Here is a 113,372-nt window from a genome sequence, read left to right on the forward strand (position 1 = left end):
GGAGCCGCCGGTGGGGGTGGGCTTGGCGGGGAAGCAAGGGCGCAGCTGTTTGAGGGCGGCAGTAGGCACAGTCCGGGGGACTGTGCCCGCCCGAGTTCTGCGCCCGCCCCGCCAAGCCTGCCCTCACCGGGTAGTCCCGCGCAGCGGGACCGGCTTCGCTGCGCCCCCCGAGCGGGCCGCCCCGCCCCACCGATCAAGGACGGTTCAAGAACTCGATCCCCGCCACTGAGGACACCCCCCATGCATGGCGATTCAGCCTAGTGCAGCTTGACCCGGGGCTGCGAGCGGCGGCTCAGGAAGCGGCTCAGCGAGCGCACGCTGGCGCCCCACCACCCCAGTACCGCGGCGTAGTGCGACCAATGCGTGCCGGCATACATCATGCGGGCGATCCAGCCTTCCACCAGCAGCTTGCGGCCGGAAAGATTGCCCATCAGGCTGCCCACCCCCTCGGCATGGCCGATCGACACCAGCGAGCCGAAGTCGCGGAAGCGGAACGGCGCCGCGAAGGCCGACTCCCCGCGTATGCGGGCGGACAACAGCGGCAGCAGATACGAGGCCTGCTGGTGCGCGGCCTGGGCCCGCGCGGGCACGGTCTTGCCGGTCTCGCGCCACGGCGCCGCGGCGCAATCGCCCAGGGCGTAGATGTCGGGGTCCTGGGTGCGCAGCGTCTCGTCCACCTGCACCTGCTGCATCGGGTTCAGCGGCAGCCCCAGCCGGGACAGCAGCGACGGCGCCTTGATGCCCGCCGCCCAGACGCACAGGTCGGCGTCGAACACCTTGTCCTGGGCCACCACGGTATGCGGCGTGACCTCGGAGACGCGGCAGTCGGCCACCACCGTCACGCCCCGCTCCACCAGCAGCTCCTCGGCCGCCTTGGCGACGCGCTCGGGCAGCGGCCCGAGTATGCGCGGACCGCCCTCGATCAGCGTGATGCGCAGGTTCTGGCGCGTCATGCCGGGCAGCCCGTAGGCGGAGATCGTATTGCCCGCCTCGTGCAATTCGGCGGCCAGCTCCACGCCGGTGGCGCCGCCCCCCACGATCACGACGTTGACGACGCCCGGCGTGGCCTCGTCGATGCCGGCCGAGGCGCGTGCCATGGCCTTGAGCAGCGCGAGCCGGAAACGCTCGGCCGCGTCAGTGGTGTCCAGCGAGATCGCATACTGGTCGGCGCCGGGCGTATTGAAGAAATTGCCCAGGCTGCCCACGGCCAGCACCAGCGTGTCGTAGGGGACCTTCCGTTCGGGCAGGATGGCCGTGCCGTCGGCGTCGCGCAGGGCCGCCACCCGCACGTCGCGCGCCTGGCGGTCGACGTCCTGGATTTCTCCCAGCACGAAGCGGAAACCGTTGTCGTGCGCGAGCATCGCATAGGAAAGCCCGTCGCGGTGGATGTCCACCGTGCCCGCGGCGACCTCGTGCAGCGAGGGCTTCCAGATGTGGAAGGGCGTGGCGTCGATCAGCGTGACGTGCTCGGGGCCGTGGCGGCGCCCCAGGCGCACGGCCAGTTCGAGTCCACCCGCGCCGCCGCCGGCGATGACGATGCGATGCACAGACTTTGCGTTCATAGACTTTCCCCGATGACTGGCGCACGAAACGCCGGACGGCCCCGCTCCGGCGGCAAGACCTTCAGCGTCCGGCGATCGACATCTCCGGCAACAGGATGGATCCGGTCGTCTTGGTGCCGCGTGTAAGTGTGTCCGCCCCCACCGCGGCGATGCTGCCGAACATGTCCTTGAGGTTGCCGGCGATGGTGATTTCCTGCACGGCATGCTGGATCTCGCCGTTCTCGACCCAATAGCCGAACGCGCCGCGGGAATAGTCGCCGGTCACGTAGTTGATGCCTTGTCCGATCAGCTCGGTCACCAGGAGGCCGGTGCCCAGTTTGCGCAGCATGGCACGGAAATCGTCGCCCCGGCGCGTCGTGCGCGAGGCCAGCACCAGGTTGTGCGAGCCGCCGGCGTTGCCGGTCGTGACCATGCCGAGCTTGCGGGCCGTGTAGCTGGACAGGAAATAGCCCTGGACCACGCCGCCGTCGACGACCTTGCGCGCCTGCGTGCGCACGCCTTCGTCGTCGAACGCGGCACTGCCCTGGGCGCCCTTGATGGCGGGATCCTCGAGCACGTCGATGTGCCCCGGGAAGATCTGCCGGCCCAGGCTGTCGACCAGGAAGCTGGATTTGCGGTACAGCGCCCCGCCGCTCAGGGCCTGCGTGAGCGAGCCCAGCAGGCCGCAGGCCAGGGGCGCCTCGAACAGCACGGGATATTTGCCGGTGGGGATGCGACGCGCGGACAGCCGGGACAGCGCCCGTTCCGCCGCGTAGCGGCCGACGCTGGCCGGGTCGGCCAGCCGGGCCCAGTCGCGGTCGCTGGTGTACCAGTCGTCGCGCTGCATGTTATTGCCCCGCCCCGCAATCGGCGATACCGACAGCGAATGGCGCGAGTACGGATAGCCGTTCAGGAAACCGCGGGTGTTCCCCATCACGAAGTGTCCTTCGTACGAGGACACCGACGCGCCGTCGGAATTGGTGATGCGCCGGTCGGTGGACAGGGCCGCGCGCTCGGCCCGCAGCGCCAGTTCGGCCGCGGCCTCGGCCGGCAGGTCCCACGGGTGGTAGAGATCCAGGTCCGGGAACTCGGTGGCCAGCAGGTCGGCGTCGGGCAGGCCCGCGGCCGGGTCCTCGGCGGTATGGCTGGCGATGTGGAAGGCGGCCTGGACGGTGTCGCGCACCGCCTGGTCCGAGAAATCCGAGGTCGAGGCCGAGCCACGGCGCTGCCCGACGTACACGGTGATGTCCAGGGACCGGTCGCGCGTCTGTTCGACCGTCTCCAGCGAGCCCCGGCGCACCGACACGGCCAGCCCCTGGCTTTCGGACACCTCGGCCGCGGCGTCGGTGGCGCCGACGCGCCTGGATTCGTCCAGCACCCGTTGGATCAACTGGCGGAAGGCGGCGGGATCGGTATCGAGCGCGGGACGGGCCGGCGCGGCGGTCGTTTTCTTGCGGGACGGGGATGTGGCCATGGAATTTCTTCGGGAAGGAGGCGGCCCGGGCACGCGGGCAAGGCGGCCCGGGCGGGAAGGCAAGGCTTTATGATAGCTGGTGTCAGCCTTCTTACCGTCGAAGCACGCCATTTTCCATGTCCCGCTCCAAACGTAGTCCATCGCCCCTGGTCCCGGCGCAAGAAGCCGATCCGGACGGCGAATACCAGTCTCCCAGCAAGTCGCAGCTCAAGCGGCAGATGGCCGCCCTGCAGGACCTGGGGGAACGCCTGGTCGGGCTGCCCGACGCCAAGCTGCGGCAACTGCCCCTGGCCGAACGCCTGTACGACGCCATACGCGAGGCCCAGCGCATCACCTCCCACGAAGGCAAGCGCCGGCAGCTGCAATACGTCGGCAAGCTGATGCGCGAGGCGCACGTCGAACCCATCCAGGCCATGCTGGCCGAGTGGGATGGCGAATCCATGGAACAGATCGCCGCCTTCCACCAGCTCGAACTGTGGCGCGACCGCCTGCTGGCCAGCGACGAACACTTCACGGGCTTCATGGACCTGTACCCCCACGCCCAGGCCCAGCCCCTGCGGGCGCTGATACGCGGCGCCCGCAAGGAACAGGCCGCCAACGCCGCCCTGCTGCCCGGGCGCGAACCGCAGCGCAAGCACTATCGCGCGCTGTTCCAGGAAATCAAGCGGCTGCAGGCCGCGCCCGATGCCAAGTCGCCGTCCCCCGACGGCGACGAAGACGAACACTGACCCCACCGCCGCCATGACCACTTCCGCCAAGCGCCTCGTGCGCAACCATCCCGACGAACTGCTGTGCGGCCTGGTGTCCATCAGCGACCGCGCCTCCAGCGGGGTCTACGCCGACGAGGGCATCCCCTCGCTCAAGGCCTGGCTCGACGGCGCCCTGCGCACGCCGGTGCGCTACGTCGAGCGGCTGATCGCCGATGACGCGCCGGCCATCTCGGCCACGCTGACGGAACTGTGCGACGAACTCGGCTGCGACCTGATCCTGACCACCGGCGGCACCGGCCCGGCGCGGCGCGATGTCACACCCGAAGCCACGCTGGCCGTGGCCTCCAAGGAAATGCCCGGGTTCGGCGAGCAGATGCGCCAGATCTCGCTGCGCTTCGTACCCACCGCCATCCTGTCGCGCCAGGTCGCCGTCATCCGCGAACGCGGCACGTCGGCGGCGGACGGCGCCGCCCTCATCATCAACCTGCCCGGACAGCCCAAGGCCATACGCGAGACCCTGGAAGGACTGCGCGAAGCCGACGGCAAGCTGGTGGTCCCCGGCATCTTCGCCGCCGTGCCCTACTGCATCCAGCTCCTCGAGGGCCCCTACGTCGAAACCGACGAAACCGTGTGCAAGGCGTTCCGCCCCAAGACGGCGATCCGTCCCGCCTCTTAGCGCCGGCCCCTCAATCATCGAGAATGCCATGACCGATACCCTGCTCGACTGCGTCCAGACCGAGACCGGCCCGAACCCCACCCGCGCCGTGATCTGGCTGCACGGCCTGGGCGCCGACGGCCACGATTTCGAGCCCATCGTCCCCGAACTGGACCTGCACGGCCTGCCACCCGTGCGCTTCGTCTTCCCGCACGCCACCGTGCAGCCCGTGACCATCAACGGCGGCATGGCCATGCGCGCCTGGTACGACATCATCGTCAGCGACCTCGTCCGGCGCGAGGACGATGCCGGCATCCGCGCCTCGCAGCGCCTGGTCGAGAACCTGATCGCGCGCGAGAACCAGCGCGGCATCGCCACCGAACACATCGTGCTGGCCGGCTTCTCGCAGGGCTGCGCGATGACCCTGCACACCGGCCTGCGCCTGCGCGAGAAACTGGCCGGCCTGGTGGCCCTGTCCGGCTACCTGCCCCTGGCCGCCACCTTCGCCTCGGAACGCAGCCCCGCCAACGCCAGCACGCCCATCTTCATGGGCCACGGCACGGCCGACCCCATCGTCATGCTCGACCGTGCCACGGCCTCGCGCGACCTGCTGCGGCAGGAAGGCTACGACGTCGAATGGCATGCCTACCCGATGCCCCACTCGGTCTGTGCGCCGGAGCTCGGAGACATCTCGGCCTTCCTGCGCAAGGTACTGGCTTGACGCCGATCAAGACATAGCCGCTCAAGATGTGGTGTACTGCGCGTAACGAAAACGCCCGCGCCGCCACATCGGCGCTCGAGCTGTCATCTTCGTGATCTTCAAGGAGAAAACGTCATGTTCAAGAAAATCCTGATCCCCACCGATGGCTCGCCGCTGTCCGCCCAGGCCGCGAACGCCGGCGTCAGCTTCGCCCGCTCCGTGAACGCGGAAATCGTCGCCCTGCACGTCACCCAGCCCTTCGCCGCCACCATCGGCTTCGACGGCATGGCCGCCGCCTACGCGATCACCGACGACGCGTACGAGAAGGCCTCGGCCGAACAGGCCGCCAAGTACCTGGATGCCGTCACCAGCCGCGCCGACACCGCCGGCGTCAAGAGCACCGCCCTGTCCGTCTCCAACTTCAACGTCGCCGACGGCATCGTCCAGGCCGCCGCCGAAACCGGCTGCGACCTGATCTTCATCGGCAGCCACGGCCGCAGCGGCCTCTCGCGCCTGCTGCTGGGCAGCGTCACCGCCAAGGTCCTGTCCCTGGCCCACGTCGCCGTCCTGGTCTACCGCGTGAAAGAAGAAAAAGAAAAGAAGGGGCCCCCCCCTACGCGCTGACGCGCGCCCAGAATGGTGGGCCCCCAGCCGCTACGCGGCAGCCCCCCAAGGGGGCCGGGACCCGCCTTGGGGCGGCCCGGCGCCGGGTCCCGTGGGCGATGCGGGTGGACCGGCGAAGCCGGATCCACCGCATCCTGGGGCCGATACGCTCCGGACGCCGCCGTCTCAAGAACTCAGGGCTCCCCCTGCCCCCTGATCACCTCCCTCAGGCACTCCAACGCCACCTCCACCCCCGCCGGCCGCAATCCGTCATTGCGCCAGTACATCTCCACCGACCCGAACCCCGACAGCCGCAGCGGCACGATCCGCACCGCGTTCATCGCCACCAACCGCATCGCCGCCCGGTGCGACGCCACGCCGACCATGTCGCTGTGAGCCAGCAGGGTCATGTTCAGCGTGGCCGAATTCGACTCCACGTAATCGACCGGCAGATCCCGCCCCGCCGCCGCCAGCGCCGAATCCAGCGCGTTGCGTATCGGCGTGCCCCGGGGCCACAGAATCCATCGATGGCCCATCACCGCGTCCCACGTCGGCTCGCCGCCCTCGAACAACGGGTGCAACGGCCGCGCCACGAAATGGATGGGCTCCAGGTACAGCGCCTCGGACCGGATGGCGGGATCGTGCAGTTCAGGGGCGGAGCGGCCCACGACGATATCCAGTTCCCCCTGCGCCAATTGCCCCATCAACTGGTCCATCGTGCTTTCCACCACCCGGATCCGGGCCTGCGGCATGCGCCGCAGCAGGGCCAGCATCGCCAGGGGGACCGTGTCCGGCGCCGCCGCGCCCGAGGTGCCGATCAACACCTGCCCGCTCCCCCCTTCGCGCATGGCTTCCATGTCACTGTGGGCACGGTCAAGCTGGGCCTCGATGCGCCGGGCATGGGCAATCAGCGCCTCGCCATAGGACGTGGGCCGCAGCCCGCGCGCATGCCGCTCGAACAGCGGCAGCCCGATGTCGTCCTCCAGCTCGCGCAGCCACTTCGACAGCGCGGGCTGCGTGGTGTTGAGCGCGGCGGCCGAATGGCTGATGTTGCGGGTCTGGGCAAGGCTGAGCAGCATCTGGAGATTGCGCAGCCGCAGGCGGTGGGTCCAATCCATGGGCGGAAACCGGGAACGAAAGCGTCACCCCAGCCATATCGTGCTGGATATGGATGAGAATAAAAATTCATTTTCCAAAGCATATCGCTTTCCGCATACTGCCACGAGACCACACCAAGGAGACATCGAGATGCCGAGACCCCTGCGCGCGCTGGGCGCCCTTGCCCTGGCCTGTTCGTGCGCCAGCGCCTACGCCTGGCCCGACCGCCCCATCACCTTCATCGTCCCCTACACCCCCGCCACCGGCATCGACCTGGTGGCTCGCCAGCTCTCCACCCAGCTGGGCAAGACCCTGGGCCAGCCCATCGTGGTCGAGAACGTGGCCGGCGCCAGCGGCAACATCGGCAGCGAGCGCGCCGCCCGCGCCGCCCCCGACGGCTACACCTTCATGGTGCAGGTCAATACCCTGGTCATGAACCGCAGCCTGTACAAGTCGCTGCCCTACGACCCGGTGGCCGACTTCGACCCCGTGGCGCTGACCTCGTGGGGCACGCTGCTGCTGGTGTCGCCCGCCTCGCGCAAGCCCGCGACCGTGGCCGAACTGGTGGCCGCGGCCAAGGCCGAGCCCGGCAAGCTGACCTACGCGACCCCCGGCGTGGGCACGCCCCACCACCTGTCCATGGCGCTGTTCCTGCAACAGACCGGCGCCCAGATGATGCACGTGCCCTACAAGGGCACGGCGGGCGCCGTCACCGACATCCTGGGCGGACGCATAGACGCGATGTTCCTGCCCGTGCACGTGGCCCTGCCGCAGATCAAGGGCGGCAAGCTCAAGGCCATCGCCACCGGCAGCGCGAAACGCCTGGCCCAGTTGCCCGGCGTCCCCACCCTGGAAGAAGCGGGCATCCAGGGCGGCAACGTGGACATGTGGTACGGCGTCTTCGCGCCCAAGGGCACGCCGCCCGAGATCATCGCCCGCATGAACAAGGAGATCTCGCAGGCGCTGCAATCGCCCGCCACCGCTTCGGCATTCGAGGCGCAGGGCATGGTGCCGGCCACCTCCTCGCCGGCCGAATTCGGCAAGCTCGTCGCCAAGGATGCCCAGCGCTGGGCGGACGTGGTGAAGGCGGCGAACATCACCGCCGAATGAACCGCCGGGCGGCCGGGAATGCCGCCCGTGGCCTGTGGTATGGTGGGCCGGCGCGGGCCGAAATCCCCCACGGTCCTTGGGCTTGTTTCGGCCGCGAACGCCCCTATCCTCTCCTAGAGAATCATCCGGGAGGCCCACTTGGCCGATCTACAGACGCTGCTCGTGCTCTACGGGGCATGGCTGGTCTTCTTCAACGTGCTGCTGGAACAGGCGGGGCTGCCCATACCCGCCTATCCGCTGCTGGTCGTGGCCGGCGCGCTGGCCGCGCAGGACCAGCTTTCGTGGCCGCTGATCCTGGCCGGCACCGTGGCGGCCAGCCTGATCGCCGACAGCGCCTGGTACGCGGCCGGCCAGCGCCACGGCGCACGGCTGCTCAGCACCATCTGCCGCATCTCCCTGTCGCAGGACTCCTGCATACGCCAGACCCAGAGCCGCTACCTGCAGGTGGGGCCGCGCCTGCTGCTGGTGGCCAAGTTCCTGCCCGGCGCCGGCGCCCTGAGCACCGTGATGGCCGGCCTGACCCGCGCGCCCTATCGCACCTTCGTCGGCTACGAGATCGCCGGCACGCTGATCTGGGGCGGCTCGGCGGTGCTGCTGGGCGCGCTGTTCCATCCCGTGGTGGCGGACATCCTGCTGGCCATCGACCAGTACGGCCAGATGGGCCTGCTGTTCCTGGGCACGCTGCTGGCGCTGTACATCGCCTATCGGCTGGTCCAGCGGTGGCGGGTCATCAAGTACCTGCGCACCGTCCCCCGCCTGCCCGTGGACGAACTCGCGTCCTGGGAACGCGAGGGCCGGCGGCCGGTGCTGCTGGATGTGCGGCCCCAGCCCGAAGATCCCCTGCCGGGCGCCATCGCCGTCGACGTGCACGCGCCCCTCGACCAGTTGCAGCTCGGTCCCTACGACACCGACATCGTGGTGTACTGCGCCTGCCCCAACGAAGTCTCGGCGGCCTTGCTGGCGACCAAGCTGCGCGCGGCGGGCTATACCAATACCTGGGCGCTGCTGGGCGGGCACGATGCCTGGCGGGCCTACCGCGAAACGCCCGAATCCCCACTCGCTTCCCCGGCCACGGAGCAATCATGAGCGTACACGTCAAATCGAACATGCCCGGCGGCATGCGCTACACCATCTCCCTGGGCGCCCACGACGTGCCTCTGGACATGCCGGTCCCCAAGGGCGAAGGCCCGTCCCCGCACGACTACTTCGACGCCGCGCTGGGCGGCTGCAAGGCGCTGACGCTGATGGTGTACGCCAAGGGCAAGAACATCCCCCTGGACGGCGTCGAGGTGGAAATCGTGCGCGACGACAAGGACGAGCGGCGCGGGGAATACCGGTTGACCGCCCGCCTGGCGCTCAGCGGCGACCTGACCGACGAACAGGTGGCCGAGCTGCACGCCGTGGCCGACCGCTGCCCCGTCCACAAGCTGATGACCACCACCACGATCAAGATCGATACCGAGGTCGCGCGCGCCTGACCGGCCGGCTCAACTGGCGGCGATCCCCGCCCGCTTCAATAGTTGCCGCTGCTCGGCCTGCGCCACATCCTGCAGCCAGGCGACGAACGACTGGGCGGCGGGCCCCGCGTCGGGCGCGATGCCGTAGTAGTAGCGGTCCAGCGCCAGCCGCAGGTCCGGCAGGGGCGCCGCCAGGCGGCCCCTGGCCAGGTCGTGGCCCAGCAGCGACACCGGAGCCAGCGCCAGCCCCAATCCATCCAGCGCCGCCTGCATCACGAAATGCAGGTGATCGAACTGCAGCGTCTGCTGCTGCCGCGCACGCGGCCGGCCGACCTGCGTGAACCACGCCTCCCAGTCCGCGCGGCGGGAACGGGAATACAGCAGGACATGTCCGGCCAGGTCGGCGGGACGCCCGATCGGCCGTGCCCGCAACAGCTCCGGCGCTGCCACGACCAGGCCTTCGTCCTGCATGAAGGCGCGCGCCTCGATCGACGGGGGCCAGCCGCGGCGGCCGCGCCGGATGGCCACGTCGAAGCTTTCGAGCGCCCTCTCCGGCGCCAGGGTGCTGGTCACGACTTCCGGCTTGACCTGAGGATGGCGAGCCACGAAATCCGGCAGGCGCGGAATCAGCCAGCGCACGGCGAAGCTAGGACGCACGTTGATCCGGACCACCCGCGGCGCGCCGCGCCCGACGAAGACTTCGGCGGCCGCCGAGATGCTGGCCAGCGCGGGCGCGGTGTCGGCCAGGAACTGCGCGCCCGCCGCCGTCAGCACGATCTGCCGCGTCCGGCGCTCGAACAGTTCCACGCCCAGGTAGTCCTCCAACTGGCGGACCTGGCGGCTGACCGCGCCATGGGTCACGCCCAGTTCCTGCCCGGCGCGGGTGAAACTCAGGTGGCGGGCGGCGGCGACGAAGGCCCGGACGGCATTGAGAGGCGGCGGACGATGGAGCATGCGTGCAATTTTCTCACGTGTCGCGCCAGTTTAAATCGTTTGTCGCCCTGTCACGCGAACGTCACCATGTCGGCCTATGTCCGATCCCGACACCGCCACCGCCGATCGCCATTCGCGCGACGCCTCCATCGTCCTGGGCCTGTGCCTGCCCGCCGATACCGTCCTCTATCTGCTGCTTCCCGTCCACGCGGGCCAATTCGGCATAAGCCTGGCGCAGGCCGGTGTGTTGCTGGCCGCCAATCGGCTGGTCCGGATAGCCGGCTATGGCTGGGTCGCCAGGCTGTACGCCGAGCGCGGCGATCGCGCCGTCTGCACGCTGGCGGCGCTGGCCTCGGCCTGCTGCGCGCTGGGCTATGCGCTGTTCCCGGGCTTCTGGCTGCTGCTGGCCGTCCGGCTGCTGTGGGGCCTGTCCTACGCGGCGCTGAACCTGTCCACCCTGGCGCTGGCCACCGCCAGCCTGTCCGGATCGGCGCAGCGCACCGGCCGCTCGCGCGCCCTGATCGCCGCGGGCCCCATGCTGGCCCTGCCGGCGGGCGCATGGCTGGCGGACCTGGCCGGACCGCGCTTCATCTTCTTCATTCTGGCCGCCCTCGCCCTGCTGGCCCTGCCGCTAGCGCGCCGCCTGCCCGCCCACCGCCGGCCCCGGAGCGCGCCGCAGCCCGCGCGCCGCATACGGCCACCAGGCAGCCTGGATGCCTGGTCCTTCATGGAAGGGCTGACGCTGGACGGCCTGTTCATCATCGGCCTGTCGCTGCTCGCGCAGGACGCACTGCCCGACTGGGCCCTGCTGGCGGCCGGCGTGCTGATGGCGCTGCGCTACCTGTCGGAGATCCTGCTCAGCCCGCTGGGCGGGCGCATCGCCGACCGCCTGGGCGCCGAACGCATGCTGGTGGTCCTGTCGCTGGCCACCTCGGCCGCGCTGGTGGGTTTCGGCGCCGGCTGGCTGTGGGCCTGCGCCTTCCTCATCGTCGTGCTGCGCGCCCTGCAACTGCCGCTGCTGGCCCCCATCGTCGCGCATCGCCACCCCGGCAACGAACGCATCCAGGCACTGGCCTCGCGCGCGGTCTGGCGCGACATCGGCGCAGGCACGGGGCCGATGCTGGCCGGCCTGCTGCTGCCGGCCGCCCCCGCCGTGCTGGTCTACGGCGGGGCCGCCCTGCTCTTGTCGGCCGCGGCGCTGGCCTGCCTGCGCCGCCCCTGATCCGGCGCGGCCCGCATCAATCGATGCGGATGCCCGTCTGCCGCACGATCTGCCCGTAGCGCTCGACCTCCCGGGCCATCATGGCCGCCAGGTCGGCCGGCGTGCCGGTCTGGATCTCGAAGCCCTGCATGGCGAATTTCTGCATGACGTCCGCATCCCGCAACGCGCGGTTCATCGCCGCATTGATGCGCGCGACGGTCGCCTCCGGCGTCCCCGCCGGGGCGAACAGGGCCAGGCCGCTCGGCACGTCGACGCCCGGCATGCCGGCCTCCGCCATGGACGGCACGCCCGGCACCAGCGCCGACTCGGCCGCCGTCGTCAGCGCCAGCGCGCGCAGCTTGCCCTCGCGGATCTGCGGCACGACGGCGACGTCGGCGATCATGAAGTCCACCTGGTTGCCCAACAGCGCGACCACCGCCGGCCCCACGCCCTTGAACGGCACGTGCGTGAACGACACGCCGGCGGAGCGCGCGATGATTTCGGTTACCAGGTGGGGCGCGGCGCCGTTGCCGCTGGAGGCATAGCTCAGCCGCCCCGGCTGCCTGCGCGCCGCCTCCAGCAGGTCCTTCAGCGACTTCGCCGGCGAGGCGGGATGGACCACCACGATGAACGGCGAGACGGTCATGTTGCCGACCGGCGCGAAACCGCGCAGCGCGTCGTAGGGCAGCTTCCTGTAGAGCGCCTGCGAACTGGCGTGGGTGATCGGCCCCGTCACGTACAAGGTGTAGCCGTCGGGCGCGGAGGAAGCGACGTAGGCGGCGCCGATCGTGGTGCCGGCGCCGGGCTTGTTCTCGACATAGACCGGCTGGCGGAACTCGTCGGCCAGCCTGGCCGCGAGAATGCGGGCCGCCACGTCGGTCGAACCACCCGGCGGAAAGGGCACCACGATCTTGACAGGCTTGGCCGGATATTCCTGGGCGTGAAGACCCGCCATCGGCAACAACGCGGCCAGCGCCAGCGCCGCGATGCGGCGCGCGCCCATCATGCCTGCCTCCCGGCGGCGTCCATCCGGGTCTGCTCCCGGACCACCTCGATGCCCGCCCCGCGCAGCAACTGGTCGATGCGGCGGATCTCTTCGACGCGCGGCTCGGGCATGGGCGGACGCATGCGCGGCGACTCGATCAGGCCCCGCAGCCAGGTCGCGATCTTGTAGCGCACGTGCAGCCGGCCGGGCTCGGCGTAGATGTATTCGTGCAGGCGCGCCAGGCCCGCGTCCCAGATGCGGCGCGCGGCGACGAGGTCATTGGCGCGCATCGCCTCGATGTGGTCCAGCATGGGCTCCAGCGCATAGTTCCACGAGCCGCTGATGGTGCCGTCGAAATTGCCGCTGGCCAGGTACTCGTGGAAGAAATGCGCGCTCGAGCACAGCAGCGCGACGCCGGGCGCCTGGTCGCGCATGGCCCGCGCAAGGATGCGGTGGCCCTGGTAGGCGTAGGTCGTCTTCCAGCCCACGATGTTGGGCACCTCACGGCAGAATTTCAGCGTGGGTTCCAGGGGCAGGCCCAGTCCCCAGGGCTGCGACGCGTTGGTGATGGGGTGGGTGAAGATGGGCAGGTCCACGGCCTCGTCCTGCGCCTTGATCTGGTCCAGCCACACCTCCGGATAGCGGACCGAGTCCCAGGCGATGGCCACGTCCATGGAACCGGCCGGCGGCACCACGAAGATGCCCTGGGCACCCAGCGCCTTCGCGTCGAGCGCCGTCTGCACGGTCTCCGCGGTGGTCCAGGCGAAGGTGCCGGCCAGCACCGGCATCCGGCCCGCGGCTTCCTCCATCACGATTTCCAGCACCCGCCGCTTTTCCTCGCGGGTCAGGTAGAAGGCTTCGCCCGCCTCGGGATTGGCGATGAGGCCGCCCTCGGCGGCGAACCTCGGTTGTTGCAGGTAATAGCGCACCAGCCGGCGCAGGCCCGGCTCGTCGATGCCGAGGTCGTCCCGCAGCGGCAGGACCAGCGCCGTGTAGAGGCGGCGTGCGATGGGATGGAGGGAGGTGTTGCTCAACGGAAGCTCCTGAAAGAAAGAATGGGACGGTGCATCATTCGGGGGTGATGCCCGCGTCGGTGATGATCTGTTTCCACTTGCGCCGGTCGCGCGCGACGCGTTCGGCGAAGGCCGCGCTGGTGCCGCCCGCGGGGTCGGCCGCCAGGCTGGTGATCTCGGTGCGCAGGTCGGGCGACGCGATCGCGGCGTTGAGCACGCCGTTGAGCCGCTCGACGATGGGCGCGGGCGTGCCCGCCGGCGCCCACAGGCCGAAATAGGCTTCCATGTCGAAGCCCGGCACGCCGGCCTCGATCAGCGTCGGCACCTCCGGCAGCACCGGCGTGCGCTTGCGCCCGGCCACGGCCAGCGCGCGGATGCGCCCGCCCTTGAGCACCGCCAGCGCGGACACGGCGCTGTCGAACATCATCGTCAACTGGCCGCCTATCAGGTCCTGCACGGCCAGCGACATGCCCTTGTAGGGAATGTGCGTCATCTCGACGCCGGCGGCGCGCTTGAAGGCCTCGCCGTTCAGGTGCGCCAGGGTGCCCACGCCGGCCGAACCGAAATTGTTGTCGGCGCCGCGGCTTTTCATCAGCTTGACCAGCGAGGCCACGTCCTGGATGCCCGAAGCGCTGGATACCAGCAGCACGCTCTTGCCGTTGGCGATCTCGACGATGGGCGCGAAGCTCTTCTCGGGATCGTAGGGCAGCGAGGACTTGATGGCGGCGGCCAGGGAATGGGTGCTGGTGGTGGACAGCAGCAGGGTGTAGCCATCGGGCGCCGCACGGGCTACCGCCGCCGCGCCGATGATGCCGCCCGCGCCGGGCTTGTTCTCGACCGCCACCGGCTGGCCCAGCGATTCGCTCATCTTGCGTGCGACCAGCCGCGCCATCACGTCGGCCGCGCCGCCCGGCGGGAACGGCACCTGCAGCAGGATGGGCCGGACGGGATAGGCATCGCCGCGCGCCACGGCCGGCGCGAGCAAGGCTCCGCCCGCGACCTTCAACAATTGACGTCGATCCATGTTCGTTTCCAAGAAGGAAGAAGAAAGGTGGGCCGGCCGCGCCGGCCCCGGTCACTTCGGAGGCTGCCTGCCGCTCTGCTCCAGCGTGCCGCCGTGGCCCCAGGTGCTCTCGTAGTCGGGGCGGCTGCCCTCGGCCAGGAACCGGCGCTCCAGCTCCATCACTTTCGGGATGCCGGACAGGGTCTTGTAGTCGGCCGGCCCGTCCGGGCAGGCGTTGACCTGGGCGGCCCAGTCGGCCAGCGCCGCCTGGCCGCGCCGGCGGAAATCGTGCAGCACGCGCCAGGCGGCCTGCATCCCCGACGAGGCCGCGATGGTCGGGTACAGCACCACCCGCAGGCCGAGATCGCGGTACTCCTCCAGCGTCGGCGCCGGCCCCTGCCCGCCCCAGATGGTCAGCACCGGGACGGGAATCTCGCGGCAGGCGATCTTCAGTTGCTCGCGGCTTTGCACCGAATTGAGCCAGACCAGATCCACGCCGCCCTGCTCGGCATAGGCGACGCAGCGGTTCAGCGCGGACTCGAAGGTCTCGCCGGCGGCCCCGAGCGCGTCGCAGCGCGCGCACACCACGAATTCCCTGTCGATCTCGTCGCGGGCGGCGACGGCCGCGCGGTACTTGCCCACGGCTTCGTCCACCGGAATGCAGCGGCGGCCGGCACTGGTCCCGGACTTCTTGGGCGCCTCCTGGTCCTCGATCTGCAATCCCGCCACGCCGGCCCGCACCGCTTCCTGCACCGCATACCAGACGTTGACCGCATTGCCGAAGCCCGTGTCGAAGTCGAGGAAGATGGGGATGTCGGTCCGGGCCGCCACGTGCCGCGCATGATCGACCACGTCGCGCATGCCCATCACGCCGGTGTCGGGATATCCGTACAGGAACGCGCACAGTTGCGAGCCGGCGATGAAATAACTTTCAAAGCCCGCGTCCTGCGCGATGCGGGCCAGCAGGGGGCTGAAGCCGCCGGGCATGACCAGCAGTTCGTCCCTGGCCAGTAGTTCGCGGAATTGGCGCCGCTTGGCTGTCGCCTCGTTCATCGTCCCGTCTCCCGTCGCCCCGTCCGGCCTGGCCGGCGGGTGCATTTGTGCTTGCTTGCGGGAAATTCTAGGAACAGCCTTTTAATTTGTCTAATATATCTCTTATATCTATTGATTTACGTTACTTATGAATCTCTCGATCCGGCATTTCAAGGCTTTTCTTTCCGTGGTGCATACTCGCAGCTTCACGCGCGCGGCGGAGCAGATGCACATCAGCCAGCCCGGCCTGAGCCTGATGATGCAGGACATGGAGGGCCAGCTGGCGTGCCGGCTGTTCGAGCGCACCACGCGTTCGGTCCACCTGACCGCGGCCGGCCAGCGGCTGTTGCCCGTGGCCCAGCACGTGGTGGACGAAGTGGAAACCATCGCCCCCGTCCTCAGCCAGCTCTCGGAAGAGCGGCGGCGCACGCTGCGCGTGGGCGCCACGCCCATATTCTCCGCCAGCGTGATGCCGCACGTATACATGAAGCTGCGCGTCACCCAGCCCACGCTGGACCTGCATGTGTTCGACCTGCCCAAGCCCGAGGTCGAACGCCGCGTGCGCAGCGGGGAACTCGATTGCGGGCTGGGCATCTTCCCGCGGCACGTGCCCGAGGTCTCGCGGCGCCCGCTGTTCGAGTTCGACTTCCTGTACGTGGAATGCCGCAACGCCCCGCTGCGCCTGAAGGCGCAGGGCAGGGCCCGGCGCATACGTTGGGACGACCTGCCCGACGTGCCCTTCGTGGAGCTGCACCCCACCTCGGAACTCCAGCAACTGATCGACAAGCGCAAGGCCGCGTCCAGGCGCCTGCGGCCGGAGGGCGGCATCCGGATGAACAATCTGGAATCGCTGATCGGCATGGCGGCGGCCGGCGTCGGTCCCACCATCGTTCCGTCCTTCGCCGCGCCGGTCGGACCCGACGTGCCGGTCGTCACCGCGCTGCTGACCGACCCCGTGCTGTCGCTGGGCTTTCACCTCATCACCAAGCGCGGAAGGGAACAGCCTGCGGTCCTGGAGGCGTTCACCGGCACGCTGCTGGAGGTGATCGCCGAACGCGGGGAACGCACTTACGGGACGCCGGAAAACTGACGTTCCGCTGAACGGCCGGAGGAACGGAAACTCGACATCCCTTCAACGAAAATTCGACGCACGCCCGACCATACTGGCGCCGTTCTGTCGTTCCCTCCGAGTGTTCCATGGATGTCCAACACGATCTGGATGGCTTCGGCCCGGCGCTGCCCGGCGTGGTCCTGCCTCTGCCCGAGGCAGCCGCGCCCAGGGATTCCGCCTTCCACGATGCCCATGTCAGCTGCGTCCTGCCCTGCCTGAACGAAGCCCGCAACCTGCGCGAACTGCTTCCCCTCTTGCGAGCCCGCCTCGACACGCTGTGCCGAAGCTGGGAGATCATTGTGGTGGACGACGGCAGCACCGACGAGACCCCTGAACTCATGGCCCGCTGGAGCCAGGTCCCCGGCTTCCGCTACCTGCAGCTGTCGCGCAACTTCGGCAAGGAAGCCGCGCTCAGCGCCGGGCTGGAATCGGCGGACGGCGACGTCGTCATCAGCATGGACGCCGACCTGCAGCACTCGCCCGACCTGATCGACAGGATGCTGGTCAAGTGGGCCGCCGGCGCGGACATGGTCTACGCGGTGCGCAGCCATCGCGACGACGAGCCGGCGCTCAAGCGCCTGGGCTCGCGGCTGTTCTACCGGCTGCTCAGCTCGCACGGCCGCGTCAACGTCCCGGCGCATGCCGGCGACTTCCGGCTGATGGACCGCCGCGTCGTCGACGCCCTGATCGCCCTGCCCGAACGCACCCGCTTCATGAAGGGCCTGTACGCCTGGGTCGGGTTCAAGGCCGAGCCGCTGCCCTACGTTCCCGCCGACCGTGCCCACGGCAGCAGCCACTTCCGGCCGCTGCAGCTCGGGCGCCTGGCCCTGGACGGGCTGACCGCCTTCACCACCTGGCCGCTGCGCATGGCGAGCCTCGTGGGTGGGCTCTTCGCGGCGCTGTCCATCGCCTATGGCTGCTACGTGGTGGGTGAATACCTGGTCAAGGGCAACATCGTCGCCGGCTGGACCACCATCGTCGCCGCCCTGCTGTTCTTCGCCGGACTGAACCTGATCTCGCTGGGCATCGTGGGCGAGTACGTCGCCCGCATCTTCGACGAGGTCAAGGGCCGGCCGCTGTACGTGGTCCGTTCTCGCCGCGGCACGGGGACGCGCAGCCGCCGCGCAGGCATGCGATGAAAAATGGCCCCCACGCTTGCCGCTGCGCGGCTGCGCTGCCCCCCAAGGGGGCGTTTTCATCTTGGGGCGGCCCGGCGATGAAAAAAACCAGCCTGTTCTTCGCCGCCATCGCGGCCTGGCTCGCCATGCTGTCCTGGGTGCGGCCGCTGATGCTGCCCGACGAGGGGCGCTATGCCGGCGTCGCCTGGGAAATGTTGCGCAGCCACTCCCATGCCGTGCCGCTGTTGAACGGCATGCCCTATTTCCACAAGCCGCCGCTGTTCTACTGGCTGGCCGAGGCCTCGTTCTCGGTGTTCGGACTGAACGAGTTCGCGGCGCGCCTGCCCTCGGTCCTGGCGGCCTGGCTGGCGGCGGCGGGCCTGTACCTGTTCGTGCGCCGGCGGCGCGACGCCGGCACCGCCGCGGTCGCCACGCTGATCCTGGTCACCCTGCCCTTCTTCTACGGCGCCGCGCAGTTCGCCAACCTGGACATGCTGGTGGCCAGCCTGATCTCGCTGTGCATCCTGGCCGGCGCCGAAGCGCTGCTGCGCGCCCGCGAAGGTGCCTCGCCCCGCGGCATGATGCTGGCCTGCGCGGTGCTGGCCGGCCTGGCCGTGCTGGCCAAGGGCCTGATAGGCGTCGCGCTGCCGGCGGCCGTGCTGGTGCTATGGGTGGCGTCGGCGCGCCGCTGGAAAGACCTGCTCGTCCTGCTGTGGCCGCCCGCCATCGGCGTCTTCCTGGCCGTGGCGGTGCCGTGGTTCTGGCTGATGCAGCTGCGCTATCCGGAGTTCTTCCACTACTTCTTCATCTACCAGCAGTTCGAGCGCTTCTCCGCCGGCGGCTTCAACAACGTACAGCCGGCCTGGTTCTACCTGCCGGTGCTTGCCGCGCTGGCGCTGCCCTGGTCGGCCTGGGCGGCCGGCCTGTTCGACAAGCGCTTCTGGAGCACGCCCGACGGCGGACTGCGACGGCTGATGCTGGTCTGGCTGGCCGTGATCCTGGCCTTCTTTTCCATCCCCAGTTCCAAGCTCATCGGCTACATCGTGCCGGCGCTGCCCGCCTTCGCCTTCCTGCTGGCCGAGGTCGTCATGTCGGTCCGGCGCAGCGGCCGCAGCCTGCGCTGGCGGCGCCTGTTCCCCTTGTCCGTCATGGGCGCCGCCACGCTGTGCGGCGCCGCCATGGCCGCAGCCGCCGCCTATTCGCACCAGGCGCCCAAGTCCCTGGCCACCGATATCGGCACGCGGCTGCGGCCCGGCGACACGCTGGTCGCGCTGCACGAGTACCCCTTCCAGCTACAGCTCTATTCCCGCTCCCCCGCCCCCATCTGGGTCGTGGACGACTGGCTGGACCCGCAGATTCCCTTGCGCGACAACTGGCGCAAGGAACTGTACGACGCCGCGCATTTCGACCCGGTCCAGGGCCAGCAGGTGCTGCTGTCGGACCGGCTGCTGCGCGAACGCCTGTGCGCGGCGCCCGCCGGGGAACGCTACTGGATCTGGGGCGGCGCCGACGACGCCGCGCGCAAGCCATTCCTGGCGAACCGGCAGCCCGTGCTGAGCGAAGACCGCAGCCGGGTATGGCTGGTCGAGGCCGGCGACGGGCTCATGCGCCAGGCGTGCGGCGAAACGCCCATAGCCGGCTTGCAATGAAGGTACCCACGGCAATCCCCGCCAACACCGCTGCCAGCAAGACGTCATACCGCACCGAGGACACATGGAGCAGCCAGGCATAGGCCATTTCGTTGACTGCGAAGCCGCCCGCGGATACGAGAAAGAATCTCGCCGCGGCGCGCTGCCACGCATGCAGCGGATGCCGGAATGTGAACAGCAGATGGCCCGCGAACGACACGCAGAAAGCGGCCAGCCAGCCCACCACGTTGGCCCGCAGGGGCGCGAGGCCCAGCATTTCGACGCAGGCCACGGCCACGACCCAGTGGGTCGCGGCGGCCAGGCAGCCGACGGCGACGAAGCGGAGGATCTGTCCGGCAAGCAGGCGCATGAAGAGCCATCCAACGGATACGTGATGAACGGAACGCCATTATCCGGCAGGCGGATCGTCGTGTGTGCGGACGACTTCGGCATGGACGCATCGGTCGATCTGGCCATCCTGGCCCTGGCCGCGCACGGGCGCGTCAGCGCCGCCAGCTGCATGACGCTGGGCCCCAGCTTCGGCGCCCATGCCGGGCTGCTGGCCGGCTCGGACATCGAGACCGGCCTGCATGTGGACTTCACGGCCTTTCCCGACACGCCCGCCGAGCGGCTGTCCCTGTCCGCGCTGATTGCCCGCAGCTATGCGGGCCTGCTCGACGATGGCTGGATCGACGCAAGGCTTGCCCGGCAGTTCGACGCCTTCGAACGGGCCTTCGGCCGCCCGCCCGACTACGTCGACGGCCACCAGCACGTGCACCAGTTGCCCCACATCCGCACCCGACTGGTCGCGCTGCTGGCGCGGCGTTATGGCGACGCTCCGCCGTGGCTGCGCTCCACGCGCGCCGCACCCCTGCCCGGCATGCCGCGTCCGCCGCGCCTGAAGGCGCGCGTGATCGCCGCGCTGGGCGCCGCCGGGCTGGCCCGCCTGGCGCATGGCCATGGCATGCGGACCAACGCCCGCCTGCTGGGCGTGTACGGATTCCAGGGCGGAGAGCAGCACTATGCCGCGCTGGTGCGCAACTGGCTGCGGCACGCGGGCGACCGGGACGTGCTGATGTGCCATCCTGCCGTCGCCCCGGTGCCCGACGATCCTCCCGGCGGACAGCGCGTGGCCGAATACCGGGTGCTGGCCGGCCCGGCCTTCCTGCGCTGGCTGGACGAGGAAGGCCTGCGGGTGGGGCCGCTGGCCTGAGAGGCGCGCCGCGGCCGGCTCAGCGCCTGGCGAACGGCAGGCTGCGCGCGTTCTCGATGGTGATGCTGATGGGCGACGGGCCCCGCAGGTCCAGGCACAACGACTTGAACAACTCGATCGAGTTCATCAGCACGTTCTTCTTGTGGACGATGCCGATGTCCACCAGGATGGGCCGGCCCGCGCAGCGCAGCAGGCTCAGCCTGCGGCTGGCCACCTCGTCGGCCAGCGCGTAGACCGGCATCAGCGCAACACCGGAGCTGATGGAGACGATGCGCTTGATGAACTGGGCGTCGTTGGACTCGGTCAGGACGGACGGATAGCCGCCGTCCGGCAGGAACAGTTCGTCCGTGATGGCCCGCGTGCCGCTGCCCTGCTGGAACAGAACGAACGGAAACTCCCGCAACTGGTCCAGCGAAACGGTCCCGCGCTTGGCCAACGGATGGCCGCTGCGGACGATGAACGCGTGCTCGGTGCTGCCCAGCGCCACCCGCACCATCTGGCTGCTGCCCTCGGCCAGCGGACCGAACGCCACGTCGGCCGTCCCGACCTGCACCCGCCTGACGGCGGCCTCGGCGCTTTCGGTGGCGGTGAAGATCAGTTCTATGCCCGGGTACTTCTCGATGAAGGCCTCGCACAGGTCGCCCAGCACGTAGACGATGGACAACGTGGTGGCCGCGATGCGCAGCGTGCCCGTGACCGGCCCCGTCTTGGAGCGCTCGAAGCGTGCCTCCAGCGCCATGATCTCGGCGCGTATCTTCTGCGCCGAGGCCAGCACCGCCAGCCCCGCCGGGGAAGGATAGACCTTGGGCCGGGCCCGGATCAGCAAGGTTTCGTCGAGCTCGGCCTCGAGGTGGCGCACCTGGTGGCTGAGCGCCGACTGGGTCAAGCCTAGCTGGGCCGCCGCCTCGCCGAAACTGCCAGTGTCGGCGATGGCCTGCAGCGCTCTGAGTTGCTTCAATTCCATGGCGGTATCGCGTAAGTCGTCCGGGAAAGCGCATGAAGCGCACCGGCATTTTGGCATCGATCGCCCCCGCGGGCGCACCACCGCCGTGCATGAAAAGAATTCATCGCATGCCGCAGGAAATCGCGTTGACGGGCCTCTCGGCCCGCCTCTAACCTCGATCCGCCTCGCCATCCCATCCACCCTTATCGCCGCCTTCGCGGGCTCGCGTCCCGCGAACGAAGCACGGCAATGGAGTCAACATGCTCAGGACCCTCGTCAACGCCGGTTCCCGCTCCCTGCAAAGAAAGCGCCGCGCCGTCCTCGCGGCCGCCGCGCTCGCCTGTCTGGCCGCGCCGGCCGTGGGACAGGCCCAGCAGGTCACGCTGCGCGCCGTCAGTTCCTTTGACGAGAAGACCTTTTTCTCCCGCCACTTCGAGCGCTTCGTGGAGAAGGTCAACCGGGAAGGCAAGGGCCTGGTGCAGATCAACTATATCGGCGGCCCCAAGGCCATCCCGCCGTTCGAGGTGGGCAACGCCGTGCGCAACAAGGTGGTCGACCTCGCCAACGTGACCGGCGTGTTCTACACCAACATCGTGCCCGAGGCCATCGCCATGTCCTACACCGACCTGACGACCCGGGAACTGCGCGAGAACGGCGCCATCGACTACATGAACACGCTGCTGGCGCCCAAGGGCCTGACCTACCTTGCCCGGCTCAGCGACGGCGTGCCTTATCACATCTATACCAACAAGGGCTTCACCGGCGACCTCAAGGGCCAGAAGATGCGCATCACGCCGGTCTACCGGGACCTCTTCCTGAGCCTGGGCAGCACGGTGGTGCAGACCGCGCCGGGCGAGCTCTACACCGCGCTCGAGCGCGGCGTGGTGGACGGCTACGGCTGGCCCATCGCCGGCATCTTCGACCTGGGCTGGCAGGAAAAGACCAGGTATCGCGTGGATCCCGGCTTCTATGGCTCGGAGAACGGCATCCTGATGAACCTGTCGTCCTGGAAGAACCTCACCCAGGCCCAGCGCGATTTCCTGCAGAAGCAATTCGCATGGGCCGAGGAACAGAACGCCACCTACAAGGACGAGGTCGCCGCCGAGACCAGGCGCCAGGCCGAGGCGGGCGTCAAGACCATCGCCCTGTCGCCGGAAGACAGCCGCAAGCTGCTGGATGCCGCCCACGACGCCGCCTGGAAGCGGATGGCCGAGGTCAGCCCCGCGCACGCGGCCAAGCTGAAGTCGCTGTTCTCGCGCCCCTGATCCGCCATGCAGACGATTTCCCGCGCCTACGGGCATCTGCTTTATCTCTGTTTCTCCCTGGCCTGCCTGATCCTGCTGGCGATGACCGTCATGATCTGCGCCGACGTGTTCACCCGCAACACCGGCCTGGCCGACCTGTCCTGGAGCAACGAGATATCGGAAACGATGCTCTCCGCCATGACCATGCTGGCCGCGCCCTGGCTGCTGCGCCAGGGCCAGCACATCCGGGTCGACATCCTGCTGCAGGCGCTGCCGGCGCGCGCCGGCTGGGTGTGCGAGTGGGTGGCCGACCTGCTCGGCTTCGCCTGCAGCGTCGCCCTGGCCTACTACGGCTGGCTGGTCACCCACGAAAGCTACCAGGGCGGCGGCATGATCACCAAGACGCTCGTGACGCCGGAATGGTGGGGTACCGCGCCCTGGGTGCTGAGCTTTTCCCTGCTGTCGATCGAGTTCCTGTTCCGCATGGACCGGTTGCGCAGGTCCGAACACCGGCCCCGGCATGATGCCGTGTCGGCCAGCTAGGAGGCGCCCATGACCTGGCAACAAGCCTCGCTGCTGCTGTTCGGCGGTTCCACAGCCCTGCTGTTCCTCGGCCTGCCGGTGGCTTTCTCCTTCCTGGTCATCAACCTGGCCGGGGCACTGCTGTTCCTGGGCGGCGAGCCCGGCCTGGGCCAGCTGGTGCGCAACGGCTCGGCCTCCATCACCAGCTTCTCGCTCACGCCCATCCCCCTGTTCGTCCTGATGGGCGAGATCCTGTTCCACACCGGCGTCGCGCTCAAGGTGATCGACGGCATCGAGCGCCTGATCCGCCGCATGCCCGCGCGGCTGGCGGTGGTCGCGGTCGTGGCCGGCACGATCTTCTCGGCCATCTCGGGCTCCACCATCGCGACCACGGCCATGCTGGGCAGCCTGATGCTGCCGCTCATGCTCCAGCGCGGCTACCACCCGACCATGGCCTGCGGTCCCATCATGGCCATCGGCGCGGTCGACATGCTGATCCCGCCCTCGGCCATCACCGTGCTGCTGGGTTCGCTGTCCGGCATCTCGATCTCCAAGCTGCTGGTGGGAGGCGTCACTCCCGGCTTCATCCTGAGCCTGTCGTTCATCGCCTACATCGTGGTCCGCGCCAGCCTGCGGCCCGCCATCGCGCCCAACGGCCCGCTGGACGAACACCGGGGCTGGGAGCGCGTGCGGCCCTTCCTGGTGTACGTGCTGCCGCTGGCGACGATCTTCGGCGTGGTGGTCGGCTCGATGATCGCCGGCTGGGCCACGCCCACGGAATCGGCCGCCCTGGGGTCGATGGCGACCATCCTCGTCACGGCCTGCTACCGGGCGCTGACGCCGGCCCGGCTGTTCGCCGCGCTCAAGGGCACGCTGGTGATATCGGCCATGATCCTGTTCATCATCCTGGGCGCCACCACCTTCTCGCAGATACTGAGCTTCTCGGGCGCGACCAGCGGCCTGGTGCAGACCGTGACCGGCACGGGGCTCTCCCCCATGGCCATCGTCGCGGGCATGCTGGCGCTGCTGATCTTCCTGGGCCTGTTCGTCGAGCAGATCTCCATGATGATGATCACGCTGCCGGTGTTCATGCCCATCGTCAATCAGCTGGGCATCGATACGGTCTGGTTCGGCATCATGTACCTGATCTGCATGCAGCTTGGCCTCCTGCTGCCTCCGCACGGCATGCTGCTGATGACCATGCGCGGCGTGGCCCCGGCCGAGGTCGGCATGACCGACATATTCAAGGCGGTCACTCCCTATGTGGCCATGACCGTGCTGTTGCTGGCGGCGATCTTCCTCTGGCCGTCGATAGCCACCTGGCTGCCGTCGAGGTTCTAGGGAAAGACCCGCTTCCGCGCGCCCGCCGCGCCCCGATCCCTCTTGTTCCGCGGCGGCTGTCCACCGACAGCCGCCAGGGACCCCTTTCATCTTTTTTCCGGAACGCTTATGGCAGAGCGATCATTCAAGCAGGAAGTCACGAAGCTGCGCCTGGGCGCGGGGCAGGAGTTCGAAGGCGAAGGCATCCTGGCCGTGACCAAGGCCTTGCTGCAATCCGGCGTCTCGTACGTCGGCGGCTACCAGGGCTCGCCCATTTCCCATCTCATGGACGTCCTGGCCGATGCCAGCGAGATCCTGGACGAACTGGGCGTGCATTTCGAAAGCAGCGCCAGCGAGGCGACGGCGGCCGCCATGCTGGGGGCCTCGGTCCACTACCCGCTGCGCGGCGCCATTACCTTCAAGTCCACGGTCGGCACCAACGTGGCCTCGGATGCCCTGTCCAACCTCGCATCGGGCGGCGTGACCGGCGGCGCGCTCATCATCCTGGGCGAGGACTACGGCGAAGGCTCGAGCATCATCCAGGAGCGCTCCCACGCCTTCGCGATGAAGTCGCAGATGTGGCTGCTGGACCCCCGCCCCAACCTGCCTTCGCTGGTGCGCGCCGTGCAGCAGAGCTTCGACCTGTCCGAGGCCAGCAACACGCCGGTCATGCTGACGCTGCGCATCCGCGCCTGCCATGCGCACGGCCGCTTCGACGCCGCCGACAACAGGCGTCCCGCGTTCACGCTGAAGGACGCCATCGAGCAGCCCCGGCGCGACGTGGAGCGCATGGCCCTGGCGCCCGCCACCTTCGTGCACGAGCACGAGAAAATCGCGCAGCGCTGGAAGGCCGCCGAGGACTTCGTGCGCGAGCAAGGCCTGAACGAACGCTTCGACGGCGAGGCCCGCCATGTCGGCATCATCGTCCAGGGCGGCCTGTACAACACCCTGATGCGGGTGCTGGAGCTGATGGGGCTGGCCAACATCTATGGCGACACCGACATCCCCATCTACGTCATGAACGTGGTCTATCCCGTGGTGGAAAGCGAGGTGCTGGATTTCTGCCGGGACAAGGACGCGGTGCTGATGCTGGAGGAGGGCCAGCCCGAGTTCATCGAACAGGCGCTGCACACCATCCTGCGCCGCGCCGGCGCCGGAACCGTCCTGCACGGCAAGGACCTCCTGCCGCGCGCCGGGGAATACACGCCCCGGGTCGTGATGAAGGGGCTGCGCCGCTTCCTCGACCGCCACGCGCCCGAGCTGGCCGGGCGGCGGCCCTTGCCCGAGGGCGTGGCCCGGATGCTCGAACCCAGGATTCCGCCCATCGTGCCGTCCATGCCCGGCGTCGCGCTGGAGAAAGTGGACGAGGTCCTGCCGCGCCCCCCCTCCTTCTGCACGGGCTGCCCCGAACGCCCCATCTTCACCGCGATGAAAATGGTGGAGAACCGCATCGGCAAACACTACGTGAGCGCAGACATCGGCTGCCACCAGTTCGCCGCGCTGGCCCCGTTCAACATCGGCGCGACCTCGATGGGCTACGGCCTGGGCGCGGCCGGCGCGGCGGCGCTCAACACCGGCGAAACCGACCGGCGCACCATCAGCATCATGGGCGACGGCGGTTTCTGGCACAACGGGCTGACCTCGGGTATCGGCAACGCGGTCTTCAACCGCAGCAACAACGTCACGGTCATCGTCGACAACGGCTATTCGGCGGCAACGGGGGGCCAGGACATCCTGTCGTCCGCGGCCGACACCCCCACCCGTTCGACCCGCCACGGCATCGAGGCCGCGGTGCGGGGCGTCGGGGTCGAATGGGTCCGCACCGTCACCCATACCTACGACCTCCAGCAGATGCAGTCGGTCCTGAACGAAGCGCTCACCACCGACGAACCCGGCCCCAAGGTCGTCATCGCCCAGTCCGAGTGCATGCTGAACAAGCAGCGGCGGATCAAGCCGCGACAGCGCCAGATGGCCAAGGAAGGCCGGCGGGTGGTCAAGGAACAATTCGGCGTCGACCACGACACCTGTACCGGCGACCACTCCTGCATACGCCTGTCCGGCTGCCCCTCGCTGTCGATCAAGGACAACCCCGACCCGCTGCGCCGCGATCCGGTCGCCACCGTGCTGCCCAACTGCGTGGGCTGCGGCCTGTGCGGCGAGGTCTCGCACGCGGCCGTGCTGTGCCCGTCGTTCTACCGGGCCGACGTGGTGACCAACCCCACCCGCCTCGAAACCCTGGGCGCGCGCCTGGCCGGAACGATCATCCGATTCCTGCAGCGCCGCCTTGCCAAGCAGGAGTACCGCCATGCCGCTTGAGGCAACCCCGCGCCCGATCAAGATCGCCATCCTCGCCATGGGCGGGGAAGGCGGCGGGGTGCTGGCCGACTGGATCGTGGCCACGGCCGAACACGCGGGCTTCCATGCCCAGTCCACGTCCGTACCCGGCGTCGCGCAGCGCACCGGCGCCACGATCTACTACGTGGAGGTCCTGCCCGGACCCCGCCACCGGACGCGTGCGCCCGTGCTCGGCCTGATGCCCGTTCCCGGCGACGTGGACGTGGTGATCGCCTCCGAGCTGATGGAGGCGGCCCGGGCGGTACAGCGTGGACTCGTGACGCCCGACAGGACCGTGCTGATCGCCTCGTCCAACCGTGTCTACGCCCTGCCCGAGAAGATGGCCATGGGCGACGGACGCAAGGACTATGCCTCGCTGTACGAGGCGGGCCGCGCGGCGGCCCGCGAATTCATCTGCCGCGACTATTCGGCCCTGGCCGAACGCAGCGGCAGTGTCATCAGCGCGACCCTGTTCGGCGCGCTGGCCGCCACCCGGGCGCTGCCCTGGGACCGGCAGGCCTTCGAAGCCGCCATCGAACGCGGCGGGATAGGCGTGGCCGCCAGCCTCCGGGCCTTCGACGCAGGCTTTCGCGCCCATGCCGACGGCCCCACGCCATCGCCCGGCGCCGCCTCGCCCGCGACCGACGCGGCCGTCGATCCCCGGCTCGCCACGCTGGACGCCCGCATCGGCCGGGAGTTTCCCGCCCCGCTCGGGGACATCCTGCGGGCAGGCATCGTGCGCGCCGCCGACTACCAGGATCCAGCCTATGCCGCCCTGTACCTGGACCGGCTGCGGCCCCTGCTGGATATCATCGGGGGCTCCGACCCGTCCTGCCGGCTGCTGCGCGAGACGGCGCGCCATCTCGCCTTGTGGATGACCTACGAGGACACCGTGCGCGTCGCCGAACTGAAGATCCGCGCCACCCGCTTCGACCGCGTCCGGCAGCAGCACGGGGCCAGCGCCGGCCAGGCACTCCACATCAACGAGTTCTTCCACCCCCGCCCGGAGGAAATCGCCGACATGCTGCCGGCCGGCCTTGGCCGTTGGCTGCTGGCCTCGCGCTGGGCCGGGCCGCTGCTGGCGCGCGCCACCCGCAAGGGCCGCGTCGTGCGCACGTCCAGCCTGCGCGGCTTCCTGCTGCTGTACGGCATCGCATCCTTCAAGCGGCTGCGGCCACGCTCGCTGCGGCAGGAACGCGAAACCGCCGGCATGCAGGACTGGCTGGACCTCGTCGTGCTGCTCGCCGCCGAGGACTACGACCTGGCTTGCGAGATCGCCGAATGCCCGCGCCTGATCAAGGGCTACGGCGACACCCACGCGCGCGGCCTGGGCAGCTACCGCAAGATCATGGCCGTACTGCCCGCCCTGCGTGGCCGCGGCGATGCCGCGCGTACCGTGGCCGGCCTGCGCGAGGCCGCGCTGGCCGACGACAGCGGCGAGCGGCTCGCCCGGCAGCTCTCGGGCATCGCGCACCAGGTGTGAGCATGAGGTCTAATTGAAAGCCGCGGCCATTCCCGCGCCCGCCCGCTCCATCCATCGAGGAAACCGCATGGGAACCATCCATGTCATGCCGGTCGAGATCGGCTTCAAGCACTGCGATCCCGCCGGCATCGTGTTCTATCCGCGCTACGTCGAGATCCTGAACGACACCGTCGAACACTGGCTCCGGCACGGCCTGGGGACCGGCTTCGCCGCCCTGCATGGCGAGCGGCACATCGCCATTCCCATCGTCAACCTGCAGGTCGATTTCCTGGCCCCGAGCCGGCTGGGAGAGGACATCGTCTCGGCACTGCGGATCGACGGCGTGGGGCGTACCTCGCTGAAGATCGCCATCGAACTGAGCCCCGCCGGCGACGACCAGCCGGTGCGCCTGCGCGCGGCGCTGGTCCTGGTGTTCATCGACATGCACACCACGCGGCCCATCGAGGTGCCCGAAGACGTGCGCCGCGCGATCGAGGCTGGCGGCTACTGGCAGGCCTGAGCGGACCCGGCGCCTAGCGCCTTGGTCCACGGTTACCGATTCCAGAGGCCGCGCTCCGGAAAATGTAACTCGGCCATCATGGCCGGCCGCCTTCCAGCCATGTGTATCCGTTCGCTAGCGGACGGACTGCCTTTCCCCGGCCCCGCCGCCTTCGCCCCGGGACTCGCAGGAGGCGTACCCCCTCATTCAGCCACTGTTCAGGCGCCTTTGTTGCGCCTGGAGCGGTTTCCCCCGCCCGCGCGGCGCGCTTTTCGCAGAAAAAACGGCGTGGGCTCTTTCTAACAATTGAGACATCCTGCAAACTTCCGATAACACACGCCCCCTATACTCGTTCGCGCAATTACAACGGGAAAAGCATGATTGTTTTCATTGCCATCATCGCTGCCATCTGCGTAGGGGTCATCGTGGTCAAGGCTCGCCAACGGGCGAAGGCTCGCGAGATCGCCCGCGAAAGGCATGGCAAGCAGTGCCCGAGCTGCGGCAAGTACGTGCATCCCGCCGCCGCTATTTGCAAGCACTGCTACGCCCGGCTGCCGGCGTCCAAGACCTAGGGTTTGCGGAATTTCAACAGGAAGCCATCGGCCTCTCCGATCGCGGCGTAGCGTTCGCGATCCTTGTCGCCCAGCCGGAAGGTAGGCGGCAGCGTCCACACCCCCGCCGGATGATCCTTGGTATCCCTGGGATTGGCCAGCGCCTCCGAGCTGCCGACGAAGACGAAGCCGGCCTGCCGGGCGAGCTGGATCGCGTAATCCTGCCGTACGTAGCCATCGGCGGCGCGCGGGTCCTGGGGCTTGTCGGTCCGGCCGCGGTGGGCCTCGATGCCCAGGATGCCGCCGGGTTTGAGGGCGCGGTAGAAGGCGGCCATCACCTCTTCGGCGTAACCGTCGTTCATCCAGTTGTGCAGGTTGCGGAAGGTCAGCACGATGTCGGCGCTGCCCGGCGGGGCGATGTCGTAGCGCCCCTTGCCGAAGGCCGTCACCCGGACCCGGTCGTACCAGGCCGGATTGGCATCCAGCTTGGCGCGGAAATTCCGGTAGTACTCCTGGTAGTAGGCGCGCCCCCCGCCGTCCTGCGGATACTGGGCGGCGTAGTAGGTGCCGCGCGGCTTCAGGTACGGCGCCAGGATCTCGGTCCAGTAGCCGGCCCCGGGCGAGATCTCGACCACGGTGGCGTCCGGCCGCAGCTCGAAGAAGTGCAGGACCTCGTAAGGCTTGCGCGCGGCGTCCCGGGCGACGAAGGCCGGCGTGCGCGCCGGACTGGCGATGGCCTGCTTCAACGCGGTGTCCTCGCCGACCGGCGCGACGGCGCACCCCGCGCCGACCAGCGACACGCCAACGACCGCGACCAAGGCTTTGAATGACATGCGAAAGGCTCCCATGGAGAAGGACCCTGCACCGGTGTCGGTGCGGTCCGTGGCTGCGCATACAATGACGCCGTTCCCCGTTTTAACACCGGCCCGCCCAGGCGGGCCATGCCCAGACCGCATATCGATCTGCGTTTCCCGCCGCGTCCCGTCCACGGCCGGAAAGCAGACCCCATCGGGGCGCGGCGCCTTTTTCCTTTCCCTCCATGATCTCAAACGCATGCGGCGTCGATTTCGGGACGTCCAACTCCACTGTCGGCTGGCACCGGCCCGCCGCTCCCTCCCTGCTGCCGCTGGAAGACGGGCAGCCCACCTTTCCCTCGGCGGTCTTCTTCCACGCCGAGGACATCGAGACCAGCTTCGGCCGCGCGGCGGTCCGGGATTACCTGGAAGGCTATGACGGCCGGTTGATGCGGGCGCTGAAAAGCCTGCTGGGCACGCCGCTCATGGAAGGCCACACCGAGGTCCAGGGCCGGGCGCTGCCCTTCCGCCTGCTGCTCTCGCGTTTCATCGGAGAACTCAAGCGGCGCGCCGAGCACACGGCCGGCAGGACTTTCGACCAGGCGGTGTTCGGCCGCCCCGTCTTCTTCGTCGACGACGATCCGCGCGCGGACGCCAAGGCGCAGGAGACCCTGGCGGAGATCGCCCGCGAGGTAGGCTTCCGCCACGTCGAATTCCAATACGAGCCGATGGCGGCAGCCTTCGACTACGAATCGCAGATCGCCGGCGAGGAACTGGTCCTGGTGGTGGACATCGGGGGCGGCACGTCGGACTTCACGCTGATACGCCTGAATCCCGCGCGCGCAGCCGCCGCCGAGCGGCGCGAGGACATCCTCGCCAACGGCGGCGTCCACATCGGCGGCACCGACTTCGACAAGTACCTGAGCCTGCGCACCGTGATGCCGCTGCTGGGCCTGGGCAGCCGCCTGACCAGCGGCAAGGAGATGCCCTCGACGCCCTACTTCAACCTGGCATCGTGGCACACCATCAACCAGGTCTATGCCCGCAAGTCGGCCACCATGCTGGCCGAACTGTTCCACGAATCGGCCGAGAAGGACAAACTCGCCCGGCTGCTGGAACTGGTCAAGGAGCGCGCCGGCCACTGGGTGGCTTTCCAGGTCGAGGAAGCGAAGATCGCGCTGGCCGCCGCGCCCGAGGCCCGGATGGACCTGGGCCGCGTCGAGCCCGGTTTGATCCAGGTGGCGACGCGCGCCGACCTGGATGCCGCCATCGAACACCTGGTGGACCGGATAGGCAGGACGATCGCCGAGCTGCTGGACACCGCCGGCATCGCCGCGCGGACGGTCGATACGGTGTTCTTCACGGGGGGATCAAGCAGCGTACCGCTGCTGCGCAACCGGGTCGCCTCGCTGCTGCCCGCGGCGCGCGCGGTCCAGGGAGACACGTTCGGCAGCATAGGAACGGGCCTGGCCCTGGACGCCGCGCGGCGCCTGGGGTGAGACGCCGGCCGGGGCTCAGCGCCCCGAGACCTGCTCGCTTTCCACGGTCATGTCGAGCACGTAGGCGTAGCGGGAGGCGTCCGCCGGCGGATTGGCGAGGGTGTAGCGCTTGATACGCAGCACGTTGCGCACGCCGGCCGTATGGGTATAGCCCTGGATGTTGCCGTAGAAGGCTTCCCAGTCGCCATAGCCCTGCTTGACGCCGGCGGCGTCGTAGCTGACCGTGCGCACCCGCATGCATTTCATGTTCGGGATGAGGGGATGGCTGCAGGGAACCAGGTCCGGCGCCACCTCCAGGAACATGGTCTCGCCCGCCGACCCGTAGCGCGTCTCGTCGGTGGGCGTGCCGGCCAGCCGCCATTGGCTGCCGTCGGCGAAGGTGAGTTTCAGGGCGGGCTGCGCCCCCGCCTCGGGCCGCGCGGCGCCACCCAGGATCTCCCAGCCCGACACCGTCGGCAGCCGCTCGGCCACATCCCGTTCGTACTTCATCAAGGCCTGGTCCGGGCACATGCGCAAGGTGCCGGCCATCTGCGTGATGGTCATCCGCGCGCCATCCACGCGGTAGCCGCCGCCCAGCATGTTGCACAGCCCGGCCACGGAAACGCGCTCCCCGGCGAAGGTCAGTTGCAGCGCCTGGCCACCGTGGGTGTTTACCGCATCCGGCTGGGGCGCGCCGGTCGCGTTCAGCGCCTGTTGCAGGCGCCAATGGTAGGCCGTCAGGATCGAGGCATCGGTCTTGGCACCGGCGCCGCCCGCGGCGCCGCCCTGATGGGCACAGGCCGCCAGGCCCTGCGCCACGACCGCCGCGAGCAGGATTTTCCAGGTCCTTTTCATGGACGTTCTCCTTCTTCTTGGGGCCATCAAGCGTAGCATTCCCCGGCGCCCGCGCGGGCCGGCGCGCTGCGGGGAGTGCTACGACTGCAATAATCGCCCCACACCCGCAACAAGTCCTGACAAAGTAGCGATGCCGGCGGCCCGCTGAACGCCTCCACGCCGCCCGGCAACCGCGCCTATATCCTTCCCATCAACAGCAGGACGATCAGCACGACCAAGATCACTCCGATGATGCCCGAAGGCCCGTACCCCCAGTTGGCGGCATGGGGCCAGGCGGGGAAGGCGCCGATCAGCGCCAGCAGCAGGATGATCAGGATGATTGTGGTGAGCATGGCGTTCTCCTCGATAGCGAAGGAAATGGCCTTGGCAAGGCCTGCCAGCTCATCAGCAATATACGCTCCCGGCCCTCGGCCAGGCCGCCTAGCCCGGTTCAGATCCCCAGCCTGGCGCGCAGCGCCTGGCGATAAGGACGCGACACCGACCACGGCTGCCCCAGCCCGCGCAACTGGACGGTCCATGGCCTGGAGGCGCCCCGCTCCAGCGCCTTGACGTGCCCGAGGTTGATCAGCGAGGTGCGATGGATGCGCATGAAGCTCTCCTGGGGCAGCAACGCCGCCCAGGCGGACAGGGGCCGCATGTCCTTGACCGAATCGCCGCCCGCCAGCCAGATCAGGGAATAGTCGCGCGCCGAGCGCACGCCCAGGATGTCCGCCGGCGCCAGTCCGCGGGTTCCGTGCCCCAGCCGCAGGTAAAGCAGGGGTTCGTAGAGCTGCGCGCGCGCCCGGCTGCGCTCGGTTTCCGTGCCGCCATAGCGGGCCTGCGCGATCAGGTCCGCGCACAGGAACAGGCCCAGCGCCTGCGCCGGCTGCCAGCGCACCGGCGCGCGCGTCGCATCGAAGCCTATGCAGGCGCGCAGGCGGCCTTCATGGAACACAGGCACGCTCAGCACGCTGCGATCCTGCTGGCGCAGCATTTCCGCCTGTACCGACCTTGCCGCGCGCGGCATGCGCGCCACGTCATGGATCATGACGGCGCGCCGCTGGTTCAGGGCGCGATGCAGCCACGCGATCATCGTGACCGGCGCATCCTGGAGATCGCTCACATGGGAGGTGATGCCGGACCGGCACCACTCATGGGTGTTGCGAAAGCGCAGGGCGCGCGCATCGTATTCGAACATCCATGCGCGATCGACCTGAGCCAGCGTTCCCAGCGCCTGCAGGGCAAGGAAAATGGCCTCGTCCTGGGGCCGGCTCATCAGGGCCAGGGCAACCTGGTGGACCCAGGTCCCCAGCGCCGGAGCCGGCGCGCACTGGTCGCGCACCAGGGTCTCGAAGGGCGCGTCGCTGTCCATGGCTGGCCTCTTGCGGCGCTATTTGCGGATGGCGTCCACGCACGCCTGCAACACCGGGCGCACGGCCTTCACGAACGCCTGGAAAGGCGCGCCCGTGCTAGTTTCCGGACCGCGCCAGTTGTAGGTGAAGCAGAACGTGACCGGCACCCGGTCGACGATCATCTGGCCGGGAAAGCTGATGGTGTGGAAGTCCAGCCAATCGATGCTGCCTCCCTTGCCATACGCAATGATGTCCGCCGGCACCACCAGCGAGATCGCGTCGGCCATCGCCAGTATCCGCTTGTATTCCGTCAGGGTCGCCGGCTGGGTGAAGAACTTGCCCGACAGCGATTGCCGGTACCACGCCACCAGCTCGGTGGCCGTGCTGAGCATCGACTGCCTGTCGTTGATCGCCTGCCGCGCGTTCGGCAGCGAAGGCTGCGCCAGCTCCGCCATCAAGGCCTCCCAGCCCAGGTCCACGCCGTCGGGCGCCCCGGCCAGGTACGAGAACAGGCGGCGCGTCGAATCCGGGATCCGCGTATGCGTCAGCCCCGCCCGGGCGATCAGTTGCCGCACCCGGTCCGCCCCCACCGCGGCATAGGCCATGTCGGTGGCGGTGTTGTCGCTGTGGGCGATCATCGCCTCCAGCGCGTACTTGGCGGGCAGCGTGCCGTTCAGGTCGACGAATACAGGGCTGCCGGGCGAGCGGACCCCGTCGTCGATGGTCTGCGGCATGTTCCCGGAAATGCCGTTGTACGACGTTTCCGCATCGATCGCGAACTGGCCCAGGATGAAGGTCTTGACCGCGCTGCCGATGAACAGCTGCCGGTCGGGGTTGTAGCTCGCGCTCCAGGACGCATCGGGCACGTCGGCGCGCACCAGGCAGTGCGTCCCCTCGGGCGCCAGCGCGCCAAAATCGGCCACCGCCTTGAGAACCGCGTCGCTGGCATTGCCCTCGGCGGCCTGGGCATCGCCCCCGCACGCGGCCACCGCCTGCACGGCCAGCGCCGACGCGGTGAACTTGAAAAGCCTGCGGCGCTGCTGATCGGCCGGGTCGACGGGGAATTGCATGGTCGGGGACACTCCGCTGGTTGACGCCCGCTCACGCGCGGCCCGCCACCCCGGCAGCCGTCATGCGGAGCACGCATGGACGTCGCGGATGTTGGAAGTCGGTGTGGGAATTGTCAATCAGGAACGATCAATCGACGTTATTCGCCGACGAATCGACATACGCCCCCGCTGTCAGCCGGCGCCAGCGAAGCCTGGCGCCGGCTGCCGCGACTCATCGCCGCATCGAGCCTCCCGACGACGCGCCGTTGTCAGGCGAAGGAACCGGCTTGCCCGACGCGCCCGAGGACGGTCCCATGTCGGTCCGGGATTCCCGGTCGTTGCCGCCCGGCCGGGTGCGGTCGCCCGAAGGCTGAGCCGCATCCGAGCCGCTGCGGCCGGCGGGCAAGGGCTTGCCCGAGGCCCCGCTGGAGGGCCCCATGTCGCTGCGGCTTCCGTGCTCGACGGGCCCGGTCCGCTTGGTGGATTCGGGCTGCGGGCTGTTCTTCCCCTGGTCCGCGGGCAGGGGCTTGCCGGACGAGCCGGTCGACGGCCCCATGTCGGTCCTGGCATCCTGGCTCGTCCGGTCGGGCGAACTCGTCTGCGCGATGGCGAACGGCGTGGCAGCCGCCAGCAGGACGGCGAGCAGCGTGTTGCGAGTGGTACTCGAGCATTTCATGGCGTCACCTCTTTGGTTTTGGATATGAACCCGGGCTGCCGCAAAACGCGTACCCGGCTTCGCGAGGCGGCGAATGCCATGTCGAACGCCCAAACAAAAAGGGCTAGTGGCTGCTGGCGCACTAACCCTTGGAATTCCTTGGCGGAGCGGACGGGGCTCGAACCCGCGACCCCCGGCGTGACAGGCCGGTATTCTAACCAACTGAACTACCGCTCCGCAGCGGCGTTTCTACTGCTGCCAACCTGTGGCGGTTGGCGTCCCCTAGGGGATTCGAACCCCTGTACTCACCGTGAAAGGGTGATGTCCTAGGCCTCTAGACGAAGGGGACCTGGAACTGCTGTTTCGTGGTGGAGGTAAGCGGGATCGAACCGCTGACCTCTTGCATGCCATGCAAGCGCTCTCCCAGCTGAGCTATACCCCCACGGTTACTGCCATTCAGTTACCGCCATCCATCTGGGTGGATGCCCGCTGAAATGTTTTTCAAGCGGGATCTGGATTATAGCCATATTTCAGCTTGCAAGTCCACGCAGGACCCGCCTGAGACACAGGCGGAGCAGAAAAGCAAAAGCCCTGCTAAACACGGGATTTAGCAGGGCTTTCTGATTCTTGGCGGAGCGGACGGGACTCGAACCCGCGACCCCCGGCGTGACAGGCCGGTATTCTAACCAACTGAACTACCGCTCCGCAGCGGCATATTTTTACTGCTGCCAACCTGTTCGGCTGGCGTCCCCTAGGGGATTCGAACCCCTGTACTCACCGTGAAAGGGTGATGTCCTAGGCCTCTAGACGAAGGGGACCCGGAACTACAGTACTGCTTCTTCCCGGACTGGTGGAGGTAAGCGGGATCGAACCGCTGACCTCTTGCATGCCATGCAAGCGCTCTCCCAGCTGAGCTATACCCCCGTCCTGCGAAGAAGCGAGATTATGCACGGTTTTTAAACCGTGTGCAAGCGGGCCAGCACTTTCTCGCGGCCAAGCAGTGACAGGACCGCATCGATGGCCGGCGTCTGCGCCCGTCCCGTCACGGCTACCCGCAGCGGTATCCCGAGCGCCGGCATCTTGACGCCATGCTTGGCCAGGGTGGCCTTCATCAGCGCCGAGATCTGTTCCCGGGTCCATTCGATCGAGCCGGCCTCTTGCGCGAAGTCGCGCAGGATCGCGCGCGCGGCATCGGTCAGGTGCTGCGCGACCAGGTCCGGCGGCGTGGCCGCGGCATCGAATTCGCCGCAGAACAACATGGCGTCGTCGGCCAGTTGCTCGAGCGTTTCGGCGCGTTCCTTGAGCAGCGCCATGATGGCCGGCAGGTCCACGCCGTCGACCGCCCCGCCCCGCTTGGCGATGCGCGGCGCGACGCGCGCGGCCAGGTCGGCGTCGGCGCTCTGCTTGATGTAGTGGGCGTTGACCCAGTTGAGCTTCTTGGGATCCCACTGCGCCGCGGACTTCGACAGGCTGCGGGTATCGAACCACTCGACCAGTTGTTCGCGCGTGAAGATCTCGTCGTCGCCGTGGCTCCAGCCCAGGCGCGCGAGGTAGTTGATCATGGCTTCCGGCAGATAGCCCTGGTCGTCGTACTGCATGACGCTGACCGCGCCATGGCGCTTGGACAGTTTCTCGCCGTCCGGTCCCAGGATCATGGGCACGTGGCCGTATTCCGGCAGCGTGGCGCCCAGGGCCTTCAGGATGTTGACCTGGCGCGGCGTGTTGTTGACGTGGTCGTCGCCGCGGATGACGTGGGTGATGCCCATGTCCCAGTCGTCCACCACCACGCAGAAGTTGTAGGTGGGCGTGCCATCGGGCCGGGCGATGATGAGGTCGTCCAGTTCGGCGTTGGCGATGGTGATCGGGCCCTTGACCAGGTCGTTCCAGGTGACGTCGCCGTCCAGCGGATTGCGGAAGCGCACCACGGGCTTGCGGCCCTCGGGCACCGGCGGCAGGGTCTTGCCCGGCTCGGGCCGCCACGTGCCGTCGTAGCGCGGCTTGCGGCCTTCGGCCCGGGCGCGCTCGCGCATGGCTTCGAGTTCGTCGGGCGAGCAGTAGCAGTAATAGGCCGACCCGGCGGCCAGCATGCCCGCCAGCACCTCGCGATAGCGGTCCATGCGCTGCATCTGGTAGAACGGGCCTTCATCGTGATCGAGCGCCAGCCACGCCATGCCGTCCAGGATGGCTTGCACCGCTTCGGGGGTGGAACGCTCCAGGTCGGTATCCTCGATCCGCAGCACGAAGGTGCCGCCGTGGTGACGCGCGAACGCCCACGAGAACAGCGCCGTGCGCGCGCCGCCCAGGTGCAGAAAGCCCGTGGGCGACGGTGCGAAGCGGGTACGGACCGCGGGGTTGCGGCCGGACGACGAGGAATCGGTGCTCATAGGAAAACGGCTCTCGTGCAGGAGTGAATACTGGGCGCGCGAAGCGCGCCAGGGTCGGCTGACCGGGGTAGTATTGTATTGCAGCAAATCCGTGCGGCCCCGGGCCGCCACGCGCCTGCGCGTCCTCATCCAGAAAGGAGGGCCATGTCCCGGCACGCCCTGTCCCCGCTGTTCGATCCCCACTCGCTGATCGCCATCAGCGACCGGCCGCTGCCGATGATGGCCTCCCTGCCCGCCGCGCTGCGCGCCCGCACCACCGAGCTGCGGCTGGACGAGCGGCGCACCTGCGTCCTGCCCGCCGGGCTGGCCCAGGCGGCCGAGCGGCCCGACCTGGCGGTGGTGTCCGTTCCCCGCGACGCGCTGCGGACCACGCTGGAGACGCTGGCGCCGGCCCGGCCGCGAGCGGTGGCGGTGCTCACCCACGAGCCATCGCTCGAGGACAACGATTTCTGCCGTGCCTGGGCCGCGGCCCACGATTGCATACTGCTGGGGCCGCACAGCTTCGGGCTGCAACGGCCGCACGCCGGCCTCAACGCCAGCGTGCACCCCTCGCTGGGGCGCTCGGGCCGCGTCGCCCTGGTCACGCAATCGCGCTCCATCATGGCGGTCGTGATGGATTGGGCCGATGACAACCGGACCGGCTTCTCGACCGTCGTTTCCCTGGGCAGCGAAGCGGCGCTGGACGTGCCCCGCGTGCTGGATTTCCTGGTGGCCGACGCGCGCACCGATAGCATCGCGCTCTACCTGGAGGACGTGCGCGACGCCCGCGAATTCATGAGTGCGATCCGCGCCGCCGCCAGCGTCAAGCCGGTGGTGGTGCTCAAGGCCGGGCACGGCGGCCGAGAGCGCACTAGCGTGCGGCCCCTGGCCGCCGACGAGTCGGCCTCCGCCGCGCCGCCTCCGGTCCCGTCCGACATGGTCTTCGATGCCGCGCTGCGGCGCGCTGGCGCGGTGCGCGTCCGCTATTTCGTGCAACTGTTCTCGGCGGTGAAGGCGCTGGGCTTCGCCAAGCTGCCCAGCGGCCGGCGCATCGCCGTGCTGGCCAACGGCAGCGGTCCGGCGCAGCTGGCACTCGACCAGTTGGGGCCGGGCCGGCCGGTCATGCGCGCCGAACTGGGCGAAGACACGCGCAGGCAACTGGCTGCCACGCTCAGCGCCAATGCCTGGACCGACAATCCGGTGGTCGAGTTCTCGGCCCCCGATCCCCAGGCCTGCGCGCAGGCCGTGCAGGCCATCGTCGCCGACGCCGGCGTGGACGGCGTGCTGGCCGTGCTGTCGCCCGATCCCGAGGCCGACATGCGCGCGGTGGCGCAGGCCCTGGCCGCCACCGCGCCCAAGGCCTCGAAGCCGGTCATCACCTGCTTCATGGGCGATGCCGCCATGCGGCCGCTGCGCCGCATCCTGGACGACGCCGGCTCGCCCTCGTTCCGCACGCCCGAAGCGGCGGTGGACGCCTTCGGCAACCTGGCCACCTATCACTACAACCAGCAATTGCTGCTGCAGACCCCGCCCCCCGAGCCGCCCGGCCAGGAGCCCGATCTGGCCGGCGCGCGCATCCTGCTCGACGGCGCGCGGCGCGAGGGCCGGCTGACACTGACCGAACCCGAGAGCAAGGCGCTGCTGGCGGCCTTCCACATCCCGGTGGTCCAGGTCCTGCTTGCCCGCACCCCCGCCGAGGCGGTGATCGCCGCGCAGCAGATCGGTTTTCCCGTGGCCATCAAGATCGACTCGCCCGACGTGGTGCGCAAATCGGCGGTCCGGGGCGTGCACCTGGACATCCGCAACAGCACCGAACTCGTCACCGCCTACCAGCGCATGCTGGCGAATGCCCACGCCGCCGCGCCGCAGGCCTACATCGAAGGCATCACGGTGGAGGCCATGGCCGGCCCGCCCGGCTCGGCCAAGGTCTCCATGGGCGTGGCCCGCGACGCGCTGTTCGGACCGGTGATCCGCTTCGGATCCGCGCGCTCGCGCAGCGAAAGCCCCTCCAACCGCAGCCTGGAACTGCCGCCGCTCAACGGCTTCCTGGCGCGCCGCCTGATGGAGCGTTCGCCGGTCTGGCGCTACGCGTTGGCGGGCCAGCTATCGCCGCGCGCACTCGACGCGCTGGAGGACGTGCTGGTCCGCATTTCCGAGATCGTCTGCGCGCTGCCCGATATCGAGACCATAGACATCGACCCGGTCATGATCGACGGCGACCGGGTCGTCGCGGCCGACACCCGCATCACGCTCACGCGCGAGACCGCGGGCGACGCCGACGCGGGCCTGGGCGGCTACGCCCACATGGCCATCCACCCCTACCCCGCCCGCCTGGTCAGGCACCTGCAATTCAAGGACGGCTCGCCCTACACCATCCGCCCCATCCGGCCCGAGGACGCGGCACCGTTGCAGGACTTCACCCGCCAGTTGTCCGAACACACGCGCTACATGCGCTTCATCTCGTTCATGCGCGAGCTCTCGCCGCGGACACTGGCGCGCTACACCCAGGTCGACTACCACCGGGAACTGGCCCTGGTGGCCACGGTCTGGGAAGCCGACCCCGACCACCCCGGCGAACTGCGCGAGGCCATCATCGGCGTGGCGCGCTATCTGCTGAACGCCGACGGCGAAAGCGCCGAATACGCGCTGGTCATCGGCGACGCGTGGCAACGGCGCGGACTGGGCATCCAGCTCATGACGACGCTGATGGACGCGGCGCGCAGGCAAGGATTGGCCGTCATCGAAGGCTTGGTACTGGGCAACAACCGGCCGATGCTGACGCTGATGGGCCGGCTGGGGTTCCACGTCGACGTGGACCCCGACGACTTCAGCATGCGGCGGGTGTGGCTGCGCCTGAAAGGCGACGGCGCCCCGGCGGGCGACGGTCCGGCGGGCTAGCGCGGACGGGGGCTTTCCTTCCTGGCCAGGCCGGCGACGAAACCCAGCGCGGCCAGGGCAACCAGCGCGGATACGGCAAATCCGGACACCGCACCGTGCGCCAGCAAGCCCGCGCCCAGCGCGGTCCCCAGGGCGATGCCCAGGTAGATGCAGGAGGCGTTCAGCGCGACCACCAGCGGCGCCTCCTGCGGCGCGGCGTTGGTCAGGCGCAGTTGCTGCGGCGGTGTCTGGCCCCAGCTGCTCATGCCCCAGACCAGCACGAGCAGCCCCACGGCCACCTCGTGGCCGGCGCCCGCCACGGCCAGCCACGCCATGATTGCGAATGACGCCGCCATGGCCACGTACGCGGTGACCGACACCGGCGTGGGCCCCCAGCGATCGGTCCCGTAACCGGCAAGCAGGTTGCCCAGCACCGCCCCGACGCCGTAGCAGAGCAGCATCGCGCCGATGTGTCCGTCGGCGATCCCCAGGGCCTGCAAGGCGGGCACGCTGTAGGCATACACGATGTAGCAGGCCGTCATGCCCACCACCGTGAGCGGCAGCACCCAGGCCACCGCCGGCCGGCGCAGCACCGCCAGGCGCGCGCGCAGCGACGAACGCGCCTGCCCCGGCAGGGCGGGCATGATCAGCGCCACGCCCACGCAGGCCAACGCCGCCAGCGCGGCCACCATGCCCAGCGCCGTGCGCCAGCCGAACCACTGGCTGACCAGATTGCCCAGCGGCACGCCCAGTGCCGTCGCCACCGTCAACCCGCCCGTGACCAGCGAAAACGCCCGCGCCCGCAGCTCAGGCCGCACCAGCGCCCCACCCGCCGCCGTGGCCGTCGGCGTATAGGCCGCCGCCCCCACCGCCGCCAACGCTCGGCTTGCCAGCAGCGTCCAGATGTCCGGTGCCAGCGCCGAAAGCAGATTGGCCAACGCCAGCACCGCCAGCGCCCCCACCAGCACCCGATTGCGCGACCACGGCGCCGTGACCGTCGCCAGCACCGGCGCCAACAACGCATACGTTCCCGCAAACACCGTGACCGACAGCCCCGTCATGGAATTCGATGCCTGCAACGACTGCGCGATCGAAGGCAGGAACCCCGACACGATGAACGCATCCGTCCCCACCGCGAACGTCCCCAGCGCAAGAATGGCAACCGATCCCAACCCCTGCCCCGGCAAGGCACTGACAGACGAAGAAGCGCTACGCGTCATGATGAAGAACTCGGCAAGAAGCGAGGCCATGCCTCAATTCTGGATATCTTATATCCAGATTAAAAACAAAACAAACCCCAACCGCAGCCAGCGAAGCACAGATGCCACAACCCAAGAAACAGGTACTAGACCCAGGATGCGGTGGATCCGGCTCCGCCGGTCCACCCGCATCGCCCCCTGGGGGGCGCGCGAAGCGCGTAGGGGGGGGACCTACCTCAAGCTGAAGTCCACCCCCGTCTGCTTCGCGCCCTCGGCGGGCTTGGCCTCGATCCTGGGCGCGACCACGAAGGCCCGCTCGCCCAGCTTGGCCTCGCGCAGCACGGCCATCACGGCCTGCGCGCGCCGCACGGCCAGTTCGCGCAACTGGTCCGGCCCCACGTTGACGCTGGCTGCCAGCAGCGCCTCCATATCGGGACCGGGCAAGGACTTGGCAAGGCCGATCACGTTGCGCGGCTTGTCGATCTTGGCGGCCTTGTAGGCGCTTTCCAGGTAGCGGGCCCGCTGCGCGGCATCCAGCGGCGGCAGGTCCTTCCCGTCGGCGTCGTCCCCCTTCTTGCGCAGGTCTTCCCGCTGCTGGACGCGGATCAGGGCGTCGACGCCGGCCTTGCGCAGGCCCTCGGTGTCCACGGACGGGTTGGCCCGGCCGGCCACGTCCAGCTTCAACGCCGGACGGTCGTTCAAGGCCTTGACCAGCGTTTCGACGCGTTTGCGCGCATCGTCGTCGAGCACGGCGCGGCCCGGCGCGAAATCGATGTGGGACAGCTCCTCGCCCGAGCCGAAGGCCGAGGCCAGCAGCGAGAACGGCGCCGTCACCGCCCGCACGATCAGGTTGACCAGCGCGCGGAAGATGATGCCGCCCACCGAAAACTGCGGGTCGTCCAGCGATCCGGAGATGGGCAGTTCGATGTCGATTTCGCCCCGGCTGTTCTTGAGCAGCGAGACCGCCAGCAGCACCGGCAGCTTCAGGGCATCGGGGCTGTCGACGCGTTCGCCGAAGGTGAGCTGGTCGAGGAAGATCTTGTTGCTGGCCTGGAGCTTGCCGTCCTGGATCAGGTAGTGCACGTCCATCGACAGCTTGCCGCGTTCGATGGCATAGCCGGCGTACTTGGCGGCATAGGGAGTCAGCGCCGGCAGTTCCACGCCCTTGGCGCTGGCATGGATGTCCGTGTACAGCCGCGGACCGAAGGGGTGGAGCTTGCCCGTGATGTCCACCGGCGCGTCGCCGTCCACCTTGGCCGTCACCTGCACGTCGGCCGGCTGGCTGTCGGCCGAGGATACGGCCGAGATGCTGCCGGCGATGTCGGTCAGGTTGGCGCGGTAATTGGGCTTGACGAAGTTGTCGGTGAAATTGATGTGGCCTCGCGCCAGCTGCACCGCGCCCACCCGGATGTCGCGCGGCATTCCGCCCGCCTCGGGGGCTGCCGCGCCTGTTTCCTTGGCGCCCTGCACCCGCCGTTCCGATGCCGCCGGCTCGCCGGCCTTCGTTGCCGGCCCGGCCGGCTTCTCGTCGGTGATGGAACCGGCCTGTTCGCCCGGCTGGACGATCAGCTGCGACAGGTTCAACCGCCCCTGCTCGCTCAGGATCACCCGTGCGAAGAAATCTTCCAGCGAGATGTCGCCCAGGTCGGCCTTGAGCGTATCGCCCGCGCTGGCCACGTCCAGCCGCTTGAACGCCAGCCGCTTCCATTTCAGGAAATCCGCCGAGTTGAGCTTGTCGATCAAGTCGAGATTGGTGATCTCGGCGGCGCCGGTCCAGGCCGCGCGCTGCGGCTGCCTGCCGGTGGCGGCCGCGAACTCCAGCCTGCCGTTGGCGCCGGCCACGACGCTCTTGACGGTGGCGTTGAGCCGCTCCGCCAGGTAGGGGGCGAGCGCGGTCAGGTCCAGCCGGTCGGCGCGCACCTGTGCCTTGACCGAAAGCGGCTCGGGCACGACCGTGCCCTTGATGTCGGCGGTGCCGCGACCCTGGACGGACGAGCGCAGCGAGAAATCGACGGGCGCCCGCAGGTCCGACCCGAGGTTGCGCGCCTCCATCTGCAAGCCGTCCAGCCTCAGCGCCACGCGGGGCGACACGGACTCGTCGGTCAGCCTGAGCGAGCTCTTGGCGACCGACAGTGTGCCCGCGCTCACCTTCCACGCGGCCTGGCCATGGCCGGCGGGGGCCGGGGTCGGCTTGCCGGCGGGTCGGGTCCGGGGCGCGGCCGGAATGGCGATATCCGCCCAGCTCACGGCCGACGAGGCCGAGCGGGTGGCCGCCAATGCCAGGCCGTCGATGGCGATGCGTTCGATCCGTGCCATACGCCCCGCCAGGTCGCCAGCCAGCCCGCCCACCTCCAGCGACTCCAGTTTCAGGCTGGATGCCTTGTCCGAGACCGGTGCCGCGGCCAGCTTGCGCAGCGCGACGCTGCCATCGCTCCAGCGCACCGCCAGGGATTCGCCCTGCTCCACGTGCAGCCTGGCCGCCGCGCCCAGCGAGCCGTCGTCGATGCGCAGCGCCAGGTACGGCTTCCACAGCGGCGCCAGCGCAGGCAGCGCCAGCGAATCCAGCTTGAGGTCGAGGTCCGCCGACAAAGGCTGGAGGCGGACCGGGCCGCTGACGTCCAGGCGGCCCGCCTCGCCCACGCGCGCGGCCACGGTCAAGGGCACGGCCTGGTCCTGCGCCGCGGGCAGGTTCAGATCGCGCAGCTCCGCCGCGAACTCCGAGATGCGGTAATCGAAGCGATCCTGCTCATCGTGCCAGGCGAGTTCGCCGTCCTGCAGCGCCACGGTTCCCACCGACACATGCCAAGCATCGGCCTGTGCGGGCGCGGGCGCGGAAGAAGGCGCCGGGGCCGGGCTGGCGGACGGCGACGGCGCGGCCGGCGCCGCGGGCGCAGGCGCAGCGGGCTGCTGGAAACGGCCGGCCACCTCGGCCAGGTTCACGCGCCCGTCGGCCGAGCGGCTGGCATGGATCGAGGGGCCGGCCAGGACGATGCGCTCGGCCTGGAACCGGCGCGCCAGCGGCTCCAATGCGAACTTCTCGAGCGCCAGGCTCTTGAACGCCAGCAGCGCGGCATCGCCCTGGTCGCGCACGTCCACCTCGCGCACCGTGGCATTGCCTTCCAGGCGGACCTTGGGCGCCGCCGAGCCGCCTTCCTCGAACACCAGCTGGGCATCGCTGTCGAGCCGGGCGTGCTTGAGCACCACCGGCATCGCGCCCGGCACGGCATCGGCCAGCGCATCCAGCCCCAGGTCGTCGATCTTGAGATGCAGCGAGGACGTACGCGGCGTATCGAAGGGCCGCGCGGTGCCCTCCAGGTTGAGCGGACTGCCGTTGACCAGCGCCGACAGCCTGGGTTGCACGTCGATGTCGGTGGCATAGGCCAGCGTGGACAGGAAGGGAATGCCCACCTGCAGGTCGCGCACGGTGTGCTGGCGGCCCGTGACCTTGTCGTCGACAGTGATCTCGCCGCCGTCCAGCTTGACGTTGTTCAGCGAAAACCGGGGCGGCGGCCCGTCTTCCGAGGGCTTGGCGGCCAGGCGGTCGAGCATGTCGCTGATGTTGAAGCGTTGCGGCCCCTCGCGGACCAGCGAGACGCGCGGCGCGGTGATCGTCAGCCCGTCCACCACCGGCGCGAGCCGGAACAGCGACGAAACCGAGGCATTGACCTCGACCTGCTCCACCGAGAAATCCGGATGGGTGCCCGCCTGGTCGAGAATGGCGAAGTCATGGACGCGCAGGCGCAGCTTGAAAGGATTGAACGACACCTCGCCCACGCGTGCCGTACGCCCCAGCACCTCCGGCACCTGGGCCAGCGCCACGCTGCGGACCAGCCGGGGAATGCCCCAGGCGGTCAGGGCCAGGAACAGCAGCCACAGGACCAGCAGGGCAATGAGAATACGAACCAGCGGCTTGCGCCGCCGCCTGATGCCGTCGACCGTCCCCCCCAGCGTGAAAGCCACGTCGCGATCCGGTCAGAGGGAATTGCTGGCCGACATGAACAGCTTGGTCGATCGCGCTCCGCTGCGGCAGAAGGCCAGGACCGGCCCCGGCAGGGTCTTGAGCAGGGAAGCGAAGGTGGAAACGTCGCCGGGCTGGATGTTCGCGCCGTTGACCGGCTGGTGGACGTAGTTCAACCCCGCCGCCTGCGCCGCGGCCTGCATCTGCTCGCTGGAGGGCTGGGCCGGCCCACCTTCGAAATCGGGCCGGTTGTTGATGACGCTCTTGAAACCGGCCGCCGCGACGGCGGCCATGTCTTCCGGGGCCAGTTGGGGGGCCACGGCGAAGTTTTCGGTAAGGGAAGTGAATGCGGACATGCGAGTCTCCGGAAGGATCCCCCCGCGCGCCGCGCGCGCTCCGGAAGCGCCTTGCGGGCCGCGCGTTGCGGGGGATCGATAAGGGGTAATCCTAACTCGGAGACGTCCGCCAGACAAACGAAACGCGCAGAATACGTCGAGGTTCCGCGCCGCCCGCGGGGCGGCGCGGACGGCCTCACGAAGAGCCGGCCTTGCCCTGGATCTCGATGACGACCCGGCGGTTCGGCGCCAGGCAGGCGATCAGCTCGCTGCGGTTGCGCTGGTCGCACTGCACCACCGGCTCGCGCGAGCCCCGGCCGTCCGAACTGATCAGGTTGGACGGCACGCCGGAATTGACCAGGTAGGCCACCACCGTGGCGGCCCGCTGCCGGGACAGCCTGTCGTTGTAGCTGGCGCTGCCCAGCCGGTCGGCATGGCCGATCACCCGTACCCGTTCGACGTCCACGCTGCGCAGTTCCTTGCCGATCTCGTCCAGGCGGCGGCGCCCTTCGGGCGAGATGCTGGCCAGATCGGACCGGTCGAAGGCGAACAGCGCGTCGGCGCCCAGCGTGATCTGCCTGGGGGGCGGCTTGACCGGCGCGGGCGCGGGCGGAGGCGGCGGAGGCGGCGGAGCGGCCACCGGGCGCGGGAACACGAAGTCCGCGCACTCGCGCCGGTTCCAATTGCCGGCCTCGGTCTGCATGTCCTTGTTGAAGCGCAACTGGTACTGGCAGGTGATGAACTCGTTGCCGTTGCCGGTACGGAAATTGAAGATGTAGTTCCAGGTGCGCACGCCGAACACGCCCTCGCTGAAGTGCGGCGGGCCGAGCAGGTCGTAGACCTGGGGCTTGGTCATGCCCGGGATCATCTGCCTGAGATTGTCCAGGTTGACGAAGGTGCCTTCCTTGAGCGAGGCGGACTCGCGGGCCGGAAACTCCACCGCGGGCGGGCTGGCCCCGTTCGCCGCGGCCGGCGCGGACGGCGACGCCGGGGCCTTCGAACTGCGGAACATCGAGCAGCCGCTCATCACGGCCACCGAAGCCACGCATGCGGTCAGCAGCGCGAGGCGCCTGCCGGCCAGGCCGGCGCGGCGGGCATGGGGGTTGTTTTCTTGCATCCTGGCCTCCGATGATTCGTTCATGCGCGCTACCACTGGTAACCCGCGCCGATGACGGCGCCCACCTTGCCCTGGGAATTGACGTTGCCGGCGATCTTGTAGACCCAGCGGCCATTCTCCGAGATGGTGGACAGCCCCACGGCGATGGCGGACTGGCCGAGATAATGGCTGGCGGCCGCCGAGGCCATGCTGCGCCCCGGGGTATACGCCTGGGGCAGGCCCGCCACCGCCATGGCCGAGGCCGCGCCGGCATTGGCGTTGCGCTCGACCCTGCGTAGGTCGTCGCGCACGCTGCTGATGCTGCTCGTGAAGTCCGACGTGGCGCTGCGCAACTGCCGCAGGTTGACGGCGTCCGTGTCGGCGGTGCCGTCGCCCACGTTGGCGATCTGCCGCTCCTGGCCCGCCGCGCCCACCGACACCACGTTGGGCCGGTCCGCCACCGAGTTCGTGCCCAGGGCGACGCTGTTGGCGCCGCTGGCCTGCGCGCCGGTGCCCAGCGCCATGCTGTTGGCCACCGTGGCCTGGGCGTTGTTGCCCAGCGCGACGGTATTGCTTTGCGTGGCGTTGGCCTGGTTGCCGATCGCCACCGAGTTGGTGGCCGCCGCGCCCGTCTGCGCGCCATTGCCCATGGCCATGCTGCCGCTGCCCTCGGCCTTGGCGCCGGTACCGAAGGCGGAGGCATTGGCTCCCGAGGCAAGGGCGGAGTTGCCCACCACCGTCGAATTGACCCCAAGCGCCTGGGCGGAGTTGCCGACCGCGGTCGAGTTCTCGCCCTTGGCGATCGACGCGTTGCCCAGCGCCGTCGCCGCGGCGCCCTCGGCCATCGCGCCGGCACCGCCGGCCACCGAGTCCTTGCCCGTGGGCTTGGGTTTGGCGCGGGCAAGCGAGTTCTCGATCTGGAACATGCCGTCCTTGCCTTCCTGGATGTTGGTGATGTCTCCCGACACCTCCTTCAACTGGGCGTAGTTGACGGCATCCGTGTCCTGCGTGCCGCGCGCGACATTGGTGATCTGGCGTTCCTTGCCGGCGGCGCCTACCGATACGGTGTTGTCGCGATCGGCGACCGAGCCGGCGCCGAGCGCCACGCTGTTCTTGGCCGACGCATCGGCATTGGCGCCGATCGCGGTCGAGCTCTCGCCCGTCGCCTTGGATCCGGTCCCCATGGCCGTCGAGTTCGCGCCGCTGGCCGTCGCGCCCGAGCCCATCGCCGTCGCCTGGGCGCCCGTGGCGGTCGCTCCGGAGCCCACCGCCGTCGAGGCCGTGCCCGAAGCGGCGGACGCCCCGCCGACGGCCACGCTGTTGTCGGCGGAAGTCGTGGCGCCATTGCCCATCGCGACGCTGTTGGCACCGCCCGACACGGCTGCCGGACCGGCTGCGACACTGTTGGTGCCGGTGGCCTGCGCCCCGGCCAGCGTGGAATTGGCCTTGAAGTACTTGGTGTCCGAATCGATGTCGTTGATGCGCTTGTACAGGCTGAGGTTGCTCATGATGTTGGTCTCATCCTGAGTCCAGCCCCACAGCTGCGAACCATTGATCGCGTCCGTGCTGGAGGACGTCACCGCGCCCCGGCCCACGTTCGAGATCACCGTCGACGTACCCCCGGCGTTCAGGGTGATCTTCGACTTGGTGTCGTCGTCGTACTTCACCGCCAGCTTGTCCATTTCGCCGATGCGGCCGTCCACGGCCTTCAGCTGCGCGATGTTGGCGGCATCGGTATCGGCGCTGCCCGCCGACACGTTGGTGATGCGGCGCGTCGCACCGGCGCTGCCCACCGACACTTCGCCCGCCGACGACTGGCGCGCGGTCAGCGCATACGCGACGTAGTCGCTCTGCGCGCCCACGGTCGTGGTCGAGCCCGCGCCCAGGGCCACGCTGTTGGCCATGCTGGCATTGGCACCGTTGCCCAGCGCCACGGCGTTGGCGGCCGACGCCACCGACGCGCCCCCCGCCGCCACGCTGTCCGTGCCGCTGGCCGAGGCCGCCGCCAGGGTCGAATTGGCCTTGAAGTACTTGGTGCCGTTGTTGTCGATGTTGGTGACGCGGTTGTCCACGTTGGTGACGTTGGTGTTGGTCTCGTTCAACTGCGAGCCGTTCACCGCGTCGGTGCTGGTGGCGCTGACTTCGCCGGCCTTGACGTTGGTCACCACCGTTCCCGTGCCGCCGGCGTTCAGGGTGATCCTGGTCTTGGTGTCGTCGTCGTACTTCACCGCCAGCTTGTCCACTTCGCCGATGCGGCCGTCCACGGCCTTCAACTGGGCGACGTTGGCGGCGTCGGAATCGGCGCTGCCCGCCGACACGTTGGTGATGCGGCGCGTCGCACCGGCGCTGCCCACCGACACTTCACCCGCCGACGACTGGCGCGCGGTCAGCGCATACGCGGCGTAGTCGCTCTGCGCGCCCACGGCCGTGGTCGAACCCGCGCCCAGGGCCACGCTGTTGGCCATGCTGGCGTTGGCGCCGTTGCCCAGCGCCACGGCGTTGGCCGCAGAAGCCACCGACGCGCCGCCCGCCGACACGCTGTCCGTGCCGGTGGCCGAGGCCGCCGCCAGGGTCGAATTGGCCTTGAAATACTTGGTGCCGTTGTTGTCGATGTTGGTGACGCGGTTGTCCACGTTGGTGACGTTGGTGTTGGTCTCGTGCAGTTGCGAACCGTTCACCGCGTCGGTGCTGGTGGCACTGACATCGCCGGCCTTGACGTTGGTCACCAGGGTGCCGCCGGCGCCGCCCAGCGTCGCCTTGGTCTTGGTGTCGTCGTCGTATTTCATCGCCAGCTTGTCCACCTCGCTGATGCGGCCGTCGACAGCCTTCAACTGGGCGACGTTGGTGGCATCGGTGTCGGCGCTGCCCGCCGACACGTTGGTGATGCGGCGCGTCGCGCCGGCGCTGCCCACCGACACTTCACCCGCCGACGACTGGCGCGCGGTCAGCGCGAAAGCCGCGTAGTCGCTCTGCGCGCCCACCGTGGTGGTCGAGCCCGCGCCCAGCGCGATGCTGTTGGCCATGCTGGCATTGGCGCCGTTGCCCAGCGCCACGGCGTTGGCGGCCGACGCCACCGACGCGCCGCCCGCCGCCACGCTGTCCGTGCCGGTGGCCGAGGCCGCCGCCAGGGTCGAGTTGGCCTTGAAGTACTTGGTGCCGCCGTTATCGATGTTGGTGACGCGGTTGTCCACGTTGGTGACGTTGGTGTTGGTCTCGTTCAACTGCGAGCCGTTCACCGCGTCGGTGCTGGTGGCGCTGACTTCGCCGGCCTTGACGTTGGTCACCACCGTGCCGCCCGCTCCGGCCAGCGTCACCTTGCCACGCGTGGCATCGTCGTACTTGACCGAATTGGCGTCGATGCCGTCGATCTGGTCGGCCACCGCCTTGAGCTGGCGCACGTTGACGGCATCGGTATCCGCCGTGCCGCCCGCGACGTTGATGATCTGGCGCTCGTTGCCCGCGGAGCCCACGGACACCGCGCCGCGCACCGGCACCGCGACGTTCGAGAACACTTCCCTGCCGCCGCCCTCGCGGTCGGAAACGGACTGGAAGCCCAGCGCGACGCCGCCCGCCACGGTCGACGATGCGCTGGCACCGACGATGGTCTGGCCATTGGCATTGCCGTAGGTGCTGTCGCCGATCAGGACCGAGTGGCCCTTGCGCGCCGCGTAGTTGGTGTCGGGCACGCCCGGCATGTTGGGATCGGTGAAGATCGTCCCGGCATCCTCGTTGGGCAGGATGTGCTTGGCGTTGGTGCCGATCACGACTTCCTGCGAACCGTTGGCCGAAGCGCCGTCGCCGATCAGCACCTGGTTGTTCTGCGCCGCGGGAATGTCCCAGCAGGTGGCGCCAGCCAGGCCCAGGACGTTCAGGCAGTTGTTCCTGTCCACCCAGGACGGCGGCTGCGTGCCCGGCAGCAGCAGACCGTTGTTGTAGGTCAGGCCGGAATTGATGTTGGTGATGTAGTTGCCCGAGGTCACGCCGCCCAGCAGCGTGAGCTTCTGCTCCGGCAGCGGGCCCCCCAGCGTGCCTTGCAGCGTACCCGTCACCGGTGCCAGGTCCAGGATGGGGATGCCCAGCACGTTGACCACGCTGAAGCGCGCGTTGATGTTTTCGCGGTTCACGCTCAGCGCGCCGGAACGCATCCACGCTTCCTTCTGGCCGAACAGGCTCATCGTCAATGGCTGCAGGCCCTGCCCGACGCCGCCCAGCAGGCCGGCCGTGCCGATCACCAGGCCGGTGGGCGCGGGCGGATTGAGCGGCGGCGGCTCCGAGCCCGACGAGGCGGCGACCGCCATGGTCTGGCGGTTGGAACTGCTGGGGAAGAGCGACCCTCCCGTGGGCAGGATACCCAGCGTGCCGTTGCCGCTCAGCGGCGACATGGGCGAGGCGGGCACGCTGTTGGACAACGTGGCGACCGATCCCAGCGACGCCGCCGAAGCGACCGCGTCATCGGCGGGCACGGCGGCATTCCGGCTCTTGTCCACCGGCGCGGAAGCCAGCACCTCGGCGAGCTTGGCGGGAACCGACTCGACCGCCTTGCCGGCCTTGCCCGGCAGCGCCGAGCCGACCTTCTTCGTCACCGCGGCCGGCGCGGCGGCGATGGCCTGGACCGCGGCGGGAACCGGGGTGGCGGCCAGCACCTCGCCGACCACGGGCAGCGACGGCACGGCCTCGGCGATGGGTACCTGCTGCAATGCCGAGGCAGGCGGCAGGATGGGCGCGCCGATGCCGGCCAGGGCCGCCGCCGTCTGCGAGACGCCCTGCTGCACGGCCGACGCCACGGGGGCAACGCTGGGCGCCGCATTGGTCGTGGCCTGAAGCAATTGGCTCATCACGCCCACCGCGGCGCCATCGGTCAGCCGCGTGTTCGACAGGCCGGGCACGCCATGCATGCCGTCGGCCGCCGCCGGCGCCGCCCATGTCCCGGCCATCAGCGCCACGGCAAGCGCGCCGGCCTTGCTGGCGCCACCCTTACCCCTGGCACGCGCGGTTTCGGCAACCGCCACCCAACATCCGAGCCGCTGGCTCCACACGGTGCGATAGGTCTTGTTCAATTTCAGCCCCCACGGATAGGTATCCCAACAGAGCCGCGATCCGCCGGATGGCGAATCGACCACTGCTGGAAAACACGTTTGCGGGAGCTTCGAGCAAAAGCTATGCCATCGGCCTGGACGCCTCGCGGCGCAAGCCCGCGCGAACTCCGGAACGAGGGCGCACGATGCGGCGAAAACGTTGAAAACAAACGGGATATCGGCAAACCGAAGATGTTCCTCCGGTGCGATAGTCACACCGATTCCCGGGCCCGCCGCGGGGCGGCGGAGCCAAAACGTTACGTACCATACGCAGGGGCGTTACGTAACGCGCGGGGGACGGGAACGCCCCGCGACGGCCTCGCGCGCCACCTCGATGAAGGCCGCCGCCGCGGCCGAGGGCGAGCGGAAGCGATCGCGGATCAAGGCGATTTCCGAGCGGACCACGGGGTCGCGCAACGGCCTGGCCACCGAGTTGCCGTCGCCGGGGACCAGCGCGCCGTACGGCGGCATGATGGCGGCCCCGAACCCGGCCTCGACCAGGCTGATGACCGTGCTCAACTGGACGACCTCGACGGCGATCCGGGGCTGCAGGTCCAGGCGAGCGAAGCAGCCGTCCAGGAATTGCCGGAAGGAATTCTCCGGGGTCAGCGCCACCAGCGGCGTCTCCGCCAGATCCGTCCATTTCAGCTGGCGGCGGCGCGCCAGCGGATGGACGCGGGGCAGCAGCGCCACCAGCGGCCCTTCCAGCAGGGGCTCGGTCAGGTATTCGTCGCGATCGGCCGGCAGCATGCCTATGCCCAGGTCGATGTCGGCCGAGGCGATGCCCGCGGGAATGGCCTCGGAAGGAATGTCGCGCAGGGTCAGCGCGATGTGGGGATAAGCGCTGCGGAACCGGGCGGCGATGCCCACCAGCAGGCGCGACATCAATAGCGGGGGCGCGGCCACCGTCACGTGGCCGTGCTGGCGCGAGGCCAGCCCCTTGACGTTGCCGACGGCGGCGGAGAGATCGGCCAGCAGGCGCGCCGCCGGCCCGCGGAACTCGCGCCCGGCGTCGGTCAGGCTGACCTGGCGCGTGCTGCGGTCGAACAGGCGGCACTCCAGGCTCTGTTCCAGTTCACGGATCAGGATGCTCAGGCCCGACTGGGAAATATGGATGCGCTGGGCCGCCTTGCTGAAGTTGCCTTCGTTGCACACCGCGACGAAGGCCTCGAGTTGGCGCAGGGAAATCGACATCGTGCGGGCCCGCCGGCAAAGTATTGGAAATCACTATGAATCTATATGAATATTTCAATTTTTACAATTAGTCGACTCTGCTAGATTTGCCGGAACGCTTACCGCAGGAGCCCGCCGGCCGTGTCCCCCACCCTGGTCCTTCACCGAGGCAGGATCATCACCTGCAACGACCGCGGCGACGTCGCCTCGGCCGTCGCGATCCGCGGCCGGCACATCGCCGCCGTGGGCCGTGATGACGACATGCTCGCCCTGGCCGGCCCCGAGACCCGGGTCGTGGACCTGGGCGGCAAGGCGGTGCTGCCAGGGTTGACCGATGGCCACGCTCACATGGACCGCGAGGGCCTGCGGCGCCACCTGCCCAGCCTGGCCGGCGCGCGCACGCGGGACGACGTCCTGGACATCATCGCCGCCGAAGCCGCCAAGGCCCCGCCGGGAACCTGGATCGTGACCCAGCCCATCGGCCAGCCTCCCGAATATCCCGAACCCGACGACGCGCTGGCGAACGGCCCCTACCCCACGCGCCACGACCTGGACCGGGTCAGCCCCGATCATCCCGTCTACATCCGGCCCATCTGGGGGTACTGGCGCAACCGCGCGCCCCTGGTCTCGGTGGCCAACAGCCGCGCCCTGGCGCTGGCCGGCGTGACGCCCGCCACGGTCTCGCCCTCGCCCGACGTCGACATCGAACGCGACGACGCCGGGCGCCCCACCGGCCGGTTCGTCGAGCGCACGCTGGTGCCCATCGTCGAACATACCCTGATGCGCGCCGCTCCCGGCTTCACCGCCGAGCAGCGCGCCAGCGGACTGCGGCACGCGATGGCCGAATACAACCGCTACGGCACCACCGCCGTATTCGAAGGCCACGGCGTGGCCGGCGAAGTCATCGACGCCTACGAAACGGTCCGCGGCCAGGGCGCATCGACCGTGCGGTCCACCCTGGTCCTGAGCCCCTATTGGGGACCTCGTGGCGGCGGGCAGGCGCTGGAGCTGCTGCGCGAATGGCGCACCTGGCTGGCTCGCCGCGGGCGGGGCGACGACATGCTGCGCGTGCAGGGTCTGTACGCCGAGATCGACAAGGATCCGCTGAACAACATGCTGCGGGCCGGCAATCATCCCTGCACCGGCTGGGCCGGCTTCCAGGCGGGAGCGGCGCTGGATGCCGGCGCGCTGGCGCCGCTGCTGGCCGAGGCCGCGCGGGCCGGCATCCGCGTGGCGGGCATCTGGCCCGACCTGCTGCCCCTGTTCGAACAGGCCCACCGCCAGCACCCCATCGACGACCAGCGCTGGGTGCTCGGCCACCAGCCGGTGGTCGACGCCGACACCCTGGCCCGGATACGCGATCTGGGCCTGGTGCTGACCACGCATACCAACCGCCATATCTACAAGGACGGCGACCTGTGGATGCAGCGCCGCGGCGCCGCCGGCCAGGACGACATCGTGCCGCTGCGCCGGCTGCGCGATGCCGGCGTCGCGGTGGCGTTCGGCAGCGACAACCTGCCGGTTTCGCTGTTCGGCCCCATCTGGCACGCGGTCGCGCGCCGCAGCCGCGGCGGCGCATCCGTTGCCCCCGGCCAGGCGCTGGGCCGGCAAGAGGCATTGGACGTCGCCACGCGGGGCGGCGCCTACCTGACATTGGACGAAGACGTCCGAGGCTCGATCGAACCCGGCAAGCTGGCCGACCTGGCGGTATTGAACGCCGATCCGCTGACCTGTGCCGAGGACGATATCCCTACGCTGCATTCCCTGTTGACGGTGGTCGACGGCCACATCGTCGCCCCCACCCCCTGAAGGAGATTCCCATGACATCCGTCCCGTTCCCGGCCCGCCGGCTGGCGGTCGCCAGCCTCGCCGCGGCCTGCGTCCTCGCCTCGACCGCCGCCGTCGCGGCCGATGCCTGGCCCTCGCGCCCCATCCGCGTGGTGGTTCCCTACGCGCCCGGCAACACCGGCGACATCACGCTGCGCTTCGTCCAGTTGCAACTGGAGAAGCAGTTCGGCGTGCGCATCCTGATCGACAACAAGAGCGGCGCTTCCGGCAACATCGGCGCCGACGAGGTGGTGCGCGCCACTCCCGACGGCTACACCTTCCTGCTGGGGGCGACCAACAACTTCGTCACCAACCAGTACCTGTTCAAGGGCATGCGCTTCGATCCGACCAAGGACCTGGTGCCGGTGTCCCTGCTGAGCAACGGCCCTTCCGTGCTGGTGGTCAACGGTTCGTCCGACATCCGCACCCTGTCCGACCTGACCGCCGAAGCAAAGAAGAATCCCGGCAAGCTGAACTTCGGATCACCCGGCAACGGCACCCCGCCCCACCTCGCGGCCGAGCTGTATAGCCAGCTCGCCAACGTGCAATTGACCCACGTTCCCTACCGGGGCTCGCCGCCCGCGGTCCAGGCTCTGCTGGCGGGCGAGATCCAGCTGTATGTGACTGCGCTCAGCTCGGTGGCCGGCCATGTGACCAGCGGCAGGCTGCGCGCCATCGCCGTGGCCGATGGCGAACGCCTGCCCATCCTGCCGTCGGTGCCGACCACGGCCGAGCAAGGCCTGCCGGGACTGGTCACGGGCAACTGGTGGGGGCTGGCCGCGCCGGTGGGCACCGACCCGCAGATCATCGACAAATTCTCGCGCGCGCTGCGCGAGGTATTGAAGGATCCCGCCATCCGCAAGCAGTACACCGACATCGGCGTCACGCCCATAGGCAGCACGCCGGCGGAATTCGCCGCGCGCATCAAGCAGGAGGCGCAGGCGTGGAAGGCCGTGATCGAGAAGGCCAACATCCAGCCCGAATGAGGCGGTTTCCGGCGAGGCGCCTCAGAATTCCGTGTGCAGGCGCACGCCGAACACCTTGGCCGGGCCGCGGTCGCGGTTGTAGCCGGGATGCCGGATGTACTGTGCATCGGCGGTGATCCATAGCCGCTTCAAGGGGCGCCAGCTGTAATAGGCCTCGGCGATCTGCTCGGTACCGTAGTTCAGCGTGCCGTCGCCGAGGAAGGCGCCGGCCCCGCCGCGACGCAGGTATTCGCGATGGGAGGCGCTGAGCGCGTTGATCGCGGCCGCCACGCCCGCGGTGTCGCCCGGCCGCCCCCACGCCGCGCCGTCGAACACCACGCCGCCCGAGACCGATCGATCGATCTCGGTGAAGGCGTAGGTTTCGGTCTTGCCGTCGGCCCAGTTCAGGCGGATGAAGGCGGTGGCGCGATCGGACAGGCCCTGCTCCAGGCTCACCCCCATGCCGAGCTTGGCCCGCTCCTTGCGCACCGCCGCCAGGTCGGGCGTTCCGCCCCGCGCGGCCGCCAGCGCATCGCCGTAGCTTCCCATGTTCGCCTTGTTGCGGAAGGCCAGCACGCGCAGCGTACCGGGCCGGTCCAGCACCGCATACGACTTCTCGAATTCGACCTGGTCCCCGTAGTGGCGTCCCAGCCGCCGGTCCAGCGGCAGGCCGTTGGACTCCCTGGGCTGCATGAACCGGCCGGCGCGCACCGCCCAGCCCTCGTCGATGTATTCCAGCACCGCCCCCCAGGTGTAGCCCCGGGCGTCCGCGGCATAGTCGTAGCTGCCATGCGCCATGAAGGCCCAATTCATGAACTGCGTGCGCGGGTCGTGACTGACCGACACCGCGTCGAACACATCCAGCACCGAGATATTGCCCGCCGTCAGCACGATGCGCCGCTTGTCGACGAAGCCCGCGAGCTGGTTCATGTCCGCGTCGACCGCCTCGCGTCCGCCGCCCAGCCCCCAGGTCTGCCGCAGGAAGGCGCGGGCCCGGTAGAAGGTCATGTCGGAACCCGCGGTCTTGGCCAGCTCGCCGTTGGGCAGGCCACCCAGGCCATGCAGGCCGGAGAACGCGATGCCTTGCGAGCCTTCGCCGTTGAAATGGACCTCGGCCCCTTCCCACAGCCTGGCGCCCAGGTCCACGGTGGCCGTCAGCGAATAACTCGTTGCACGCGATCCCGACAGCGAGTTCTCCCCCTGGTACGGGGATGCGAACGAGGGCTTGCGCTGCCATACATAGGTCGACTGGGCATGGATGGCGAAGGCCTCCGCCTGGACCGGCGACGACTCCTGGGCCATGGCCGGCGTGGCCAGGAAAACGGTCAGCAGGAGCCCACACGCCCGCAGCCGGCGGAACACGACCATCATTCTTCTTGTACTCGCGACGCGATCACCCAACGTACAATTATGCCGGCCCCGCGTGACACCATGGTGACTCGGGGCGCCGCACACGAGGAGACCCGCCCCCATGACCCCACCGCCGGCCGACCGTCAGCGCCAACGCCTGATCATCGCCATCACCGGAGCCAGCGGCTCCATCTACGGCCTGCGCCTGCTCGAAGCGCTGCGCGAACTGCCCGATTGGGAAAGCCACCTGGTCGTCTCCGAAGCCGGCGTGCTCAACACCATGCATGAACACGGGCTCGGCCGCAAGGACCTGGCCTCGCTGGCCGACGTGGTCTACCACCCCGGCGACGTCGGCGCCGCCATCGCGAGCGGCTCGTTCCTGACCGCCGGCATGGTCATCGCCCCCACCTCGATGAAGACCCTCGCGGCCGTGGCCCACGCCTACGCCGACAACCTGATCACCCGCGCCGCCGACGTCGTCCTGAAAGAACGCCGCCGCCTGGTCCTCCTGACCCGCGAGGCCCCCCTGAACCTCGCCCACCTGCGCAACATGGTCGCCGTCACCGAAATGGGCGGCGTCGTCTTCCCCCCCGTCCCCGCCTTCTACTCAGGCGCCCAGAGCGTCGACGACATCGTCAACCACACCGTGCTGCGCACCCTGGACCTCTTCGGCATCCACTCCGACCGCCTCAAACGCTGGAAAGGTTTAGGCGGCCGCTAGAAGCCCCCCCTACGCCCTTCGGGCGCCCCCTCAAGGGGGCGGCGCTGGCGGACCGGCAAAGCCGGATCCGCGGCGCCCAGGATCAAAGCCAGCATGCGGTGCTCCGCACCGAGAACGACGACACAGACCACGACACGGTGGATCCGGCTCCGCCGGTCCACCGCCGTCGGCCCCCCGGGGGGCGCGCGTCAGCGCGTAGGGGGGATCTCAATACGGCAAGCCGACGTAGTTTTCCGCCAAGGCGGTCGAGGCGGCTTGTGAGTCGACCAGGTAGCCCAGCTCGGCATGCTGGATCTTCTGGCCGAAGTCGCCGTTCTCCGGGAACTTGTGCATCAGCGAGGTCATCCACCAGGAGAAGCGGACGGCCTTCCAGACCCGGTCCAGGCACCGTTCGGAATAGGTCTCGATGCCCTGCTGGTCGCCGCCGTAGTGGCGGATGATGGCATCGGACAGGTAGCGTACGTCCGAGACCGCCAGGTTCAGCCCCTTGGCGCCGGTGGGCGGAACGATATGGGCCGCGTCGCCGGCCAGGAACAGCCGGCCGAAGCGCATGGGTTCGGCCACGAAGCTGCGCAGCGGCGCGATGCTTTTCTCGATGGACGGGCCGGTCACCAGCGAGTCGGCCGCCTTCGCATCCAGCCGGCTGCGCAGTTCGTCCCAGAACCGTTCGTCGGACCAGTTCTCGACCTTGTCGTCCAGCGAACACTGCACGTAGTAGCGGCTGCGCGTGTGCGAGCGCATGCTGCACAGCGCGAAGCCGCGCTCGTGGTTCGAGTAGATGAGCTCGTCCGACACCGGCGGCGTCTCGGACAGAATGCCCAGCCAGCCGAAGGGATAGATCTTCTCGTAGGTCTTGATGGCGGAGGCCGGCACGCTGGCGCGGCTCACGCCGTGGAAGCCGTCGCAGCCGGCGATGAAGTCGCACTCCACCACGTGCTCGACGCCGTCCTTGCGATACGTGACCTTGGGCCGGTCGGTGCCGAAGTCGTGCACACGGACCTGCTCGGCCTCGTAGACCGACGCGTAGCCGGCCGCCTGGCGCGCGTCCATGAGATCGTGGGTGACCTCGGTCTGCCCGTAGACCATGACGCTCTTGCCGCCCGACAACGTCTTCAGGTCGATGCGGTGGCGCTGGCCGTCGAAGCACAGCTCGATGCCGTCGTGCACCAGGCCCTGCTCGTGCATGCGGCGGCCGGCGCCGATCTCGTCCAGCAGGTCGACCGTGCCCTGCTCCAGGACGCCCGCGCGGATGCGGCCCAGTACGTATTCCTTGCTGCGCTGCTCGATGATGAGCGTCTCGATGCCCGCCCGGGAAAGGATCTGCCCGAGGAAGAGCCCGGCCGGACCGGACCCGATGATTGCGACTTGGACCCTCATGGCGTGTCTCCTGCATGTGTTCTGACTTCCAGGCATCTTAAGAGCCGGGTCGGCGGCGCGCGATAGATTATGGAGACATCTTCATGGATAATCCGAACATCTTGCGTGCCAGGAACCATGGCCATGAAAAGCATCGTCCCCACCTATGCCCTGTATGGGGAACACGGCAAGAACCTCGTCCCGGAAAGCCTTCACTGCGAATCCATCCCGCAACGCAGCCGCCTTTACGACTGGGAGATCAAGCTGCACCGCCATGACCTGTTCGTGCAAATTCTGTACATACGGTCAGGTACCGCCGACATCCAGTTCGACGATCGCCGCTTCACCGTCCACGGCCCGTGCGCCCTGTTCGTTCCCGCCCTGCACGCGCATGGCTTCCGCTTTTCCGAGGACATAGACGGCGCGGTCATCACCATCGTCACGCAGCAGATGGAAAGCCTGCTGGCTCGCCACGCGGAGCTCCTTCCTCATTTCCAGGCACCACGCCACGTCCCGTTCGAGCCCGGGGAAGCGGCCTACGCGCCCTTCGCCCAATCGATCGAGCTGCTGCTGGCCGAATACGACGAAGCCCACGCCTGGAGACTGGCCCTGCTCGAATCGCTGCTGGGCACCGTGCTGGTCCTGCTGGCGCGCAAGGCCGCCACGCTGGCCGGCCCCCGGCCGGGCCGGCGCAGCTCGCGCGGCGTCATGCACCTGCACCGCTTCAAGACCCTGCTGAACCGGAGCTTCCGCGAGCAGCGCGACATCGCCTATTACGCCGAGCGCCTGGGCATCACCCCCACGCAGTTGAACCGGATCTGCCGCGACGAGCTCGGCCTGTCGGCCCTGGGCGTCATCAACGACCGCCTGCTGACCGAGGCGCGCCGCGACCTCGCCTATTCGTCGCTGAGCGTGAAGGAAATCGCCCTCACGCTGGGCTTTTCCGACCCTGGCTATTTCTCGCGCTTCTTCACCAAGCACACAGGCGCATCGCCCAGCGACTTCCGCACCATGGTGCGCGACCAGCTCGACCGCAACCGTGCCGCGCCTCCCCCGGGGGCTTGACCGTCTTCGGCTTTCGCCATTACTTTCAGGAACTTGTAAGCTTGCCGCCCGCGCCGCCGGGCGTGCCGCTTGCTGCGCCGGACGATCACGCATCCCTGCCCTGCACCGAGGACCCTCCCGTCATGAGCAACGCGTTCCCCGCATCGACCCCGCATGCGTCCAACCCGGATGCCGCCGCCAGGCCCCCCACTCGCCCGCTCCTCGGTACGCTGGACATCATGGCGCTGGTCGTGGGCATCGTCATCGGGGCCGGCATCTTCAGCGCGCCGTCGCTGGTGGCGATGCACGCGGGCTCCCCGGCCGCGATGATGATGGCCTGGATCGTCGGCGGCATGATCTCCGTCGCCGGCGCGCTGTGCTACGCGGAACTGGCCAGCACCTACCCGCATGCCGGCGGCGACTACCACTATCTGCGGCGCGCCTTCGGTACCCGGCTGTCCTTCCTGTTCGCGTGGGCCCGCCTGACCGTCATCCCCACCGGCTCGATCGCCCTGCTCGGCTACATCTTCGGCGACTATGCCACGCAGATCGCCAATCTCGGACCGGCTTCGCCCGCCATCTACGCCGCCGCGATCATCGTCGTGCTGACGCTGGTGAACGTGGCGGGACTGAGCACCGGCAAATGGACGCAGAACCTGCTGACGGCCCTGGAAGTCGGCGGCGTCGTGCTGATCATCGCCGTGGGCCTGCTGTTCGCGCCCGAGACAGCGCCGGCCGCGCCGGCTGCCCCCGCCTCGGGCGTCGCCAACTGGGGCCTGGTCCTGATCTTCGTGATGCTGACCTACGGCGGGTGGAACGAGGCCGCCTACATCTCGGCCGAGGCCTCGGGCCCTGGGCGGACCCTGCCGCGGGCGCTGTTCTGGAGCCTGGCGCTGATCACGCTGCTGTACCTGCTGGTCAACCTGGCCTACCTGAACGTGCTGGGCCAGGATGGCATGGGGGCCTCGTCGGCCGTCGCCGCCGACATGATGCGGCGGGCGCTGGGCGAACCGGGCGCGCAACTGATCGCGCTGCTGATCGCGATCTCGGCGCTGACCTCCGCCAACGCCACCATCCTGACCGCCGCGCGCACCACCTACGCCTTCGGCCAGGACACCCCGGCCTTCTCGATGCTGGCCAAATGGCATCCGCAGTGGAACACACCGGTCAACGCCTTGTGGGTCCAGGCGGCCATCTCGCTGGCGCTGGTCGCGCTGGGGGCCTTCACCCGCAGCGGCTTCGCTACCATGGTCGAATACACCGCGCCGGTGTTCTGGCTGTTCTTCGTGCTGAGCGGCGTGGCGCTGCTCGTGCTGCGGCGCAAGGACCCCGGCACCCATCGCCCCTTCCGCGTGCCGCTCTATCCCCTGACGCCGCTGCTGTTCATCGCCACCAGCGGCTACCTGTTCTATGCCAGCCTGCGCCATACCGGCGTCGGCGCCCTGGTGGGCGTGGCCGTGCTGGGCGTGGGCGCCCTGCTGATGCTGGCCCAGCCCCGCGGCCGCACGCCGTCCGCATCCTGACCCGCCACTTCTCCGGGAGCCTTCCAGCCATGAAACGCCGCCAGTTCTGCCTGACCACCCTGGCCGCCGCCGCGGCCGCCCCCGCCTGGGCCCAGTCCTTCGGCACCGCCAAGCCCCTGCCCCGCACACCCGACGTGATCTTCGTGCCCACGCCCCAGACGGTGGTGGACGCCATGCTGCAGGTAGCCAAGGTCGGCCCCGACGACATCCTGTACGACCTGGGATCGGGCGACGGCCGCATCCCGATCACCGCGGCCAAGCGCTTCGGCACGCGCGGCGTGGGCATAGACCTGGACCCCCAGCGCATCAGCGAGGCCAACGCCAACGCGCGCAGCCAGCAGGTGACCGACAAGGTCCGATTCATCCAGGGCGACCTGTTCGAACAAGACCTGAGCCCGGCCACCGTCATCACGCTCTACCTGCTGCCCAATCTCAACCTCAAGCTGCGACCCACCCTGCTCGCGCTCAAGCCCGGCACGCGCATCGTCTCGCACGCGTTCGACATGGGCGACTGGGAACCGGAGCAGACCCTGACGGTAGACAGCAAGCGGATCTACTTCTGGACCGTGCCGGCTCGCTAGGCTGAATGGACATTCATGGCATCCATGATGGCTAAGGGCCAACCGCGCCAACTCCGGGAAGTCCCGGCAAAGCCGGGACCGGCTACGCTGCGCCTGCGCGCCCGCCCGGCCCCGGCGCCCCGGACAAGACCGGATAAAGAAAATGAATGTCGGGTCCGCCTAGGTTGGCGGCGGGTCAGAACCTCTCTACCCGCTCCAGGATCTCCTGGCCATAGGCCTCGAGCTTGCGCGCCCCCACCCCGCTGATCGCCCCCAGTTCGGTCAGCGACGCAGGCCGCGCCAGGGCGATTTCCCGCAGGGTCGCATCATGGAAGATGACGTAGGCCGGCACGCCATGGCTGCGCGCCACTTCGCCCCGCCAGGTGCGCAGCGCGGTGAACAGCGCCTCGGCCTCTGGCGGCAGGGTAACGGCGGAACGGGCCCGCGAGCTTTCGCGCGCACGGGCCGGCTTGGCGGGCTCGCGCCGCAGCATCAGCGTGCGCTCGCCCTTGAGCACGCTGCGGCTACCCTCGGTCAGGGCCAGCGTGCCGAAGGCCTCGTGGTCCACCGTCAGCAGGCTTTGCGCGATCAACTGGCGCAGCACGTTGCGCCAGTCCTTCTCGCTCAGGTCCGCGCCTATGCCGAACACGCTGAGTTCGTCGTGCCGGTGCTGCTCGACCTTTTCGTTTCGCTTGCCGCGCAGGATGTCGATCACGTGCCCGGCGCCGAAACGCTGGCCGCGTTCTTTCCATAGCCGGTAGACCGCCGACAGGATCTTCTGCGCCGCCTCGGTGCCGTCCCAGGCCTGGGGCGGTTCCAGGCAGGTATCGCAATTGCCGCAGGCCTGCGAGGCCTGGCCGAAATACTGCAACAGCCGCACGCGCCGGCACTCCACGGTCTCGCACAGCCCCAGCATCGCTTCTAGCATGGACGCCGAGCGGCGCTTGTAGGCCTCGTCGCCGGTCGACTCGTCGATCATGCGGCGCTGCTGCACCACGTCCTGCAAGCCATAGGTCATCCAGGCCGTGGCCGGCAGGCCGTCGCGTCCGGCCCGCCCGGTTTCCTGGTAGTAGCCTTCCACCGACTTGGGCAGGTCCAGGTGGGCGACGAAACGCACGTCGGGCTTGTCGATGCCCATGCCGAAGGCAATGGTGGCCACCATGACCACGCCGTCCTCGCGCAGGAAGCGCGCCTGGTTGGCCGCCCGCGTGGCGGCGTCCAGGCCGGCATGGTAGGGCATGGCATCGATGCCCTGGGCCCGCAGCGCCTCGGCGGTTTCCTCGACCTTGGCGCGCGACAGGCAATAGACGATGCCGGAATCGCCCGCGTGCTCCTGCTTCAGGAAATCGAGCAACTGGCGGCGCGGATCGTTCTTTTCGACGATGCGGTAGCGGATGTTGGGGCGGTCGAAACTGGAGACGAAATGCTGCGCGTCCTCGAGCCCCAGCCGCTGGGCGATCTCGACCCGCGTCGCCTGGGTGGCGGTGGCCGTGAGGGCGATGCGGGGCACGTCCGGCCAGCGCTCGTGCAGCGCGGACAGGCCCAGGTATTCGGGCCTGAAGTCATGCCCCCATTGCGACACGCAGTGCGCTTCGTCGATCGCGAACAGGGCGATGCGGCCGCGCTCGAGCAGGGCCAGGCAGCGATCGGTCAACAGGCGCTCGGGCGCCACGTACAGCAGGTCGAGCTCGCCGGCCACGAACGCGCGCTCGACCTCGCGCACACGCGCGAAGTCCTGGGTGGAGTTCAGGAAGGCCGCCCGCACGCCCAGTTCGGTCAAGGCATCGACCTGGTCCTGCATCAGCGCGATCAGGGGCGAGACGACCACGCCGGTTCCGCTGCGCACCAGTGCCGGCACCTGATAGCACAGGGACTTGCCCGCGCCGGTCGGCATCAGCACCAGCGCATCGCCACCGCCGATCACGTGGTCGACGATCTCCTGCTGAGGTCCGCGGAACTGGTCGTAGCCGAAAACCCGGTTCAGGACCTCCAGCGCGCTGCCGTCAGCCATGCGCCGCGGCCTTGTCGTGCAACAGGTCCAATCCCTGGCGCAGGTCGGCGATCAGGTCGGCCGGATCCTCCAGGCCGATGTGCAGCCGCACGGCGGGCCCCTCGGGCTGCCACCTGGTGGCCGTGCGATAGGCCGCGGCATGCACGACCGTGATCAGGCTTTCGAAGCCGCCCCAGCTCGAACCGATGCCGAACAGTTTCAGGCCGTCGACGAAACGCGCCAGCGCGGCGTCGCCGACCGGCTTGAGCACCACCGAGAACAGGCCCGAGGCGCCCCGGTAGTCGCGCTTCCAGAGCGCATGGCCGGGATCGCTTTCCAGCGCCGGATACAGCACCCGGGACACTTCCGGCTGGGCCTCGAGCCAGCGTGCCACCTGCAGCGCGTTGCGCTCGTGCTGGCGCAGGCGCACGCCCAGCGTGCGCAGGCCGCGCAGGGCCTGGTAGCAATCGTCGGGACTGACGCTGTAGGCATAGTCGTACACCGTCTGGCGCACCGGCTTCCAATAGCGCTCGTTGGTGGCGACCACGCCTATCATCAGGTCGGAATGGCCGCCTATGTACTTGGTGCCCGCATGGATGGAGATGTCCACGCCCAGTTCGAACGGCGAGGCGAAATACGGCGTGACCCAGGTATTGTCGGCCAGCACCGGGATGTCGCGCGCATGGGCCGCCGCCGCGATGGCGGGGATGTCCTGCATTTCGAAGGTGAGCGAACCCGGGGACTCGCAGAACACCGCGCCGGTGTTGTCGCGCAACAAACCAGCGATGCCGGCGCCGATGAGCGGATCGTAGTATTCGACATCGACCCCCAGGGGCACGAGCCTGCGGTCGCAGAAGCCGCGTGCCGGCGAATACGCCGAATCGGCCACCAGCAGGTGCTGGCCCGGCTTGAGCACCGCCAGCAGGGCCACGACGATGGCCGACAGGCCGTTGGGCGTGGCCACCGCCTGGTGCGCGCCCTCGAGCCTGGCCACGGCCTCTTCGAAGGCGAAGGTCGTGGGCGTGCCGTGGCGGCCGTAGCTGACCGGCTTCTTCGTCAGGTCGCGCGGCGCCTCGTACGACTCGATCGTGGGATGGATGACGGTGGAAGTGCGGAAGACGGGCGTGTTGACCATGCCGGCATAGGCTTCGGGAGCGCGTCCGGCATGCGCCAACAGCGTATCGGGCTTGGGCATGGACATCTCTGGCAGGTTCGGGCGGGTCGCCGATCACAGGGGATTTTAGCGAAGTCGGCTGGATATCGAAGCCGAAGCGGCGCCAAGCCGGACAAGAAGGCCTCACTGGGCCGCCCGTGCGTCCCCCTGGGCCAGGCTGGCGGCGATCCGGTCGACGATTTCCTCGGGCGTGCGCTCGGCATCGACCACGATGCCCCGTCGGGGCACCTCCAGCGCCTGGAACTGGCTGCGCGCCAGGGCGGGATCGAAGAAATGCCCCCGGCGGCGAGCCAGCCGCCGCATGACCGTCTCGTAGGAAACGTCCAGGTGGACGAACACGACGTCCTCGCCGGGCCGGGCCAGCGCGTCGCGATAGCGCTGCCGCAGGGCGGAACAACTGAACACGTGGGTGCGGCCGCCGGCCAGGACGGTCTCGATGGCGGCGCGCATGGCTCGCAGCCATGGTTCCCGATCGGCGTCGCCCAGCGCCACCCCGCGCGACATCTTCTCGATGTTGGCCTCGGGATGGAACTCGTCCGCGTCCGAATAGCCGCAGCGCAGGCGGGCGGCCAGCAGCTTGCCTATGGTCGTCTTGCCGCTGCCCGATACTCCCATGATGATCACCACCATGACCGTCTCCCGTGGCGGCCGTCCGCAATATCGGCCGGAAAACCCCTCTTCTCGCAAGAAACGTACCTCATTGCGCAAAAAAAACCGGCGCATCGCTGCGCCGGTTTTCCGGTCCGCCGTGATCAGCTCTTGGACGGAGCATCCTGACGGCGATGCTCGCGCATGCGGTCGCCCCGTTCCAGGCGCTGCTTGACCGCGTCGGTCACGACCTGCTTTTGCTTGCCGTCCAGCGAATCATAGGCGGCCAGCCAGGCGTCCCGGGCGGCATCCAGCTTGGGCTTGACGGCCGCGCGTTCGGCGTCGTGCCGGGCACTCAGCGCCCGCAGGTCCAGGGGACCGGCGGCGACCTGCGTGCGCAGGGCCTTGATGCCTTCCTCGCGCTGCGCCCGCATGGCCTGGCCGGCCTCGCGACTGGCGCTCTGCGCCGCATCCCACAGCTTCTGCTGCGAATCGGTCAGGTTCAGCCTGGACTTCAGGTGTCCCAGCATGGCCAGCGGCGACTGCTCCATGCCGCCCCGGAAGAAGTGATGTCCCTTGGCTCCATGGTGGCCCATGGGGCCCCGATGGCGTTCCGGCGCGGGCTTCTGTTCGGCCTGCGTGGTATTGTCGCCCGCGGCCTGGGCATGGGCGGCCTGCAGCACGCCTGCGCCCCCGGTAGCCAGGGCCAGCGACAGAGCGATCGTACGAAGGGCGTTCTTGGTCATTGCATTACTCCTTGTCGACACCGCATCGGACTGCGGCGGTGAGGGCATTCTTGTTCCAGACCCGTTTCGGACCGGTTGCGGGGCGGGGCCCATCTGTTTCAACCGATTTCAGGCAGCTTGCGGGTCCTGCCCCGCCACGCGAACATTCCCCCATGGAAAAATCCGCCATCAAACTGCTCGTGGTCGATGACGACCCGGCTCTGCGCCAGCTCCTGGCCGACTACCTGAACAAGCAGGGCTACGACACGCTGCTGGCGCCGGACGCCACCGACCTGGAAGCGCGCATCACCCGCTACGCGCCCGCCCTGCTGGTGCTCGACCGCATGCTGCCGGGCGGCGACGGCGCGGAAGCCTGCCGCCGCCTGCGCGAACGCGGCGAGGACCTGCCCGTGATCCTGCTGACCGCGCGCGACGAGACGGTGGACCGCATCATCGGCCTGGAATCCGGCGCCGACGACTACCTGGGCAAGCCCTTCGATCCGCGCGAGCTGCTCGCCCGCATCGAGGCGGTGCTGCGGCGCAAGAGCGGCCCCTCGGCGCTGGTCAAGGACGCCCCGGTCTCGTTCGGCCCCTTCATCTTCGACGCCAAGGCCCGCACCCTGCATCGCGGAGCCGAGCAGGTACGCCTGACCGGCGGCGAATTCAACTTGCTGGAGGCCCTGCTGCGCAACGCGGGCAAGCCGCTTTCGCGCGAGAGGCTGCTGGCCCTGGCGCGCGACGACGAGGCCGGCGAGCGCAACGACCGCGCCATCGACATCGCCATCCTGCGCCTGCGCCGCGCCATCGAGGACGACCCCAAGCAGCCGAAATGGATCCAGACCGTCTGGGGCATCGGCTATCGGTTCTCTCCCCTGGCCCCGAACGACGATCCGGCGCCGGCCTCGCCGTCCCTGCCATGAACGCACCCGCGCGCCGAGGCTGGGCGGGCCGCCTGGTGCCGCGCTCGCTGCGCGCGCGCCTCGTCCTGCTGATCCTGGGCGCGGTGCTGGTCGCGCAGGCCACGACCTTCCTGGCCATCGAGCACTACCGCCGCAACGTCCTCGAGAACGTCACCCCGGACCTCATGGCGACCACGATACGCACCCTGCGCGCGTCCATCGCGCAGATCGACGAGAGCGAGCGCGCCGCCTTCGTCGCGGCGGCCTCCCAGGGCGAGTGGCGGCTGGTCTCCCGCCCCATCCCGCCCCGGCCCCGGCCGGGCGAGCCCCCACGGCGGGAAGGCCGCCCGGCCCACCCCCGGTTCGAACCGCTGCCTGGGGGCCGCATGCCGCCCGACTACCGGTCCGGCGAATTCCGCTTCGGCCCCGAGCGCCGCGGCCCGCGCGAGGCCCCGCGCTGGGCCGACGACGACCCCCGCCACGCCATGCGGGGCCTGATCCAGCGCCTGAACGCCCAGTTGGCGGACGGCTCGCGGGTAGCGCTGTCCCGCGGCCCCGAACCCGCCCTGTTCATCTCCCTCACGCCCGGCCTGGGCAATGACGACGAACCGCTCATGCGGTCCTGGCTGGTCATCTCGCTCGAACGCATCAGCCCGCCCGTCAAGACGCCCCTGATCGTCATGTGGCTGGGCGGGGTCGGCGCGATCCTGCTGCTGGCCGCCTGGTTCTCCTGGCACATCACGCGCCCCATCACCTCGCTCGCCCATGCCGCCGATCGCCTCGCGGCCGGCAAGCCGGAGCGGGTGGAACCGGCCGGCCCGCACGAGACCCAGGTCCTGGGCGAACGCTTCAACGCCATGCTCGATGCGCTGAACGAGTCCGACAAGGTGCGCCGCACGCTGCTGGCCGGCCTGCCGCACGACCTCAAGGGCCCGCTGTCCAGGATGCGCCTGCGCACCGAGATGGTCGACGATCCGGCGCTCAAGGACGGCCTGCGGCAGGACGCCGAGGACATGCAGCACATCGTCGACCAGTTCATCGGCTTCGTGCGCGGCACCGACCGCGCCACCTACCATTTCACCCCCATCGACCTGGGCGACTGGCTGCGGGAACGGATCCACGCCTGGCAAGGCACCGGCAGCCAGATCGACTATCCGTCCCCCCCCACCGGCGAGATCGTGGTCAACGCCGACGCCGTCGCGCTGGCGCGGCTGGTCGACAACCTGATCCAGAACGCCATGCAGCACGGCGCCCCGCCCCTGGAGATCACCCTGGAAGCCCGCTCCGGCGAGGCCCGCCTGGGCGTGCGCGACCATGGCCCGGGCATCAGCCCCGACCGCTACGAAGACGCCCTGCGCCCCTTCTCCCGCCTGGACCCCGCCCGCAGCCGCACCGGCAACGTCGGCCTGGGCCTCGCCCTGGTCGACGCCATCGCCCGCGCCCACGGTGGCCGGATCGTCCTGGAAACCCCGGCAGGCGGCGGCCTGCGGGTCATCGCGGCTATCCCCCTCCCCCCCTGACCCCACCCCGCCAGCCGGACCTCCCTCAGGCACTGCGGATCCGCTCCGCCGGTCCGCCAGTGCCGCCCCAAGGCGGGTCCCGGCCCCCTTGGGGGGCTGCCGCGCAGCGGCCGGGGGCTCACCATGTCGGGCGCGCGCGGCGCGTAGGGGGACCAGCGTTATGGCAAAATCGAAGCAAGGACCAGTTCGTCCACCCCTATTTCCAATGACCACACCGAACAAACCCGCTCCCGCTCCAGCCACCAATTTCCTGCGCAATATCGTCGAGGCCGACCTGGCCGCCGGGCGCTATGCCGAGAAACACTGGGCCGGCCACCCCGGCCCGGCGTCGGACCTGGCCGGCGCTCCGCTGGATCCGGCCCGCATCCGCACGCGCTTTCCGCCCGAGCCGAACGGCTACCTGCACATCGGCCATGCCAAGAGCATCGCCCTGAACTTCGGCCTCGCCCGCGACTATGGCGGCGTCTGCCACCTGCGGCTGGACGACACCAATCCCGAGAAGGAAGAACAGCGCTACGTCGACGCCATCGTCGATGCCGTGCGCTGGCTGGGCTACGACTGGACGGCGTTCGGCACCGAGCACTACTACCACGCCAGCGACTACTTCGACTTCATGTACGAGGCGGCCGAGGCGTTGATCATGGCCGGCCACGCCTACGTGGACGAACAAAGCCCCGAGGAAATCCGCGCCATGCGCGGCACGCTGACCGAAGCCGGCACCGATTCGCCGTGGCGCAGCCGCCCGCCCGAGGAGTCCGTCGCCCGCCTGCGCGAGATGCGCGACGGCAAGCATCCCGACGGCTCGATGGCCCTGCGGGCGAAGATCGACATGGCTTCGCCCAACATGAACCTGCGCGACCCGGTGCTGTACCGGATCCGCCATGCCACGCACCATCGCACGGGCGACAAGTGGTGCATCTACCCGATGTACACCTACGCCCATCCCATCGAGGATGCGCTGGAAGGCATCACCCACAGCATCTGCACGCTGGAATTCGAAGACCAGCGGCCGTTCTACGACTGGCTGCTGAACAACCTGCGCGAGCTGGGCCTGCTGGAGGCGCCCCTGCCCCACCAGCACGAGTTCGCGCGGCTGAACCTGACCTACATCATCACCAGCAAGCGCAAGCTGCTGCAACTGGTCAACGACGGCCACGTCAGCGGCTGGGACGACCCGCGCATGCCCACCATCCTGGGCCTGCGCCGGCGCGGCTATACCCCCGAGGCCATCCAGCTGCTGTGCGAGCGCACCGGCGCCTCGAAGTCGGACTCCTGGATCGACTATTCGCTGCTGGAGCAGGCGCTGCGCGACGACCTGGACCCCAAGGCGCCGCGTACCGTGGCGGTGCTGCGCCCGCTCAAGCTGGTCATCACCAACTATCCGGAAGGCCAAACCGAGGAATGCTCGGCCCCCCGCCATCCCCACCATCCGGAAATGGGCAAGCGGACCTTCCCGTTCGGGCGCGAACTCTGGATCGAGCAGGAGGACTTCGAGGAAACCCCGCCCAAGGGCTTCTTCCGCCTGTTCCCCGGCAACATGGTGCGGCTCAAGTACGGCTACGTGGTCAAGTGCACCGGCTTCGTCAAGGACGAGGCCGGCAAGGTGGTCGAGGTCCAGGCCGAATACCTGCCCGACACCAAGAGCGGCACGCCCGGCGCGGACAGCGTCAAGGTCAAGGGCAACATCACCTGGCTGCACGCCCCCACGGCCGTGCCCGCCGAGATCCGCCTGTACGACCGCCTGTTCACCGAACCCAATCCCAGCGCCGGCGGCAAGGATTTCATCGAGTACCTGAACCCCAACTCGGTCGAGACCATCCAGGGCTACCTGGAACCCGGCACCGACGGCACGCCGGGCACTTCCTACCAGTTCGAACGCTTCGGCTACTTCGTCGCCGACCGCGAAGACTCGTCCACCCTGGCCCCGGTCTTCAACCGCACCACCACGCTCCGCGACACCTGGAAGTAGTCGTCCCCCCCTACGCGCTGACGCGCGCAAGGAAAGCCCACCCCCTACGCCCTCCGGGCGCCCCCTCAAGGGGGCGATGCGGGTGGACCGGCAAAGCCGGATCCACCGCATCCTGCGGTCTAGAGTTTTTATCTTGGATTGGGGTACCTGTGCTTCGCTGGCTGCCAGCGGTAGCAGCGGTGCATCAAACCAAGAAAGCCGCACTAGACCCAGGAAACCGCGGATCTGGCTCCGCCAGTCCGCTGGTTTCGCCCCCTGGGGGGCGCCCGAAGGGCGTAGGGGGGGGACCTCCCTAGCCCCGGCGTGGGCGTTAGCGGTTGTGTCGGTGGGGCCGACACAACCGCTAACGCCCACGCCGGGGCGCCTACCGGTAGAATCTGCATTTTGCGCATTTGCGCCGTCCGGCGCCGCCCATGGAAGCCAGTCCCGTACTTGATATCAAGAGCACCTCGCTCTACGCCATCCGCGTGGTGTTGCATTCTTCCGACCTCCAGGCCGTGCTGGCCGCGCTGGACCAGCGGATGGAGGAGGCAGCCGGCTTCTTCGAAGACGAACCGGTGGTCATCGACGCCTCTCGGCTGACCGAACCGCTCGACTGGAACCAATTGGCCGAGGCCCTGAAGCGGCACGGCTTGCCGACCATAGGCATCATGGCTCCGGCGGATCTGGCCGAATCGGCGCGCCAGGCCGGCCTGGCCCTGTTGTCGCTGCCCGCCGCGCCGGCCCGGTCGCCCGCGCCCGAGCCCGAGGCCGCCGCCGAGCCGGAACCCGCGCCAGCCGCCCAGGCGCCGGCTCCCGCCCCCAGCCAGCCGGAAACGCCGCCCGCCACCGAAACCGTGGCCGAGCAGCCGCCCGCGGCGCCGCATGCCGTGCCGACCATGGTCATCGACAAGCCCCTGCGCTCGGGCCAGCGGGTCTACGCCCGCCATGCCGACCTGATCGTCAAGGGCGTGGTCAGCCACGGCGCCGAGGTCATCGCCGACGGCAACATCCATGTCTACGGCCCGCTGCGCGGCAAGGCCATGGCCGGCGCCCGCGGCGACACCAAGGCACGCATCTATACCACCCGGCTCGAAGCCGAGCTGGTCGCCGTCGCCGGCGTGTACCGCACGCTGACCACGGCGCTTTCCCCCGACATCCAGGACAAACCGGCATTGATCCGCCTCGACGGCGAGAAATTGCTGGTCGAACCGTTGCCCATCTAACTCATAAGGACCCACTCCCCATGGCACGTATCGTTGTCGTGACTTCAGGCAAAGGCGGCGTCGGCAAGACCACCACCAGCGCCAGTTTCGCTGCAGGGCTGGCGCTGCGCGGCCACAAGACGGCAGTCATCGATTTCGACGTCGGCCTGCGCAACCTCGATCTCATCATGGGTTGCGAGCGCCGCGTGGTCTACGACCTGATCAACGTCATCCAGGGCGAAGCCACCCTGAACCAGGCCCTGATCCGCGACAAGCAGCTCGACAACCTCTACATCCTGCCGGCCTCGCAAACGCGCGACAAGGATGCCCTGACGCAGGAAGGGGTCGAGAAGGTCATGGAAGGGCTGAAGGAAATGGACTTCGCCTACATCGTCTGCGATTCGCCCGCGGGCATCGAATCGGGCGCGCTGATGGCGGCCTACTTCGCCGACGACGCGCTGGTCGTGACCAACCCGGAAGTCTCGTCGGTGCGCGATTCGGACCGCATCCTGGGCATCCTGTCGGCCAAGTCGCGCCGCGCCGTCAACAGCGAGGAACCGGTCAAGGAACACCTGCTCCTGACGCGCTACAACGCCAAGCGCGTGGCCGACGGCGAAATGCTGTCGCTCAAGGACGTCGAGGACATCCTGCGCATCAAGCTGATCGGCGTCATTCCCGAATCCGAAGACGTGCTGCAAGCCTCGAACCAGGGCCTGCCCGCCATCCACCTGAAGGGTACCTCGGTGGCCGAAGCCTACCAGGACGTCGTCGCCCGCTACCTGGGCGAGGACAAACCGCTGCGTTTCGTCGATTACGAAAAGCCCGGCCTGTTCAAGCGTCTGTTCGGAGGGAAATAATCGATGTCGCTGCTCTCCTTTTTCCTAGGACAGAAAAAGCCGCCGTCGGCCGGTGTCGCCAAGGAACGGTTGCAGATCATTCTTGCCCACGAACGATCGGGCTCCGGCGCCTCGGCCGATTACCTGCCGCAATTGCAGAAGGAGCTGGTGGCCGTCATCTCGAAGTACGTCAAGATCAATCCGGACGACATCAAGGTGAACCTGGAGCGCCAGGACACGCTGGAAGTGCTGGAAGTCAAGATCGAGATGCCTTCGGCGACCTGATGCCGCCCGGCTCGCGCGGCCCCGGCGTCCCCGCGCCGGCGGCCCGCCAGAATGCCTCGGCCGCGGCGGGTTCGGCCGCGCCGCGGCGGTACAGGCGGATGTCCAGCTCGATGCGCCAGGACGGTTCCCCCGCCTCCATCAGTTTTCCCTCGCCCAGTTCGTCGCGGACCAGACTGGCCGGCAGCCAGGCGACGCCACGGCCGCTGCGCGCCATCGATTGCAGCACCGTCGCCAGGTGCGCCGTCACCGCCACATCCGCCCGCAACCGTGCCAGCGCGGCTCCATGCACGGCCCGGACGATGCGCCCCAGGCCCGATTCCGCGCTGTACGCCAGGATGGGCACGCGCTTGCCCGACGTCCCGCCCAGCACGAAACGCGGCCGGCCTTGCCGGTCCGGCGCGCAAACCGGCAGCAGCACGTCGTCGCCCACCTTGATGGACGGATAGGCCGAGGCGTCCAGCCGGGCCGGGGCCTGCTCGTGCGCGTGGCACAGGAAGAACTGCGCCCGCCCCTGGGTCATCAGCGCCTCGCATTGCTGGGCGACGTCCGACACCAGCTGTATGGGCCCCAGGCTCAGGCCGGACTCCAGGCCACGCAGCCAGTCGGGCAGGAAGGTCAGCGACAGGGCATGCGTGGCCGCGAAGCGCAGCGTGGCCGAGCTGGCCTGCGCCACCCGGCGGGCCTCGTCGGGGATGCGCTCCACGCGCGCCAGCATGTCCTGGGCCGTGGTCCGGAACCACAGCCCCGTCTCCGTCAGGGTGACGGGATGCGTGGCCCGGTCGAACAGCGTCACGCCCAGCCATTCCTCCAGCATGCGTATGCGGCGGCTGAAGGCCGGCTGCGTCATGTGCCGCAGCTCGGCCGCGCGCGAGAAGTTGCCGCACTCGGCCAGGACCAGGAAATCTTCCAGCCAGATCAGGTTCATGGCCGATGCTTACAGAGCATGGAAAAAGAGAAAACTAGCATTGGCCGCCCGATGCGGCAAACGGCATGATACGTCCATGCAGCCGGCCTTCCGCCCGGCCCTCCTGGAGTTTCCATGTCCGTGCGCATTCTCGAAATCCGCGAAGTCACCAAGCCCATTTCCTCGCCCATCCGCAACGCCTACATCGACTTCACGAAGATGACCAGCAGCCTCGTGGCCGTGGTCACCGACGCGGTGCGCGACGGCAAGCGCGTGATCGGCTACGGCTTCAATTCCAACGGCCGCTACGGCCAGGGCGGGCTGATCCGCGAACGCTTCGCGCCCCGCATCCTCGAAGCCGACCCGAAGTCGCTGCTGAACGATGCCGGCACCAACCTGGACCCGCACCGCGTCTGGGCCGCCGCGATGTCCAACGAGAAACCCGGCGGCCACGGCGAACGCTCGGTGGCCGTGGGCACGATAGACATGGCCGTCTGGGACGCCGTCGCCAAGATCGAAGGCAAGCCCCTGTTCCGCCTGCTGGCTGAACGCCATGGCGTGACGGCCGATCCGCGCGTGTTCGTCTACGCCGCGGGCGGCTACTACTACCCCGGCAAGGATTTGTCGGCCCTGCGCGCCGAGATGCGTTCATACCTCGACCGCGGCTACAACGTGGTCAAGATGAAGATAGGCGGCGCCTCCATCGACGAGGACCGCCGGCGCATCGAGGCGGCATTGGCCGAGATCGAGGGCCGCGGGCAACTGGCGGTGGACGCCAACGGGCGCTTCGACCTGGACACCGCCATCGCCTACGCGAAGATGCTGCGCGACTACCCCCTGTTCTGGTACGAAGAGGCCGGCGATCCGCTGGACTACGCCTTGCAGGCCGCGCTGGCCGAATACTACCCGGGCCCCATGGCCACCGGCGAGAACCTGTTCAGCCACCAGGACGCCCGCAACCTGATCCGCTACGGCGGCATGCGGCCGGACCGCGACTGGCTGCAGTTCGATTGCGCGCTGTCCTACGGCCTGGTCGAATACGAGCGCACGCTGCAAGTGCTGCGCACGCACGGCTGGTCGCCCCGCCGCTGCATCCCCCACGGCGGGCACCAGATGTCGCTGAACATCGCCGCCGGCCTGGGCCTGGGCGGCAACGAAAGCTATCCGGACCTGTTCCAACCCTACGGCGGCTTCCCCGACGGCGTCCGGGTCCAGGACGGACACATCGTCATGCCCGAGCTGCCGGGCATCGGCTTCGAGGGCAAGAGCGACCTGTACGCGGAAATGCGGCGGCTGGCGGAGTAGATCCGCCAGTCCGCTCCTTGCGTTTACAGATCGCCCTCAGTGATCGACGTGCTCTTGCCCGAGGAAGACTTGACGGAGATCGTCGTGACGCCCTTGTCCGAAGTGGCGATGGTCGTATCGACGGTCTCGGCGTCGGTCTTGGCGCGCAGGCCGCCGCTGATCAGCTCGCCGAAAGCGATCCGGGCCACGACCGGCGAAGTCAACGACACCCGGTAGTCGAACTCGCCCAGCGGCGAGCGGGAACCCTTGGCCCGGTAGTCGACCTTGGTCATCGTGTCGGTGTCCGTGGCATGGTCGGTGCTGAATTCGGAGGCATACTCGCTGATCTCCATCGACACGCCGCTCTCGGTCAGCTTGACCGCGCCCGAGATCTTCAGGGTGCTCGTGCCGTCGTCGGTGTCCGGAGCGCCACCGGGCGTGGTAGCCGCCTTCAGCACGAAATCGCCGTCCAGCGTAGTGTCGTCGTCCACTTTCATGCCGCGGAACGGAAACGTCATCGTCGCCGCGGCCGGCTCGTCGTTATCGAAGATGTCGCCGCTGACGTCGCTGAACGTGACGGTCGTCTTGCCAGTCAGCACCACGTCATCGTCATCGCACCGGTCGAACTGGATGTCGACCTTGTCGCCGTTGCCCGGGATGGGGCCGCTACTGGCCCGAGTAAGCGTGGCCGTATAGGTGCCGCCGTCGTCACAAGGCTGGGGACCGCTCGGCGCACCATCGTCCAGGAAGCTGAGCGCCTGGCCGGCTGCGGATATCGTAACCTGCGGCACGCCCAGGCTGATACCTATCACATCGAAGGCGAGCTCCTGGAGCTGCTTCTCGGAATAGGTAGGCTTGGCGGGATCGTCGCTGCCGCCACAGGCGGCCAGCAGTGCCAGCGCGACAGCGGCGCCGGTGGTTTTCAGGACATGGTGCATCGGGATTCCCCCTGGGTGTTTTCTTGGAATGGCTTGATGCCATCTGCATCCTAGGAGGCGTACGTTCTTACGACAATCCTCCAAATTGAGGAATTCCCGTTCGCTGAAATGTTCCTGGCGGGGATAGACATCTCATCCGCGAGCCGGCGCAAATGGCAGGAGCGAATGCTTACTCTTTTCGGAGCTGGCCTGGTAAGGTGATGGAAACACGAAGCCCTCCCAGATCCGGGGAGCGCGAGAAACCGATCACGCCCCGATAGGCCTCGACCAGATCCCGGGCGATCGCCAGCCCGAAACCGGTACCCGGGCGGGACTCGTCCCAGCGGCGGCCCCGCTCGATGCGCAGGGCCTCGTCCTCGGGCAACCCCGGGCCGTCGTCCTCGATGACCAGCGTCCAGTCCCGCTCGCCGGCCTGGCGGGCCACCAGCCGGATCTGGCTGTGGGCCCACTTGCGCGCGTTGTCCAGCAGGTTGCCGAGTATCTCCATCAGGTCGCCCTCGTCTCCCGCGAAGCAGAGCCCCTTGGCGACGTCGGCGTCCCAGTCCAGCGACTGCGCGCCGGGCAACGTCTGCAGCGCGCGCAGGGTCTTGTTCACGGCGTCGCCGACCGGCGTCGAACGATACCCGAGCGCGGCCGCCATGCCGGCGCGAGCGCGCGCCAGCGTGCGGTCGACCTGGCGCCGCATGGCGCCGACCTGCTCGTCGATCTCGTCCGCCAGCGCTGCCTGCCCGCCGTCGCGGGCGCGGCGTGCCGCCGCCGCCATGACGGCCAGCGGCGTCTTCAACCCATGCGCCAGGTCGCCTGCCTGGGTGCGTGCACGTTCGAGCGAAGCGTCATGGAACGCCAGCAACCGGTTCAGTTCATCCACCACCGGCTGGACTTCGTCAGGCACGCCGCGCGGCAGCTCGCGGCCATGTCCGCTGCGCACCGCCTGCAGGTGGGCCTGCAGGTCGCGGAAGGGGCGCAGCGCCAGATGGATGAACCCCGCCATGGCGATGATGAGAAGCAGGCCCAGTCCGACCAGCGAAGGAACCAGCAGGCTCAGGAACGAACGGCGCTCGGCCTGCAGGTCGGCACGGTCCAGCGCCACCAGCAAGTGGACCCGCGCATCGGTGGCTGTATCGTCCAGGACGATGGTGCGTTCGATCGACAACAGGCGCGAATGCTCCGGACCGTCGATCCAGCGCGCGCGCAAGGGGCGCCCTGGCGGCGTATCGATAGTGGGCAGCGCCTCGTCCCATAGCGAACGCGAACGCAGCTGCTGGCGCCGGGGCCCGTCGATCTGCCAGTACAGGCCGCCATAAGGCTGCTCGAAGCGCGGATCGCTCGGGGCCGCCTCCAGGCCCATCGTTCCGTCGCCTTCCAGGCGGACTTGCGCGGCCAGCGCCTTCAGGTACAGGGCCAGCTCGGCGACCGCGCGCCGCTCCATCTGGCGGTCGAAGATCAGCGTGAGCCCGACGCCCCCCGCCGCCAGCGCCAGCAGGATCATCAGCGCCGCGGCGCACCCCAGCCGGACCAGCAGCGAACGGCGACTCATCGGGCGTCGTCGGGAATCAGATAGCCGTGGCCCCGCCGCGTCTCGATCAGGTCGACCCCCAGCTTGCGGCGCAGCCGGGCGACCAGCGCCTCGATGGCATTGGTGTCCCGGTCGCTGCCGGTTTCGTAGATGTGCTCGATCAGCTCGCTCTGCGACAGCACGCGGCCCGGGTGGTGCAGGAAATAGGCCAGCAGCCGGTATTCCAGCGAAGACAGCGTCATCGCGGACCCATGCACGGTAACCAGCCGGGTCCGGGTGTCGATTTCCACGGGCCCGGCGCGCAGTATGGCCGACGATTGGCCCGCCGCGCGCCGCGTGATCGCGCGCAGCCGGGCCAGCATTTCTTCCATCTGGAAGGGCTTGGCCAGGTAGTCGTCGGCGCCGGCGTCGATGCCCTCGACCTTGTCGCGCCAGCCGTCGCGCGCCGTGAGGATCAGTACCGGGGTGGCGATGTCCGCCGCGCGCAGCCGTTTCAGGACGGTCAATCCGTCCAGCTTGGGCAGGCCCAGGTCGAGCACGATGGCATCGTAGTCTTCGGTGCCGGCCCGGAACCACGCGGTTTCGCCGTCGGCCGCCTCGTCCACGGCATAGTGCGCGCGCTCCAGCCCGGTACGGATATCGGCCGCGATGCGCGGCTCGTCTTCGACTACCAGTATGCGCATGTCTACTTGATCTTCAGGATTTCCAGGGTGCGGGCATCGATTTCGAGCTTTTTGCGCCGGCCGCTGGGTGGCAGGACCTTGACTTCGTAGACCCAGATTCCATCTTCGCGGTCGAGCTCGATCTCAATGATATCGCCGGGCACCTTGTCGCGCACCACGCCCAGCACATCGGACAGCGGGCGGATCTCGCCATGCACCAGCGCTTCGCGCGCGCAGTCCTGATCCCGCCTGCAGCGGTCGTCGCGGGCCAGGGCCGGAGCCATGGCGCAGGAGAGCGCCGCCGCGAGCAGGATCGCGGACAGGCGGGGGGAACGGCTGGATATTGCAGACATGGGCGGCACACTAACAGTCGCTGGCTGATAAAACGCTGACATCGGCGGTCAGGAACGCGAGGCGGGGGATGGCTATTCTGCCAGCCATGGACAACCCGCCAACACCAACGAGGAACACCATGCGCCTGCTGCCCGCTCTGACCATCGCCCTTGCCGCCACCGCCTCCTACGCCACCGCCGCCCAGGCCGCCGACAAGTGCGCCTATGTGCCCCACGACCGCTGGGTTCCCATCGACCAGGCCATACGCAAGGCCGAATCGCTGGGCTACGAAGTGCGCGAGGTCGAACGGGACGACGGCTGCTGGGAAGTCGAAGGCTTCGACAAGAACGGCGCCAAGATCAAACTGTACCTGGATCCGGCCACGGGCGAGGTGGTCAAGCCCTCGGACTGGCTGCCCCGCAGGAGCCGCCAATGATGGCCTCCCCTTCTGTCTGCCGCACGATAGCCTCGAGGAAAAATGCCGTGAACCAGCCCGCGTTCTCCGACAGCAGCGACGCCAGCCTGTTCGACGTCCAGCATGCTCCCGGCACCATCGGCGCCGACGCCGTCCTGCGCGGCCGGATCGAGTCGGCGCTGGCCGACCTCGGCCGGGCGCGCGAGGAATGCTTCGGCTACGCGGCCTATGGCGCGGTGGTGGCGGGGCTCAAGCGCGACTTCGCCATTCCGTCGTACCTACCGTGGACGGACATCTGGAACTGGCCCGCCGATCGGGCCGACGAAATCCTGAACTACCTGCACGGCCGCCACGCCGAGACCCTGGGACGGCCGGCGCAGCGGCGTTCAGCGTAAGGCGTAGTGCACCATGCGCGCCAGCGGCGGCTCGATGCCGTTCAGCACGCGAGCGGGCAGGTTCAGCGGCTTGAGGAACATCTTCACGCTCATGTCGGCGCTGACGTTGCGCTGGACCAGGCGCCGCGCATCGGCATTGATGCGATCGATCCATGCCTTGTCGTTCGCATGCTCGGGATGGCGATGGTTCAACACATGGCGGATGGCGCATTCGGCGTCGTCGTTGCGTATCTCCAGCAACCGCCGCACCAGCGCGCCCAGCACCTTCACGCGGCCATTGCCTTCCAGCGTGTTGTAGCGGTTGAAATAAAGATAGAAGTACTTGTAGTGGCGGACCTCATCCGTCCGGATGTTGGTGGTCAACTCGCGCAGCACGGGTTCGGGCGCGTACTCGGCCAGGCTGCGATACAGCGTGGCGGTACCCATTTCGACCACGCAGCGCGCGGCCAGCTCGAGGGCGCGCGTGGGTTCGAACTCCTCCAGCGTGCAACGCTTGGAATACTCGCCGAAGAAGCTGTCGAACGCCGCCTGCCAGTCGAAATCGGGCCAGACGTGTTCGATGTAGGCGCGCAGCGCGCGGCCGTGCTGCAGCTCTTCCTGCTCCCAGTGCTGGCCGAGCCAGGTCGCCACATCCTGGTCGTCCCGGTAGTAGTTCACCAGGTTGCGGGTATAGAGGTCGGAACCGCTTTCTATGAACGAAGCGCTGCACAGCAGGTAGAACAGCGTATCGTCGTCCCGCACCAGGCTCCGCTCGATGCGGTTCAGGTCGATATCCTCGAGCCGCCAAGGCATTTCCGTTGCAACAGCGTCCACCGAAAAATCTCCGAAGTTCGCAGTTCATCCTTGCAGCATAAGCCGAATCCGCCCTTGATTCGAGTCCCGACAGGCTTCCGGATGCATCCGCCCGGGGTTACTTTGTGTAATGCTTGTCGAGTTCGTTCACAGACAGTCCGGGGCGAATCTGTCACTGTTAACCCAAGCTGCGGCGCGACGGTCGATGCCGCCAGTACACGACTACGTACTATAGGGAGTCACTCATGAACAAGAATCTCATTGCCAAGCTGATGATCGGTGCTGCCATGGTGGTCTCGGCAGCGGGATGTGCCAGCTGGGACAGCATGTCCAGCCGGCAGAAGAGCACCGTGGTCGGTGCCGGCGTCGGCGGCGTGGCCGGTGCGGCGGTGACTGGCGGCGGCATTCTCGGCACGGTGGGCGGCGCGGCCATCGGTGGCGTGGTCGGCGACCAGATCGGCAAGCGCCGCTGATCCCGGGCCGGCTTCGGCCGGCCGCTTCCAGGCACGACAGCCCCGGCTCCTCGCGGAGATCCGGGGCTGTTGCTTTTATACGACAAGATGTATCAGGGTGGCGTGGCGCCTATTCCGGGAGGATGTTGGCCGCCTTCACGACCTCCCGCCACTTGGCCAATTCCGCCTTCGACAGCTCGCCCAGCGCCTGTGCGCTCATCGCGCGCGGCGTCATGCCTTGCTTGAGCAGGGTGCCGCGCACGTCGTCGTTCTCGAGCAGCCGGTTGAAGGCGCCGTTGTAGCGCGCGACCAGTTCGCCCTTCATGCCCTTGGGGCCCCATACCGCGTACCATGCGTCCGCGTCGTAGCGAGGCAGTCCCACGGCCGCCAGCGGAGGCACCGCGGGGTAGGCAGGATCCTGCTCGCGGCGGGACGCGCCCAGGATGACCAGGCGCTTCTCCTGCTGCATGGGCACGGCGACGTGCATGGGCTGGAACATGGCCTTGATGTGGCCGGCCAGCAGGTCGGTCGTGGCGCCGGCCGAACCCTTGTAGGGCACGTGCACCATGTTCAGCCCGAGCTGGGAGACGAGCATCTCCATGCACAGGTGGTGGAAGGTTCCCTTGCCGGGCGAACCGTAGTTGACCGTGCCGGGATGCCGCCGGACATACTCGATGAACTGGGCCAGCGTCGTCACGCCCAGCGACGGATGCACGCACAGCGCGAAGTTGGTCGACCCCAGCATGGCGATGGGCGTGAAGCTGTCGATGACGTCGAACGGCACCGAGGAATAGACCAGCGGCAGCGTGAGCGCCGTGTTCGTGCTGAACGCGATCGTATGGCCGTCGGGCGCGGCCTTGGCGACGGCGCTCAGGCCGATGATGCCGGAGGCGCCCGGCTTGTTCTCGACCACGAAGGTGCGGCCGGTCTGCTCGGCCAGGCGGGGCGAGAACAACCGTGCGCACAGGTCGGGCGTGGTGCCCGGCGTGAAAGGCACCACCACCTGGACGATCTTGTCCGCCAGGCCCAGGTCGTCTCCGGCGGCGACCAGGCGGCCCGGCACGAACGCGCCCGCCGCCAGCGTGGCGATGAACGCCCGGCGTCCGGAAAGGTTTGCGGAATCCTGCATGCTTGTCTCCTCGTTCTGTGTTCGGGATCGTGGCGCCGGCAGCCGCCGGCTATTGGATTTCGTTGGCCCGTCGCACGCTGGCGATCATGGACGAGTTGATCAGGTACTGGCGGTGGGCGTCGGGGTTTGCCACCGTGGCGCGCAATTCGTCCAGGCGTTCGCGGCGAACCTTGGCATCGCGCTCTTCCAACAGGCGCTTGTTGCGTATGGTGATGGCCTGCACGTATTCCACGTTCACCGTCCGGCGCTGGCGATGGTAGCGGTCGAGCAGGTCGTCGGGCGCGCCGTGCAGCATGACCTCGGCCAGCTTGCCGGTCAGGTTCATCGCATCGTGTATGCCGCTGTTCAGCCCCATGCCCCCCAGCGGATTGTTCACGTGGGCGGCGTCGCCGGCCAGGAACACCCGGCGGTCGCGGAAATCCTTGGCGACCCGCTGGTGGACGCGATAGACGCTCTTGTAGGGAATGTCGTAGTCCTGGTCCGGAGACAGGAAGCCCTTGATCTTGCCCTGCACGAAATCCGGCGCCAGCACCTCGGCTTCGTCCATGCCGGGGGCGATCGGGAACGCGATACGCCAGATCGGCGGCGGCCCGTCGTGGGGCTGGATGAAGATCGCGCTCCATTCGTCCGGATCGGCGATGTAGGCGTTGCCGGTATAGCCTTGCTGGCGCAGGTCGTAGCGCGTGGCGAACACCAGGAAACGTTCCGGCCAGGTGAAGCCCTCGAACTCGGTGTCCATGGTCTTGCGCACGATGCTGCGCGCGCCGTCCGCGCCGATGAGGTAGCTGGCGCGGATCTCCTGCCGTCCATCGGGACCGGCCACCTGCACGGTGACGCCGTCGGCGTCCTGCTCATAGCCGGCGCACTGGTGCGCGAACAGCAGGCGCGCGTTGCGGTGTTCGCGCAGCGCCTCGGCCACGATGGCCGACAGCTTGTGCTGTTCCACGTGCAGGCGGAAAGGATACGGCGTCAGGTCGGCGATCATGCCCAGGTCGAACTGGGCCACCAGCCCTTCCTTGCGATCGCGTATCTGCCATTCGGGCACCCGCAGCGCCCGCGACCGCAGCGTTTCGCCTATGCCGAGCGTGTCGAGCATCTCGACCGTGGGCGGATGGAAAGTACCGGCCCGCAGGTCCTGGGGAATGTGGTCCTCGCTTTCCAGGACGACGACGTCCACGCCTTTCTGCGCGAGCGACAGGGCGGCCACCAGGCCCACGGGGCCGGCGCCGGAAATGACGACAGGATGCTGTTGCATGATTCGGTTCTACGATGACTGGAGTGATTCGGATACGGGACAGCCGGTCAATCCCGGCTTTCGCGCCACAAGCCCAGCAGTTCCTGCACCGGACGGTCGGAAAAGCTGAACAGGATCGAGGGTTCCCGCGCCACCAGCCGATGCGCGGTCCAACTGGGGATGACGAAGACGTCGTTGGGCTCGGCCATGAATACGCGATCGTCCAGGACGACCTCGACCCGGCCCTCGAGCACCGTGAACACCGTGCCCGACGAACAGCGATAGGATGCCGTGGAGAAATCCCTGGGCAGCAACTGCGCATAGGCGCCCATGGTCGGCATGGGCGAGCCGCCGGTCAGCGGATCCACGTAGCGCAGCTTGTAGCCCAGGTGCGGATCGGGCGCGCCCGCGGCCTGCATGCCCAGCAGCGACTCGCGGGTGCGCTCGTACGGATAGCAGAACAGCGGCGAGGCGCGGTTGGCCGGCGGCGTCCAATCCACCGGGGCGAGCCCGTTGCCATAGCGCAGCAGGCTGTCTCCCACCGGACGGCGCAGCTCCTGGCGGTCCTCGGACGAGGCCTCGGCGAAGCTGGCGTCCAGCATGGCGACCAGTTGCACGTCCAGTCCGTCGAGCCAGATCATCGGGGCGTCGCTGTCGTTGCCGTGGTCATGCCAGGTCCATGACGGCGTGGTGACGAAATCGCCGCGCCGCATGATGGTCTTCTCGCCCTCGACCGACGTATAGGCGCCGCTGCCTTCCAGGATCAGGCGCATCGCGGCCTGGCTGTGCCGATGGGCGCGCGCCACTTCGCCCGGCAGGATGGCCTGCAGGCCGGCGTACAGCGAGGTCGTGATGGCCGCCTTGCCCCGCAGCCCGGGATTCTCGAGGATGAGCACGCGGCGCTCGGCTTCCTCGGCGGTGATGAGCGAGGTCGCCTCGGTCAGGTAGGGCCGCACCTTGCCGTACGACCAGTGGGCCGGCTGGCAATCGGAACGCGGCGTCCGCGTGACCAGGTTGTGCAGCTGTTCCCACAGCGGCGCGAGATTGTCGGCGCCGATGCGGGCGTAGAACGCCTCGCGTTCGGCCCGCGTTGCCGCGGCTGCCGGTTCTTGCCTGGAATCGTTCATGTGTCTCCTCCGCCCTGCGGCGTCGCCGGCGGCGCTCAGCGCACCGCCACGTCCATCTCGCCCAGACCCTCGATGCGGGCATGCATGACGTCGCCCGGCTGCACCGTGTTCACGCCCTCGGGCGTGCCGGTCATGATGACGTCGCCCGGATACAGGGTGTAGACGTGCGAGGCCACTTCGATCAGTTCGGCGATGCCGGTGATGAGGTCGCGCGTATTGGCGCGCTGGCGGGGCTCGCCGTTGACGTCGATCGAGAAATCCAGATTGCCCGGATCGGCGATCTCGTCCGCCGTCACCAGCCAGGGGCCGAGCACGGTATAGCTGTCCGCCGACTTGCGATAGCTGCGATCCTCGGTACCGCGCACGGTCATGTCCAGGCCGATGCAGTAGCCGGCCACGTAGCCCATGGCGTCGGCGGCCGGAATGTCCTTGCCCTGCTTGCCGATCACCACCGCGAGTTCCACCTCGTGGTCGTTGCGCCTGCCCGGGAAGGCGATGCGCACGCCCTGGCTCGCGCCCACCACCGACTGCGCCGATTTCAGGAACACCCCGAACTTGGCGACCGGGCTCTTGAAGCCTTCGTAGTGGGCGATGTGCACGTTGTTGTGGATCTGGGAATCGGCCAGCGACTCGTCCACGTGGGCATGGTAGTTCAGCGGCGCGGCGATGACCTTGGACGGCGTGGCGACCGGGCTCAGCAGCCGGACGTCGGCCAGGCGCCGCGTGGCGGCGCCGGCCTTGGCGGCCTGGATGGCGGGAATCAGTTCGCCCAACCGTTCGATGAACAGATCGCCGGGCGGCACGGGCCAGGCCAGCGCGGGCAGTTGGTCTTTCACGGACGACACGTCGTAGACGGTGTCTCCTTCCACGAGGCCGATCCGGCCTTCGTCGTAGCGGCAAATCTTCATTTGGTCTCCGGTGCCGCTGGGCGGCGGCCATGAAAAATTTTGAGCACGTTCAATTTTAGGGAAACCGGGGGCCGCTAGTCAAGGCGGATGGATCCGATGGATCGCACATTGCGGACGCTTGCGCATCCCCTTGTTGGGGGATGCAGCGGCACGCACCGCAACCTCATACTCCGCCTATCCACAACATGCGCGGCGGAACCGCGCGATTTCACGGGGGAACCTGACATGAAGAAGCACATCAAGACAGCCGGCTCCGTTCTCGCCCTGGCCATCCTGGCCGCCTGTGGCGGGGGCGATGGGAGTTCGAGCGGTTCGGGAGGGAGCGGCGGCGGGGACGGAGGCGGAAGTGGCGGCGGCACGCCGGCCCCCCTGTACACCAAGCAGCAGATGGAATGGGCCGGCCATGAGAGCTTCTACACCTCGGTAGGCGTCACCCAGATCCCCGGCTTGATTGCCCAGGCGAGCCTGGGTTTCGTCCGCTATGCCGTCGAGCACGACATCACGACGGATTCGGAAGAATGCGACGGCGACTCGCCCGGCACGGTTACCGCCACGTTCACCGATGGCAATGGCAACCACAAGATCGACAACGGCGACAAGGTCACCTTCAAGCTCGTCAACTGCCGTGGCCCGGTCGGGGATGAGCTGGTCGATGGCACGGTCACCATCACCTACAGCAACGTGACCGGCGACCTCCTGGACGGATCGGCATCTTCCGGCGCCACCATGACCATCCCGCTGGCGGACTTCAAGCTGGACGGCAGCGAGACCCTGAACGGGACGGTCGTCATCGACTACGCACGTGACACCAAGGATACGGTGGACGACAGCGACGACACACTTTCGGTCCAGACCACAGCCGATCAACTGGACATCGGCTACTCCCAGGACGGCAAGAGCTACGCCACGCGCATCGAAGACTATTCCAGCGATTACACCTATGGGAGCGAAACCCGGCTGTACACATTCTCGGCCATCGGCTATCGCACCAGCGGAACGGACCCCCTGCTGGGCGCGTTCAACCACACCGTCAAGATGACCACGCCCCTCGTCTATTGGCGTGATCTGGGCGACGGTTCACCCGACGCGGGAGCATTCGAGACGAAAACCCCTGGTGAAACCATCACGACGACGATCGTCTTGACGGACACCGAGGATCTGGTCGAAATCAAGTCGACCTCCGGCCTTTCGTCGAAAATGGATTTCGCCGCCTTCGACGATCTCTGAGCCTTCCCCGCGAGCATCCCCGCGTCTTCCGCTAGCGGCCCGGTTTCCTCCGGGCCGCTTTTCGTCGGAAGCAGGACTTTAGTCCAATGTGCCGCGCCATCGGCGCTGGCAAGATGCCCTCCACTATTTCCATCGGGGGCGGGGAGCGTCATGAAACCGGGACTGAAGACGGCCGGCGCGCTGGCATTGACGGCACTGCTGGGCGCGTGCGGCGGGGGCGGCGGAGCCGAGAGCAAGAACGACACCCCGCCACCGATGACCCAGGGCGAACTGCGCACGTTTTCCAGCAGCGCCTACACCACGGGACTCTTCCTGCCGTATTTCGCGCTGGGCTACGTCAACGCCCTGATCACCCATGTCGGCGACGGCATGCCCGAAGGGCCGCAGCCGTGCGCGGAGGGGAAAGGCAGCCGCACCTCTGTCTACACCGATGCCGACCATGACGGGAAAATCAGCGCCGGCGACTCGTTGGCGATAGACATGACCGATTGCGCCACGCGGGGCCTGGGCGAGGCGCTGAACGGGCAGGTCAGGATCCTGGTGCGGGAAGTCCAGGGCGATCTTGTCGACGGGTTCAACACCTCGGGCGTCTTCACGCTTGAAGCCCCTGACCTGGCGCTCTCGGCCAACGAATCGATCGCCGGCACGCTGCAAGTCCGGTTCGAACAGACCACCCACGACATACCCGAGGACTCGGCCACGCCCGACGACATCGAGGAGATCCTGAACATCAGCCAGTCCGGTGGCGATTTCAAGGTCCGCTACACGGAAGATGGCAAGACCTATGGCAATGCGATCAGCGACTATGCCGCCGAATCGCACTACCTGTACGCCACCGGGACCGAACGCTATACCGCGCTGCAATTCTCCAGCCGCGGGCAAAGCGTCAACGTCGGCGACTTCGAGCAGCGCACGAAGCTGATCGACCCGCTGGTCTTCGTCCATGCCGAAGACGGCGGCGCGCCAGGCCCGATCTCCGGCCGCTTTACCGTGGAGACCCGGGGGGAAACGATCACGACCACGTTCAGCAGCCCAGCCGCGGGCGCTAGCAACGTACTGATCGAATCTTCGTCCGGCGTGCGGTGGAGCGGCTCGTCCGACGACGGCGAGCTTTAAGGCCTGTTCACGCTAGAAGGAGGCTCGCACAGGCCGGGAATGGACCCCTGTCTTCGATCGCTGAAAGCATCGGGGCCCGGCCTGCCTGGGCAGGACCGGGCCCCGGAACACGCCGAAGCGTCCGTTACTTCAGCGGCTTGAACCGCACCCGCTTGGGCTTGGCGCCTTCCTCGCCCAGGCGGCGCTTCTTGTCGGCCTCGTATTCCTGGTAGTTGCCGTCGAAGAACACCACCTGCGAATCGCCCTCGAACGCCAGGATATGCGTGGCGATCCGGTCCAGGAACCAGCGGTCGTGGCTGATCACCATGACGCTGCCGGCAAACTCCAGCAGGGCATCCTCCAGCGCGCGCAGGGTTTCCACGTCCAGGTCGTTGGACGGCTCGTCCAGCAGCAGCAGGTTGCCGCCGGCCAGCAGGGTCTTGGCCAGGTGGAGCCGGCCGCGCTCGCCGCCCGACAGGTTGCCCACGGTCTTGTTCTGGTCGCCGCCCTTGAAGTTGAAGCGGCCCAGGTAGGCGCGCGACGACATCTCGAAGCGCCCCACCGTCAGGATGTCGGCGCCGTCGGCCACGGCGTCGAACACGGTCTTGGTGTCTTCCAGCGCATCGCGCATCTGCTCGACGTAGGCCAGCTTGACGGTCGACCCGCGCACGACTTCACCGCTGTCGGGCTGCTCCTTGCCGGCGATCATGCGGAACAGCGTCGACTTGCCGGCACCGTTGGGGCCGATGATGCCGACGATGGCGCCGGCCGGCACCTTGAAGCTGAGATCGTCGATCAGCAGGCGGTCGCCATAGCCCTTGCTGACGTTCTTGAATTCGATGACCTCGTTGCCCAGGCGCTCGGCCACGGGAATGAAGATCTCGGAGGTCTCGTTGCGCTTCTGGTATTCGTGCGAGCTGAGCTCCTCGAAGCGGGCGATGCGCGCCTTGGACTTGGCCTGGCGCGCCTTGGGGTTCTGGCGCACCCACTCCAGTTCCTTCTTGATGGTCTTCTGGCGGGCGGATTCGTTGGCCTCTTCCTGCTTGAGGCGGTCTTCCTTCTGCTCCAGCCAGGAGCTGTAGTTGCCCTTCCATGGAATGCCGTGACCACGGTCCAGTTCCAGGATCCATTCGGCGGCGTTGTCCAGGAAGTAGCGATCGTGGGTGACCGCGACCACGGTGCCCGGGAACTTCTGCAGGAACTGCTCCAGCCAGTCCACGCTTTCCGCGTCCAGGTGGTTGGTGGGCTCGTCCAGCAGCAGCATGTCGGGCTTGGACAGGAGCAGGCGGCACAACGCCACGCGGCGCTTCTCGCCGCCCGACAGGTGGCCCACCACCGCGTCCCACGGCGGCAGCCGCAGGGCGTCGGCGGCGATTTCGAGCTGGTGCTCGATGTCGTCGTTGCCGCTGCCGCTGCCCGCCGCGATGATGGCCTCGAGCTCGGCCTGCTCGGAGGCCAGCGCGTCGAAGTCGGCATCGGGCTCGGCATAGGCCGCATAAACCTCGTCCAGCCGCTTCTTGGCGGTGAACACGCCTCCCAGCCCGGTCTCGACCGCCTGGCGCACGGTGTGCTCGGGATCGAGCTGCGGCTCCTGGGGCAGGTAGCCGATGCTCAGGTTCGGCATGGGGCGGGCTTCGCCCTCGATGTCCTGGTCCACGCCGGCCATGATCTTGAGCAGCGTGGACTTGCCTGCGCCGTTCAGCCCCAGCACGCCGATCTTGGCGCCCGGGAAGAACGACAGCGAGATGTCGCGCAGGATCTGCCGCTTGGGCGGCACGATCTTGCCGACGCGATTCATGGTGAAAACGTATTGGGCCATGGGTGGACGTACGAAAAGGAAAAAGGGCGCGGGGCCGGCTCGGCCGGCCCCGCTGTGGCGAAGCAGACAGTGTAGGCCGGTTCGCGCGGGAAAGGCGAACCGGCGGCCGCGCTACTCCAGCTTGATGCCGGCCTGCCGGATGATGTCGCGGTTGTTGTCGTACTCGGCGCGGATCAGGCGCGCGAACGCCGCGGCGCTGCCGCCGGTGGGCACGTTGTCGCTGTCGACCAGGCGCGCGCGCAGGTCCGGCTGCGCCAGGGCCTTGTTGATCTCGGCGTTCAGCCGGGCCAGCACCGCCTCGGGCGTGCCCGCCGGCGCGAAGACCCCGAACACCGACATCAGGTTGGCCTTGGGAAAGCCTGCCTCGGCGAAGGTCGGCACGTCGGGCAGGAAATCGATGCGTTCCGGCGCGCCCACGGCCAGCGGCCGCAGCTTGCCGGCCTTGATGTGGCCGTTCAGCACCGGGCCCAGATTGGTGGACAGCAGCTCGAACTGGCCGCCCAGCGCATCGTTCTGCTGCTGGCCGCCGCCCTTGTAGGGAATGTGAGTGATGTCCACGCCGGCCGCGCGCTTGAACTGTTCCAGCGTGATGTGGCCGACCGTGGCCAGGCCCGAGGTGCCCCAGCGCAGCGCGCCCGGGCGGCTGCGCGCCTGCCCGACCACGTCGGCCAGGCTCTTGCCCTGGAACGCCGGCGTGCCCAGCAGCACGACCGGCGAATACATCACGCTGGCGACCGGCGCGATGTCCTTGAACGGATCGTAGTTGACCCGGCCCAGCAACGGGTTCAGCGACAGCGGGCTGATTGAGGAAAATCCGACGGTGTAGCCGTCGGGCGCAGCCTTGGCGACCGCGTCCATGCCCAGCGTGCCGCCGGCGCCGGCCCTGTTTTCGACGATGACGGTCGTGCCGAGCTGGCCGCCGAGCTTGTCGGCCAGGGCGCGCGACACGATGTCGCTGACCCCGCCGGGCGGATAGGCGACGATGATGCGCACGGGCCTGGCGGGCCAGGTCTGGGCCGAGGCGGCGGTGCCGGCCAGCGCCAGCAGGCTGGCGCACAGGGGAAGCAGGATACGGTTCATGGTGGTGGCAAGGGAAGCGGCCGCGACGAAAGCCCCGGATGGCGCGCCGGCGCGGCCCGGCGGACGGCGTCCATTGTAGTGGAGTGCCGCGGCCCGGCCCTTGGTATGCTGTGTCCCAGGACGACTTCCCGTAAACGACGCCATGCTGCCCTTCGACTGGAATTTCCCCTATCCCTCGCAGAAGATGCCGCTGCTGGCGGCCAACGCCGTCAGCACCAGCCAGCCGCTGGCCTCGCAGGCCGGCCTGCGCATGCTGTACGAGGGCGGCAACGCCGTCGATGCCGCGCTGGCGGCCGCCATGGTGCTGACCGTGGTCGAGCCGGTCATGAACGGCATAGGCGGGGACCTGTTCGCCATCCTCTGGCACGAGGGGCGCCTGCACGGCATCAACGCCAGCGGCCGCTCGCCCGCCGCCTGGACCCTGGACCACTTCCGCGGCCGTGCGTCCATGCCGGTCACCGGATGGGATGCCGTCACGGTGCCCGGCCAGGTCGCGGGCTGGCGCGCCCTGTCGGAACGCTTCGGCAAGCTGCCCTTCGAGCAATTGGTGCAGCCCGCCCTGCACTATGCCCGGGAAGGCTTCCAGGTCACCCCGCAGATCGCCCGCCTGTGGGCCCGCCAGGCCCCCAACCTGGCCAAGGAGCCCGGCTTCGCCGAGGCCTTCTTCCGCGACGGCCGCACGCCCAGCGCCGGCGACCGCTGGCGCTTCCCCGAACAGGCCGACACCCTGGCCGACATCGCCCGGACCGGCGGCGACAGCTTCTATCGCGGCGCGCTGGCGCAGAAGATCGTCGACTTCGCGCAGCGCACCGGCGGCACGATGACCCTGGCCGACCTGGCCGCCCATGAAGTGCAATGGGTCGAACCCTTGCGACAGGACTTCCGCGGCTACACCCTGCACGAGATCCCTCCCAGCGGCCAGGGCATCGCCGCCCTGGCCGCGCTGGGCATGCTCGAGCACCTGGACCTCGAAGGCATGGGCCTGGACAGCCCCGCCATGTACCACGCCATGGTCGAGGCCATGAAACTGGCCTTCTCCGACCTGCACGAACACGTCGCCGACCCCGACGCCATGCGCCTGGGCCCCACCGACCTGCTGGACCCGGCCTACCTCGCGCAACGCGCCGCCCTGATCGACCCCGCCCGCGCCACCACTCCCACCGCCGGCACCCCCAAGCTGGGCGGCACCGTCTACCTGGCCGCCGCCGACGCCGACGGCACCATGGTCTCGTTCATCCAGTCCAACTTCCAGGGCTTCGGCTCGGGCGTCGTGGTGCCCGGCACCGGCATCTCGCTGCACAACCGCGGCATCGGCTTCAACCTGCGTCCCGGCCACGTCAACTGCGTCGCCCCCTCGAAGAAACCGATGCACACCATCATCCCCGGCTTCGTCACCCGCAACGGCCAGCCCGTCATGGCCTTCGGCGTCATGGGCGGTTCGATGCAGGCGCAGGGCCACATGCAGATGATGGTGCGCCTGGGCGCCTTCGGCCAGAACCCCCAGGCCATGAGCGACGCCCCGCGCTTCCGCGTGGAACCCGGCGAGGTCCGCCTGGAAGCCCACACCCCCGCCGCCGTGGTCGACGGCCTGCGCAAGCTGGGCCACACCGTCGAAGTCTCGGAACGCCACAGCCTGGACTTCGGCACCGCCCAGCTGATCTACCGCAGCGACGAAGGCTACATCGCCGCCTCCGACTCCCGCCGCGACGGCCAGGCCGTCGGCTATTAGCGCCCGGCCCAACGAGTCGGCGGCCCGGCCTACACCGGTGCGGGCTGGTCCGCCGACTCCTCCTCCACTTCCCGAGTCTCCAACCGGACCAACCGTCCCCCCACCCTCCGCAAGGGCTCCAGCAACCCCGCCATCAACCCCAGCTGCGTCAACACCAACCGGTGCCCATCATCGGCGTCGTCCTCGGGCAACTGCTCCAGCGCCCGCGCCAACGCCCCTTCCTCGCCCGCGCCGGCATCCAGCCCCCCCTTCCCCGCCAACCCCGCCGCAATCCCGTCCAGCGCCTCGATCACTGCCATCGTCATCCGCGCGATCTGCGCATCGCTCGCATGGTCCGACAGGCTTTCCCGATGCGCCCCCAGCCCCGACAGATAATTCAGCAAGGTGTGCGACAACGTCAGGAACCGCAGTCCCGCGTCCGCGTCCCGCCGGAAATGCCCCGGCTCGGCCAGCATGTTCGACATCGCCATCGACAGGGCCGCGTCCGCATTGTGCGCATTGCGCCGCGCCAGCCGATAGGCCAGGTCGTCGCGCTTGCCCGTCTCGTACTGGATCATGATCTCGCGCAGGTAACGGCTGTTCGCGGCCAGTGCATTGGCCGCCACCTGCGTCAGCCGGCGCCCCTGCCAGTCGGGCATCACCACCAGCACCGCCAGGCCCGCGATGCCCGCGCCGATCAGCGTATCCACCAGGCGCGGCACGAACAGATCGTAGCCGTTGCCGATCTGGTTGAAACACAGCAGCACCAGCACCGTGATCGCCGCCGTCCCGATCATGTAGCGCGTGGAACGCGTCGCGAAGAACGCCACGCCCGCCACCACCGCGAACAGCGCCTGCACCAGCAGGCTCGAGAACAGCTTGAACAGCACCCATCCCACCAGCAGCCCCAGCACCGTACCCAGCACCCGCTGCACCAGCCGGGTGCGCGTGGCGCCATAGCTCGGCGCGCAGACGAACAACGTCGTCAGCACGATCCAGTATCCCTGCTGCGGATGGACCAGATGCAGCATCCCGTAGCCCGCCGCCATCGCCAGCGTCAGCCGCACGGCGTAGCGGAACACCGGCGCCCCCGGCGTCAACTGCAGCCGCACGCGGTCGAAGGCCTCGCCCATCGACTGGGGCGAGCGGTCCAGCAGGCTGTTGTCCTGCTGCTGCTCGTCCAGCTTGTCGGGGTTGCTCGCGCTGCCCAGCCGCCGGTCCAGTTCCGCCAGGTTGGCCGACAGCGCGTTCACCGACCGCAGCAACCGCGCCCATTCCGGGCGCCCCTGCCGCCGCAGATGCTCCAGCGAGGCGTCCAGGTCGGCCCGGGCCTGCCGCGCCTCGTCCCCGGCATCGAAGGGCAGGCGCATCCGTATCGCCCGCGCCAGGCGGCGGCAGGCCTGCCCTTGCAGCCCCAGCAGCCGCTGGCAGCGGAACATGATGTCGCTGTGGAAGAAGGCGTCGGCCAGTTCGTCATAGGGGTAGTGCGAGGAACTGGCGCGTTCGTGCACGTCCTGCGCAATGAAATACAGGCGCAGATAGCGCGCCGTCTTGCGGCCCGGCCGGCTCTGGCCCAGGCGGCTGAAGATGCTTTCCTTGGCCGCGTTCAGCGCCGCCACCACCTTGCCGTTGAGCTGCGCCAGCTCCAGCCGGCGGGCCTCCAGGTCGATGCCGCGCACGGGCTCGAACAGCGAGCCCTTCAGCACCAGGTAGTCGCCCAGCACGGCATACAGCCGCGCCAGCCGCTGCTGCACGGGCTGGTGCACGAACAGTGCCGCCCACATCACCGACAACAGGCCGTACCACGCCGCCCCCGCCATCAGCAGCGCCGGCTCGTGCCAGAAGCCGCCCTGGCCCCTGCCCTGCTCCACGCCGATGGTGGTGTAGATGGCCAGGATCAGGGTCGCATATCCGATCGCGCGGTAGCGTTCGCCAATGGCCCCCAGCATGGTCAGGCAGAACGTGGACAACACCATTCCGGCCAGGAACAGCCATGGGTGGGGAAACAGGGCCTTGACGGCGACGGCCGCCACGGCGAAGCAGGCCAGCGTGACGACCTGGGCCAGCAGGCGGCCGCGCCAGTTGTCGTCGGTCTCGGCCAGCGCGCAGGCGATGACCCCCAGGAAAGCCGGAATGACCAGGTCCATCCGGTCGTGCCACCAGCACAGCGCCATGACGCTGGCCAGGGCGATGAACACGCGCAGGCTGTAGACGAAGGTGTCGTGCGCCCAGAGGCGGCGCAGGGTATCGGGAATGGAGGCGGGACGCATGGACGCGGCAAGGAACGAGCAGACGTAACTATCGCACGCAGGACTCGTGCCAGGGCCCGGAGCATACGACGGCCGCCCGGGTTGCGCGGACTTCACGCCACCCGGCCGGACCCGGCGGCATGCGATAATCGGGACCGGCGGGCGTCTTCGGCCCGCCCGTCGCATCTGTGCAGCCCAGGCCCATGAAACAATACCTCGACCTCGTCCAATCCGTCCTCGACAACGGCTCGTGGCAAGTGAACCGAACGGGCATCCGCACCCTCAGCCTGCCCGGCGCCTCGCTGCGGTTCGACCTGCGGCAGGGCTTTCCCGCCGTCACCACCAAGAAGCTGGCGTTCAAGTCCGCCATCGGCGAACTCGTGGGCTTCCTGCGCGCCTCGCGCAATGCCGCGGAGTTCCGCGCGCTGGGCTGCAAGGTCTGGGACCAGAACGCCAACGAGAACGCGCAATGGCTGGCCAATCCCTATCGCGAAGGCGAGGATGACCTGGGTCCGGTCTACGGCGTCCAGTGGCGCCAATGGCCGGCCTACAAGGTACTGGACGCATCGCGCACCGCCCAGTTGCAGGACGCGCTGGGCCGCGGCTATGCCCGCGTGGCCGAGTTCGACGAGGACGGCGCGCGCAAGGTGCTGCTCTACAAGGCCGTCGACCAGTTGCGCCAGTGCCTGGACACCATCCACAACAATCCCGGCGATCGCCGCATCCTCTTCCATGGCTGGAACTGGGCGCAGATCGAGGAAATGGCGCTGCCGCCCTGCCATCTGCTCTATCAGTTCCTGCCCAACGCCACCACGCGCGAGATCTCGCTGTGCCTGTACATCCGGTCCAACGACATCGGCCTGGGCACGCCGTTCAACCTGACCGAGGGCGCCGCGCTGCTGCACCTGGTGGGCCGGCTGACCGGCTACCAGCCGCGCTGGTTCAGCTATTTCATGGGCGATGCCCATATCTACGAAAACCACCTGCCCATGCTGCGGGAACAACTGACCCGCACGCCCTTCCCCGCGCCGCAGCTGGCCCTGTCGGACCGCATTCCCGACTATGCCGTCACCGGCAAGTACGAGCCGGAGTGGCTGGAACGCGTGGAGCCGGGCGATTTCTCGCTGGTCGGTTACCAGCACCACGCGCCGCTGACGGCGCCCATGGCCGTCTAGGGCCGGTTCACCCGGGCGCCAGGCCCAACGCCTCCAGTTGCCGCGCGACGTCCGGCAATTTCACGATGGCCGCGATCTCGCCCTGCAGCTTGTCGATGATCGCCTGCGGCGTCCCGGCCGGCGCCATCACGCCATACCACGAATTGATCTCGTAATCGGGAAAGCGCTCGGCGATGGTGGGCAGTTCCGGCTGCAGCGCCGGGCTGATGGTGATCGGCCCCATGTGCGAGCGCACCTTCGAGCAGCACGGCTTCCCGATGCCGGCCGATTTCGTCGAGGCGCTGTCAGTACAGTTCGTGCTGGCGAACCTCCAGCAGACCGATGCCATCGCCACCATGACGCGCGACATCGCCCACCACTACCGTCGCCAGGGCCTGGTGTCGGTGCTGCCTTTCAATTTCCCGAAATTGATGCGCCCCTTGGGCATCACATGGAACCGCGACCGGACCATGTCCCCCAGCACCACGCTGCTGATCGAATGCCTGGAGGAGGCCGCCGCGTCCGGCGCGCCGGCCTAGGGGGCCTGTTCCCCTGGGACCCGCGGCCGGACCGGCGTACCCGCGTCAGCCCACGTGCTGGCGCAGGAATTCCAGCGAGCGCGACAGCGCCAGGTCGGCGCTGGGCTTGTCGTACGAACCGCGCATGTCGCAGTTGAAACCGTGGCCGGCCGCATAGGTGTGGACGATCACCTCGGGCTGCGCGGCGCGGACCTTCTCGACGTCGGTCATCGGAATGGCGTGGTCCTTCTCGCCGAAATGCGCCATGGTCGGGATGCGGGGCTTCTTGTCGGCCATGCCGGCGATGCCGCCGCCGTAGTACGGAATGGCGGCCGACAGGCCATCCAGGCGTCCCGCGGCGGCCCACGCCACCGTGCCACCCCAGCAATAGCCGACGATGCCGACCTTGCCCGCCTCGCTGGCGATGGCCAGGGCGGCGGCGACGTCCTTCAGGGCGTTGTCGATGGAGACCTTCTGCATCAGTTCGCGCCCCTTGGCGATGTCGTCGGGCTCATAGCCCAGTTCGACGCCCGGCTGGACGCGGTCGAAGAACGCGGGGGCGATGGCCAGGTAGCCTTCCTGGGCATAGCGATCGCACACGCTGCGGATGTGGACGTTGACGCCGAAGATCTCCTGGCACACGATCAGGCCGCCGCGCGGCTTGCCCGCGGGGTCGGCACGATAGGCGGAAATGGTGACACCGTCGGAGGCGGTCAATTCGATCTGCGTTCCCATGATTCCCTTGTCGATTGGTGATGAATGATTGTCGTTGCGGTCCGGCCGCGGCGCGAACCGGGCTCACAGCCTTGCGTTGTATCAGAAATCCCGCGGGCTGGCAGCCTCCCGTCTCAACGGGCGAGCCACCGGAGGCCCGGGAGGTTCGTGCTAGATTGCGGTCTGGATACGCCAGACTTTTCCCCGCCATGCCCGCCCAGCTCATCCTTGTCGTCGCCTACGCCCGCAACCGCGTCATCGGACGCGACAACGCCCTGCCCTGGCGCCTGCGCGGCGACCTGGCGCATTTCAAGCGCACCACGCTCGGCCATCCCATCGTCATGGGACGCAAGACCTGGGAATCGCTGGGCCGGCCGCTGCCGGGCCGCCGGAACATCGTCATCACCCGCGATCCGGCCTATGCGGCCGAGGGCGCGACGGTGGTGCACACGCTGGAGGATGCCCTGGCCGTGGCCGGGGACGCCGCCCGGGTGTTCGTGATCGGCGGCGCGCAGATCTATGCCGCGACGCTGGATCGGGCGGACACCATCATCGCGACGGAAGTGCACGCGGACGTGCCGGGCGACGCCTGGTTTCCCTTGCTGCCCGCCGGCCAATGGCGCGAATCCTCGCGCGAGGCCCAGCCGCCCGAGGACGGGCTGGGCTACGACTTCGTCACCTACGACCGGATACGGGCTTAGGCTAGGCCAGCGTGCGCCCGGCCAGGCCGTGCAGCCAGGCCATGAACGGCAGGGTCAGCAGGACGCGCTCCCCACGCGTTTCCTGGCCCGCCGCCAGGGCCAGCGGGCAGAAATCCGGCGACAGCATCACCGAATGCAGGGGCGAACCGGGCTGCTGCCGGCGGCACAGGGTGGTCTCGGACTCCAGCCAACCCATGCCCAGCGTCGCGCTGCGCTTGACCAGCAGCGTGGCCTGCCGGTCCGGCACGTCCAGCACCAGCAGCGTGACGCGGCTGCCGGCGACGGCGCCGGCGGCGAGGGCCGCCAGCACCACCAGCACCGATGCGATCACGATCGGTTTGCGCATCGCCGCCTCCCTCAGCGCGCCACGGGACGCAGGGTCCACGAGTCGGCCTTCACGGCATCGATCGCACCGCGGCTATAGACCATCGGGAAATAGTCGCCCTTGGCCCAGGCCTCCAGCAGGTTGTCGTAGTACGGGCTTGCCGGATCGGCGGACTGCCCCGGCACGTTGATCGCGAGCGACTTGTCCCAATCGGCCACGTCGATGATCTGCCGGTAGGACGCGCCGCTGGTCACGCGGAAATCCGACGTCCGGTAGGAAGCGCGGTGGACGGTATCGCCGGTCCCGCCGACGGGGAAGCGCTGCGTGGCCAGGTCTCCGGCCGTGCCGGCATCGAGGAACGCGGCCAGTTCGTGGTCGAACTTGATGTGGTGCAACGACCCCCACTTCCACGTCGAGACGTCCCCGCCCAGCCGTGTCTTCAGGTCGCCCATGGCCGACTTCAGCGTGTCCAGCAGCAGCGCGTTGCGCCCCGCCACGGGATCGGGCCCGAACACCGCGTCCGGCGACGCGAGCCGGGCGAACACCACGGGCTTGGACAGCGTACCGAACACCGAACGCCCCGCAGGCGGCACGACGAGACTGGTCACCTGCGCGGACACCTTGGGCAGCCAGGCCTCGAAGATGGTGGCGGCCACGGAGTCGACGCTGGCCACGTAGTCCCAGGCACGCAGGCGCTGCAAGGCCTCGGCCACGTCCGCATCGCCGGAGTTCAGGCCCGCCAGCATGGGAACCAGCGTGCGCGCGGGTATCGACAATTCGTCGATCTGCAGCTTGGCCGAGTCCCGCACGGTGTGCCGCGTGGAGGTCTTGAGCACCTCGACGATACGGTCGTAGCGATAGGGTTCGGCCCAGCCCATGGTGTTGGTCAGGTCGCGGTAGGCGTAGTCGTCGGGCACGTTGTACTGGTTGGCCGTGGCGAAGAAGCCCTCGCGGGGGTTCAGGATGCGCGGCAGCAGCGAGCCGGACAGGTAGCCCGCCCATTCGTAGCGCCCGTCGCCCGGCACCGGCAGCAGCCCCGACCAATCCGGGTTGGGCCGTATCGGCACCAGCGAACCGCCGAACCAGCCGATGTTGCCGTCCACGTCGGCATAGACCATGTTCTCGCCGGGCGTGAAATGGCGCGCCATGCCTTCGCTGAACTCGGTCCAGTTGCTGGCCTGGTTCAGCCGCAGGCTGGCCAGGTAGGCCGCGGTGCCCGGGAACTCCAGGTAGGCGGCGCGCACGGCGTAGGCCTTGTTGGCGGCGGCGTCCTCGTACACCACCGGGCCGTGGCGCGTGAATTTCAGTGTCACGCTCTGCTCGGCCTGGCCGCGCACGGGCACTTTTTCCTCCACCTTCCTCATGGTTTCCCATGCCCCCTTGTAGCGGTACTGGTCGGGGTTGGCCGGATTGGTCTCGTAGACGTACAGGTCTTCCTCGTCGCCGTAGGCGAAGATGGTCAGGCCGAACGCGATGCGTTCGTTGTGCCCCATCGACACGCCGGGCAGCGCGGGTTCGCCGGCCCCGATCACGTTCCAGCCTGGCGCGTGCAGGTGCACCATGTAGCGCAGCGAAGGCATGCTGATCGCGCGGTGCGGGTCTCCGGCCAGGATAGGCTTGCCGGATGCCGTGCGATCGCCGGACACCGTCCAGTTGTTGCTTTCGTGCTGGAGGGCCAGCAGTTCCTCGGGCTCGCGCTTGGCGGTGCCGCCGCTGGCCGACAGGGCCGAGGCCAGGCGCTCGCGATCGGCCGGCGCCAGCGGGCTGCGCGGGAAATCCCCCGCCTCGAACGCCATGCCGTTGCGCGCCAGCTGATACTCGGCCAGGATGGCGGTAGTCAGGGTACCGACGTCCAGTCCGGCCGGCACTTGCAGGGTCTTGACCGGCTGCTGGTCGGTCAGCTCCTGGGTGGTCGCCAGGCCGACGGCCGCGATGCGGCGCGCCATGGAGATCTCGGTGCTGACGTTGCGCGTGATGCCGTAGATGCGGATCAGCGACGACGTGGGCGACCAGCGGCCGGGTTCGGTGCCGGTCAGGCGGAACTCGATGGGCAGCTTGGCGGGATCGGCCTTGACCTCGTCGATGTAGGCGTTGATACCGTCGGAGAACGCGGTCAGGATTTCCTTGCCCTGCGGGTGGTAGCTGGCGAACTCCGCCTCGGCATCGCCGCGGAACAGGAACTTGCGTGCCGCGCGATCGGCCGGCACGAAGCGGGCACCGAACTGCTCGGCCATCTTGCCTTCGCCGCGCCGCCTCCACTGGTCCAGTTGCCAGAGGCGGTCGCGCGCGGCGTTGTAGCCCTGGGCGAAGAACAGGTCGCGCTGATTCTGGGCAAAGATGTGGGACACGCCATGACGGTCCCGTACGATCTCCACTTGCTCCTTGACGCCCGGCACCTGGGTGCCCGGACCCGGCGGGGGATTCGAGCCTCCGCCGTCACCATCGCCGCCTCCGCCACAGGCGGCCAGCAACAAGGCGGCCGCCGCCAACGACGACCATCGGATTCGTCCGTACCTGTCCATGTCTGTCTCCGTTTTTTCTTTGCGACACTTCAGTCATTGCGTCCACCGCACCGATGCGGCGGGCCGCCTTACGCCATGCGCTTTTTCTTTCTCTCCCCTTGCAGATGAACCGCCCCATGGGCGGGACGACAGGCGGACCGTGCAATATCCATGCCATCGAGCAAGGGTCTCGTGCATGCGAAAACCGGCCCCCATGGGGGCCGGCATTGCCATATCTCAGAAAAACAACGAAAAAATTGTCCGGACAACCGCACTCGGCGGTCCCGCCCGGATCAGCCGCCCCGCTGTCCCGGCTGCCACAGATAGTCGCAACGCGCCACCTCGCTCATCCAGACCAGCCCGTCGCCGACGTGCCCGGTCGTGGCCGCCTGCTTCAGGGCCTGGTACAGGACATCGGCGTGGTCGTCCGCCGCCACCATCTCGATGCGCACCTTGGGCGAGAAATCCAGCAGCTCTTCCTTGAGGTTCTGCGGCTGGTGCCGCCCCGGCGCGCTGCACCCTTCCACGTGACTGACGGTCATGCCCGGAAAACCCGGCGTGCGCATCAGCGCCTCGCGTACGTCGTCCAGGCGCACCGGCCGTATGATCGCCTTGATTTCCTTCATTCGATTTCTCCTTGCGTTCGCCTATGCCTCGGGCGATTCCTCGTCGAACCAGCGGTACAGCGTGGGCAGCACCAGCAGCGTGAGCAGCGTGCAGGTGATCAATCCACCGATCACGACCACCGCCAGCGGCCGCTGCACTTCCGAGCCCGGTCCCGTGGCGAACAGGAAAGGGACGAGGCCCAGCATGGCCACGGTCGCCGTCATCATGACCGGCCGGAACCGCATGGTCGCCCCTTCCACCACCGCCTCGGCCAGCGGCATGCCCTCCATCCGCAGCTTGCGTATGTAGGACACCATCACCACCCCGTTCAGCACGGCGATGCCCCACAGCGCGATGAAGCCCACCGACGCCGGCACGGACAGATACTCGCCCGTCACGAACAGGGCAATGATGCCGCCGATGGAGGCGAACGGCAGCACGGTGATGATCAGCGTCGCGTAGCGCACCGAGTTGAACAGCAGGAACAGCAGGAAGAAGATGGCGGCCACGGTGGCGGGCACGATGATGGACAGGTGGCCCAGCGCTCGTTCCATGTTCTGGAACTGCCCGCCCCATTCCAGGTAGTAGCCCGTGGGCAGTTGCACCTTGCCCTGCACCGTCTGCTGCAACTCCGCCACGAATCCGCCCAGGTCGCGGTCCTGCACGTTGATGGCAACCACCACGCGCCGCTTGCCGCCCTCGCGGCTGATCTGCGCCGGCCCGTCGCGTACCTCGATGGCGGCCAGGCTCTCCAGCGGCACGCGCACACCATGCGGCGTGGTAAGCAGGATCTGGCGGATGGCCTGCACGCTGCCGCGGAACTCCTCGGGCAGGCGCACGGCCGCCGAGAACCTGCGCTCGCCCTCGTAGATCTCGGTGGCCGTCTTGCCGGCGATGGCCACCTCGATCACGTCGTGCACGTCCGACACGTTCAGGCCGTAGCGGGCAATGGCCTGGCGATCGATGTTGATGGACAGGTACTGCTGGCCGCTGACCCGGTCCACCCGCACGTCGCGCGCACCCGGCACCGTCTCGGCCACCCGCGCGATCTCCTGGGCCTTTTGCAGCAGCCGGTCCAGGTCCTCGCCGAACACCTTGACCGCCACGTCCGAGCGCACGCCGGTGACCATTTCGTCGACCCGGTCGGAAATGGGCTGCGCCATGATGATCTGCGCGCTGGGAATCACCTCCAGGCGCTTGCGGATCTCCTCGGCGATGGTGTCCTGGGTCCAGCCCTCCGGCCACTCGTCCTGCGGCTTGAGGCTGACGATGGGCGTGGACTCGTTCTGCGCCTGCGGGTCGGCGGGACTCTCGCCACGGCCCACCCCGGAGATCGCCGATTTCACGCCGGGCACGCCCATGACGATCTTCATGGCCTGGCGCTCCAGTTCGATCGATTCCTCGAGCGAGATGTTGGGCACGCGGTTGATGCCCGGCACGATCGATCCCTCCTTCATCTCCGGGATGAAGGAGGTGCCCAGGAAAGGCAGCACGGCCACCGACGCGCCGAAGGCAAGCACGGCCATCACGACCGTCTTCTTCGTGTTGCGCAGCACCCAGTCCAGCATGCGCAGGTAGCGCCGTTTCATGAAGGCGATCATGCGCGTGTCGTGCTCGGCCCCGCCCTTGAGCAGATAGGAGGACAGCACCGGCGACAGGGTCAGCGACAGCACCAGCGAGATCGCCAGCGCGATGGCGATGGTGTAGGCCAGCGGCGCGAACATCTTGCCTTCCATGCCCTGCAGCGTCATCAGCGGCAGGAACACCAGGATGATGATGCCGATGCCGAACACCACCGGTGTCGCCACCTCGGCCACCGCCTTGAGGATGATGCGGACCTTGCTCTCGCCGCTTTCCTTGGCATGGCCCAGGTGGGCGAAGGCGTTCTCGACCACGACCACGGAACCGTCCACCATCAGGCCGATGGCGACCGCCAGCCCTCCCAGCGACATCAGGTTGGCCGAGATGCCCAGCCGGTTCATCGCGAAGAAGGTCAGCAGCGGCGTCAGCACCAGGGTCGCGACGACGATCAGCGAAGACCGCACGTCGCCCAGGAACAGGAACAGGATGACGACGACCAGCAGGACGCCCTCCAGCAGTACCTTGGCCACGGTCCACAGGGCCGCGTCGACCAGTTCGCTGCGGTCGTAGTAGGGCACGATCTGCAGCCCGTCGGGCAACATGCCCTGACTGTTGATCTCGGCCACCCGCTGCTTGATGCGCGCCACCACTTCCTTGGCGTTCCCGCCCCGCATCATCATGACGATGCCGCCCACGGACTCGGTCACGCCGTTCTTGACCACGGCGCCGTAGCGGACCTCGTGCCCCATGCCGACCTCGGCCACGTCCCGCACGTAGACCGGTGTGCCGTTGGATTCGGCCAGCACGATGTTGGCGATGTCCTGCAGGTTCTCGATCAGGCCCACGCCGCGTATCAGATACTGTTCGGCGTAGTGCGGCAGGATGCCCCCGCCCGAATTGGCGTTGTTGCGCGCCAGCCCCTCGTAGACCTGATGCAGCGTGATGCCGTAGTGGCTCATGCGGTCGGGGTTGACCCGCACCTGGTACTGCTTGACGTAGCCGCCCTGCGAGTTGATTTCCGCCACCTGCGGGATCGACCGCAGCAGCGGACGCACCACCCAGTCCTGGACGATGCGCCGCTCCGTCAGTTCCTTCTGCGTCAGTTCCCGGTCGCCGTCGTCGGGCCGGTCCAGGGTGTACTGGTAGACCTCGCCCAGGCCCGTGGAGACGGGCCCGAGCACGGGTGTCACGCCGGTAGGCATGCGCGAACCGATCTCGATCAGCCGCTCCATCGCCAACTGGCGCGCGAAATAGACGTCGGTCGCGTCGGTGAAGACCAGGGTGATCAGCGACAGCCCCGGCTTGTTCAGCGAACGCATTTCCTCCAACCCGGGCAGGCCGGTCATCGCGATCTCGATGGGCACGGTCACGAAGCGTTCGACCTCCTCCGGCGAACGGCCGGTGGCGTCGGTCGCGATCTGCACCTGGACGTTGGTGACGTCCGGGAAGGCATCCACCGACAGCTTGCGCATGGCGTCCAGGCCGGCCACGAGGGCCACCACCGCCAGCACGACGATGATCAGCCGCTGCTGCAGGGCAGCGCGGACGATTTTCTCGAGCATGATGGTTACTCCGGATCGACGCCAGTGCGCTGGTTGTTGAGGTGGAAAGCCCCTTCGACGACGACGCGGTCACCGGCCTTCAGGCCCGAGGCCACCGAGCGCTTGCCGTTGTACGAGGCGCCCATCTGCACGTGCGTCGCGCGAAAGCGGCCCGGTTCGATCTCGACGTAGACCAGGTCCTCGTTCTCGAAACGCACCACGGCCGATGCGGGAATCACGAGCTGTTCGGTCGGCCGGCTGGCGATCAGCATGGTCGCCAGCATCGCCGGCTTGAGCCGGCCGTCGGCGTTGTCGATGGAGGTCCTGACCGGCACGGTGCGCGTGACCGGATCGACCACCTGGCCGACGAAGATCAGCTCGCCCGAGATCTTGCGGTTGCCCAGCGCCGGCACCTCGATGTCGACGGTCTGGCCCGCCGCCACCAGGTCGGCCTGCTGCTCGGGGACCTCGGCCACGGCCCACACGCGCGACAGGTCGGCCACCGTGAACAGCGCATCGGCGGGCTGGACCACCTGTCCCGGCGATACCTTGAACTCGACCACGGACCCGCGCAGCGTGGATACCACCGGCGAGAACGAACTGATCTCGCCCGATTGCCCCATGCGCGAGATCACCGACGGCGACATGCCCAGCACGCTCAACTGGTCGTACGCGGCGCGCAGCTCGGCCGCGGCCACCGCGTACTCGTTCTCGCGCCGCTGCAGTTCGGCCTTGCCGATCACGTCGGCGGCGAACAGCAGCCGCGCCCGTTCGCGGGCGTTCTGCTGCAGTTCAGACTGGGCCTTGGCCTTCAGGTAGGCCAGTTGCGCGCTGCCCAGTTCGGTGCTGTGCAGGCGCGCCAGCACGTCGCCCGGCTTGACCGCCGCGCCCAGCGTGGTGTTGATGTCGGTAACGCGCCCCGTCACGGGAGCGCCGATCCGGGCCATGCGCTGGCGATCGAAATCGATGCGGCCCGCCACGCGCAGCACGTCGCTGAACGGTTCGGTGGCGATCGGGGCAACCTTGATGCGGGCCTGCATGGCCTCGCTCGCCACCACGATGCTGGGGTCGAGCATTTCGGCCGGCTCGGCCTCGGCCGCGGGCTTGTCGCCGCAGGCGGCCAGGACGAGGCAGAACGCGGCCAGGAGGCTCCACCGTCCGGCGGCGGGGTGGACCCGGCGCGCGCCGGGGGAAGTCTTGCGGAAAGAACGCGGAATCATGAGGGTTCACCTGCGAAGGAATTGGCCAGCAGCCGCTCGATTTCCACGGCGGCCATCTGCAGATCGAATTGGGCGGCGATGAGGTCGTTGCGCGCGGTGCGCAGCACGCGCTGCGCATCGAGATAGTCGATGATCCCGCGCTCGCCGTAGCGATACGCGGCCTCGGCCACGTTCAGCGCGGCCTCGGCCTGGCGCACGATGCCCGACTCGAGCGCCTCGACCTGCGAGGCGGCGATCTGGAATTGCTGGTAGGCGGAGTCCAGTTGCTGGGTCAGTTCGAACTCCCGCGCCTCGAGCTGGCTGCGCGCACGGATGACACCGGCGGCGGCCTCGTTGACCGGACCTTCCCGGCGATCCCAGAGCGGCACGCTGACCACCACGCCGAACTGCGTGTCGCGCACGTCGGGATCGCGGCTGGACGTGGCCTTGAGCGCCACCGACGGCAGGCGCAGCGAACGCTCGTAGTCCACCGATGCCCGGGCCCGCTGCAAGGCGGCCCGGTACTCGGTCAGCTCGGCATTGCCCGCCAGCATCGTCTCGCGCAGCTTGGCAAGCGGCTCCAGCGACCACGTCCGCCCCAGCCTTCCCTGCAGCGCGAAGCCGGCCGGCAGGATCTCGCCCACCTGCTGGCGCAGGAACGACTTGGCCTGGTTCACGCGCAGCAACGCGCTCTGGTTGTTCTTCTGGGCATTGAGCAGCTCGGCTCCGACCCGTATGGCCTCGTACTTGGGCGCATCGCCCACGTCGACCCGGATCTGGGCACGGTTGTACAACTGCTGGGTCAGGGCGAGGTCTTCCTGGGCCGCCGAGAATTCGGCCTCGCGCCGAAGCGTCTCGTAGAACCCGCGCTTGACCTTGGCCACGAGGTCCACGACGAACGACTCGTGGCTCGCGGTGGTGGCCCGCAGCGTTCCCGTGGCGACCTCGTAGCGCAGCCGCCGCTGATTGGGCAGATCGATGCGCTGGGTGATGGACAGCGTCTGCCCCACCCCGGTGGCGGCGCCGGGCTGGCGTGCGGAGACGCGGCCGGTGGTGAACTCCACCTCGGGGTTGGGATAGGCCCGGGCGGTGGTCAGGCCGGCCCGTGCGACGTCGACGCCGGCCGAAGCGGCCTCGACGCCCTTGTTGCCCCGCAGGGCAAGGGACAATAGCTGGTCGAGCGTGTAGGGCTGCGCCGCAGCCGCATGGGTACACATGCCCGCCAGCCACACTGACAAAACGAGTGTGATGGGCTTCATGATGATCGTAGGAACGGACACGCGCGGCGGCCCGAGGCCGCCGGCAAGGCGTGTGCGGCGGCTAGCTGCCGCCGCAGACGGGGGTGACGCGGATCAGACCGTCGGTAACGGCGGCCGGTAGGCCCGGAACACCGGGGCCGGCGCGGGAGGATGCTGCGAAGCGATGAACAGCGAATCGCCAAGGGCGGGCGCGGCGATCGCGACGCACAGGGGAAGGTCGAACTCGTGGGGATCGAGCGGAGCGCCCCCGTAGGAATTGTCGTTGGCCGGCGGCCGGCAAACCAGGTCGTCCACCGCGACGTCGCCCCAGTCGGGCTCGGAAATCTGCTCGACGATGTCGAATTCCTCGTCCAGCTCGAACTCCCAGCGCGGCATGTCGATCTGAACGGCGGTGCCGGCCAAGGGCGCCTCGCCCAGTTCATGGCCGGCCGTCACGGGCAGGTGGGCCGCGACACGGGCGTGCTGGTAGCTGGCCACCACGTGCGCCTTGATCTGGCACGCGGCGGACTCCGCCCACACCCATTGCAGGGGCAGGAACAGCAATACGAGAAACACGTACCAATGTCGCATGTGCAGCATTTTAAGCGCTGCGACGGTTTTTGCAATTCACTCTCATTTCGCCCTGACTACGCGGCGGCGCGGCCCCCAGGAAGATCAGCCCCCTTCCGGGGCGGCCATGTTGTTGCGAACGCGTTGCAACAAACCTATCAACTGGCTTTGCTCGGCCTCGGTCAGGCCGCGCAGTGCGAAATCGGCCAGCTCGTCGCCCACGTTCAGCGCCTCCGCCAGCATGGACTCGGCCCTGGCCGTGGCCTCGACGCGGAGCGCCCGCCTGTCGCCGGGCACCGGCATGCGCGTGACCCAGCCGCCCTCCTGCATCCGGTCCAGCATGCGGGCAACGGTCATGGGCGTGACGTCCAGCGTCTCGGCCAGTTGCGCCTGCGTCATCGGCCCCAGGAAGGACAGGTACAGCGCCAGGCGGCACTGCGCGCGGCTGAGTTCGAGGCGCCCGCGCGCCCGGCGGTCGAATTCGGTGCTCATCAGCCGGCCGATGTCGGACACCAGGAAACCGAAGCGCTTGTCGTAGGGAGTCGCCATGGGGAGGACCGGAAGAGGAACGCGCGATATTGTCGCCCATCGCCGCGCGTTCGGGAATATGTAAGCAAGCATATGATATACCTGCATATTATTCCAGACCCGCCGGGCACCTGCCGTGCAAACCTCCGCCGCGCCGCTCAACCGGCGCATGATCACGCTGTCCATCATGCTGGCCACGCTGATGCAGACGCTAGACAGCACCATCGCCAACGTCGCGCTGCCTCACATGCAGGGTACGCTGTCCGCCTCCCAGGACGAGATCAGCTGGGTTCTGACCTCCTACATCGTGGCCGCCGCCATCGCCACGCCGCTGACCGGCTGGCTGGCCGCCCGCCTGGGCGTCAAGCGCCTGCTGGCGATCGCGGTCAGCGGCTTCACCGTGGCCTCGCTGCTGTGCGGCCTGTCCGAGACCCTGGCCCAGATCGTCGGCGCCCGGCTGCTGCAAGGCCTGTTCGGCGCGGCGCTGGTGCCGCTGTCCCAGTCCATCCTGCTGGACATCAATCCGCGCGACAAGCAGCCGCAGGCCATGGCGATCTGGGGCGTGGGCGTGATGGTTGGGCCGATACTGGGCCCCACCCTGGGCGGCTGGCTGACGGACAGCTACAACTGGCGGTGGGTGTTCCTGATCAACCTGCCCATCGGCGCCTTCGCGCTGTTCGGCGTGCTGACCTACCTGCCCCGCTCCAAGCCCTCGGCGCGGCAGGCGCTGGACTTCTTCGGATTCATCACCCTGTCGCTGGCCATCGGCGCCCTCCAGGCCATGCTGGACCGCGGCCAGCAGCTGGACTGGTTCGGCTCGCTGGAGATACGCATCGAGGCCGCCGTCGCGCTGGTCAGCTTCGTCTTCTTCGCGCTGCACACGGCCACGGCGGGCAAGGGATCCTTCTTCCGCTATGAATTGCTGAAGGACAGCAACTTCGTCACCGGCACCTGTTTCATCTTCGTGATCGGCGCGGTGATGTACGCGACGCGCGCCCTGCTGCCCCCCATGCTGGAGGCGCTGATGGGCTATCCGGTGGCCACCACCGGCCTGGTCACCGCCCCCAGCGGCGTGGGCACCATGGTGGCCATGCTGATCGCGGGGCGGCTGGTCGGGCGCATGGACGTGCGCATGATGCTGCTGGCCGGTTTCCTGGTGTCGGCGGTCGCGCTCTACCAGATGATGGGCTATACGCTGGTCCTGTCCCAAAGCGACATCGTCTGGCCGGGCGTCATCCAGGGCGTGGGCCTGGGATTCGTGTTCGTTCCGCTGAGCGCGGTCACCTTCGCCACGCTGGCCCCCGAGCTGCGGGCCGATGGCACGGCCATCTTCAGCCTGATGCGCAACATCGGCAGCAGCATAGGCATCTCGGTGATCCAGGCGCAGGTCACGCGCAACACGCAGGTCGTGCACGCTTCGCTGGTCGAGCACATGAAGCCGGCCAACGCCGCGCTGATGCAGAACTACGACCTGGGCTCGCCCTCGACGCTGGAGTCGCTGAACCGGATGGTGACGCAGCAGGCCTCGATGATCGCCTACGTCGACGCGTTCAAGCTGATGTTCGTCGCCACCCTGTGCGTGGTGCCGCTGCTGGCCATCGTGCGGTCGCGCCGGCGGGCGGCGGGCGAGGACGCGCCGCACGTGGCCATGGATTGACGCGGGCCAGGCCTAGACGTAGTCGCTCATGGGCGGGCACGCGCAGGCCAGGTTGCGGTCGCCGTACAGGTTGTCCACCCGCCCCACCGGCGGCCAGTACTTGTGCTCGCGCAGCGACGCCAGCGGATAGGCCGCGCGCTCGCGCGCATAGGAATGCGGCCAGTCCGGCGCCAGCAGCGTCTCGGCGGTGTGCGGCGCGTTCTTGAGCAGGTTGTCGCCGCGGTCCTGCTTCCCCGCCTCGATCTCGGCGATCTCGGCGCGAATGGCGATCATCGCCTCGATGAAGCGGTCCAGTTCGGCGCGGCTCTCGGATTCGGTCGGCTCCACCATCAGCGTGCCCGCCACCGGAAAGCTCATCGTGGGCGCATGGAAACCGTAGTCGATCAGGCGCTTGGCCACGTCCTCGGCATCGATGCCGCAGCGCTGCTTGATGGGCCGCAGGTCGAGTATGCATTCGTGCGCCACGTGGCTGCCACGGCCGGTGTACAGCACCGGATAGTGATCGGCCAGCCGGCGGGCCACGTAATTGGCGTTCAGGATGGCGACCTGGGTTGCCTTGCGCAGCCCCTCGGCGCCCATCAGCGCCACGTAGGCCGCGGGAATGGGCAGGATGCCCGCCGAGCCCAGCGGCGCGGCGGCCACGGGGCCGCACGGCGTGCCGTCCGGCAGCCGGCCGTCCTCGCCCACCACGCCGGGCAGATAGGGCGCCAGATGCGCCCGCACCGCCACCGGCCCCACGCCCGGCCCGCCGCCGCCATGCGGAATGCAGAAAGTCTTGTGCAGGTTCAGGTGAGACACATCGGCGCCGATGCGGCCGGGCTTGACCAGGCCGACCAGCGCGTTCATGTTGGCGCCATCCAGATAGACCTGTCCGCCGTGGTCGTGGACGATGCGGCAGATCTCTCCGATGGCGTCCTCGAACACGCCATGGGTCGACGGATAGGTCACCATCAAGGCCGCCAGGCCCCGCCCCGCCTCGGCCGCCTTGCGGCGCAGGTCCTCGACGTCGACGTTGCCCTGCCGGTCGCAGGCGACCACCACGACCCGCATGCCGGCCAGTTGGGCGGAGGCGGGATTGGTGCCGTGGGCCGAGGCCGGGATCAGACAGATATCACGCGCCGATTCGCCGCGCGCCGCATGGTAGGCGCGCACCGCCATCAGGCCGGCGTACTCGCCCTGCGCCCCGGAGTTGGGCTGGAAGCTGATGGCGTCGTAGCCCGTGATCTCGCACAGCGCGCGCGACAGCCCCGCGACCAGTTCGCGATAGCCCTCGGCCTGCCACGCCGGCGCGTACGGGTGCAGCGCGGCGAAGCGGGGCCAGGTGACCGGCATCATCTCGGCGGTGGCGTTCAGTTTCATCGTGCATGAACCGAGCGGGATCATGGTGCGATCCAGCGCGAGGTCCATGTCCGACAGCCGCCGCAGCCAGCGCAGCATCTCGGTTTCCGAACGGATGGAGCGGAACACGGCATGCGACAGCACGGGAGTATCGCGCGCCAGGTCCGGCGGGATCGCCCCGGGACCGGCCGCGCCGGCCGGGTCCTCGTTCCCCTTCCTGCCGCAGCCTTGGGCGAACACTGCCAGCAGGGCCCCCAGGTCGGCGTCGGTCACGGTCTCGTCCAGCGATACCCCCAGGTGCGCGGCGTCGAGCTTGCGCAGGTTGATGCCGGCCGCCTCGGCCGCGCGCACGATGGCGGCGGTGTGGCCGCCCGTGCGCAGGTGCAGCGTGTCGAAGAAGGATTCGTGCCGCGCCTCGATTCCGAGGCGGGCCAGCGCGTCGCGCAGCGCCACCGTCTGGCGGTGCACGCGGGCCGCCATCCGCGCGAGTCCGTCGGGGCCGTGCCAGACCGCGTACATCGCAGCCATGACGGCCAGCAGCACCTGCGAGGTGCAGATGTTGGAAGTGGCCTTTTCGCGGCGGATGTGCTGCTCGCGCGTTTGCAGCGCCAGCCGCAGCGCCGGCCGGCCCGACGCATCGCGCGACACGCCCACCAGCCGTCCGGGCAGGTTGCGCTTGAGCTCGTCGCGGCATGCCATGAAGGCCGCGTGCGGGCCGCCGTATCCGGGCGGAATGCCGAAGCGCTGCGACGAGCCGACGGCGATGTCGGCGCCCCATGCGCCCGGCGGCTGGAGCAGCGCCAGCGCCAGCAGGTCGGTCGCGCACGCGACCACGCCGCCCGCCGCCTTCACTTCGGCCGCCACCCGCGCGTAGCGCCGCACTTCGCCGGTGCTGCACGGGTATTGCAACAGGATGCCGAAGCATGCGGGCACGCCCGCCGCCTCGTCGCCGACCACGACCTCGATGTCCAGTGCCGAGGCCCGGGTGCGCAGCACCTCGATGGTCTGCGGATGGCAGCCCGAGGACACGAAGAACACCCGGCTGTCGCTGGCGGAGCCGCGCCGCGCCAGGGTCATGGCCTCGGCCGCCGCGGTGCCCTCGTCCAGCAGCGACGCATTGGCGATGTCCAGGCCGGTCAGCTCGCACACCATGGTCTGGAACACCAGCAGCGCCTGCAGCCGGCCCTGGGAGATCTCGGGCTGATAGGGCGTATAGGCGGTGTACCAGGCCGGATTCTCCAGGATGTTGCGCTGGATGACCGGCGGCGTGTGCGTGCCGTAGTAGCCCTGGCCGATATAGCTGCGGAAAAGCGTGTTGCGCCCGGCCAGGGCCTCGAGTTCCGCCAGCACGCCGGCCTCGGTCTTCGGGCCCGGCAGGTCCAGGGGAGCGGTTTCCAGGATGGCGGCCGGCACCACGCGGCGCACGAGATCATCCAGGCTGTCGGCCCCGACCACGGCCAGCATCGCCGCCTGGTCGGAATCGGAAGGCCCGATATGGCGGGCCGTGAATACCGCATCGTCTTCAAGCGCCTTGAGCATGGGAACCTGTCCTGTCGTGGGCCTGCGATGGAATGGCGAAAGCGCGCGCACCCGCTTCGCCGGGCGGGTGTCGACAGCGGCCCTGGCGGGCCGCGGCGGTAGCGTTACCCGGCGTCGACCGAGGCCTGGTAGCCCGCCGCGTCGAGCAGGCCGGCGGTATCGGCCATGTTGTCGGGCCGGA

General features: G+C 68.6%; 98 protein-coding genes and 6 tRNA genes (1 of these 104 running past the window's edge). 44 read left to right on the plus strand and 60 right to left on the minus strand.

Annotated features, from left to right (window positions below; translation table 11 throughout):
- Positions 1-257: 257 nt before the first annotated feature.
- Positions 258-1,562: an NAD(P)/FAD-dependent oxidoreductase gene (locus ABD104_RS20925; protein WP_343928140.1), complete on the minus strand. Its 1,305-nt coding sequence runs from the start codon at positions 1,560-1,562 to the stop codon at positions 258-260.
- Positions 1,563-1,623: 61 nt separating this feature from the next.
- Positions 1,624-3,015: a metalloprotease PmbA gene (gene pmbA / locus ABD104_RS20930; protein ID WP_087837118.1), complete on the minus strand. Its 1,392-nt coding sequence runs from the start codon at positions 3,013-3,015 to the stop codon at positions 1,624-1,626.
- A gap of 116 nt (positions 3,016-3,131) precedes the next feature.
- Between pmbA and yjgA the strand changes: the two genes are divergently transcribed.
- The 4 genes from yjgA (at position 3,132) to ABD104_RS20950 (ending at position 5,704) form a co-directional block, all read left to right on the plus strand.
- Entirely contained in the window at positions 3,132-3,743 is a 612-nt protein-coding gene (yjgA, locus tag ABD104_RS20935; RefSeq protein ID WP_343928141.1) for a ribosome biogenesis factor YjgA, read from the plus strand.
- A gap of 13 nt (positions 3,744-3,756) precedes the next feature.
- A complete protein-coding gene (gene mog, locus ABD104_RS20940; RefSeq protein ID WP_343928142.1) occupies positions 3,757-4,401 on the plus strand; it encodes a molybdopterin adenylyltransferase in 645 nt (214 codons plus the stop codon).
- A gap of 28 nt (positions 4,402-4,429) precedes the next feature.
- Positions 4,430-5,101, plus strand: a complete 672-nt coding sequence (locus tag ABD104_RS20945) for an alpha/beta hydrolase (RefSeq protein ID WP_279816666.1) — start codon at positions 4,430-4,432, stop codon at positions 5,099-5,101.
- 114 nt (positions 5,102-5,215) lie between these two features.
- The gene (locus ABD104_RS20950) at positions 5,216-5,704 is read left to right on the plus strand and encodes a universal stress protein (RefSeq protein ID WP_087837122.1); all 489 of its coding nucleotides are present in this window, start codon (positions 5,216-5,218) and stop codon (positions 5,702-5,704) included.
- Positions 5,705-5,877: 173 nt separating this feature from the next.
- Here ABD104_RS20950 and ABD104_RS20955 read toward each other — a convergent pair whose 3' ends face one another.
- A complete protein-coding gene (locus tag ABD104_RS20955) occupies positions 5,878-6,801 on the minus strand; it encodes a LysR family transcriptional regulator (RefSeq protein WP_343928143.1) in 924 nt (307 codons plus the stop codon).
- A 130-nt stretch (positions 6,802-6,931) separates the two neighbouring features.
- On the opposite strand from ABD104_RS20955, the gene ABD104_RS20960 reads away from it, so the two are divergent.
- The 3 genes from ABD104_RS20960 to ABD104_RS20970 all read left to right on the plus strand — a co-directional run bounded on the left by ABD104_RS20960 (position 6,932) and on the right by ABD104_RS20970 (position 9,369).
- Positions 6,932-7,891, plus strand: coding sequence for a Bug family tripartite tricarboxylate transporter substrate binding protein (locus tag ABD104_RS20960; protein ID WP_279816662.1), 960 nt, complete (start codon positions 6,932-6,934; stop codon positions 7,889-7,891).
- 138 nt (positions 7,892-8,029) lie between these two features.
- Positions 8,030-8,977 (plus strand): DedA family protein/thiosulfate sulfurtransferase GlpE, encoded by a 948-nt coding sequence (locus tag ABD104_RS20965; protein WP_087837125.1) that lies wholly within the window; start codon positions 8,030-8,032, stop codon positions 8,975-8,977.
- Complete coding sequence (locus ABD104_RS20970) at positions 8,974-9,369, plus strand: OsmC family protein (protein ID WP_087837126.1); 396 nt, start codon at positions 8,974-8,976, stop codon at positions 9,367-9,369. Before ABD104_RS20965 ends, ABD104_RS20970 begins: the two co-directional genes overlap by 4 nt.
- Positions 9,370-9,378: 9 nt before the next feature.
- On the opposite strand, the gene ABD104_RS20975 is transcribed toward ABD104_RS20970, so the two are convergent.
- Entirely contained in the window at positions 9,379-10,302 is a 924-nt protein-coding gene (locus ABD104_RS20975; protein ID WP_279816660.1) for a LysR substrate-binding domain-containing protein, read from the minus strand.
- Between the two features lie 76 nt (positions 10,303-10,378).
- Here ABD104_RS20975 and ABD104_RS20980 point away from each other — a divergent pair, with 76 nt between their 5' ends.
- On the plus strand, positions 10,379-11,503 hold the full coding sequence (locus ABD104_RS20980) for an MFS transporter (protein ID WP_087837128.1): 1,125 nt from the start codon (positions 10,379-10,381) through the stop codon (positions 11,501-11,503).
- A 16-nt stretch (positions 11,504-11,519) separates the two neighbouring features.
- On the opposite strand, the gene ABD104_RS20985 is transcribed toward ABD104_RS20980, so the two are convergent.
- Genes ABD104_RS20985 through ABD104_RS21000 form a run of 4 tightly spaced genes read right to left on the minus strand, consistent with a single transcriptional unit; the run spans position 11,520 to position 15,536 of the window.
- A complete protein-coding gene (locus ABD104_RS20985) occupies positions 11,520-12,488 on the minus strand; it encodes a Bug family tripartite tricarboxylate transporter substrate binding protein (RefSeq protein ID WP_087837129.1) in 969 nt (322 codons plus the stop codon).
- On the minus strand, positions 12,485-13,501 hold the full coding sequence (locus ABD104_RS20990) for a dihydrodipicolinate synthase family protein (protein WP_243724403.1): 1,017 nt from the start codon (positions 13,499-13,501) through the stop codon (positions 12,485-12,487). The genes ABD104_RS20985 and ABD104_RS20990 overlap by 4 nt, the downstream gene beginning before the upstream one ends.
- Before the next feature lie 34 nt (positions 13,502-13,535).
- Positions 13,536-14,504 (minus strand): Bug family tripartite tricarboxylate transporter substrate binding protein, encoded by a 969-nt coding sequence (locus tag ABD104_RS20995; protein ID WP_087837131.1) that lies wholly within the window; start codon positions 14,502-14,504, stop codon positions 13,536-13,538.
- A 51-nt stretch (positions 14,505-14,555) separates the two neighbouring features.
- A complete protein-coding gene (locus tag ABD104_RS21000) occupies positions 14,556-15,536 on the minus strand; it encodes an isocitrate lyase/PEP mutase family protein (protein ID WP_165963040.1) in 981 nt (326 codons plus the stop codon).
- 127 nt (positions 15,537-15,663) lie between these two features.
- On the opposite strand from ABD104_RS21000, the gene ABD104_RS21005 reads away from it, so the two are divergent.
- From ABD104_RS21005 to ABD104_RS21015, 3 genes are all read left to right on the plus strand, one after another.
- Positions 15,664-16,605 carry a LysR family transcriptional regulator gene (locus tag ABD104_RS21005; RefSeq protein WP_343928144.1) on the plus strand — a complete coding sequence of 314 codons (942 nt, stop codon included), beginning with the start codon at positions 15,664-15,666 and terminating at the stop codon, positions 16,603-16,605.
- Positions 16,606-16,712: 107 nt separating this feature from the next.
- On the plus strand, positions 16,713-17,765 hold the full coding sequence (locus ABD104_RS21010; RefSeq protein ID WP_087837134.1) for a glycosyltransferase family 2 protein: 1,053 nt from the start codon (positions 16,713-16,715) through the stop codon (positions 17,763-17,765).
- A gap of 77 nt (positions 17,766-17,842) precedes the next feature.
- Positions 17,843-19,393, plus strand: coding sequence for an ArnT family glycosyltransferase (locus ABD104_RS21015; protein WP_087837135.1), 1,551 nt, complete (start codon positions 17,843-17,845; stop codon positions 19,391-19,393).
- On the opposite strand, the gene ABD104_RS21020 is transcribed toward ABD104_RS21015, so the two are convergent.
- On the minus strand, positions 19,347-19,742 hold the full coding sequence (locus ABD104_RS21020; RefSeq protein ID WP_087837136.1) for a GtrA family protein: 396 nt from the start codon (positions 19,740-19,742) through the stop codon (positions 19,347-19,349). The two genes, ABD104_RS21015 and ABD104_RS21020, sit on opposite strands and share 47 nt — an antisense overlap.
- A gap of 24 nt (positions 19,743-19,766) precedes the next feature.
- On the opposite strand from ABD104_RS21020, the gene ABD104_RS21025 reads away from it, so the two are divergent.
- Entirely contained in the window at positions 19,767-20,585 is an 819-nt protein-coding gene (locus ABD104_RS21025; RefSeq protein WP_343928145.1) for a ChbG/HpnK family deacetylase, read from the plus strand.
- 19 nt (positions 20,586-20,604) lie between these two features.
- Here ABD104_RS21025 and ABD104_RS21030 read toward each other — a convergent pair whose 3' ends face one another.
- Positions 20,605-21,549, minus strand: a complete 945-nt coding sequence (locus ABD104_RS21030) for a LysR family transcriptional regulator (RefSeq protein ID WP_343928146.1) — start codon at positions 21,547-21,549, stop codon at positions 20,605-20,607.
- A gap of 239 nt (positions 21,550-21,788) precedes the next feature.
- Here ABD104_RS21030 and dctP point away from each other — a divergent pair, with 239 nt between their 5' ends.
- The 7 genes from dctP to ABD104_RS21065 all read left to right on the plus strand — a co-directional run bounded on the left by dctP (position 21,789) and on the right by ABD104_RS21065 (position 29,481).
- A complete protein-coding gene (gene dctP, locus ABD104_RS21035) occupies positions 21,789-22,793 on the plus strand; it encodes a TRAP transporter substrate-binding protein DctP (protein WP_343928147.1) in 1,005 nt (334 codons plus the stop codon).
- Positions 22,794-22,799: 6 nt separating this feature from the next.
- A complete protein-coding gene (locus ABD104_RS21040; RefSeq protein ID WP_343928148.1) occupies positions 22,800-23,315 on the plus strand; it encodes a TRAP transporter small permease in 516 nt (171 codons plus the stop codon).
- Positions 23,316-23,324: 9 nt separating this feature from the next.
- Positions 23,325-24,635: a TRAP transporter large permease gene (locus ABD104_RS21045; protein ID WP_343928149.1), complete on the plus strand. Its 1,311-nt coding sequence runs from the start codon at positions 23,325-23,327 to the stop codon at positions 24,633-24,635.
- 108 nt (positions 24,636-24,743) lie between these two features.
- Positions 24,744-26,930 carry a thiamine pyrophosphate-dependent enzyme gene (locus ABD104_RS21050; protein WP_343928150.1) on the plus strand — a complete coding sequence of 729 codons (2,187 nt, stop codon included), beginning with the start codon at positions 24,744-24,746 and terminating at the stop codon, positions 26,928-26,930.
- Positions 26,920-28,431, plus strand: coding sequence for an indolepyruvate oxidoreductase subunit beta family protein (locus ABD104_RS21055; RefSeq protein ID WP_338617869.1), 1,512 nt, complete (start codon positions 26,920-26,922; stop codon positions 28,429-28,431). The genes ABD104_RS21050 and ABD104_RS21055 overlap by 11 nt, the downstream gene beginning before the upstream one ends.
- Positions 28,432-28,498: 67 nt before the next feature.
- Positions 28,499-28,930 carry an acyl-CoA thioesterase gene (locus ABD104_RS21060; protein ID WP_338617867.1) on the plus strand — a complete coding sequence of 144 codons (432 nt, stop codon included), beginning with the start codon at positions 28,499-28,501 and terminating at the stop codon, positions 28,928-28,930.
- Positions 28,931-29,286: 356 nt separating this feature from the next.
- A complete protein-coding gene (locus tag ABD104_RS21065) occupies positions 29,287-29,481 on the plus strand; it encodes a PhlB family protein (RefSeq protein ID WP_087837146.1) in 195 nt (64 codons plus the stop codon).
- On the opposite strand, the gene ABD104_RS21070 is transcribed toward ABD104_RS21065, so the two are convergent.
- Complete coding sequence (locus ABD104_RS21070; protein WP_087837147.1) at positions 29,478-30,293, minus strand: class I SAM-dependent methyltransferase; 816 nt, start codon at positions 30,291-30,293, stop codon at positions 29,478-29,480. The two genes, ABD104_RS21065 and ABD104_RS21070, sit on opposite strands and share 4 nt — an antisense overlap.
- A gap of 206 nt (positions 30,294-30,499) precedes the next feature.
- On the opposite strand from ABD104_RS21070, the gene ABD104_RS21075 reads away from it, so the two are divergent.
- A complete protein-coding gene (locus ABD104_RS21075) occupies positions 30,500-31,753 on the plus strand; it encodes an Hsp70 family protein (RefSeq protein ID WP_343928151.1) in 1,254 nt (417 codons plus the stop codon).
- A gap of 15 nt (positions 31,754-31,768) precedes the next feature.
- Here ABD104_RS21075 and ABD104_RS21080 read toward each other — a convergent pair whose 3' ends face one another.
- From ABD104_RS21080 to gltX, 12 genes are all read right to left on the minus strand, one after another.
- Positions 31,769-32,587 carry a DUF4377 domain-containing protein gene (locus tag ABD104_RS21080; protein ID WP_343928152.1) on the minus strand — a complete coding sequence of 273 codons (819 nt, stop codon included), beginning with the start codon at positions 32,585-32,587 and terminating at the stop codon, positions 31,769-31,771.
- Between the two features lie 176 nt (positions 32,588-32,763).
- Positions 32,764-32,919 carry a DUF3309 family protein gene (locus tag ABD104_RS21085; RefSeq protein ID WP_087779361.1) on the minus strand — a complete coding sequence of 52 codons (156 nt, stop codon included), beginning with the start codon at positions 32,917-32,919 and terminating at the stop codon, positions 32,764-32,766.
- A gap of 98 nt (positions 32,920-33,017) precedes the next feature.
- Complete coding sequence (locus tag ABD104_RS21090) at positions 33,018-33,938, minus strand: LytTR family transcriptional regulator DNA-binding domain-containing protein (RefSeq protein ID WP_343928153.1); 921 nt, start codon at positions 33,936-33,938, stop codon at positions 33,018-33,020.
- Between the two features lie 18 nt (positions 33,939-33,956).
- Positions 33,957-34,988, minus strand: a complete 1,032-nt coding sequence (locus tag ABD104_RS21095) for a serine hydrolase (protein WP_343928154.1) — start codon at positions 34,986-34,988, stop codon at positions 33,957-33,959.
- A gap of 211 nt (positions 34,989-35,199) precedes the next feature.
- The gene (locus tag ABD104_RS21100; protein WP_087837152.1) at positions 35,200-35,643 is read right to left on the minus strand and encodes a hypothetical protein; all 444 of its coding nucleotides are present in this window, start codon (positions 35,641-35,643) and stop codon (positions 35,200-35,202) included.
- Between the two features lie 139 nt (positions 35,644-35,782).
- Positions 35,783-35,859 (minus strand) — tRNA-Asp (locus ABD104_RS21105).
- Positions 35,860-35,895: 36 nt separating this feature from the next.
- A tRNA-Glu gene (locus ABD104_RS21110) sits at positions 35,896-35,971 on the minus strand.
- Positions 35,972-35,988: 17 nt separating this feature from the next.
- Positions 35,989-36,064: transfer RNA gene (locus tag ABD104_RS21115), tRNA-Ala, on the minus strand.
- Positions 36,065-36,250: 186 nt separating this feature from the next.
- Positions 36,251-36,327 (minus strand) — tRNA-Asp (locus ABD104_RS21120).
- A gap of 37 nt (positions 36,328-36,364) precedes the next feature.
- Positions 36,365-36,440, minus strand: a tRNA-Glu gene (locus tag ABD104_RS21125).
- 30 nt (positions 36,441-36,470) lie between these two features.
- Positions 36,471-36,546, minus strand: a tRNA-Ala gene (locus ABD104_RS21130).
- Positions 36,547-36,578: 32 nt separating this feature from the next.
- Entirely contained in the window at positions 36,579-38,006 is a 1,428-nt protein-coding gene (gene gltX / locus ABD104_RS21135) for a glutamate--tRNA ligase (protein WP_087837153.1), read from the minus strand.
- 144 nt (positions 38,007-38,150) lie between these two features.
- On the opposite strand from gltX, the gene ABD104_RS21140 reads away from it, so the two are divergent.
- On the plus strand, positions 38,151-40,883 hold the full coding sequence (locus ABD104_RS21140; protein WP_343928155.1) for a bifunctional acetate--CoA ligase family protein/GNAT family N-acetyltransferase: 2,733 nt from the start codon (positions 38,151-38,153) through the stop codon (positions 40,881-40,883).
- Here the strand turns inward: ABD104_RS21140 and ABD104_RS21145 are convergent.
- The 6 genes from ABD104_RS21145 to ABD104_RS21170 form a co-directional block, all read right to left on the minus strand.
- On the minus strand, positions 40,880-42,112 hold the full coding sequence (locus ABD104_RS21145) for an MFS transporter (protein ID WP_243724399.1): 1,233 nt from the start codon (positions 42,110-42,112) through the stop codon (positions 40,880-40,882). The two genes, ABD104_RS21140 and ABD104_RS21145, sit on opposite strands and share 4 nt — an antisense overlap.
- 180 nt (positions 42,113-42,292) lie before the next feature.
- Positions 42,293-46,021, minus strand: coding sequence for a DUF748 domain-containing protein (locus ABD104_RS21150; protein ID WP_343928156.1), 3,729 nt, complete (start codon positions 46,019-46,021; stop codon positions 42,293-42,295).
- Between the two features lie 12 nt (positions 46,022-46,033).
- Positions 46,034-46,375: a protein tyrosine phosphatase family protein gene (locus ABD104_RS21155; protein ID WP_087837156.1), complete on the minus strand. Its 342-nt coding sequence runs from the start codon at positions 46,373-46,375 to the stop codon at positions 46,034-46,036.
- A 175-nt stretch (positions 46,376-46,550) separates the two neighbouring features.
- Entirely contained in the window at positions 46,551-47,495 is a 945-nt protein-coding gene (locus ABD104_RS21160; protein ID WP_087837157.1) for an OmpA family protein, read from the minus strand.
- 5 nt (positions 47,496-47,500) lie between these two features.
- A complete protein-coding gene (locus ABD104_RS21165) occupies positions 47,501-52,507 on the minus strand; it encodes a YadA-like family protein (RefSeq protein ID WP_343928157.1) in 5,007 nt (1,668 codons plus the stop codon).
- 297 nt (positions 52,508-52,804) lie between these two features.
- On the minus strand, positions 52,805-53,719 hold the full coding sequence (locus ABD104_RS21170; RefSeq protein ID WP_087837159.1) for a LysR family transcriptional regulator: 915 nt from the start codon (positions 53,717-53,719) through the stop codon (positions 52,805-52,807).
- A gap of 120 nt (positions 53,720-53,839) precedes the next feature.
- On the opposite strand from ABD104_RS21170, the gene ABD104_RS21175 reads away from it, so the two are divergent.
- Complete coding sequence (locus ABD104_RS21175) at positions 53,840-55,507, plus strand: amidohydrolase (protein ID WP_132978924.1); 1,668 nt, start codon at positions 53,840-53,842, stop codon at positions 55,505-55,507.
- Between the two features lie 11 nt (positions 55,508-55,518).
- Positions 55,519-56,511, plus strand: coding sequence for a Bug family tripartite tricarboxylate transporter substrate binding protein (locus ABD104_RS21180; RefSeq protein WP_132978925.1), 993 nt, complete (start codon positions 55,519-55,521; stop codon positions 56,509-56,511).
- 21 nt (positions 56,512-56,532) lie between these two features.
- Here ABD104_RS21180 and ABD104_RS21185 read toward each other — a convergent pair whose 3' ends face one another.
- A complete protein-coding gene (locus ABD104_RS21185; RefSeq protein ID WP_343928176.1) occupies positions 56,533-57,858 on the minus strand; it encodes a carbohydrate porin in 1,326 nt (441 codons plus the stop codon).
- 103 nt (positions 57,859-57,961) lie between these two features.
- On the opposite strand from ABD104_RS21185, the gene ABD104_RS21190 reads away from it, so the two are divergent.
- Entirely contained in the window at positions 57,962-58,561 is a 600-nt protein-coding gene (locus tag ABD104_RS21190; protein ID WP_087837162.1) for a UbiX family flavin prenyltransferase, read from the plus strand.
- A gap of 207 nt (positions 58,562-58,768) precedes the next feature.
- Here ABD104_RS21190 and pobA read toward each other — a convergent pair whose 3' ends face one another.
- Positions 58,769-59,938 (minus strand): 4-hydroxybenzoate 3-monooxygenase, encoded by a 1,170-nt coding sequence (gene pobA, locus ABD104_RS21195; protein ID WP_343928158.1) that lies wholly within the window; start codon positions 59,936-59,938, stop codon positions 58,769-58,771.
- A gap of 123 nt (positions 59,939-60,061) precedes the next feature.
- On the opposite strand from pobA, the gene ABD104_RS21200 reads away from it, so the two are divergent.
- The 3 genes from ABD104_RS21200 to ABD104_RS21210 all read left to right on the plus strand — a co-directional run bounded on the left by ABD104_RS21200 (position 60,062) and on the right by ABD104_RS21210 (position 63,065).
- Positions 60,062-60,982: a helix-turn-helix domain-containing protein gene (locus ABD104_RS21200; protein WP_176400650.1), complete on the plus strand. Its 921-nt coding sequence runs from the start codon at positions 60,062-60,064 to the stop codon at positions 60,980-60,982.
- 122 nt (positions 60,983-61,104) lie between these two features.
- A complete protein-coding gene (locus tag ABD104_RS21205; RefSeq protein WP_343928159.1) occupies positions 61,105-62,484 on the plus strand; it encodes an APC family permease in 1,380 nt (459 codons plus the stop codon).
- 29 nt (positions 62,485-62,513) lie between these two features.
- Positions 62,514-63,065: a class I SAM-dependent methyltransferase gene (locus tag ABD104_RS21210; RefSeq protein ID WP_087837166.1), complete on the plus strand. Its 552-nt coding sequence runs from the start codon at positions 62,514-62,516 to the stop codon at positions 63,063-63,065.
- Positions 63,066-63,240: 175 nt separating this feature from the next.
- On the opposite strand, the gene recQ is transcribed toward ABD104_RS21210, so the two are convergent.
- From recQ to ABD104_RS21230, 4 genes are all read right to left on the minus strand, one after another.
- Positions 63,241-65,055, minus strand: a complete 1,815-nt coding sequence (recQ, locus tag ABD104_RS21215) for a DNA helicase RecQ (RefSeq protein WP_343928160.1) — start codon at positions 65,053-65,055, stop codon at positions 63,241-63,243.
- Positions 65,048-66,229, minus strand: a complete 1,182-nt coding sequence (metC, locus tag ABD104_RS21220) for a cystathionine beta-lyase (RefSeq protein ID WP_343928161.1) — start codon at positions 66,227-66,229, stop codon at positions 65,048-65,050. The genes recQ and metC overlap by 8 nt, the downstream gene beginning before the upstream one ends.
- 102 nt (positions 66,230-66,331) lie before the next feature.
- On the minus strand, positions 66,332-66,838 hold the full coding sequence (locus ABD104_RS21225; protein ID WP_338617833.1) for a gluconokinase: 507 nt from the start codon (positions 66,836-66,838) through the stop codon (positions 66,332-66,334).
- Between the two features lie 122 nt (positions 66,839-66,960).
- Complete coding sequence (locus tag ABD104_RS21230; protein WP_165963001.1) at positions 66,961-67,542, minus strand: Spy/CpxP family protein refolding chaperone; 582 nt, start codon at positions 67,540-67,542, stop codon at positions 66,961-66,963.
- Positions 67,543-67,694: 152 nt separating this feature from the next.
- Here ABD104_RS21230 and ABD104_RS21235 point away from each other — a divergent pair, with 152 nt between their 5' ends.
- The 6 genes from ABD104_RS21235 to minE all read left to right on the plus strand — a co-directional run bounded on the left by ABD104_RS21235 (position 67,695) and on the right by minE (position 74,214).
- Positions 67,695-68,441: a response regulator gene (locus ABD104_RS21235; RefSeq protein WP_087837171.1), complete on the plus strand. Its 747-nt coding sequence runs from the start codon at positions 67,695-67,697 to the stop codon at positions 68,439-68,441.
- Positions 68,438-69,940: an ATP-binding protein gene (locus ABD104_RS21240; protein ID WP_087837172.1), complete on the plus strand. Its 1,503-nt coding sequence runs from the start codon at positions 68,438-68,440 to the stop codon at positions 69,938-69,940. The genes ABD104_RS21235 and ABD104_RS21240 overlap by 4 nt, the downstream gene beginning before the upstream one ends.
- A gap of 205 nt (positions 69,941-70,145) precedes the next feature.
- Complete coding sequence (locus tag ABD104_RS21245; protein ID WP_087837173.1) at positions 70,146-71,909, plus strand: glutamine--tRNA ligase/YqeY domain fusion protein; 1,764 nt, start codon at positions 70,146-70,148, stop codon at positions 71,907-71,909.
- A gap of 413 nt (positions 71,910-72,322) precedes the next feature.
- Positions 72,323-73,114 (plus strand): septum site-determining protein MinC, encoded by a 792-nt coding sequence (minC, locus tag ABD104_RS21250; RefSeq protein ID WP_343928162.1) that lies wholly within the window; start codon positions 72,323-72,325, stop codon positions 73,112-73,114.
- A 20-nt stretch (positions 73,115-73,134) separates the two neighbouring features.
- On the plus strand, positions 73,135-73,950 hold the full coding sequence (minD, locus tag ABD104_RS21255; protein WP_087837175.1) for a septum site-determining protein MinD: 816 nt from the start codon (positions 73,135-73,137) through the stop codon (positions 73,948-73,950).
- Between the two features lie 3 nt (positions 73,951-73,953).
- On the plus strand, positions 73,954-74,214 hold the full coding sequence (gene minE / locus ABD104_RS21260) for a cell division topological specificity factor MinE (RefSeq protein WP_087837176.1): 261 nt from the start codon (positions 73,954-73,956) through the stop codon (positions 74,212-74,214).
- Here the strand turns inward: minE and ABD104_RS21265 are convergent.
- Entirely contained in the window at positions 74,186-75,139 is a 954-nt protein-coding gene (locus tag ABD104_RS21265; protein WP_087837177.1) for a LysR family transcriptional regulator, read from the minus strand. The two genes, minE and ABD104_RS21265, sit on opposite strands and share 29 nt — an antisense overlap.
- Before the next feature lie 114 nt (positions 75,140-75,253).
- On the opposite strand from ABD104_RS21265, the gene ABD104_RS21270 reads away from it, so the two are divergent.
- The gene (locus tag ABD104_RS21270; protein ID WP_087837178.1) at positions 75,254-76,423 is read left to right on the plus strand and encodes a mandelate racemase/muconate lactonizing enzyme family protein; all 1,170 of its coding nucleotides are present in this window, start codon (positions 75,254-75,256) and stop codon (positions 76,421-76,423) included.
- Positions 76,424-76,446: 23 nt separating this feature from the next.
- On the opposite strand, the gene ABD104_RS21275 is transcribed toward ABD104_RS21270, so the two are convergent.
- The 4 genes from ABD104_RS21275 to ABD104_RS21290 all read right to left on the minus strand — a co-directional run bounded on the left by ABD104_RS21275 (position 76,447) and on the right by ABD104_RS21290 (position 79,871).
- Complete coding sequence (locus tag ABD104_RS21275) at positions 76,447-77,340, minus strand: hypothetical protein (RefSeq protein WP_087837179.1); 894 nt, start codon at positions 77,338-77,340, stop codon at positions 76,447-76,449.
- A gap of 169 nt (positions 77,341-77,509) precedes the next feature.
- A complete protein-coding gene (locus ABD104_RS21280; RefSeq protein WP_279817819.1) occupies positions 77,510-78,877 on the minus strand; it encodes a sensor histidine kinase in 1,368 nt (455 codons plus the stop codon).
- Positions 78,874-79,539, minus strand: coding sequence for a response regulator transcription factor (locus ABD104_RS21285; RefSeq protein WP_087837181.1), 666 nt, complete (start codon positions 79,537-79,539; stop codon positions 78,874-78,876). Before ABD104_RS21285 ends, ABD104_RS21280 begins: the two co-directional genes overlap by 4 nt.
- A 2-nt stretch (positions 79,540-79,541) precedes the next feature.
- Complete coding sequence (locus tag ABD104_RS21290; RefSeq protein ID WP_087837288.1) at positions 79,542-79,871, minus strand: PepSY domain-containing protein; 330 nt, start codon at positions 79,869-79,871, stop codon at positions 79,542-79,544.
- A gap of 119 nt (positions 79,872-79,990) precedes the next feature.
- On the opposite strand from ABD104_RS21290, the gene ABD104_RS21295 reads away from it, so the two are divergent.
- Complete coding sequence (locus ABD104_RS21295) at positions 79,991-80,287, plus strand: PepSY domain-containing protein (protein WP_087837182.1); 297 nt, start codon at positions 79,991-79,993, stop codon at positions 80,285-80,287.
- A gap of 47 nt (positions 80,288-80,334) precedes the next feature.
- Positions 80,335-80,661, plus strand: coding sequence for a hypothetical protein (locus ABD104_RS21300; protein ID WP_087837183.1), 327 nt, complete (start codon positions 80,335-80,337; stop codon positions 80,659-80,661).
- Here the strand turns inward: ABD104_RS21300 and ABD104_RS21305 are convergent.
- Entirely contained in the window at positions 80,653-81,453 is an 801-nt protein-coding gene (locus ABD104_RS21305) for a ferritin-like domain-containing protein (RefSeq protein ID WP_338619119.1), read from the minus strand. The two genes, ABD104_RS21300 and ABD104_RS21305, sit on opposite strands and share 9 nt — an antisense overlap.
- Positions 81,454-81,698: 245 nt before the next feature.
- Here ABD104_RS21305 and ABD104_RS21310 point away from each other — a divergent pair, with 245 nt between their 5' ends.
- Complete coding sequence (locus ABD104_RS21310) at positions 81,699-81,926, plus strand: glycine zipper 2TM domain-containing protein (RefSeq protein ID WP_087837185.1); 228 nt, start codon at positions 81,699-81,701, stop codon at positions 81,924-81,926.
- A gap of 109 nt (positions 81,927-82,035) precedes the next feature.
- Here ABD104_RS21310 and ABD104_RS21315 read toward each other — a convergent pair whose 3' ends face one another.
- Genes ABD104_RS21315 through ABD104_RS21330 form a run of 4 tightly spaced genes read right to left on the minus strand, consistent with a single transcriptional unit; the run spans position 82,036 to position 86,303 of the window.
- Positions 82,036-83,034 carry a Bug family tripartite tricarboxylate transporter substrate binding protein gene (locus tag ABD104_RS21315; protein ID WP_087837186.1) on the minus strand — a complete coding sequence of 333 codons (999 nt, stop codon included), beginning with the start codon at positions 83,032-83,034 and terminating at the stop codon, positions 82,036-82,038.
- A gap of 49 nt (positions 83,035-83,083) precedes the next feature.
- Positions 83,084-84,289 carry an FAD-dependent oxidoreductase gene (locus ABD104_RS21320; protein WP_087837187.1) on the minus strand — a complete coding sequence of 402 codons (1,206 nt, stop codon included), beginning with the start codon at positions 84,287-84,289 and terminating at the stop codon, positions 83,084-83,086.
- A 47-nt stretch (positions 84,290-84,336) separates the two neighbouring features.
- Entirely contained in the window at positions 84,337-85,395 is a 1,059-nt protein-coding gene (gene gtdA, locus ABD104_RS21325) for a gentisate 1,2-dioxygenase (RefSeq protein ID WP_087837188.1), read from the minus strand.
- A 35-nt stretch (positions 85,396-85,430) separates the two neighbouring features.
- The gene (locus ABD104_RS21330) at positions 85,431-86,303 is read right to left on the minus strand and encodes a fumarylacetoacetate hydrolase family protein (RefSeq protein WP_087837189.1); all 873 of its coding nucleotides are present in this window, start codon (positions 86,301-86,303) and stop codon (positions 85,431-85,433) included.
- A gap of 225 nt (positions 86,304-86,528) precedes the next feature.
- Here ABD104_RS21330 and ABD104_RS21335 point away from each other — a divergent pair, with 225 nt between their 5' ends.
- Positions 86,529-87,530 carry a hypothetical protein gene (locus tag ABD104_RS21335; protein ID WP_087837190.1) on the plus strand — a complete coding sequence of 334 codons (1,002 nt, stop codon included), beginning with the start codon at positions 86,529-86,531 and terminating at the stop codon, positions 87,528-87,530.
- A 150-nt stretch (positions 87,531-87,680) separates the two neighbouring features.
- Positions 87,681-88,646 (plus strand): hypothetical protein, encoded by a 966-nt coding sequence (locus ABD104_RS21340; protein WP_279817815.1) that lies wholly within the window; start codon positions 87,681-87,683, stop codon positions 88,644-88,646.
- Between the two features lie 124 nt (positions 88,647-88,770).
- Here ABD104_RS21340 and ettA read toward each other — a convergent pair whose 3' ends face one another.
- Together ettA and ABD104_RS21350 are read right to left on the minus strand one after the other, a co-directional pair.
- Positions 88,771-90,444, minus strand: coding sequence for an energy-dependent translational throttle protein EttA (gene ettA, locus ABD104_RS21345; RefSeq protein ID WP_087837192.1), 1,674 nt, complete (start codon positions 90,442-90,444; stop codon positions 88,771-88,773).
- A gap of 111 nt (positions 90,445-90,555) precedes the next feature.
- Positions 90,556-91,524, minus strand: coding sequence for a Bug family tripartite tricarboxylate transporter substrate binding protein (locus ABD104_RS21350; RefSeq protein WP_132978935.1), 969 nt, complete (start codon positions 91,522-91,524; stop codon positions 90,556-90,558).
- A gap of 142 nt (positions 91,525-91,666) precedes the next feature.
- Here ABD104_RS21350 and ggt point away from each other — a divergent pair, with 142 nt between their 5' ends.
- Complete coding sequence (gene ggt, locus ABD104_RS21355) at positions 91,667-93,253, plus strand: gamma-glutamyltransferase (protein ID WP_087837194.1); 1,587 nt, start codon at positions 91,667-91,669, stop codon at positions 93,251-93,253.
- A 29-nt stretch (positions 93,254-93,282) separates the two neighbouring features.
- Here ggt and yccS read toward each other — a convergent pair whose 3' ends face one another.
- Positions 93,283-95,502 carry a YccS family putative transporter gene (gene yccS / locus ABD104_RS21360; RefSeq protein WP_087837195.1) on the minus strand — a complete coding sequence of 740 codons (2,220 nt, stop codon included), beginning with the start codon at positions 95,500-95,502 and terminating at the stop codon, positions 93,283-93,285.
- A gap of 182 nt (positions 95,503-95,684) precedes the next feature.
- Between yccS and ABD104_RS21365 the strand changes: the two genes are divergently transcribed.
- Positions 95,685-96,656 carry a thymidylate synthase gene (locus ABD104_RS21365; RefSeq protein WP_087837196.1) on the plus strand — a complete coding sequence of 324 codons (972 nt, stop codon included), beginning with the start codon at positions 95,685-95,687 and terminating at the stop codon, positions 96,654-96,656.
- 7 nt (positions 96,657-96,663) lie between these two features.
- On the opposite strand, the gene ABD104_RS21370 is transcribed toward ABD104_RS21365, so the two are convergent.
- Positions 96,664-96,879, minus strand: coding sequence for a tripartite tricarboxylate transporter substrate-binding protein (locus ABD104_RS21370; RefSeq protein WP_165963002.1), 216 nt, complete (start codon positions 96,877-96,879; stop codon positions 96,664-96,666).
- On the opposite strand from ABD104_RS21370, the gene ABD104_RS21375 reads away from it, so the two are divergent.
- Positions 96,878-97,174 carry a LysR substrate-binding domain-containing protein gene (locus tag ABD104_RS21375; protein WP_165963003.1) on the plus strand — a complete coding sequence of 99 codons (297 nt, stop codon included), beginning with the start codon at positions 96,878-96,880 and terminating at the stop codon, positions 97,172-97,174. The two genes, ABD104_RS21370 and ABD104_RS21375, sit on opposite strands and share 2 nt — an antisense overlap.
- 45 nt (positions 97,175-97,219) lie before the next feature.
- On the opposite strand, the gene ABD104_RS21380 is transcribed toward ABD104_RS21375, so the two are convergent.
- A complete protein-coding gene (locus ABD104_RS21380; RefSeq protein WP_132978936.1) occupies positions 97,220-97,888 on the minus strand; it encodes a dienelactone hydrolase family protein in 669 nt (222 codons plus the stop codon).
- A 188-nt stretch (positions 97,889-98,076) separates the two neighbouring features.
- Here ABD104_RS21380 and ABD104_RS21385 point away from each other — a divergent pair, with 188 nt between their 5' ends.
- Complete coding sequence (locus tag ABD104_RS21385; protein WP_087837199.1) at positions 98,077-98,568, plus strand: dihydrofolate reductase; 492 nt, start codon at positions 98,077-98,079, stop codon at positions 98,566-98,568.
- Between the two features lies 1 nt (position 98,569).
- Here ABD104_RS21385 and ABD104_RS21390 read toward each other — a convergent pair whose 3' ends face one another.
- The 8 genes from ABD104_RS21390 to ABD104_RS21425 form a co-directional block, all read right to left on the minus strand.
- On the minus strand, positions 98,570-98,914 hold the full coding sequence (locus ABD104_RS21390; protein WP_132978937.1) for a hypothetical protein: 345 nt from the start codon (positions 98,912-98,914) through the stop codon (positions 98,570-98,572).
- 11 nt (positions 98,915-98,925) lie between these two features.
- On the minus strand, positions 98,926-101,415 hold the full coding sequence (locus tag ABD104_RS21395) for a penicillin acylase family protein (protein WP_132978938.1): 2,490 nt from the start codon (positions 101,413-101,415) through the stop codon (positions 98,926-98,928).
- 272 nt (positions 101,416-101,687) lie between these two features.
- Positions 101,688-102,020: a P-II family nitrogen regulator gene (locus ABD104_RS21400; RefSeq protein WP_087837202.1), complete on the minus strand. Its 333-nt coding sequence runs from the start codon at positions 102,018-102,020 to the stop codon at positions 101,688-101,690.
- A gap of 21 nt (positions 102,021-102,041) precedes the next feature.
- The gene (locus ABD104_RS21405; RefSeq protein ID WP_343928163.1) at positions 102,042-105,143 is read right to left on the minus strand and encodes an efflux RND transporter permease subunit; all 3,102 of its coding nucleotides are present in this window, start codon (positions 105,141-105,143) and stop codon (positions 102,042-102,044) included.
- Positions 105,144-105,148: 5 nt separating this feature from the next.
- Positions 105,149-106,342, minus strand: coding sequence for an efflux RND transporter periplasmic adaptor subunit (locus ABD104_RS21410; protein ID WP_343928164.1), 1,194 nt, complete (start codon positions 106,340-106,342; stop codon positions 105,149-105,151).
- On the minus strand, positions 106,339-107,580 hold the full coding sequence (locus tag ABD104_RS21415; protein WP_124688091.1) for a TolC family protein: 1,242 nt from the start codon (positions 107,578-107,580) through the stop codon (positions 106,339-106,341). The genes ABD104_RS21410 and ABD104_RS21415 overlap by 4 nt, the downstream gene beginning before the upstream one ends.
- Before the next feature lie 93 nt (positions 107,581-107,673).
- Positions 107,674-108,159 carry a hypothetical protein gene (locus ABD104_RS21420; protein ID WP_343928165.1) on the minus strand — a complete coding sequence of 162 codons (486 nt, stop codon included), beginning with the start codon at positions 108,157-108,159 and terminating at the stop codon, positions 107,674-107,676.
- 75 nt (positions 108,160-108,234) lie between these two features.
- Complete coding sequence (locus ABD104_RS21425; protein WP_124688089.1) at positions 108,235-108,678, minus strand: MarR family winged helix-turn-helix transcriptional regulator; 444 nt, start codon at positions 108,676-108,678, stop codon at positions 108,235-108,237.
- 148 nt (positions 108,679-108,826) lie between these two features.
- Between ABD104_RS21425 and ABD104_RS21430 the strand changes: the two genes are divergently transcribed.
- Positions 108,827-110,314 carry a DHA2 family efflux MFS transporter permease subunit gene (locus ABD104_RS21430; RefSeq protein ID WP_343928177.1) on the plus strand — a complete coding sequence of 496 codons (1,488 nt, stop codon included), beginning with the start codon at positions 108,827-108,829 and terminating at the stop codon, positions 110,312-110,314.
- A gap of 12 nt (positions 110,315-110,326) precedes the next feature.
- On the opposite strand, the gene gcvP is transcribed toward ABD104_RS21430, so the two are convergent.
- Both gcvP and gcvH read right to left on the minus strand, forming a co-directional pair.
- Positions 110,327-113,191 (minus strand): aminomethyl-transferring glycine dehydrogenase, encoded by a 2,865-nt coding sequence (gene gcvP / locus ABD104_RS21435; RefSeq protein ID WP_343928166.1) that lies wholly within the window; start codon positions 113,189-113,191, stop codon positions 110,327-110,329.
- 104 nt (positions 113,192-113,295) lie between these two features.
- A protein-coding gene (gene gcvH, locus ABD104_RS21440) for a glycine cleavage system protein GcvH (RefSeq protein WP_343928167.1) crosses the window boundary here: on the minus strand, positions 113,296-113,372 show its final stretch. 304 nt of this gene lie beyond the right edge of the window; 77 of the gene's 381 nt are visible here — the last part of the coding sequence; its start codon lies off the right edge, out of view; its stop codon occupies positions 113,296-113,298.

The organism is Pigmentiphaga daeguensis, assembly GCF_039523035.1.
Classification (GTDB): domain Bacteria; phylum Pseudomonadota; class Gammaproteobacteria; order Burkholderiales; family Burkholderiaceae_B; genus Pigmentiphaga; species Pigmentiphaga daeguensis.

Bases quoted from the DNA above. Each gene is read 5' to 3' on its own strand.
- ABD104_RS20950 (WP_087837122.1), top strand. From the start codon at position 5,216: ATGTTCAAGAAAATCCTGATCCCCACCGATGGCTCGCCGCTGTCCGCC.
- ABD104_RS21385 (WP_087837199.1), top strand. From the start codon at position 98,077: ATGCCCGCCCAGCTCATCCTTGTCGTCGCCTACGCCCGCAACCGCGTC.
- ABD104_RS20970 (WP_087837126.1), top strand. From the start codon at position 8,974: ATGAGCGTACACGTCAAATCGAACATGCCCGGCGGCATGCGCTACACC.
- pmbA (WP_087837118.1), bottom strand. From the start codon at position 3,015: ATGGCCACATCCCCGTCCCGCAAGAAAACGACCGCCGCGCCGGCCCGT.
- ABD104_RS21335 (WP_087837190.1), top strand. From the start codon at position 86,529: ATGAAGAAGCACATCAAGACAGCCGGCTCCGTTCTCGCCCTGGCCATC.
- ABD104_RS21025 (WP_343928145.1), top strand. From the start codon at position 19,767: ATGAACGGAACGCCATTATCCGGCAGGCGGATCGTCGTGTGTGCGGAC.
- ABD104_RS21080 (WP_343928152.1), bottom strand. From the start codon at position 32,587: ATGAAAAGGACCTGGAAAATCCTGCTCGCGGCGGTCGTGGCGCAGGGC.
- ABD104_RS21235 (WP_087837171.1), top strand. From the start codon at position 67,695: ATGGAAAAATCCGCCATCAAACTGCTCGTGGTCGATGACGACCCGGCT.
- ABD104_RS21340 (WP_279817815.1), top strand. From the start codon at position 87,681: ATGAAACCGGGACTGAAGACGGCCGGCGCGCTGGCATTGACGGCACTG.
- ABD104_RS21100 (WP_087837152.1), bottom strand. From the start codon at position 35,643: ATGAAATGCTCGAGTACCACTCGCAACACGCTGCTCGCCGTCCTGCTG.
- ABD104_RS21415 (WP_124688091.1), bottom strand. From the start codon at position 107,580: ATGAAGCCCATCACACTCGTTTTGTCAGTGTGGCTGGCGGGCATGTGT.
- ABD104_RS21020 (WP_087837136.1), bottom strand. From the start codon at position 19,742: ATGCGCCTGCTTGCCGGACAGATCCTCCGCTTCGTCGCCGTCGGCTGC.
- ABD104_RS21280 (WP_279817819.1), bottom strand. From the start codon at position 78,877: ATGAGTCGCCGTTCGCTGCTGGTCCGGCTGGGGTGCGCCGCGGCGCTG.
- ABD104_RS21270 (WP_087837178.1), top strand. From the start codon at position 75,254: ATGTCCGTGCGCATTCTCGAAATCCGCGAAGTCACCAAGCCCATTTCC.
- ABD104_RS21375 (WP_165963003.1), top strand. From the start codon at position 96,878: ATGTGCGAGCGCACCTTCGAGCAGCACGGCTTCCCGATGCCGGCCGAT.
- ABD104_RS21245 (WP_087837173.1), top strand. From the start codon at position 70,146: ATGACCACACCGAACAAACCCGCTCCCGCTCCAGCCACCAATTTCCTG.
- ABD104_RS21085 (WP_087779361.1), bottom strand. From the start codon at position 32,919: ATGCTCACCACAATCATCCTGATCATCCTGCTGCTGGCGCTGATCGGC.
- ABD104_RS21090 (WP_343928153.1), bottom strand. From the start codon at position 33,938: ATGGACAGCGACGCGCCCTTCGAGACCCTGGTGCGCGACCAGTGCGCG.
- ABD104_RS21290 (WP_087837288.1), bottom strand. From the start codon at position 79,871: ATGTCTGCAATATCCAGCCGTTCCCCCCGCCTGTCCGCGATCCTGCTC.
- yjgA (WP_343928141.1), top strand. From the start codon at position 3,132: ATGTCCCGCTCCAAACGTAGTCCATCGCCCCTGGTCCCGGCGCAAGAA.
- ABD104_RS21430 (WP_343928177.1), top strand. From the start codon at position 108,827: ATGATCACGCTGTCCATCATGCTGGCCACGCTGATGCAGACGCTAGAC.
- ABD104_RS21265 (WP_087837177.1), bottom strand. From the start codon at position 75,139: ATGAACCTGATCTGGCTGGAAGATTTCCTGGTCCTGGCCGAGTGCGGC.
- ABD104_RS20955 (WP_343928143.1), bottom strand. From the start codon at position 6,801: ATGGATTGGACCCACCGCCTGCGGCTGCGCAATCTCCAGATGCTGCTC.
- ABD104_RS21050 (WP_343928150.1), top strand. From the start codon at position 24,744: ATGGCAGAGCGATCATTCAAGCAGGAAGTCACGAAGCTGCGCCTGGGC.
- ABD104_RS21045 (WP_343928149.1), top strand. From the start codon at position 23,325: ATGACCTGGCAACAAGCCTCGCTGCTGCTGTTCGGCGGTTCCACAGCC.
- metC (WP_343928161.1), bottom strand. From the start codon at position 66,229: ATGCCCAAGCCCGATACGCTGTTGGCGCATGCCGGACGCGCTCCCGAA.
- ABD104_RS21425 (WP_124688089.1), bottom strand. From the start codon at position 108,678: ATGGCGACTCCCTACGACAAGCGCTTCGGTTTCCTGGTGTCCGACATC.
- ABD104_RS21030 (WP_343928146.1), bottom strand. From the start codon at position 21,549: ATGGAATTGAAGCAACTCAGAGCGCTGCAGGCCATCGCCGACACTGGC.
- ABD104_RS21170 (WP_087837159.1), bottom strand. From the start codon at position 53,719: ATGTCGATTTCCCTGCGCCAACTCGAGGCCTTCGTCGCGGTGTGCAAC.
- recQ (WP_343928160.1), bottom strand. From the start codon at position 65,055: ATGGCTGACGGCAGCGCGCTGGAGGTCCTGAACCGGGTTTTCGGCTAC.
- ABD104_RS20960 (WP_279816662.1), top strand. From the start codon at position 6,932: ATGCCGAGACCCCTGCGCGCGCTGGGCGCCCTTGCCCTGGCCTGTTCG.
- ABD104_RS20995 (WP_087837131.1), bottom strand. From the start codon at position 14,504: ATGGATCGACGTCAATTGTTGAAGGTCGCGGGCGGAGCCTTGCTCGCG.
- ABD104_RS21390 (WP_132978937.1), bottom strand. From the start codon at position 98,914: ATGCGCAAACCGATCGTGATCGCATCGGTGCTGGTGGTGCTGGCGGCC.
- ABD104_RS21370 (WP_165963002.1), bottom strand. From the start codon at position 96,879: ATGGGGCCGATCACCATCAGCCCGGCGCTGCAGCCGGAACTGCCCACC.
- ABD104_RS20975 (WP_279816660.1), bottom strand. From the start codon at position 10,302: ATGCTCCATCGTCCGCCGCCTCTCAATGCCGTCCGGGCCTTCGTCGCC.
- ABD104_RS20925 (WP_343928140.1), bottom strand. From the start codon at position 1,562: ATGAACGCAAAGTCTGTGCATCGCATCGTCATCGCCGGCGGCGGCGCG.
- ABD104_RS21145 (WP_243724399.1), bottom strand. From the start codon at position 42,112: ATGGCCTCGCTTCTTGCCGAGTTCTTCATCATGACGCGTAGCGCTTCT.
- ABD104_RS21140 (WP_343928155.1), top strand. From the start codon at position 38,151: ATGTCCCGGCACGCCCTGTCCCCGCTGTTCGATCCCCACTCGCTGATC.
- mog (WP_343928142.1), top strand. From the start codon at position 3,757: ATGACCACTTCCGCCAAGCGCCTCGTGCGCAACCATCCCGACGAACTG.
- ABD104_RS21060 (WP_338617867.1), top strand. From the start codon at position 28,499: ATGGGAACCATCCATGTCATGCCGGTCGAGATCGGCTTCAAGCACTGC.
- ABD104_RS21275 (WP_087837179.1), bottom strand. From the start codon at position 77,340: ATGCACCATGTCCTGAAAACCACCGGCGCCGCTGTCGCGCTGGCACTG.
- ABD104_RS21040 (WP_343928148.1), top strand. From the start codon at position 22,800: ATGCAGACGATTTCCCGCGCCTACGGGCATCTGCTTTATCTCTGTTTC.
- ABD104_RS21295 (WP_087837182.1), top strand. From the start codon at position 79,991: ATGCGCCTGCTGCCCGCTCTGACCATCGCCCTTGCCGCCACCGCCTCC.
- minE (WP_087837176.1), top strand. From the start codon at position 73,954: ATGTCGCTGCTCTCCTTTTTCCTAGGACAGAAAAAGCCGCCGTCGGCC.
- ABD104_RS21380 (WP_132978936.1), bottom strand. From the start codon at position 97,888: ATGGGAACGCAGATCGAATTGACCGCCTCCGACGGTGTCACCATTTCC.
- ABD104_RS21185 (WP_343928176.1), bottom strand. From the start codon at position 57,858: ATGGTCGTGTTCCGCCGGCTGCGGGCGTGTGGGCTCCTGCTGACCGTT.
- ABD104_RS21205 (WP_343928159.1), top strand. From the start codon at position 61,105: ATGAGCAACGCGTTCCCCGCATCGACCCCGCATGCGTCCAACCCGGAT.
- ggt (WP_087837194.1), top strand. From the start codon at position 91,667: ATGCTGCCCTTCGACTGGAATTTCCCCTATCCCTCGCAGAAGATGCCG.
- ABD104_RS21190 (WP_087837162.1), top strand. From the start codon at position 57,962: ATGACCCCACCGCCGGCCGACCGTCAGCGCCAACGCCTGATCATCGCC.
- ABD104_RS21225 (WP_338617833.1), bottom strand. From the start codon at position 66,838: ATGGTGGTGATCATCATGGGAGTATCGGGCAGCGGCAAGACGACCATA.
- pobA (WP_343928158.1), bottom strand. From the start codon at position 59,938: ATGAGGGTCCAAGTCGCAATCATCGGGTCCGGTCCGGCCGGGCTCTTC.
- ABD104_RS21330 (WP_087837189.1), bottom strand. From the start codon at position 86,303: ATGAAGATTTGCCGCTACGACGAAGGCCGGATCGGCCTCGTGGAAGGA.
- ABD104_RS21405 (WP_343928163.1), bottom strand. From the start codon at position 105,143: ATGCTCGAGAAAATCGTCCGCGCTGCCCTGCAGCAGCGGCTGATCATC.
- ABD104_RS21305 (WP_338619119.1), bottom strand. From the start codon at position 81,453: ATGCCTTGGCGGCTCGAGGATATCGACCTGAACCGCATCGAGCGGAGC.
- ABD104_RS21365 (WP_087837196.1), top strand. From the start codon at position 95,685: ATGAAACAATACCTCGACCTCGTCCAATCCGTCCTCGACAACGGCTCG.
- ABD104_RS21095 (WP_343928154.1), bottom strand. From the start codon at position 34,988: ATGCAATTCCCCGTCGACCCGGCCGATCAGCAGCGCCGCAGGCTTTTC.
- ABD104_RS21410 (WP_343928164.1), bottom strand. From the start codon at position 106,342: ATGATTCCGCGTTCTTTCCGCAAGACTTCCCCCGGCGCGCGCCGGGTC.
- ABD104_RS21395 (WP_132978938.1), bottom strand. From the start codon at position 101,415: ATGGACAGGTACGGACGAATCCGATGGTCGTCGTTGGCGGCGGCCGCC.
- ABD104_RS21015 (WP_087837135.1), top strand. From the start codon at position 17,843: ATGAAAAAAACCAGCCTGTTCTTCGCCGCCATCGCGGCCTGGCTCGCC.
- ABD104_RS21155 (WP_087837156.1), bottom strand. From the start codon at position 46,375: ATGTCCGCATTCACTTCCCTTACCGAAAACTTCGCCGTGGCCCCCCAA.
- ABD104_RS21230 (WP_165963001.1), bottom strand. From the start codon at position 67,542: ATGACCAAGAACGCCCTTCGTACGATCGCTCTGTCGCTGGCCCTGGCT.
- ABD104_RS21420 (WP_343928165.1), bottom strand. From the start codon at position 108,159: ATGCTGCACATGCGACATTGGTACGTGTTTCTCGTATTGCTGTTCCTG.
- gltX (WP_087837153.1), bottom strand. From the start codon at position 38,006: ATGAGCACCGATTCCTCGTCGTCCGGCCGCAACCCCGCGGTCCGTACC.
- ABD104_RS21315 (WP_087837186.1), bottom strand. From the start codon at position 83,034: ATGCAGGATTCCGCAAACCTTTCCGGACGCCGGGCGTTCATCGCCACG.
- ABD104_RS21065 (WP_087837146.1), top strand. From the start codon at position 29,287: ATGATTGTTTTCATTGCCATCATCGCTGCCATCTGCGTAGGGGTCATC.
- gtdA (WP_087837188.1), bottom strand. From the start codon at position 85,395: ATGAACGATTCCAGGCAAGAACCGGCAGCCGCGGCAACGCGGGCCGAA.
- ABD104_RS21180 (WP_132978925.1), top strand. From the start codon at position 55,519: ATGACATCCGTCCCGTTCCCGGCCCGCCGGCTGGCGGTCGCCAGCCTC.
- ABD104_RS20980 (WP_087837128.1), top strand. From the start codon at position 10,379: ATGTCCGATCCCGACACCGCCACCGCCGATCGCCATTCGCGCGACGCC.
- ABD104_RS21160 (WP_087837157.1), bottom strand. From the start codon at position 47,495: ATGAACGAATCATCGGAGGCCAGGATGCAAGAAAACAACCCCCATGCC.
- ABD104_RS21240 (WP_087837172.1), top strand. From the start codon at position 68,438: ATGAACGCACCCGCGCGCCGAGGCTGGGCGGGCCGCCTGGTGCCGCGC.
- ABD104_RS21000 (WP_165963040.1), bottom strand. From the start codon at position 15,536: ATGAACGAGGCGACAGCCAAGCGGCGCCAATTCCGCGAACTACTGGCC.
- ABD104_RS21210 (WP_087837166.1), top strand. From the start codon at position 62,514: ATGAAACGCCGCCAGTTCTGCCTGACCACCCTGGCCGCCGCCGCGGCC.
- ABD104_RS21285 (WP_087837181.1), bottom strand. From the start codon at position 79,539: ATGCGCATACTGGTAGTCGAAGACGAGCCGCGCATCGCGGCCGATATC.
- ABD104_RS21310 (WP_087837185.1), top strand. From the start codon at position 81,699: ATGAACAAGAATCTCATTGCCAAGCTGATGATCGGTGCTGCCATGGTG.
- ABD104_RS21350 (WP_132978935.1), bottom strand. From the start codon at position 91,524: ATGAACCGTATCCTGCTTCCCCTGTGCGCCAGCCTGCTGGCGCTGGCC.
- ABD104_RS21400 (WP_087837202.1), bottom strand. From the start codon at position 102,020: ATGAAGGAAATCAAGGCGATCATACGGCCGGTGCGCCTGGACGACGTA.
- ABD104_RS21055 (WP_338617869.1), top strand. From the start codon at position 26,920: ATGCCGCTTGAGGCAACCCCGCGCCCGATCAAGATCGCCATCCTCGCC.
- yccS (WP_087837195.1), bottom strand. From the start codon at position 95,502: ATGCGTCCCGCCTCCATTCCCGATACCCTGCGCCGCCTCTGGGCGCAC.
- dctP (WP_343928147.1), top strand. From the start codon at position 21,789: ATGCTCAGGACCCTCGTCAACGCCGGTTCCCGCTCCCTGCAAAGAAAG.
- ABD104_RS20945 (WP_279816666.1), top strand. From the start codon at position 4,430: ATGACCGATACCCTGCTCGACTGCGTCCAGACCGAGACCGGCCCGAAC.
- ABD104_RS21010 (WP_087837134.1), top strand. From the start codon at position 16,713: ATGGATGTCCAACACGATCTGGATGGCTTCGGCCCGGCGCTGCCCGGC.
- minC (WP_343928162.1), top strand. From the start codon at position 72,323: ATGGAAGCCAGTCCCGTACTTGATATCAAGAGCACCTCGCTCTACGCC.
- ABD104_RS21070 (WP_087837147.1), bottom strand. From the start codon at position 30,293: ATGTCATTCAAAGCCTTGGTCGCGGTCGTTGGCGTGTCGCTGGTCGGC.
- ettA (WP_087837192.1), bottom strand. From the start codon at position 90,444: ATGGCCCAATACGTTTTCACCATGAATCGCGTCGGCAAGATCGTGCCG.
- minD (WP_087837175.1), top strand. From the start codon at position 73,135: ATGGCACGTATCGTTGTCGTGACTTCAGGCAAAGGCGGCGTCGGCAAG.
- ABD104_RS21005 (WP_343928144.1), top strand. From the start codon at position 15,664: ATGAATCTCTCGATCCGGCATTTCAAGGCTTTTCTTTCCGTGGTGCAT.
- ABD104_RS21075 (WP_343928151.1), top strand. From the start codon at position 30,500: ATGATCTCAAACGCATGCGGCGTCGATTTCGGGACGTCCAACTCCACT.
- ABD104_RS21320 (WP_087837187.1), bottom strand. From the start codon at position 84,289: ATGCAACAGCATCCTGTCGTCATTTCCGGCGCCGGCCCCGTGGGCCTG.
- gcvP (WP_343928166.1), bottom strand. From the start codon at position 113,191: ATGCTCAAGGCGCTTGAAGACGATGCGGTATTCACGGCCCGCCATATC.
- ABD104_RS21200 (WP_176400650.1), top strand. From the start codon at position 60,062: ATGAAAAGCATCGTCCCCACCTATGCCCTGTATGGGGAACACGGCAAG.
- ABD104_RS20985 (WP_087837129.1), bottom strand. From the start codon at position 12,488: ATGATGGGCGCGCGCCGCATCGCGGCGCTGGCGCTGGCCGCGTTGTTG.